The sequence below is a fragment of the Micromonospora sp. NBC_01740 genome (assembly GCF_035920365.1).
GTDB lineage: Bacteria > Actinomycetota > Actinomycetes > Mycobacteriales > Micromonosporaceae > Micromonospora > Micromonospora reichwaldensis.
Genome location: NZ_CP109150.1, coordinates 903,016 through 1,014,733 on the forward strand (window position 1 = coordinate 903,016; position 111,718 = coordinate 1,014,733).

Sequence of the window (111,718 nt, forward strand, 5' to 3'; positions counted from 1 at the left end):
ACCAGCGCCACGTCGGCGGGGTCGGCCAGCGTCAGCCCGGCGCGGAGCATCCCGACCGTCTGCATCGGCTTGTTGGACGAGCGCGGGAAGACCGGGGAGGTCACGTCCCCGGCGCCGGCCACCGTCTGCCCCGAGGCGTCGAGCACCACCACCGAGCCCCGGTGCACGCCCTCGACGAACCCCGACCGGACCACCTCGGCGAGCGGCGCGCCGCCCTCGTACGTCTTTCCCACAGGGTGGACGGTACCGGCAGCTCCGGCAGCGGTCGGCGGGCGGGTGAGCAGGTCGTCGGCGACCCGGTGTACAGCAGTGCCGGCCCGGGTCGCCGCTTACCGCCCGGCGGCCGGCACGCCGAGCAGCCCGCGCGCCTCGGCGGTGGTCAGCGGCGGCCGCTGGGCGAGCTGGGCGAAGCCGACCGCCCGGGCGACGAGCTGCATGTTGGACTCGACCGGGCGGCCCTTGGCGTAGGTCACCGTGTCCTCCATGCCGACCCGCAGGTGCCCGCCGGCCGAGAGCGAGGCCAGCATGACCGGGATGGTGCTGCGGCCGATGCCGGTGGCGGAGAAGGTGGTGCCCTCGGGCAGGTCGCGCAGTGCCTGGTGGGCGGCGACCAGGGCTTGGGTGGTGCCCGGCATGCCGCCCGGTACGCCCATCACGAAGTCGACGTGCACGTGCCCGCCGGCCGGCAGGCCGTACTTGCCGAGCAGCCGTTGCAGGGCCGTCAGGTGGCCGAGGTCGAAGATCTCGTACTCGGGCACGATGCCGCGCTCCTGCATGCGGGTGTGCAGGTCGACGATGAACTCCCACCGGTTGAGGAAGACGTCGTCACCGAAGTTGAGCGTGCCCATCGTGCAGGAGGCCATGTCCGGCCCGGCGTCGAGCACGGCGAGCCGGTCGGCCTCCGGGTCGGTCACCGCGCCGCCCGAGGAGAGCTGCACGACGAGGTCGGTGCTCTCGCGCAGCGCCGTCACGGTCTCCCGCAGCCGCCCCTGGTCCAGGGTGGGCCTGGCCTCGTCGTCGCGGATGTGGACGTGGATCACGGCGGCGCCGAGCGCCTCGCACTCCTTGGCGGTCAGCAGCAGCTCGTCGAGCGTCACCGGCAGCGCCGGCACCTCGGCCTTGGCCGACTCCGCGCCGGTGGGGGCAACCGTGATCAACGTCCCTGTCGTCATGCCCGGATCCTAGACCGAGGTCAGCGAGCCAGTCGACCGGAACTTTTCCGGCCTCAGCGCCACGAAGCAGAGATTCTTTCGCCGATCGGCGGTCAGGCCGGATCGATCGCGGCGGCAGTCTCCCCGATCAGGAGGCGGGCGTCGTCGGCGACGTTGCGCTTGACCACGGCCAGGGCGACCTGGCCCAGCTCGTGGTGGTGCACGGCCGTGCCGACGAAGCCGACCGCCCGGCCGTCGAGGGTCACCGGCGTGCCGGCGACCGGCGGCTGGTCGGTGGTCACCCCGTCCAGGTGCAGGAGTACGAGCCGACGCGGCGGCCGGCCCATGTTGTGCACCCGGGCCACGGTCTCCTGGCCCCGGTAGCAGCCCTTGTCCAGGTGCACGGCCGGGGCGACCAGGTCCACCTCGGCCGGGATGGTCCGGTGGTCGGTGTCCACCCCGACCCGGGCCCGCCGGGCGGCCACCCGCACCGCCTCGTACGCCCACAGCCCGGCGACCGGCACCCCGTTGCCCCGCAGCTGGGTGACCACCTGCTCCATCGCGGCCCGGGGCACCAGCAGGTCCACGCCGAGCGGGCCCCGGCGGGCCCAGCCGCCCACGGGCAGCGGGCGCACGTCGTACAGCGCGGTCGGCCGGGGCGGCAGCTCGCCGGAGCGGAACTTCGGGCCCGGCACCGCGACCACGTCGGGCGCGGCCAGCCCGGTCGCGCCGAGCGTCTCCACCGCGGCGGGCGCCTCCGGCCCGACCAGGGAGAGCAGCGCGTGCTCGGGCGTCACGTCGCGCGGCTCGACCTTGCTGAAGAACCGCATCCGCTCCAGGTACGACAGCAGGCCGGCGGTGGCGCCCGGCTCGGTGTCGAGCCAGGTGGTGATGCCGTCCTCGGCGACCATGGCGTGCTGCTCGACGTGCCCGTGCGGGGAGAGCACCAGCAGCTCGGTGCCCTGGCCGGCACCGAGCTGCGCGAGGTGCTGGCTGGTGAGGGTGTGCAGCCAGCCGATCCGTTCCTCGCCCGGCACCGCGACGACGCCCCGGTGCGACCGGTCGACCAGGCCGACCGCCGTGTCGAGGGTGCGCTGCTCGCGCATCGGGTCGCCGTAGTGCGCCGCCACGCCCCGCACGCCGGCCGCCGCGTGCGCCGGCTCGGGCTGGTCGCGGCTGGCCTCGTCGATGCTCTCGACGCTCACCGCGCCCGCGATGTCGATCATTTCCGGTCCCCGTTCTCGCAGCGGACGCAGAGGCCGAAGAACGAGACGTGGCCGATGTCCACCCGGAACCCGCGCTGGCTCGCCAACTGGTCGGCCAGCGGGCGTAGCAGCTCCGGATCGATCTCGTCGATCGCGCCACAGCCCCGGCAGACGAGGTGGACGTGCTGGTCCTCGCCGGCCGCGTGATAGGTCGGCGAGCCGTGCGAGAGGTGGGTGTGGGTGACCAGGCCGAGCCGTTCCAGCAGCTCCAGCGTGCGGTAGATGGTGGTGATGTTGACCCCTGCGGCCACCTCCCGGACGGCGGTGTGCACCTGCTCCGGGGTGGCGTGCCCAAGGTCCAGCACGGCCTGGAGGATCAACTGCCGTTGCGCCGTCAGCCGTAGCCCACGGGCGCGGAGCATTTCCGCGAGGGAGGATTCGGACACCGTCCGATCATAGTTCGCCCCGCCACGCGCGCCGCCGGTGTCGACCGGTCCGCGGCTAGGCTCGGCGGTCATGGTGGCGTCGAGGATCGCCGTGCCGGGCCGCGGGCTGGTGCCGCCCGGCGAGCCGGTGCTGCGCGGCGACGACCGGGGCGTGCTGCACGGCGACGGGCTCTTCGAGACGATGCACCTGCGGGACGGGCGGCCGTGGCTGCGCGACGCGCACCTGGCCCGGCTCGCCCGGGCGGCGGCGGCCGTCGACCTGACGCTGCCCGCCGCCGACGTGCTGGACGAACTGCTGGACGCCGTCCGCGCCGGCTGGCCCGCCGAGGTCGAGGGGGCGCTGCGCCTGGTCTGCACCCGGGGCCCGGAGGGCGGCCCGCCCACCGGCTACGCCACGCTGGGCGAGGTGCCGGCGGCGACCCGGGCGGCGCGCCGGGACGGGATCACCGTGGCGACCCTGCCGCTCGGCGTCGCGGCGCGGGCCCGCGCCGAACTCGACTGGCTGCCGGCCGGGGTCAAGTCCATCTCGTACGCGGTGAGCACCGCCGCCCGCCGGTGGACCGCCCGCGCCGGCGTGGACGACGCGCTCTGGGTCTCCTCCGACGGGTACGCGCTGGAGGGGCCGACGGCCAACCTGGTCTGGCTGGCCGGTGACACCCTCTGCACGGTGCCCGCCGCCGAGACCGGCATCCTGCCGGGCGTGACCGCCGCCTGGCTGCTCGCGCACGCCCACGCACTCGGCCTGCGCGCCGAGGAGCGCCTGGTCACCCCGGCCGAGCTGCGTACCGCCGACGGCGTCTGGCTCAGCTCGTCCGTCCGTGGCCTCGCGGAGATCCGCACCCTGGACGCCGTCCCGCTGCGCCGCTGCGCGCACACCCCCGCCCTCCAGGCGCTCCTGGGCTTTCCCCGCCCGTGACCCCCGGGAGGAGGGTCAGCCGGCCACCCGGGTGAGGCGGGCGGAGAGGTGGGGGGAGAGGGAGTGGCCCAGGGCCGCCATCTCCTGGGCGTAGAGCAGCGCGCCCTCGACGATGCCGAAGAGGCGGTGACCGGCGGTGACCTCCTTGGCGGTCGCCGTACGGACCACCGCGTCGGTGACGAACTCGATCTGGGTGCCCTTGCGCTTGCCGATGTGCAGCTCCATCACGCCGGTGGGGACGCTCATCAGCGCCTCCAGCTCGTCGGTGGCCCGGTCGCCGTCCATCACCGGCCGCCACCAGCCGACCTCGCGACCCGCCGGGCGGACCGGGCGGCTCTGCTCGTCGAGCAGCCAGGCGCGCGACTCGTAGGACAGGAACGGCCGGCCGTCGTGGCTGATCCGGATCTCCTGCGCGAAGTCGAAGTCCTCGATGGTGGGGAAGCCACCCCGCCCCCGGCCGCGCCACACCCCGACGTACGGCAGCAGGCCGTCCAGCGCGGGATGCAGCTTCGGGCCGACGCGCAGGTCGTGGCTCTCCTCGTAGGGGTACGGGTCGACCGGCGGCGCGTTCAGCCACGGCGGCGGCTGCAGGGGGTTCTCGTCGCTCACCGGTTCACTCCGCCTCTCCGCCGGCGGCCACGACAGCTCACCAGCGCCCTCTTGACATGCGTACGGCCAGGTAGACCAGGCCACCGGCGAGCGCGCCCAGGCCGGCGACCAGCAGGCTGACGAACCCGATCTCGGTAACCATCGTGACCATCCTATGCTGGGCCCCATGGCCCGCACTCTCGTCGTCAAGGCCACCGCCGGCGCGGACGCCCCGGAGCGGTGCGCCCAGGCATTCACCGTCGCCGCCACCGCAGCCGCCGCCGGGGTGCACGTGTCGCTCTGGCTGACCGGGGAGTCGACCTGGTTCGCGCTGCCGGGCAAGGCACAGGAGTTCGAGCTGCCGCACTCGGCCCCGCTGGCCGAGCTGCTGCACGTGATCCTCACCACCGGAACGGTGACCGCCTGCACGCAGTGCGCCGCCCGGCGGGACATCGGGCCGGACGACGTGCTGCCGGGTGTCCGCATCGCCGGCGCGGCGGTGTTCGTCGAGGAGACGATGGCCGAGGGGGCCCAGGCCCTGGTCTACTGACCGCCGCCCGCCGATACCGGCCCGACAGGTCGGACAGATGCCTACGATTCGGGTGTGACCGAGGCGACGGAGCGATTCTTCGAATCACTGCCGGCGCGCGCCCCCAAGGTGCTGGTCAGCCCGGTCAGCGGAACGATGCAGATCGACCTCGCGGAGGGCGGTCAGACGGTGCACTGGCTGGTCCACCTTCGTCCGGGCGAGATCGAGGTGAGCCGCGACCGGGGGCCCGCCGACGCGATCTGGTACACCAGCGCGGACCTGTTCGACCGGCTCGTCACCGGCCGGGCCCAGGCGATCTCGTCGGTGCTGCGCAACGAGAGCAGCTTCAGCGGCGACATCGTGCTCTTCCTGCTGTTCCACCGGTTCTTCCCCGACCCGCCCGGCACCCGCGACCCCCGCACGGTCGCCCGCAAACAGGCCGGGCGGCTGCCGTGAAGGAACTGGTCAGCATCCTGGACGGCAACACCTTCCTGGTCAGCGACAGCCGCGGCGACATCGAGCCGTCCCTCGACTTCCCGACCGGGCTCTTCTCGTTCGACACCCGGCACCTCTCCACCTGGTTGCTGACCCTCGACGGCGAACGGCTGCACGCCCTCTCCGTCGACACCGCGGAGTCCTTCCGCACCCGCTTCTTCCTCGTGCCCGGCGAACCGACGCACTACCTGGACGCGAAGGTCTCGATGATCCGGAGCCGGGCCATCGGCGGCAGCTTCGAGGAGGAGCTGACGCTGCTCAACCACTCCGGCGAGGACATGGAGTTCGTCGTCCACCTCGCCATGGGCGCCGACTTCGCGGACCTGTTCGAGATCAAGCACGTCCGGCGCAAGGAGGGCCACTCCACCGCCACCGTCGGCGAGAACGAGCTGCGCCTGACCTACCGCCGGGAGAGGTTCCACCGCGAGACGGTCATCCGCACCAGCATGCCCGCGCACATCGAGGTCTCCGGCATGACCTACCGGGTCCGGGTCGGCCCGCGCGGCGAGTGGACGACGCGGCTGCACGTGTCGACAGTCGTCTACGGCGCGCGCGGCGAGGACATCCGGGCCAACCTCCCGCAGTACGGGGGCAGCCGCAGCCCGGACGCGATCCGGGCCGAGCAGGACGAGCTCGTCGCCCGGGCGCCCAAGCTCGGCTGCGACTGCCAGCCGCTGGCCGGGGCGTACCGGCAGAGCCTCCACGACCTGGCGGCGCTGCGCTACGAGTCGATCACCCTCGGCGTACGCCTGGTGGCCGCCGGCCTGCCGTGGTTCATGACGCTGTTCGGCCGGGACAGCATCATCACCTCGCTCCAGGTTCTGCCCTTCCTGCCGGAGCTGATCCCGCCGACCCTCATGATGCTGGCCGGCCTCCAGGGGCACCGGATCGACGACTTCCGGGACGAGGAGCCGGGCAAGATCCTGCACGAGCTGCGCTACGGCGAGACGGCGGGCTTCGAGGAACAGCCGCACTCGCCGTACTACGGCTCGGCGGACTCGACGCCGCTGTTCGTCATCCTGCTCGACGAGTACGAGCGGTGGACCGGCGACGACCGGCTGGTACGGGGACTGGAGGCCCAGACCCGGGCCGCCCTCGCCTGGATCGACACGTACGGGGACCTGCTCGGCACGGGCTACCTCTGGTACCAGACCCGCAACCCGCAGACCGGGTTGGCGAACCAGTGCTGGAAGGACTCCTGGGACTCGATCTCGTACCGCGACGGCCGGTTCCCCGGCTTCCCCCGCGCCACCTGCGAACTCCAGGGCTACGCGTACGACGCGAAGATCCGCGGCGCCCGACTGGCCCGGGAGTTCTGGGGCGACCCCGCGTACGCCGACCGGCTGGAGCGGGAGGCGGCCGAGCTCAAGATCCGGTTCAACCGGGACTTCTGGATCCCGGAACGGGAGTACTACGCGCTCGCCCTGGACGCCGACGGCCTGCAGGTGGACGCGCTCACCTCCAACATCGGGCACCTGCTGTGGAGCGGCATCGTCGACGAGTCACGGGCCGGCCGGATCGCCGAACACCTGATGGGGCCACGGCTCTACTCCGGTTGGGGCGTCCGGACCCTCGCCGACGACCAGGGGCGCTACAACCCCGTCGGCTACCACGTCGGGACGGTGTGGCCGTTCGACAACTCGATCATCGCCTGGGGGCTGTGGCGGTACGGCTTCCGCCGGGAGGCCGGGCAGATCTGCGAGGCCATGCTGGCCGCGTCCCCGTTCTTCGACGGACGACTGCCGGAGGCCTTCGCCGGCTACGAGCGGGACCTCACCGACTACCCGGTGGAGTACCCCACCGCGTGCAGCCCGCAGGCCTGGTCGGCGGGCACGCCGCTGCTGCTGCTCCGGGTGATGCTGGGCCTGGAGCCGCAGGGCGACCACCTGATCATCGACCCCGCCGTGCCCGAGGGGATGGGGCGGATCGAGCTGCTCGACATCCCCGGCCGCTGGGGCCACGTCGACGCCCTGGGCCGCAGCCGCGCCCCGCACGACCACCCGCGCGGCCGCTGACCACCTCCTCAGGCGGGGCAGCCGGTGTTGACGGAGACGACGACCTGGTCGCCCGAGAGGTCGGCGACGACCATGGCGGCGCCGCGCCGGTAGGCGTACGCCTGCGCGGTGTCCAGCATCGGGACGCGGGCCACGGAGGCGAGCGCGTCGGCCGGCGACGGCGGGGCCGGGATGGCGGCGGCGCGGGCGGTGCGGGCCGTGCCGCCGGTGGGGCACGGCGCGACGACCACCTCGGCGGCCGACCCGGGCGGGCCGCCGAGCGCCCGCAGCGCCGCGGCCAGGGCCTCGGCCTCGGCGCCGTCGGCGCCGACCGCCGGCGCGGTGTAGCCCTCGCCGACCGGCCGGCAGCCCGTGTCGGCGGTCAGCCGGACGAGGCCGTCCGCCTCGACCCCGCCGGAGACGGTGACGAACTCGCCCGCGTCGGCGCGCAGCCGGGGGCCGTCCTCCGCCGTCACCCGGACCCCGGCCCGCCAGCCCTCGGGGAGTCGGTCGGCGACCCGCTCCAGCAGCGACCGCTCCAGGCCGCTGGGAACGAACACGTCCACCCCGCGGGTCAGGGTGGCGCCCTCGGCGAACGGGGTGACGCGGCAGCCCCGGTCGACCACGGGCGGGGTCAGCACGGCGGTGTCGCCGGCCGCCGCGACCAGTGCGCCGACCGCGCGGTCGACGAGCGGGCCGGCCTCGGTCAGGGTGCGCTGCTCCCGGACGGTCGGCGGATCGTTGCGCACCGAGAGCCAGGTCAGCGCCGCCAGCAGCACCGCCCACGCCACCGTGCCGGCGAGCAGCCAGGGCAGCCACCGTCGGGGGGCCGCCGGCCGATCGGGACCGGTAGGCGGGGCCTGCCCCGCCGCTTCCACGCCGTTCACGGGGGCAATCGTGTCACGCCGGTCGACCGTGCCCGGAGACGGTCGCGGCCCGCCACCTGCGAAGGCGACGGGCCACGGACCGATCAGAGCGTGGAAGGGTCAGGAGGCGACCGTGACGGCGACCTCGTTGATGCCCCGGGCGGCGGTCACGGCGGTGTCGCCGTTGCCGTGCCGGGAAAGCGCCCGCAGGGTCCAGGCACCCGGCGCGGCGAAGAACCGGAACTGGCCGGCCGGCGAGGTCACCACCTCGGCGGTGAACTCACCGGTCGAGTCGAGCAGCCGGACGTACGCGCCCGGGACGGCCTCGCCCGCGTCGGAGCGGACGACGCCGGTGATCACGGTTTCCTTCTCCAGGTCCAGGCTCGCGGGCAGCGGGGCGGCCTGGTCGGGCGCGGCGCAGCCGGCAGCGGTGGGTGCGGTCATGGCTCAGGCCTCCCCGGGCTCGTCGCCGAGCGCGACCGGCACGCCGACCAGCGAGCCGTACTCGGTCCAGGATCCGTCGTAGTTCTTCACGTTGCGGTGGCCGAGCAGCTCCTGGAGCACAAACCAGGAATGCGAGGAGCGCTCGCCGATCCGGCAGTACGCGATGGTCTCGCGGCTGTCGTCCAGCCCGGCGTCGGCGTAGATCTTGCGCAGCTCGTCGTCGGACTTGAAGGTGCCGTCCTCGTTGGCCGCCTTGGACCACGGCACGCTGATCGCCGTGGGGATGTGCCCGGCCCGCTGCGCCTGCTCCTGCGGCAGGTGGGCGGGGGCGAGCAGCCGGCCGGCGAACTCGTCGGGGCTGCGCACGTCGACCAGGTTCTTGGTGCCGATGGCGGCCACGACCTCGTCACGGAAGGCCCGGATCGAGGTGTCCGGCTCCTGCGCCACGTACTGCGTCGCCGGGCGGGTCACCGTGTCCCCAACCAGCGGACGGGCGTCCAGCTCCCACTTCTTGCGACCGCCGTCGAGCAGCTTCACGTCGCGGTGGCCGTAGAGCTTGAAGTACCAGTACGCGTACGCGGCGAACCAGTTGTTGTTGCCGCCGTAGAGGATGACGGTGTCGTCGTTGCTGATGCCCCGCTCGGAGAGCAGCGCCTCGAACTGGCTCTTGTTGACGAAGTCCCGGCGCACCTGGTCCTGGAGGTCGGTCTTCCAGTCCAGCTTGATCGCGCCGGCGATGTGGCCGGTGTCGTAGGCCGAGGTGTCCTCGTCGACCTCGACGAAGACGACGCCCGGGGCGTCGAGGTTCTTCTCGGCCCATTCGGCCGAGACGAGTGCGGTGTCGCGACTCATCAGATCACTCCCTGGTGAGGATGGATGGTGAACCAGCACGAGGGCATCGAAAGTCGTGACGATCGCACCACGCGCGGGATCCACCGTATGGACGGATCACGGGTTCGTGCGACGGCGCCGCTGCCGGGCGTTGAAAGAGAGCACGGGAGAAGAAAAAATCCCTGTGTGCCGGTGGCCGCTAGGCGGCCGAGGACAGCCCCGCCGTCAGATGACGGGGCGACACAGGCAGGTGGCCACGCGGCACAGGTCGACCGCGCGCCGTTTGGTGAGGAGCGTCCCCATGAGCAGGGAGCCTACCAGCCGGGCACGGCCACACCAGGGGGCCGACCAGCATCCGGGACGCACGTACTGGTAGCCCGGGGTGCAGGGAAGTGCGCCTTCCTGTCGCAATCGGTGGAGGAAGGGCCCTTCCTGACCGGCGGGCGGACGCGGGCGCAAGCGCGGGCGGCTCGGGGCCGGGGCCGGAGGCGGTGGATCGGTCGGGTCGGTCAGCCGGCGGCGGAGTTGATCGGCACGTTCCTGGCGTCCGCGGTGACGGTCAGCCCCTCGGGCAGCGGCCGGACCTCCCGGACGGCGAGCTGGAACGGCAGCTCGGGCAGGGGCACGTCGATGGAGATGCTGCGGGCGTAGTTGCTGAGCAGCGTCCGGGCCAGCGGCAGGTTCGGCAGGCCGTCGGCGCTCAGGTCGTTGAACTTCAGCGCCACCTGCCCCTCCTTGCCGACCGTGATGTCGGCGGTGCCGGTCACGGTGAGACGCTGGCCGAGGATGTCGACCGGGGCGGTGACGGCCAGCCGGCCGTTCTGCTCGCCGAGGGTCAGCCCCGGCCGGTCGAGCAGCTTGGCGAGGCTGTCGTAGCTGATGGTGCCCGTCCCGTCGACGGTCTCGGCGACCACGTCGCCCTGCCCCGAGCGGATGGTGTCGAGCGAGGCGCGCACGTTGCGGGCGTCCACGTCGAGCTTCGGCAGCGCGACCGCGTCGCCCCGCACCGAGCCCTGCACGTCGCGCAGCGCGATGGAGATGCGCTCGTACCGGCCGTCGAGCACCTGGGTGAGGAACGGGACCCCGCCGACCTCCACCTCCGGCGGCGAGGACTGCGCCCCCTGCTTGGCGATCTCCTGTCGGACCTGGTCGGCGATGGCCCGCTCGGCCACCCCCACGGCGACCCGGTCGGCCACCACGATCAGTCCGCCCAGGACCAGCAGCAGCACGACGAGGGTGATGAGCACCTTGCGCCCGCGTCGCCGGGGCCGCTCCTCGTACGTGTCGTCGTGCGCCACGCCGCCTCCTGTCGTCAGTGCCGAGGGTGCCGCGGAGCGGCCCACCGGTGGTACCCGATCGGGGAAAAGCTCAACCGCCGCGTCAGAGAACGAGCTTGCACATGGCGTACGCGGCCGGCGCGGCCAGGGCGAAGCCACCGAGGGGCCCCTGCATGTGCCGGGCCACCCACATGGTCGGCGGCTCCCCCGCCATCAGCCGGCCCGCCTCGGCGTAGCCCACGGCAAGGTCGGCCAGCACGGCGGTGACCGCCGCGACCAGCCCGATGATCGCGGCCCGGGTCGGGGTGAAGGGCGTCACCAGGTAGCTGCCGAGGACGGCGCTGACCAGCGTGCCGACCATCGCGCCGGCGACCACGCCGGCCGCGCCCCGGGGCACCTGGGGGGCCAGCCGCGGCCACGGCGCGACCGCGTCGGTCAGCCGGGCGACGGTGAGCGCGACCGCGCTGGCGGTGAGGCACACCGTGATGGCCTGGGTGCCCGCCGGGATCCGGCTGAGCACGATCAGGGTGGCGAAGGCGACGACGCCGACCACGATCAGCAGGGTGCTGCCGAGCGAGTCGGTCACCCGCACCCGGTCGACCCGCCGGACGAGCTGGCCGAGCACCCCGAGGGCGAAGCCGCCCGCCGCGACGTAGCCCAGCGGCGCCAGGCCGGCGACGTCCGTCTGCACGGCCGCGGTGTCGGCCGCCACCGCGGCGGCGGCGCTGACGGCGGCCACCAGCAGCAGCGCGGGCGGTCGCATGGCCATCGTCCAGGCCAGCACGAAGAGCAACTGCACGCCGAAGACGACGAACGCGAAGGGCAGGCGGTGCCCCGGGCCGGCGGTCTGCGCCCCGAGCACCAGACCCACCCCGAGCAGCGCGGCGAACCCGGCGACGGTCAGCGCGAGCGGGCGGCGCACCTCGACCGGCTCCACCAGCTCCTCGTCCGGCTCGTCGTCCGGCTCGTCGTCGGGTCGCCGGGCCGGCTCACCGGCCCGCCGGGCGCGGCGCGGGCCGCTGCGCTCCCGGCGCTCGCCGTCGTCGTCGGGGGCCGGCCCGGTGCGCGGCGCCGGCGGCTGGCCACGGGACGGGCCGGACGGCCCGGGGCGGGGCCCGTCGGGCCACTGGTCGCGGCCGGTCTCGGGCGAGCTGGAGGGAAACACGCCCCGATCGTGCCAGACCCGCCGGCCGATGCGGGGGCCACGGTTTCGGCAACGTTAAAACCTGGGGTCACGATCAGGGGCAAGCCGGGCAAACGGGAAAGGACGTGGAGGCGCGACCGGGGCCTTCGGTTACGCTCAAGCCGTTACCCGCCCGTCAGCGACGCCGGGACCCACGCAAGTTCATCAGCGTCACGCCCCGCCACGGAGTGCGCTGGTCGCGCGCGGCCGACGGCCGCCGGGACGGAGGTGATCGTGGAGATCCTGCTGCTGGTGACCGCGCGCGCAGGCGAACCATCCGCTGTGCTGCCGGCGCTCGACCTGCTGCCGCACTCGGTCCGCACCGCGCCACGCGACGTCCGCACCCTGGTCGCCGGCCCCAGTCCGGACGCGGTGCTGGTCGACGCCCGCTCCGAGCTGAGCGAGGCGCGGGCGACCTGCCGGATGCTGCACGCCACCGGGCTCGGAGTGCCCCTGGTCGCGGTGGTCACCGAGGCCGGCCTGATCGCGCTCAACGCCGACTGGGGCGTCGACGACGTCATCCTCGCCGCCGCCGGGCCGGCCGAGGTGGAGGCCCGGCTGCGGCTCGCCGTCGGGCGGCTGAACAACGCCACCTCCGGGGCCGGCGGCTCGATCCGCGCCGGCGAGCTGACGATCGACCCGGACACCTACGCCGCGAAGCTCAAGGGCCGGCCGCTCGACCTCACCTACAAGGAGTTCGAGCTGCTGAAGTTCCTGGCCCAGCACCCGGGCCGGGTGTTCACCCGGGACCAGCTCCTGCGCGAGGTGTGGGGCTACGACTACTTCGGCGGCACGCGCACCGTCGACGTGCACGTCCGGCGGCTGCGCGCCAAGCTCGGCTCCGAGTACGAGTCGATGATCGGCACGGTGCGGCAGGTGGGCTACAAGTTCGTCGTACCGCCCTCGCGGTCCCTGCCGGAGAGCGAGCACGCGCCCCTGCCGGTCTGACCTCCCCGTCCCTTTCAGGGACGGTTTCGCATATGCCCTTTTTGCGCTGCTAGCCGGTTCTATTCTGACTGCCGGGTTTGCGACAAAAAGGGGGCGGCGGAGTGCGCATCGACCACGGGGGCGGCGGCGGATCGACACGATGGGGCCCACTGATCCGGGACCCCTCGGCCGCGCGCACCATCGGGCTCGTCACGCTGGTGGTCGCCGCGCTGCTCGGTTCCGCGTACGCCCTCGGGCGCAGCCTGGTCCCCGACCCGCCGACGTCCCGGTCCAGCGTGACCACCAGCGCCACCGGCCCGCACTACGCCGACCAGCCGCCGACGAAGGACACTCCGCGCCGGACCCCGGAGGGTGCGCCGAGCACCAGCCCGGCGGAGGCCGGGCAGGACGGCGGCGCCAGCCCCCAGGGCACGCCGTCGCCGGTACCGGCCGACGGGCCGTTCGGCGCGCAGACCACCAGCGGCACCTCGCTGGTCGCGCTGACCTTCGACGACGGACCGGACCCGCGGTACACGCCGCAGGTGCTCGCCCTGCTCCGCGAGCACCAGGTGCGGGCCACCTTCTGCGTGGTCGGCGAGAACGCCCAGCGCCACCCGGACCTGATCCGGGCCATCGCGGCCGACGGGCACACCCTGTGCAACCACAGCTGGAACCACGATGTCGACCTCGGCCGCCGGTCGCCGGCCGCCATCCGGGCGGACCTGCTGCGCACCAGCGAGGCGATCCGGGCGGCGGTGCCCGACGCGCCGATCGCGTACTACCGGCAGCCCGGCGGCGCCTGGACGGGCCAGGTGGTGTCGGTGTCCCACGAACTCGGCATGACGCCGCTGCACTGGACCGTGGACCCGGCGGACTGGGAGCTGCCGGGAGCCAGCCGGATCGCGGCGACGGTCGTGGCGGACGTCGTACCCGGCTCGGTCGTGCTGTTGCACGACGCCGGCGGCGACCGGCAGGGCACGGTGGACGCCCTGCACCGCATCCTGCCCGACCTGACCAGCCGGTTCGAGGTGGAGGCGCTGCCCGACGGGGGGACGTGAGCCGGCCGGCGGACGGCCCGACCACGGGCGGTCCGGCCAGGCGACCGCCGCACCGCCCCGGCGGCCGGCCGAGCGCGGCGGCGCGGGGATCGACCGGACTACGGTGACGACATGAGCAACCCCGAAGCGAGCAGCGGCCGGGTGACCCGGTCCGACCGCCTCAGCCCCACGGAGATCGCCGACGTGACGACCCTCGCCCGGGTCGCCGGCGACGCGGACGGGGCGGACCCGTTCGACGAGCACGTCCTGCTCCGGCTGCGCGACCCGGACGCGCCCGCCGTGCACCTGACCACCCGGGCGGACGACGGCACCCTGACCGGGTACGCGCACCTGGACACCACCGACCCGGGCGCGGGGATCGGCGTGGAACTGGTGGTGCACCCGGCGTACCGGCGGCGCGGGACAGGCCGCGCGCTGGCCCGGGGCGTCCTGGCGGCGGCCGACGGCCCGCTGCGGGTCTGGGCGCACGGCGACCACCCCTCCGCCGCCGCGCTCGGCGTCGACCTGGGCCTGCGCCGGGCCCGGGTGCTCTGGCAGCTGCGCCGGCCGCTGACCGCCCCGATCCCCGACCACCCGCTGCCGGACGGGGTGACGCTGCGCGCGTACCGGCCCGGCGCCGACGACGAGGAGTGGCTGGCGCTCAACGCGCGGGCCTTCGCGGAGCACCCGGAACAGGGCCGCTGGTCCCCCGCCGACCTGCGGGTACGCCTCGACGAGCCGTGGTTCGACCCGGAGGGTTTCCTGCTCGCCGTCGACGGGTCCACCGGCCGGCTGCTCGGCTTCCACTGGACGAAGGTCCACGAACGACCCGGCTCGGCCCGGATCGGCGAGGTCTACGTCCTCGGCGTGGACCCGTCGGCCCACCGCGGCGGGCTCGGCCGGGCGCTGACCGCGGCCGGCCTGGCGTACCTGCGGGACCGGCGGGACCTGGACCGGGTGATGCTCTACGTCGACGAGTCGAACGCCGCCGCCGTCGCGCTCTACGAACGGCTCGGCTTCGCCCGCTGGTCGGCGCACGTCAACTACCAGTCGGCCTGACGTCGGCACGGGCCCGGGTCGCGACGGCCCGGGCCCGTGCCGCGCGCGCCGCCGCCCCGGAAGATCCCCATACTTCCGACAGCGGCAGCCGAGTTCACACAACGGACAACCCGCCCTCAGCGAGCGGTCATCTGCCCTGTCGCACCTGTTCACTCCCCGTTCACTTCCGACCGGCGAACCGGCTACCTGGCGCTCCTAACTTTTGGATCAGCCGGTGAGCGCCGGTATACCGGCCCCCCAATCCGGGGGCGAAGTCAGACGTGAAGGGAAACCCCTCAGGTGAAGCTCCAGCGGCACGGCACCCTCGCCTGCCTCGCTCTTACCGCGACGCTCGCTCTCAGCGCATGCGGCTCGGACAACAACGAGCCCGCGAGCAGCGCCTCCGCCTCCGGGTCGGCCGCCGCCGACTGCGCCACCGGCACGCTGAACACCCAGGGCTCGTCGGCGCAGAAGAACGCCATGGACGAGTGGATCAAGGCTTACCAGCAGAAGTGCTCCGGTGCCAAGATCAACTACGAGCCGTCCGGCTCGGGCGCCGGCATCCAGGCCTTCATCGCCGGCACCGCCGACTTCGCCGGCTCGGACTCCGCCCTCAAGGAGGAGGAGCAGCCGCAGGCCGACGCCAAGTGCGTCGGCGGCGCCGCGATCAACCTGCCGATGGTCATCGGCCCGGTCGCCATCGCCTACAACGTCAACGGCGTGGACAACCTCCAGCTCAAGCCGGCCACCCTGGCGAAGATCTTCGCCGGCAAGGTGACCAAGTGGGACGATCCGGCGATCAAGGCCGACAACCCGGACGCCAAGCTGCCGTCGACCGCCATCAACGCGGTGCACCGCTCGGACTCCTCCGGCACCACCGACAACTTCACCGACTTCCTGACCAAGACCGCCGCGTCCGACTGGACGTTCGGCAAGGCCAAGGAATGGAAGGCCCCCGGCGGCACCGGCGCGGCGAAGTCCGACGGCATGGCCAGCGCCATCAAGGGCCAGGACGGCACCATCGGCTACGTCGAGTGGTCGTACGCCGAGAACGGCGGCCTGAAGACCGCCAAGGTCGGCAACGGCGCGGGCGAGTTCGCCGAGTTGACCGCCGAGTCGGCCGGCAAGACCATCGCCGGCGCCGAGGTGGTCGGCCAGGGCGACGACCTCAAGATGAAGATCGACTACAACACCAAGGAGGCCGGGGCCTACCCGATCGTCCTGGTGACCTACGAGATCGTCTGCTCCAAGGGCCTCGCCGCCGACAAGCTCCCGCTGGTCAAGGGCTTCCTCGGCCACGCCGCGAGCACCGCGGGCCAGGCCGACCTGACCGAGCTGGGCTACGCCCCGCTGCCCGAGACGGTCCGCGCCAAGGTCGAGGCCGCGGTCAAGAACCTCGCCTGAGCCGCCCGCACCGACACCGTCACCACCACCTCAACCCGAAGCGAGCGAGCAGATGGGTGAAACCCCCCACCGCTCGGCCCACGCCGGCACCGGCGGGACGCGCGTGACCGAAGGTCACGACCGGCCCGCCGGTGCCTCGGCGCGTCCGGCCGAGGCACCAGTCAGCACCCGTACCCCGGGCGGAGCCGGATTGGGCGGCGGCGGCGCGCTGCCCCGGGCCCGGGCGTTCGGCGCCGAACGGGCGTTCCGCGCCCTCACCCTGGGCGCCGGCGCCACCGTCCTGGTCGTCATCGCCGCGATCGCGGTCTTCCTCGTCGCCAAGGCGGTACCGGCGCTGGGAGCCAACACCGAGAGCTTCTGGACCTTCGAGGGCTGGTTCCCGAACGACGCGGAGCCGAAGTTCGGCATCGGGGCGCTCGCCTTCGGCACCGTGTTCAGCTCCGCGCTGGCCCTGCTGATCGCGGTGCCGGTGGCCCTGGGCATCGCGCTCTACCTGTCCCACTACGCGCCGCGCCGGCTCGGCACCACGCTGGGCTTCCTGATCGACCTGCTGGCCGCGGTGCCGAGCGTGGTCTTCGGCCTCTGGGGCCGCGACGTCTTCATCAATCCGGTGCGCGACTTCTCCGCCTGGCTGAACACGTACTTCGGCTGGATCCCGATCTTCGGCGGCGACGGCCCGTTCGGGAAGTCCATCATGCTGGGCGCGCTGGTCCTGGCGATCATGGTGCTGCCGATCATCACCTCGCTCTCCCGCGAGGTGTTCCTGCAGACCCCGACCGCCAACGAGGAGGCGGCCCTCGCCCTCGGCGCCACCCGCTGGGAGATGATCCGCACCGCCGTGCTGCCGTACGGCCGCCCCGGCATCGTCGCCGCGGTGATGCTCGGCCTGGGCCGGGCGCTCGGCGAGACCATCGCCCTGGCGATGACCCTCGGCATCACCTTCGGCATCTCGTTCAACCTCATCGAGAGTGGCGGCAACACCATCGCCGCCAACATCGCCAACACGTTCGGCGAGGCGAACGACACGGGGCGGGGCGCGCTGATCGCCTCGGGCCTGGTGCTCTTCGCCATCACGCTGATCGTCAACATCACGGCGCGGGCGATCATCCACCGCCGCCGGGAGTTCACGGAGTCGGCCGCATGAGCGAGCGTCAGCGAGCGAATCATCGTCACAGTGCGGCGGAGCCTCATGCCGCCACGGGAGCGAAGCGGAGTGGCGGCATGAGCGAGCGTCAGCAAGCGAATCATCGACACAGTGCGTCACATGGCGCCGCGCAGCGGAGCGGAGTGGCGGCATGACCACCACCGTCGCACCGCACCGGACCCGTCCGCCCGCCCAGCCGCCCACCCTCAAGGCCCGGCGCCTGCCGAGGTACGCCGCGCCGGCCATCGCCGCGGCCGCCCTGCTGGTCGCCGCCGCCTTCGTGTACGGCACCGGCACCGGCGGCCCGGTGCTGGTCGTGGTGGTCGCCGCGCTGCTCTACCTGGCCGGCCTGTTCGCCGCCGCGAACCGGGTCGAGGGGCGGCGGTCGGCCCGCAACCGCACCTGGAGCGCGCTGATCCACTCCGCGTTCGTGCTGGCCGTCCTGCCGCTGGCCTCGGTGGTCTGGACGCTGGTCAGCAAGGGCGCCGAGCGCCTGGACGGCGACTTCTTCCTCACCTCGATGAACAACATCGGCGCGCGGGACCCGAACGGCGGCGCCTACCACGCGATCGTCGGCACGCTCCAGCAGGTCGGCATCGCCGCCCTGATCACCGTCCCGCTCGGCATCCTCTGCGCGATCTACATCGTCGAGTACGGCCGGGGCCGGTTCGCCGCCGCGATCCGGTTCTTCGTGGACGTGATGACGGGCATCCCGTCGATCGTCGCCGGCCTGTTCGTGCTGGCGTTCTGGGTGCTGATCGTCTCGCCGTGGTTCAACGACGGGCGGCCCAGCTTCTCCGGCTTCGCCGCCGCGCTCGCGCTGAGCGTGCTGATGCTGCCCACCGTGGTCCGCTCCACCGAGGAGATGCTGCGTCTCGTCCCGGCGCCGCTGCGCGAGGGGGCGTACGCCCTCGGCGTGCCGAAGTGGAAGACCATCCTGCGGGTCGTGCTGCCGACCGCCCTGCCGGGCATCGTCACCGGCGTCATGCTCGCCATCGCGCGCGCGGCCGGCGAGACCGCCCCGGTGCTGCTGGTCGCCGGCGGCGGCGCGGCGATCAACTTCAACCCGTTCGAGAACAACCAGTCGTCGCTGGCGCTCTTCGTCTACCAGCAGGCCGGTGACGCGTCCCGGTACGCGCCGGCACGGGCGTGGACCGCGGCACTCACCCTGGTCTCCCTCGTGCTGATCCTGACCGTCGCGGCGAAGCTGCTGGCCCGTCGCAACCGGCTCGGCCGATGAACCCCGGAGGTACCACCACCATGGCCAAGCGCATCGAAGCCTCGGGCGTCACCGCCTACTACGGCGCCTTCAAGGCGATCGAGAACATCAACCTGACGGTCGAGCCGAAGACGGTGACCGCCCTGATCGGCCCGTCCGGCTGCGGCAAGTCCACCTTCCTGCGGTCGATCAACCGGATGCACGAGGTGCTGCCCGGCGCCCGGGTCGAGGGCAGCCTCACCATCGACGACCAGGACATCTACGACCGGGACGTGGACGTCACCGCCGTCCGACGCATGATCGGCATGGTCTTCCAGCGGCCGAACCCGTTCCCCACCATGAGCATCTTCGAGAACGTGGTGGCCGGGCTGCGGCTCAACGGGGTCCGTAGGAAGTCGATCCTGGAGGAGGCGGCGGAGAAGGCGCTCCGCTCGGCCAACCTCTGGGACGAGGTCAAGGACCGGCTGGGCAAGCCCGGCGCCGGCCTCTCCGGCGGCCAGCAGCAGCGGCTCTGCATCGCCCGGACCATCGCCGTCGAGCCGCAGGTGGTGCTGATGGACGAGCCCTGCTCGGCGCTCGACCCGATCTCCACGCTGGCCATCGAGGACCTGATGTTCCAGCTCAAGGACAAGTTCACCATCATCATCGTCACGCACAACATGCAGCAGGCCGCCCGTGTCTCGGACCGGACCGCCTTCTTCTCGATCGAGAAGACCGGCGACCCGGGCCGCCTCATCGAGTACGACAACACGCAGAAGATCTTCAGCAACCCCGGCGTGAAGAAGACCGAGGACTACATCACCGGCCGCTTCGGCTGAGCCGTGGGGCGGTGGACCCCTTCTCTCGCTGCGGGGAAGGGGTCCTTCCCTCTCCGCGCCCGCGCCGGCACACCCGGCGGCACCGGAGGATCTGCTCTAGGGTCGGGTCGGAAACGCCCACCGGTCGCTGCGGAGGACGGGCATGTCTGGATATCCCCGGTTGCTGCACACCGTGCTCGACAGCACGAACCCACGGGAGCTCGCCGAGTTCTACCGGCAGCTGCTCGGGCTGCGGTACCGGCCCGGTGACGAACCGCCGACGGACGGGACGGCCGACGACCGGGACTGGCTCGTGCTCAGAGACTCCGACGGGGCGGCCCAGCTCGCCTTCCAACTCGTCGACCGCCTGCCTCGGACCACCTGGCCCCGGCACGACGTGCCGATGCAGTTGCACCTCGACTTCACGGTCCCGGACGCGTCCGAGCTGGAGAGGCAGCGTGCGCGGGCGGAGGCCCTGGGCGCGAAACTCCTGATCGACCGGACCGACGACTCCGACGAGCCGCTGTACGTCTTCGCGGACCCGTCCGGTCACCCGTTCTGCATCTTCGTGGCCTAGCGCCGCCGCCCTCCCCGGCCCTGGTCCGCTGAGAGATCCTGGCAGGAACCGGCCCTTCCCGGGGCCGCTTCCTGCCAAGATCCGTAACGGGTCAGGCCAGCACGAAGCGGGGCTCGCCGTCGTCGGGCACGTCGAGGCGCGGGGTGACCGGGGTCGACGCGTCCCGGGTCGCCGCCGCGCGGGCCACGCCGGCCAGGTCGCCGCCGGCCGCCACCTGGGCCAGGTTCACCAGGGTGGGCGGGAGCATGGTCAGCTCACCGGCCTCCGCCCTGGCCAGGGCGTCCGCCGGGCGGGCCCACAGGGTGTGGTCGGCCTCCCCGGAGACGTCCCGGGTCCGCTGCCCCTCTGGCAGCAGTGCCACGAAGAAGTACGTGTCGAAGCGGCGCGGCTCGAACTCCGGCGTGATCCACCGGCTCCACGGCAGCAGCAGGTCCGACCGGAGGGTGAGCCCGCGCCGGGCGAGCAGGTCCGCGAAGCCGCCCCGGCGCTGCTCCAGCGCCACCCGGTCGGCCTCCCAGTCGTCGCCGCTCACGTCGCCGACCACGGTCTGCGTGTCGGGGCCCGCGAGCAGGACCCCGGCCTCCTCGAAGACCTCCCGGGCGGCGGCGCAGACGACCGCCTGGGCGGCCTCCGGGGTCAGCCCCAGCCGCTCGCCCCAGCCGGCGGGCGTCGGACCGGCCCAGTCCAGGTGCGCCTGCGAATCCGAGGGGTCGACCCCGCCGCCGGGGAAGGCGTACATCCCGCCGAAGGCCATCGCGGCGACCCGCCGGATCAGGTAGACCTCGAAGTCGTCGCCGGCGGGCCGGAGCAGCAGGACGGTCGCCGCGACCCGGGGCGGGGCCGGGGTGCCGCCCTCGGCGTGGAACCGGCGGGCGTGCGCCACGAGCGCCGGGGGTGCGGGGAAGCCGTCGGCGTCGATCGTCATGCGCCGAGCCTAGTTCCCGACGGGTGGATGACCACGCCGACGTCCGGTGATCTTCGCTAGCGTGGCCGCCATGACTCGTTGGGGCATCCTGTCCACCGGCCAGATCGCCGCCCGCTTCGCCGAGGACCTCCGGCTGGTGCCGGGCGCCGAACTGGTGGCGGTCGGCTCACGTACCGCCGAGAGCGCGCGACGGTTCGCGGCCCGGCACGGCGTGCCGCGCGCGTACGCCTCCTGGGCGGAACTCGCCGCGGACGACGAGCTGGACGTCGTCTACGTCGCCACCCCGCACGCCGCGCACCACCAGGCGGCCCTGACCTGCCTCGCGGCCGGCCGCGCGGTGCTGCTGGAGAAGCCGTTCACCCTCGACCTGGCGACCAGCGTGGAGCTGGTCGACACCGCCCGCGCGGCCGGGGTCTTCCTCATGGAGGCCATGTGGATGCGGACGAATCCACTGATCCGCCGGGTCTGCGAGCTGGTCGCGGACGGGGCGATCGGCACGGTGACGAACGTGCGGGCCGACTTCGGGTTGGCGGGGCCGTTCCCGCCGGAGCACCGGCTGCGGGCCCGTACGCTCGGCGGCGGCGCCCTGCTCGACCTCGGCGTCTACCCGGTCAGCCTGGCCCACCTGCTGCTCGGCGTGCCCGACCACGTCCGCTCCTGGGCGAAGCTCAGCCCCGAGAGGGTCGACGAGAACACCGGGATCGTCCTCGGCTACGACTCGGGGGCGGTGGCCGCGCTGACCTGCGGCCTGGTCGGGGCGACCCCGGTGACCGCCGCCGTCACCGGCACCGCCGGCCGGATCGAGCTGCTCGAGCTGTTCTTCCGCCCCGGTTCGGTGACCCTGCACCGGGCTGGCGCCGAGCCGGAGACGATCACCGGTGAGCTGGTCGGCGGCGGCTACCAGTACGAGGCAGCCGAGGTCCAGCGCTGCCTCGCCGAGGGCCTCCTGGAGAGCCCTCTGGTGCCTCACGCCGCCACGCTGGAGGTGATGGCGCTCCTCGACACCATCCGGGCCCAGATCGGCGTCGACTACTCCTGACGGGAAAGGGGCCCCTCGTCGACGAGGGGCCCCTTCGCGTACGTCAGCTGAAGAGCGGGCGGACCAGGAAGTACATCAGGGCGCCGATCGAGCCGGCGGCCGGGAAGGTGAGGATCCACGCCCCGACGATGTTGCCGGCCACGCCCCACCGGACGGCGGAGAGCCGCTTGGTGGCGCCGACGCCCATGATCGCCGAGGTGATCGTGTGGGTCGTCGAGATCGGCGCGCCGAGGACCAGCGCGTTGAAGTAGAGCACCCCGCTGGCGACGGTCTCGGCGGCGAAGCCCTCCGGCGGCCGGAGGTCGATGATCTTCCGGCCCAGGGTCCGGATGATCCGCCAACCACCGGCGTACGTGCCGGCGGCCAGCACGGCGGCCGACGTCCAGAACGCCCACTCCGGAATGAAGCTGGGGTCGTCCTGGTAGCCGCCGACGTAGAGGGCGAGCACCACGATGCCGATGGTCTTGGCGGCGTCCTGCATGCCGTGGCCGACCGACATGGCGGCGGCGGACGCGGTCTGCGCCCAGCGGAAGCCGCGGTTGAGCCGGCCCGGATGCCCCTTCCGGAAGATCCACTGCACGGCGATCATGACGATGTAGCCGAGCACGAAGCCGACCATCGGCGAGAGGACCATCGGGATGATCACGCTCTCCCCGATGCCGGTCCAGAGCACCGTGCCGGACGCGGCGACGGTCGAGCCGACCAGGCCGCCGATCAGCGCGTGCGACGAGGACGACGGCAGGCCGAAGTACCAGGTGACCAGGTTCCACACGATCGCGCCGATCACGCCGGCGAAGACGATGCCGAGGCTCGCCGTGCCGGTGGGCAGTTTCACCAGCCCGCTGCCGACGGTCTTGGCGACCTCGGCGCCGAAGTGGGCGCCGATGAAGTTGCCGACCGCCGCCATGGCCAGGGCCACCCGGGGTGTGAGCGCCCGGGTGGAGATGCTGGTCGCGATCGCGTTGGCGGCGTCGTGGAAGCCGTTGGTGTAGTCGAACGCCAACGCCACCGCGATCACCGCCAGCACGGCGATGAGTTCGGGACTCACAGGATCAGGACTCCTTGACCGCGATGGTCTCGACGGTGTTGGCCACGTGCTCGAAGGCGTCGCAGGCGGCCTCCAGCTCGTCGGCGACCTCCTTCATCTTCAGCACGGTCAGCGCGTCGTACTCGCCGGAGAAGAGGCGGACCAGCAGCATCCGGTACACCTGGTCGCCGTCGTTCTCCAGCCGGTTGCACTCGATCCAGTAGTCCTCGAGATCCTTCATCGACTTCAGGCGCGGCATCGCGTCGGCCGTCAGCTTCGCCTGCGCGTCCAGGACGTTGACCATCTCGTGCATCTCGCGGGGCAGCGAGGGGAGCTTGGTCAGGCCGTAGAGGTAGAGCAGGTTGCCGACCGCTTCGAGGTGGTCCATCACGTCGTCGAGCAGCGACCCGAGCCGGTAGATGTCCTCCCGGTCGAACGGCGTGATGAAGGTTGAGTTGATCTTCTTGTACAGCTCGTGGGTGATCTGGTCGCTGTCGTGCTCCACCTCGGTGAGCCGCTCGCTGACCGACTGCACCTCCACCCCGGGCAGGGCCAGCTCGTTGAGCAACTCGGTGCCCTTCACCAGGTTCTGCGCGGCCCTGGTGAAGAGCTCGTAGAAGGCGCCCTCGTTCGGGCGGAAGGAAAACTTCACAGCACGGACCTCGTCGTGTCGGTGGAAGGGTGGCGGTCGCCCGGAGGGTGCCCGCCTGGGAATGCTAGAAAACGACGGAACCGGGAATCGCGCGGCCTCCCCCAGGTCAGGCCACATTCACCGGTCGTTCACCTGCTGTTCACCTACGCCGTTCTCTCCGATCCCAGCAGCCGCTCCCGTTCGCGCCGGACGTCGAAACCGGCAGGCGGATACCCGAGATCGAGGGTGTCGAACGTCTCGCGGAGCAGGTGCGCGACGGCCCAGTCGCGGTACCACTTGCGGTCCGCCGGCACCACGTACCAGGGCGCGGCGTCCGTGCCGCACCGGCCCAGGGCCTCGGCGTACGCGGCCTGGTAGTCGTCCCAGCGGGCGCGGGCGTCGACGTCCGAGGGGTCGTACTTCCAGTGCTTGCGCGGCTCGTCCAGCCGCTCCAGCAGCCGCCGGCCCTGCTCGGCGTACGAGATGTGCAGGAACACCTTCACCAGGGCCACCCCGGCCTCGGCCTGCTCCCGCTCGAACGCGTTGATCTCGTCGTACCGGGCCTGCCAGATCGACTCGGGCACCAGCGACTCGACCCGCGCCACGAGCACGTCCTCGTAGTGCGAGCGGTTGAAGACCCCGACGTACCCGGGCGGCGGCAGCGCCCGCCGGATCCGCCACAGGAAGTCGTGCCGCAACTCCTCGGGAGTGGGCGGGCCGAACGAGCGGAGGTGCAGGCCCAGCGGGTTCATCGCGCCGGCTACCCGCTTGACGGTGCCGTCCTTGCCCCCGCTGTCCATCGCCTGGAGCACCAGCAGCACCCGGCGCCCACCCGCCCCACCGGCCGCCGCGTCGGACCCGCCCGCACCGGCGGCCGCGCCGGCGGGTCGAGCCGCCGACTGCCGGGCCTTGGCCTCGGCGAAGAGCATCTCCTGCTGGCTGCCCAGTTCCGCGCCGATCAGCGTGAGCTGGCCACGGGCCCACTCCTTGCGCTGCGGGCCGGTCACCTCCCGCCCCGGCAGCCCGGGCGTCGACCGGGGATCGACCGCCCCGAGATCGACCGCCCCGCCGGGCGCCACCCGGAGCAGCTCCCGCATCGTCCCTCCGACCGGCCCCACGACGACGTCGGCCCGGCCCACGGCATCGCGGCCCACGCCGCTCCCCTCGACCCCTCGCATCACCGGATCATCACCCACATCCGCCCCACCCGCCCGCCAACCCCGACCCCGGCCCGCGCCATGAGCCGCCGATCATGCACTTGTGGCGGGCGGAATCGCCTGCTTGGTCCGTTACGCGGGGCACCACGACTGCATGATCGACGGCGGTCTTGGGGGTGTGGGGGGCGGGGCGGGAGAATCGCGGGCGGGCGGGGCGGTACGCGTCCCGCAGTGGAGCGGGGGCAGCGTGCGGGAGATGGTGGCGGAGTTCGAGGCCGAGCGGGGGCGGCTGCTGGGGGTGGCGCACCGGATGCTGGGCAGCCGCAGCGAGGCCGAGGACGCCGTGCAGGAGACCTGGCTGCGGTACGCCGCCGCGCTCGCCGACCCGGCGGCCCGCGCCGAGATCCGGCACCTCGGCGCCTGGCTGACCACCACCTGCGCCCGGATCTGCCTGGACGTGCTCCGCTCGGCGCGGGTACGGCGGGAGGCGTACCCCGGCCAGTGGCTGCCGGAGCCGGTGGTGACGCCGCTCGACCAGGGCCCGCGCCCCGACGGCTTCGCGCCCGACCCCGCGGAGCGGGCGGTCCGCGCCGATCAGGTCGGCACCGCCCTGCTGGTGGTGCTGGAACGCCTGGCGCCGGAGCAGCGGGTGGCCTTCGTGCTGCACGACGTCTTCGCCGTGCCGTTCGCCCAGATCGCCGAGGTGCTCGGTACGACCGACGCCGCCGCCCGCCAGCTCGCCTCCCGGGCCCGCCGGGCGGTGCACGCGCCCGACGCGCCCCGGCACACCGCCGACGCGGTCGAGCAGCGTCACGTGCTCGCCGCCTTCGTGACCGCCGTCGAGTCGGGCGACCTTGCCGCGCTGGTACGGGTGCTCGCCCCGGACGTGGTCGCCGTCGGCGACAGCGGCGGCCACTTCCCGGCGGCCCGGCGGCCGGTGCTCGGGGCCGACGCGGTGGCCCGCTTCCTCCTGGGCCTGTTCGGACGTGCCGGGCGCTACGGCGGGACGCTGCGCTCCCGTCGGGTGCTCGTCGACGGCGTCGAGGGCCTGCACCTGGAGACCCGGCACTCGGACGGGCGACCGCTGCGGGTGGTGGCCGCCCTCACGGTGGACGAGGGCCGGGTGACCGGGGTCTTCCACCAGCTGAATCCGGAGAAGCTGGGCGACCTGCCGCCGCTGGCGGAGGAGGACGGCTGGCCGCCGCGCTGGTGACGGCCCGGGGGCCGGTGCCGGCGGGTCAGACCACCAGGGCCAGCCACTTCCGGTACGACGTGGCGAACGGCTCGGTGCCGTCGCCCAGTGCCCCGAGCAGCCACCGGGCCGCCGCCTCAGCCTGCGCCACCACGTCGTCCGGGTAGCCGAAGCGGGCCCGGTGCTCGGCGAACTCGTCCTCGTCGCGCAGCTCCACCAGGCCGGTGGTCCGGCGGCGCACCACGTCGAGGTCGAGGTCGATGAGGTGGACGGTGTCGTCGTTCTCCCAGCGGGCCGGGCTGGCGATGTCGCAGTAGACCTCGCTGGTCCGTGGCGGCGGGTTGAACATGCCGGTCCACCAGGCGTGGTGCGGCACCAGGAGGACGAACGGGATCTGCTCCACCGACGGGCGACCGTGGTAGACGGACTTCGTGCCCTCGGTCACGCCGAGCCAGACGCCGAGCTCGTCCTCGGCCAGCCGGCGGGCCGGGTAGTCGCGGTGGGCGCTGCCGTCGTACTTGCGGTAGATCACGCGGACCACGTCGCTCGGCATGAGTCGCACCCTAACCGATACCGCCCATCCGTCGCCGCACGGAAGTAACCGGACGCGGTCGGTGGGAGACCGTACCGTGACGACGCCACGCCCGGATCGGCGCGGCCGGTGTCGGGGACGGCGGGTACCGTCGCACGGTGACTCCGCGCCTCGCCACCGGTTCCGCCGCCCCCTCGCCCCGCACCGGAGGCCGGCGACGGGGCACCCGGCCGAGCGGGGTGGAGCTGCTCGCCGCCGCGGTCGGCGCGGTGCCGGGCGGGGCGGCGCGTCCCGGCCAGCAGCAGATGGCGACCGCCATCGAGGAGTGCGTGCAGGCGCGGGAGCACCTGCTGGTGCAGGCCGGCACGGGCACCGGCAAGTCGCTGGCCTACCTGACGCCCGCGCTGACCGTGGACGGGCCGGTGGTGGTCTCCACGGCCACCCTGGCGTTGCAGTCCCAGCTGGTCGACCACGACCTGCCCCGGCTCGCCGACGCCGTGGAGCCGGTGCTCGGCCGGCGGCCCACCTTCGCGGTGCTGAAGGGGCGGCACCACTACCTCTGCCTGGCCCGGCTGGACAACTCCACAGAGGACGAACCGGAGGACACCCTCTTCGACGCCCCGGCGGCGCGCCCCGGCGGCGGCACGAAGTGGCTCGGCGAGGCGGGTCGGCTCGGCAAGCAGGTGCAGCGGCTGCGCGACTGGGCGGAGAAGACCGACACCGGCGACCGGGACGAGCTGGACCCGGGCGTCGACGACCAGGCCTGGCGGCTGGTCTCCATGCCGGCCCGGGAGTGCGTCGGCGCGTCCCGCTGCCCGTTCGGCGCGGAGTGCTTCGCCGAGGCGTCCCGGGCCCGCGCCCGGGAGGCCGACATCGTGGTCACCAACCACAGCCTGCTCGCGGTGGACATGCTGGCCGGCCGGCACATCGTGCCGCCGCACAAGCTGCTCATCGTCGACGAGGCGCACGAGCTGGCCGACCGGGTCTCCTCCGCCGCGCAGGCCGAGCTGGTGCCGGAGCTGATCGACCGCTCCGCGAAGCGGGCCCGCCCGCTGCTGCGGCCGGACGTCGCCGAGTCGCTGACCGCGGCCGGCGACGCGCTGGCCGTCGGGCTGGCCGAGGCGCCGGCCGGGCGGATCACCTCGGGGCTGCCGTCGCCGCTGCGCGAGGCGTGCACCCTGCTCGACGCGGCCACCCGGGCGGCCCTCGACGCGATCGGCGACGTCAAGTCCGACGACCCGGACCCGGTGCGCAAGCAGCAGGCCAAGGCCGTGCTCGACGAGCTCTCCGCCACCGCGCAGCGGCTGCTGGAGGAGGCCGACCACGACGTGGCCTGGGTGGAGAAGAACGACAACACCGGTCGCCGGGCGCTGGTGGTCGCGCCGCTCTCGGTCGCCGGCACGCTCGCCACCCACCTCTACGAGGAGCGCACGGTCGTCGCCACCTCGGCGACGCTGACGCTGGGCGGCCGGTTCGACACGGTGGCCCGGGCGCTGGGCCTGGAGGCGCCCCCGGCCGACCCGCCGTCACCGGCCGCCGCCGCCATGGCCACCCGGTCGGCCGGGCGCACCGGCGGCACCGGGCCGGCGGAGGGCAGCGGAGCGACCGGGGGCGGTGCGGCGACCGGCACGGCGGGGGCGCCGGCCACCTCGGGGCCGGGCTGGCGTTCCCTCGACGTCGGCTCGCCGTTCGACTACCCCCGGCAGGGCATCCTGTACGTCGCCGCGCACCTGCCCCGGCCCAGCGTCTCCGGGCTGCCCGACGCGGCCGGCGAGGAGCTGCTCGAGCTGGTCACCGCGCTCGGCGGGCGTACCCTCGGCCTCTTCTCCTCCCGGCGGGCCGCGCAGCAGGCGGCGGAGCTGCTGCGCGCGCGGACCGACCTGCCGGTCCTTCTTCAGGGCGAGGAGGCGCTGCCGCTGCTGGTACGCCGGTTCCGGGAGGAGAAGTCCAGCTGCCTGTTCGGGGTGATGTCGCTCTGGCAGGGCGTCGACGTGCCGGGCGACGCCTGCCAGCTGGTGGTCATCGACCGGCTGCCCTTCCCCCGGCCGGACGAGCCGCTGGCGGCGGCGCGGGCCGCGGCGGTGGACGCCGGCGGGGGGTCGGGTTTCGCGGCGGTCAGCGTGCCGATCGCCGCGATCCGGCTGGCCCAGGGGGTGGGGCGGCTGATCCGGTCGACGGGCGACAAGGGCGTGGTGGCGGTCCTCGACTCGCGCCTGGAGACGGCCCGGGGCTACGGGCCGTTCCTGCGCCGGTCGCTGCCGCCGTTCTGGTACACCACCCGGCCGGAGGTCGCCCGGGGCGCCCTCGACCGCCTCGCCAAGGTCTGACCCGTCAGGGCGCCTGGGAGGCGACGACCACGGCGTCGGGCGGGGTGTCCGGAACGGTGCGGGCGGCGAGCCGGCGGACGGCCGTGTTGAGCACGGCGATCAGCGGCACCGAGACCAGCGCGCCGGTGATCCCGGCGAGGACCACGCCGGCCGCGATGCCGATGATGACCGCGAGCGGGTGGATGGCCACCGCCCGGCCCATGATCAGCGGCTGGAGGAGGTGCCCCTCCACCTGCTGTACCCCGATCACGGCACCCAGGATGATCAGTGCGGTCACCGGGCCGCTGTCGACCAGCGCGACCAGGACCGCGACGACGCCCGACAGGGTCGCACCGACGATCGGGATGAACGCGCCGAGGAAGACCAGCGCGGCGAGCGGGAAGGCGAACGGGATGTCGAAAATGACCAGGAAGACGCCGATGCCGACCGCGTCGATGAAGGCGACCAGCACGGTCGCCCGGACGTAGGCGACCAGCGTCGCCCAGGACGCCCGCCCGGCGTCGTCGACCTTCCAGCGGGCGGCCACCGGCAGGAGCCGGACCAGGAAGCGCCAGATCTTGTTGCCGTCGCGCAGGAAGAAGAACGTGGCGAAGAGCACCAGCAGCGTGCCGGTCAGCACCTCAGCCAGCGTGGCGGCCGTGGAGAGGGCGCCGCTGGTGAACTTCTCGGTGTTGTTGTTGATCCACTTCTGGCCCTCCTCGATGTAGTTGTCGAGTTGGCCGTCGGAGAGGTGCAGCGGGCCGGTCTTCAGCCAGTCCTGGATCTGCCGGACGCCCTCGGAGGACTTCTTGCTCAGCTCCGGCACGCCCTGGATGAACTCGTTCACCACCAGGGTCAGCGTCCCGATCACCGCGGCCAGGCCGCCCACCAGCACCACCGCCGTCGCCATGGACCGCGGAAGGCGGGCCCGCAGCAGCCAGCCGACCGCCGGCGCGAGCAGCGCCGAGAGCAGCAGCGCGACGGCCAGCGGGATGACCACGATCCGGACGGTGCCGACGACCTTCAGCAGCGCCCAGGCCACGACGCCGATCACGATCAGCCGCCAGGACCACGCGGCGGCGATCCGCAACGCGTGCGGCACGTCCGCGTCGTCCCGGCTGGAGGTGGAGTTGTGCATCGCCCCGGGCGGCGGGGCGCCGACCACGGTCGCGGAGGGCGCAGCCACCGGGCCGGGGGACGTCGGCGAGGCCACGCCGGCCGACTCGGGGCCGTCGACCGGATCCGTACGGCGTGCCCGCGCCGCCTCCCGGCCCGACTCGTACGCGCGACGGAGCCGTCCGCGGATCTGCTCGAAGCGGCTCAAGCGCACCTCCTGGCATGAGACCGGCCCGCCCACGCCGGTGGGCGGACAGGATACGTCCGACGACGCCACCGTAGGGCAGGTCCGCCACACATTGCCCCCGGCCCCCGGCGCGTAACCGCCCACGGCCCGCCGACCGGGACACGGTAGCGTCTGCGGCGTGACCGCCGACGAGAATCTCGACTCCAAGCTGCCGATCCGCCTGCTGCACGACCGTGTGCTGGTGCGGATGGAGGGGAGCGAGGGTGAGCGACGCTCGACCGCCGGCATCGTGATTCCGGCGACCGCCGCCGTGGGCAAGCGGCTGGCCTGGGCCACGGCCGTGGGCGTGGGGCCGAACGTGCGCGCCATCGTCTCGGGCGACCGGGTCCTCTTCGACCCCGACGACCGCTCCGAGGTCGAACTGCACGGCCGCGGGTACGTGCTGCTGCGCGAACGCGACGTGCACGCCGTGGCCGCCGAGCGGGTCGAGAACGACTCCACCGGCCTCTACCTCTGAGCCCATCCCCGGCCCGCCCGCCCGGATGAGGGCGCCGGTGCCGTTTGCGTCGCCCCCCGCCGGGAAGCCAGCCGCATCACCGGCCCTGGGGAGGGACGCGATGCCGGTACTAGTGAAGAAGATTCTGCTCTGGGGGAGCGTCGCGTTCCTGATCTACTTCATGGCCTTCCGGCCGGAGGGCGCGGCGGAGATGTTCAAGGCGATCGGGGCGGGACTGATGGCGATGGCGCAGGGCCTCGGTGACTTCCTCACCAGCCTGATGACCTGACGACCGGGCTCAGGGGCCGCCGGGGTGCCACGGCGCCGGCGGCTGCTGGCCGTACCAGCCGGGCGGGCCGAAGCCGGCCGGCGGCGACGGGGGCGGCGGGACGAGCACCACCGGGATCGGCACGACGGGCTCGTCCGGCGCCTCGACCGACCGCTGCGTGCCGTCCGGGAACCGCAGGTGGTAGCGGTGCCCGTCCCAGATGCCCGCCGGCACCTGCGGGTCCCGGCCCACGAAGAACGACCGGTACGCGCCGATCGCCTCCAGCAGCTCCCGTTCCTCCCGCGCGGTCCGCTCCCGGTCCGCCGGACGCCGGTCCAGGCCGCGCAGCGCGCCGTCGCGCAGCAGCGCCAGCCGGGTCGCCGCGAACTGGTAGCCGCGCATCGCCCTCAGTCCGCCGTCGCCGGCCACCCGCTTGGCCCACACCCGGGCCGCGTGCCGCCGCCCCAGGCTGCTCAGCGCCGCCACCTCCGGCGGGGTGAGCCAGCCCGCCCGCACGTAGTCCGGCAGCATCCGCTCGGTGAGCCGCCCCTCCCAGGCCCGGAGCCACAGGGCGAGCCCGACCATGGCGAAGAAGACCGGCACCATCACGCCGATGAAGCCGTACAGCATGATCAACGCCTGGCCGGTGGCCTGGGTGAGCGTCGGCAGCAGGTTCCACAGCCCGTGCAGCATCATCGCCAGCAGCAGGCCGGCGAGCGGGGCGAGCACCCGGACCCACCGGCTGGCGGTGCGCGCGGCGATGCCCAGCCCCACCCCCGTCATGGAGGTGAAGAGCGGGTGGGCGAAGCCGAAGAGCAGGATCCGGACGATGAAGATGGCGATGACCTGCTGGGTGCCGGTCGCCGGCCCGTACCGCTCCGCGCCGCTGGCGTAGCCGTGGCCGCCCAGGTAGAGGATGTTCTCCACCATGGCGAACCCGATCGCGGAAAGCCCGCAGTAGACCAGCGCGTCGGTGATCCCGGAGATCTCCCGCCGGCGGAAGATCAGCAGCAGGATCGGCCCGATGGCCTTGGTCAGCTCCTCGATGAACGGCGCGACCAGCACCGCGGTCAGCGCGGTCGGCAGCCCCCAGTCCTCGAACAGCCCGGCGGAGAACTCGTTGACGGTCAGCGACGCCGCGGTGGAGACGAACGCGCCCCAGGCGAAGCAGAAGATCAGGTACTTCAGGGGCTCCGGCTCGTAGCGGTCCAGCCAGAGGAAACAGGCCACCAGCACCGGAACCGGGAGGATCGCGGCGGCCACGCCGATCAGCAGCGCCTCGACGCCCAGGTTCTCGCCCAGCGTGAAGAGCATGAACAGCGCGCACGCCGCGATGAACAGGACCGCACCGGCCAGCACCAGGGCCCGACGCCACCCCAACCGACGCAGCGGCATCCCGGGCCCCGCCCCACCGGGCGGCGGAACGGCGGGCGCGGTCGGCGACGGCGGCAGGGATGCGCCGGGCGGGGTGTCGGCCATGCGGTCAGCGTAGCCATCCCCGGCCGCCTGGTCCGGCCGCATTCACCCGGCTATGCTGCGGGCAGGTCACGAGCGCCAGCGTCAAGCCCCGGCTTGCTGGCCGGCAACCCTCGTCGAGTTCGCGGTGGGGTGCCCCGGGTGATGACCGGGCCCGGCCCGATCGCGTGCCGGGCAAGCGCGGACCCCGCCCGTGTGCGCCCACCCGGGGTCCCTGGACCCGGAGGTCGGCCATGACCGTCACCCTCGTACCCCCGCCCGCGCCGCAGCCGCCCGCCGTCGCCGATCCGCTCGACGTGCTCGGCGTACCCGGCCAGGTGAACCTCGACTACGCGGCCACCGCGCCGTGCGCGCGGGCCGCGGCCGACGCGGTGGCCGAGCTGCTGCCCTGGTACGCCAGCGTGCACCGCGGCGCCGGGGCGCTGTCGCGGCGCTGCACCCTCGCCTACGAGCGCGCCCGGCAGGCGGTCGGCGACTTCCTCGGCGCCCGCGCCGGCGACCACGTGGTCTTCACCCGCAACACCACCGACGCGCTGAACCTGCTGGCCCGGGCGCTGCCCGCCGGCACGACGGTGGTCACCTTCGGCGGGGAGCACCACGCCAACCTGCTGCCCTGGCCTCGTGGCTCGGTGCGGCTGCCGGTGCCCCCGGATCCCGCCGGGGCCCTCCGCGCGCTGGACGCGGCGCTCGGCGAGCTGCGCGGGCCGGACCCCTCGGGCCCCCGCAGCGCGCAGCACGGCCCGCCCGTGCTGGTGGCGGTGACCGCCGCGAGCAACGTGACCGGGGAGCGCTGGCCGGTGGCCGAGCTGGCCCGGGTGGCCCGGCGGCACGGCGCCCGGATCGCGGTGGACGCCGCGCAGCTCGCCCCGCACGCGCCGGTGGACGTCGCCGCCCTCGACGTCGACTACCTCGCGCTCTCCGGCCACAAGCTGTACGCCCCGTTCGGCGCGGGGGTGCTCGTCGGGCGCGCGGACTGGCTGGACGCCGCGCCGCCGTACCTGGCCGGCGGGGGCGCCACCAGCCACGTCGGGGCGGCCACCCACGACGTACGGTGGGCGACCGGTCCGGCCCGGCACGAGGCGGGCACCCCGAACCTGCTCGGCGCGGTCGCCCTGGCGGCGGTCTGCACCGCGCTCGCCGACGCGGACCGGGCCGCCCTGCACGACGCCGAGCAGGCTCTGCTGACCCGGCTGCGCGAGGGCCTCGCGGCCCTGCCGCACGTGCTGGAGCTGCGCATGTTCGGGCCGGCGGCGCCCCGGGTAGGGATCGTGTCGTTCGTGGTGGCCGGCCGGGACTCGACGCAGGTGGCGGCGGAACTCGCGGCGGCGTACGACATCGGGGTGCGCGACGGCCTCTTCTGCGCCCACCCGCTGGCCCGGCGGCTGCTGGACGAGGCGGCCGCCCGCAGCGGCCGGCGGGATCTGCCGCCGACCGCCCTGCGCGCCAGCATCGGCCTGGGCAGCACCACCGGGCACGTGGACCGGCTGCTCGCCGCCCTCGCCGCGCTGGCCTGACCGACCCGGGAGCACCCGCCGGCCCACTCCCGCAGGCTGAGCTGAGCGGTCGCCGGGGAGCCGTCGGCGACCGGGGCAGGTCAGGTCGGGGCGGTACGAGCCCCGCACCGCCCGGGGCGGGGCGCGTCCCCCGTCAGGCCTTCCCCACCGCGGGTGCCGGCGTGCGGTCGCGGGTGCGCTGGATCAGCACCACACACGCCAGCACGGCCACCGCCGCCGCGATCGAGGCAGGGGTGACGGCCTCGCCGAGCAGCAGCGCCGACCAGGCCAGGGTGAGCACCGGCTGGGCGAGCTGGATCTGCCCGACCTGCGCGATGCCGCCCCGGGCCAGGCCCGCGTACCAGGCGAAGAAGCCCAGGAACATGGAGACCACGGTGAGGTAGCCGAACGCCGACCAGGCGACGGGGTCGGCGCGCGGCGGGGCGGCCACGGCGGCGACGACCATGACGGGAACGGTGACGGGCAGCGAGAGCAGCAACGCCCAGCAGATCGTCCGGGCGCCGCCCAGCTCGCGGGCGAGCGCGCCGCCCTCGGCGTACCCCAGGCCGCAGAGCACGACCGCCGCGAGCAGGAACAGGTCGGGCGGGGCGAGGGCCCCGCGTACCGCGCCGCTGGCGCCGAGGAAGGTGAGCACCGCCAGCAGACCACCGGCGCTGGCGGCCCAGAACAGCGGCGGCGGTCGCTCGCCGGCCCGCAGCACCGCGAACACGGCGGTCATGGCGGGCAGCACGGTGATGACGACCGCGCCGTGCGCGGAGGTCTGGGTGATGAGCGCCAGCGAGGTGAACAGCGGGAAACCGACGACGACGCCGAGGGCGACGACCGCCAGCCGCCGCCACTGACCGCGCGTGGGCCGCGGGGCGCCGGTGGATCGCAGGTACGCCCATGCCAGCAGCGCCGCGCCGACGGCCCGGCCGAAGGCGACGAACCACGGGTCGAGCTGTTGCACGGCGACGCGGGTCGCGGGCAGCGACATGCTGAAGGCGAGCACGCCCAGCGCGCCGAGGGCGAGGCCGACCGTCCGGTCCGCCGTTACCGTGGTTCTGGCAGTAGCGCTACTGTTCCCGTTCATGAATGACGGTAACGCAGCCGACCGCGTCGCCCAAGACCTGCGCGGGCTCGCGGCTGCCGCGGATCCCGGCACGCGGCTGCCCTCGGTGCGCGAGCTGACCGCCCGGCACCAGGCCTCCCCGGTCACCGTCGCCGAGGCCATCCGCCAGCTCGTGGCCCAGGGAATGGTCGAGACGCGACCCGGCAGGGGCACCTTCGTGGCCGCCCCGCCACGCGAGTGGCGCGCCCCCGACCTGTCGTGGCAGACCGTGGCGCTCGGCCCCCGCCGGCCGGGCGAGGACGAGATGCAGGCGCTACTGGCGTTACCGCCCGCAGGAGCGATCCCGCTGTCCGGGGGCTACCTGGACGGCGAGCTGCAACCCGCCGCCGCGCTCGGGGCCGCGCTCACCCGCGCCGCCCGGCAGCCCGCGTCCTGGCAGCGCGGGCCGGCCGAGGGGCGCGAAGACCTGCGCGCCTGGTTCGCCCGCGAGGCCGGGGTCGGGCTGCGCGCCGAGGACATGGTGGTCTGCCCGGGCGGACAGGCCGCCCTGTCGTCCGCGCTGCGGGCGCTCGCCGCGCCCGGCGACACCCTGCTCGTCGAGTCACCGACCTACCTGGGCGCGCTGGCCGCCGCCCGGGCGGCCGGCCTCCGGGTGGTGCCCGTGCCCGCCGACGCCGACGGAGTACGCCCCGACCAGCTCGCCGCCGCGTTCGCCCGCACCGGCGCCCGGCTGTTCTACTGCCAGCCGCTGTACGCCAACCCGCACGGCGCGACGCTCGCGGAGGACCGCCGGGCCCGGGTCGCCGAGGCCGTACGCGACGCCGGGGCGTTCCTCATCGAGGACGACTACGCCCGCGACCTCACCATCGACGGCCAGGCCCCGCCGCCGCTGGCCGCCGACGACCCCGACGGGCACGTCGTCTACCTGCGCTCGCTGACCAAGTCGACCGCTCCCGGGCTGCGCGTCGCCGCGATCGGCGCCCGCGGCCCGGCCGGCGCCCGGCTGCGGGCGGCCCGGCTGCTCGACGACTTCTTCGTCGCCGGGCCACTGCAACAGGCCACGATCGAGTTCGTCACCACCCCGGCCTGGACGCGCCACCGCCGCGCCCTGCGCACCGCCCTGCGGACCCGCCGCGAGGCGCTGCTGACCGCGCTCCGCCGGCACCTGCCGGAGCTGGCCCGGCAGCCGGTCCCGCGCGGCGGCATGCACCTCTGGGTACGCCTGCCGGAGGGCACCGACGACGTCGCGCTGGCTGCCGCCGCGGCCGCCGAAGGCGTCGTCGTCCTCCCCGGCCGCCCCTGGTACGCCGCCGAACCCCCGGCCCCCCACCTCCGCCTCACCTACGCCGCCGCCCCGCCCGACCTCATGGACGAGGCCGTCCACCGCCTGGCCCGCGCCCTGCGGGCCTGACCGGGTCGACAAGGGTCCCCGGGGTCAGCCGAGCGGCGGGGCGGCGGGCGGCTTCGGGGCGTCGTCCCGCTCCCCCTCGCCGTCCGGCCGGTCCTGGTCGCCGAAGGACTGCCGGACCCCGCGGTTCGCCTCCTCCTGGCTGATGCCGGAGGCCACCATCAGGTCGCTGGCGGTGGTCCGCACCTGCGCGATCACCACGCTGCCGGAGAAGCCGACCCCGTCGGCGTACGCCCGGCCGGCCTCGCTGACCGCGCGCAGCGCCCGCTCCCGTGCCTGCTCCGGCTCCTCGCCGACGGCGAACTCGTGCTTGAGCAGGCGGACCGACTCGGCGAGATGGGCCACCGCGTCGGGCATCGTCTCCGGGATGGGCTCCTCGTCCTCGATCAGGGTCACCGCGCGCCGGGTCAGCGTGCCGGCGTTGCGCATCGCCCGGTCGATCGGGTCGGCGGCCTCGGCGTAGTGGGTGAGCTCGTCCCGCCGGTGCCACCGGGCCGGCGAGAGCATGGCGGTCTCCTTCGCCCCCTCGATGGCCTCGGTGAAGGCGGCCAGCTCCTCCTGGTTGTTGCGGAGCCGGTCCAGGGCCCGCTGGGCCTTGTCCCGGTCCCGGTCCCGCAGGGCGTCCGCGGCCATGTCGAGCTGGGCGGCGAGCAGGTCCAGGGCCGGCCGGGCGGCCCGGTTGATGACCCGCAGCGGATTGAGCGGCAGCAGGACCGCGGTGACCAGCAGGGCGATGCCGCCGCCGACGAACGCGTCGATGAACCGGGGGATCTCCAGGTTCTCGGTCGACGGGCTGAGCGTGACGATCAGCACCGCCGTGGCCGCCGCCTGGATGACGATGGCCACGCTGGCGCCCGCGAAGATGGTCAGCACGATGGCCAGGGTGACCACCAGGCCGAGCTGCCACGGACCGGTGCCGAGCAGGTAGATGAGGAAGTCGCCGACGGCCACCCCGATCGCCACCCCGACGATCAGCTCCACCGTACGACGGAACCGCTGGCCGACCGAGGCGGCGAGGGTGCCGACCGCGGAGATCGGCGCGAAGACCGGTTGCGGGTTGCCGAGCAGCTCGTGCGCCGCCAGCCAGGACAGTCCGGCGGCGAGGCCCGCCTGCACGGCGAGGCCCATCGCCATCCGCAACCGGTGCAGGCGGTCGTGCAGGGTGACCTTGCTGCGGTGCCGCAGGGTCTCCACGGCTCGGGCGACCCGGGCCGTGTCGAGCTCCTTCCCCCGGTCGCGCAATATGGCGCGTCGCACCAGTGAGGATCGACGGTCCCGGGCCACGGCCATGGCGGGGACTACCCGTGGCGCGCCGGGTGAATCCTCGGCGGCGACGGCGGTAGGGCAGACTGGGCCGGGTGGCCGATCTTCTCGACCGGTGGCGGGCCGCGGCCCGGGGCGCCGGGATGACCGACGCGGCGGAGCTGAGCCGGGTCGGCGAGGACCTGCTGGCCCGCTGGCGGGAGCCGCACCGGCACTACCACGACGCCGACCACCTGACGGCCGTCCTCGACGTGGTCGACGCCCATGCGCCGGCCGCCGGGCGGCCGGACCTGGTGCGCCTCGCGGCCTGGTGCCACGACGCCGTCTACGACCCGCGCGCCGGGGGCGACGCCAACGAGCGCGACAGCGCGGCGCTCGCCGGGACGCTGCTCACCCGGGCGGGCCTGCCGGCCGACGCCGTGGCCGAGGTGCGCCGGCTGGTGCTGCTCACCGCCGGGCACGCCGTGGAGCCGGGCGACGCCGACGGTGCGCTGCTCTGCGACGCCGACCTCGCCGTCCTGGCGGCGCCGCCCGAGGCGTACGACCGCTACGCCGCGGCCATCCGACGGGAGTACGCGCACGTGCCCGAGCCCGACTTCCGGGCCGGCCGCGCCCGGGTGCTCGCCGGGCTGCTCGCCCTGCCGGCGCTGTTCCGGCTGCCGCCGCTGGCACGGCGCTGGGAGCCCCGGGCCCGCGCCAACCTGACCCGCGAGATGTCCACGCTCCGCTAGCCCCCCGCACCCACCTCCACCCCACGCGGGCGGGCCAGGTGCTTGGGGCGGCGCAGCCCGGCCTGCCGGAGCAGGCGCACCAGCTCCCGGCTCGGCACCACCCGGGCGCCCAGCCAGACCGCCATCGCGAACCGGTCGGCCGGGATGTCGTAGTGGTCCCGGTCGAACCCCCGGCGGGGCACGCCCAGCATCTCGGCGAAGGCGTGCAGCTCGGCGGGGGAGACGTCGCTGATCAGGTGGGACCAGAGCCGCCCCCGCCACGGCCAGGCGGGCCGGTCCAGGTAGAGCATGTCGGCCAAGGTACCCCGCACCGGGGACCGGTTGGTGATCGCGCGGGACCGACCGTAGCCTCGGCGACATGGCCGGATCCCCCCTCCTCGACGACCTGCGGGCGGCGCTCGGCGACGACGCCGTCCTCACCGACCCGGACCTGTTGCGGATGCACGAGCGGGACGAGGCCGACCTCTGCGCCGCAGGTACGCCCCTGGTCGTGGTCCGTCCCCGCACCACCGCACAGGTGGCCGCCGCGCTGCGGGCGGCCGCGCGGCACGGCGTACCGGTGGTGCCGCAGGGGGCGCGCACGGGGCTGGCCGGCGCCGCCAACGCCGTCGACGGCGCGATGGTGGTCAGCATGGTCGCGATGGACGCCGTGCTGGAGATCGACCCGGTGAGCCGGATCGCCGTGGTGCAGCCCGGCGTGGTCAACGCGACGCTCGCCGCCGCCGTGGCGGAGCAGGGGCTGTGGTACCCGCCCGACCCGGGCTCGTGGGAGTCGTCCACGATCGGCGGGAACGTCGCCACCAACGCGGGTGGCATGTGCTGCGTCAAGTACGGCGTCACCACCGAGTACGTGCTGGGCCTGGAGGTGGTACTCGCCTCCGGCGAGGTGCTGCGCACCGGCCGGCGTACCGCCAAGGGGGTGGCCGGGTACGACCTCACCCGGCTCTTCGTCGGCTCCGAGGGCACCCTCGGGGTGATCACCGAGGTGACCGTGGCGCTGCGGCCCGCACCGGCACAGTCGCTGACCATGGTGGCGGTCTTCCCGTCCACCGCCGCGGCCGGCGCGGCCGTCGCCGAGATCGCCGCCCGGGGGCTCTCCCCCAGCCTGCTGGAGCTGCTCGACCGGACGCACCTGCGGGCGATCGAGGCGTACCGCCCGATGGGCCTGCGGACGGACGCCCAGGCGCTGCTGCTGGCCGCCGCCGACACCGGCTCCCGCGCGGCCGACGATCTGGCGGGCCTGGCCGCGGTCTGCGAGGCGGCCGGCGCCGACGAGGTCTACGCGGCCACCGACGCCGTGGAGGCGGCGGCCCTGTTGCAGGCGCGCCGGCTCGCGCACCCGGCGATGGAGAAGTTCGCGGCGGAGACCTACCCGGGCGGCAACGGCGGCCTGGTCATCGACGACGTGGCGGTCCCCCGGGGCGCGTTGGCGGCGCTGCTCGACGGGGTGGCCCGGATCGCGGTGGAGTGCGACGTGCCGATCGGCGTGGTCGGCCACGCCGGCGACGGCAACATGCACCCGAACATCGTGGTGGACCGGGCCGACCCGGCGAGCCTCGAACGCGGCCGGCGCGCGTTCGACGAGATCATGCGCCTCGGCCTCGAACTGGGCGGCACCTGCACCGGCGAGCACGGCGTGGGCCTGCTCAAGCGCGACTGGCTGGCCCGCGAGATCGGCCCGGTGAGCCTGCGGGTGCACCAGGCGATCAAGGCCGCCCTGGACCCGGCCGGCCTGCTCAACCCCGGCAAGGTCCTCTGACGGGCGCGGCGCGACGGCCTTCCGCCGGCCCGCGGTCCGGACGCCGGTGGCGCCGGTCCCGGAGCCTCCGCCGGGGGCGCGGCCGTCAGGCGGTCATCTCGGCCGGGGTGGCCTGGGTGAGCAGCAGCAGGATCTCGTTGGCGATGGGCGGGTGCTCCTCGCCCGGGCAGTCCTGCGACGTGACCAGGCCGGTCGAGGTGAGCAGGCTGGAGGTCAACGCGTCGATGCAGGTGACCTGGTAGCGCCGGACCTGGTCGGTCTCCTTCGCCAGGCCCGGGTCGGCGAGCAGTTCCTGGAGCCGGGCGACGTGTTCCGGGCCGAGCACCCCGGTCGACGTCACGCCGTCGCCGGCGCAGTCGACACACTCCCACCTGCCGTCCGGTTCCACCTTGAGCGTGCGCAGCGGGCCGTCCGTGCCGACCCGCTGGAGGAGGCTGACCTCGCCCTTTCCGGCGGTCGCCGCACCGCCGGGCCCCGGCTGCGACAGCCCGGTGCCCGCCGGACCCGGCGCGGGCGCGTCGTCGGCGCTTCCGGGCAGCGAGCAGCCGGCGAGGGCGGCGGCCAACAGGGCGGCGACGGACACGCGGACCGGACGCAACCAGGAAGCGGAGGGCACGGGCCGGAACCTATCCCACCGTGGGTGAGGGCCGTAACCGCTCTCCGGGGTGGGGCGGGCGAATGTAGGGGTGACCGGGGCCGGGCCGGTCAGCGGGACGAGGACGGCAGTTCGGCCTGGTCGTCGTCCACGCCGCGGTCCGCCGCGAAGCCCCGTACGTCGGGCGCACCGAGCCGGGCGGCGTCGGCGGTGGCGTCGTCGGGCATCAGCTGGGACTCGCGTTCCGCCTCGACCCGGGCACGGTAGTGCTCCACCTCGCGGGCCCGGGTGGCCTCGTCCCAGCCGAGCACCGCGCCCATCAGCTCGGCCGCGTGGCCCGCCGACTCCAGGCCCCGGTGCGCCGTCTCGAAGGAGATCCGGGTCCGCCGGGTGAGCACGTCCTCCAGGTGCAGCGCCCCCTCGGCCCGGGCCGCGTACGTCACCTCGGCGGCCAGGTACTCCGGTGCGCCGGCCAGCGGGGAGGCCAGCAGCGGGTCCGCGTCGATCAGCGCGAGCAGGTCGCGGGTGAGGGTGCCGTAGCGCTCCAGCAGGTGCTCGACCACCCCGACCGGCATCCCGTGCCGGCGGGCGAGGTCCGCCCGGTCCCGCCACGTCGCCGGGTAGCCGTCGGCGCCGAGCAGCGGCAGGTCGGCGGTGCGGGAGGGGCGTACGGCGCCGAGCCGGTGGGCGGCCCGGTCGACCACGTCGGAGGCCATCACCCGGTACGTCGTGTACTTGCCGCCCGCGACCAGCAGCAGCCCGAGCATCGGCTCGAAGACGGCGTGCTCGCGGGACAGCTTGGAGGTGGAGTCCGCCTCGCCGGCCAGCAGCGGCCGCAGCCCGGCGTAGACGCCCTCGATGTCGGCCGTCGTGAGCGGCCGGTCGAGCACCGTGTTGACCTGGTCCAGCAGGTATTCGATGTCCCGGGCGGAGGCCGCCGGGTGGGACCGGTCCAGCCGCCAGTCGGTGTCGGTGGTGCCGATGATCCAGTGCCCGCCCCACGGGATGACGAAGAGCACGCTGGTGGCCGTACGCAGGATCAGCCCGGCCTCGCCGGTGATCGCCGAGCGGGGCACCACCAGGTGCACGCCCTTGGAGGCCCGGACGCGGATGCCGGGGCGCAGCCCGACGTCGTTCAGCATCCGCGACATGTCGTCGCTCCACACCCCGGTGGCGGCGATGACGGTGCGGGCGCGTACCTCGAACTCGGCGTCCGGGGAGCCGGCGGGTGCCTCCAGGTCGCGGACCCGGACGCCGGTCACCTCGCGGGCCTGCCGGATGAGCCCGACCGCCCGGGTGCTGTTCACCACGGTCGCGCCGAGGCTGGCCGCCGTGCGGGCCAGGGTCACCACCAGCCGCGCGTCGTCGACCTGACCGTCGTAGTAGCGGATCGCGCCGGCCACGGCGTCGGCGCGCAGGCTGGGGAAGACGCGGCGGGCGCCCTCGCGGGTCAGGTGCCGGTGCAGCGGCATGCCGCGCCCGCCGCCGAAGACCCCGGCGAAGGCGTCGTACGCCGCGACGCCGGCGCCGTAGTAGGAGCGGCGGAACACCCGGGCCGGCAGGCCGCGTACGCCCCGCCCGTCGGGCAGCGGGACCAGGATGGGCACCGGCCGGACCAGGTGCGGGGCCAGCCGGGTGGCGAGCAGCCCGCGCTCGGTGAGCGCCTCGTGCACCAGGTGGAACTCCAACTGCTCCAGGTAGCGCAGGCCCCCGTGGATGAGCTTGCTGGAGCGGCTGGAGGTGCCGGCGGCGTAGTCGCGCGCCTCCACCAGGGCCACCTTCAGCCCTCGCGAGGCGGCGTCCAGGGCGGCACCCGCCCCGGTCGCACCACCGCCGATGACCAGCACGTCGAAGCGTTCGGTGCGCAGGCGGCGCAGGTCGGCGGCCCGGCGCTCGGGGGAGAGCTGGCCGGCCGTCGTTCGGGACACGTTGGGGTCACGCACCCGTCCACGGTAACCGCCGCCGCCACCCGGCGGGACAGCCCATCCGCGCCGTACTGTCTGGGGATGGAGGTCGGCCCCCCGTTCCCCGCTGGTCAACCCGCTCCGAGGCCGTTGGCCACGCCGGGCCCGCCGAGCCCCTGGGCGGTGGTGGCGGCGGCGGTGACCGGCTGCTGGACGGTCGGGCTCGTCGTCGTCGGCCAGCTCGGCGGCTGGCTGGCCGACCAGGTCCTGCTGGCCTCCGGGCTGGACCGCGTGGTCTGGCTCTGGCCGGCGACGGTGCTGTTCACCGTGCTGCTGGTCGGGGCGCCCGCGCTGACGCTGGCCCTGCTGCCCCGCTCGGCGGCGGTCCGCACCACCGGCCGGACCTGGCTGGCGGCGGCGCTCGCGCTCGGCGCGCTGGGGCTGCTCCGGGCGATGCCGCCGGTGCACCACGAGGCGTACCTCGCCGCGCTGGCCGCCACGGCCGGCCTGGCCGCCCTCGTCCTGCGGGCGCTGGCCCGCCGCGTGCCGGTCGCGACCCCCCGGGTGCCCGCGTCGGCCGCCCCGCCCTGGGCACCCGCGTCGGCCGCCCCGCGCCGGGCGCCCACGTCGGCCGCCACGCTGCTCGGGGTGGCCGGCGGGCTGGCGCTGCTGCTGCCCTGGGCCTGGCTGGGCGCCCTCGGTGGGCTGCTGGAGACGGTGCTCGCCGGGGTCGCCGCTGCCGCGCTCGGCGTGCTGGCCGGGGCGCTGCTGGACGACGCCTTCTGGTCCCGCTTCACCGTCGGCGAACCGCCCCGGCCGACCCGGTTGGTGCTGGTCGGCGGGCTGGTCGCCGGGGTCGCCCTGCTGCTGCTCGCCGCCGGGGTCGGCCAGTCCGGGGCCCAGCTTCCCCTGCTGCTGATCCTGCCGCCGGCCGGCTTCGCGCTGGCGGCCCTGCACGCGGCGGCCCGCCGCCCGGCCCCGACCGGGCGACCGGGGACGGGCGCCCTGCGGCCCGCGGCCCGTTGGCTGGTCGGGCTCGGCGTGCTCGGCCCGCTGGCCTGCACCGATCCCGAGGAGATCACCCTCCTCCTGGCCAGCACCCGCGACGTGCCGTTCTGGGTGGCCGCCGCCGCCGGCGCCGGGCTCGCCGTCGCGGCCGTCCTCGCCGTGACGTACGGCGTGCTGCTGGGCCGGGGCCGGCGGCCGAGCCGGCGGGTGGCCGGGGTGACCGCCGCCGCGCTGCTGCTGGCGGTCGGCGCGGTGGCCGTCGGCGCGGGGCAGCCTGGCCTGCATGGCGAGCGGCTGTTCGTGGTGCTCCGCGAGCAGGCCGATCTCGCCGGCGTCCCGGCGACGACCGGTCGGGCCGGCCGGGACGCCCGGGTCGCCGAGGTCCACCGGCGGCTGGTCGCGACCGCCGAGCGGACCCAGGCCGACCTGCGCCGGGACCTGCGCCGGCTGCGGCTCGACCACACCCCCTACTACCTCGTCAACGCCGTCGAGGTGGACGGCGGGCCGGCGGTACGGGCCTGGCTGTCGCGCCGTCCTGAGGTCGCCCGGGTGCTGGTCAGCCAACGGGTGCGACCGCTGCCCGCGCCGGCCGGCCGCAGTCGCGGCACCGCGCCCGCGCCCGGCGGCCCCGAGTGGAACGTCCGGATGCTCGGTGCGGACCGGGTCTGGTCCCAGCTCGGGGTGGACGGCTCCGGGATCGTGGTGGGCAGCTCGGACTCGGGCGTGGACGGCGGGCATCCCGCGCTGGCGGGCAGCTTCCGGGGCGGCGACGACTCCTGGCACGACCCGTGGAACGGCACCCGGGCGCCGACCGACCAGGGCGGGCACGGCACCCACACGACGGGCAGCGCGGTGGGCCGGGGCGGCATCGGGGTCGCCCCGGGCGCCCGGTGGGCCGGCTGCGTCAACCTGGACCGCAATCTCGGCAATCCCGCGTACTACCTCGACTGCCTCCAGTTCATGCTGGCGCCCTTCCCGGTGGGCGGGGACCCGTTCAGCGACGGGCGCCCGGCACGCGCGCCGGACATCCTCACCAACTCGTGGGGCTGCCCGGCGCTCGAAGGCTGCGACCCGGGCGTGCTCGGGCCGGCCACCGCCGCCCTGGACGCCGCCGGCGTCATGGTGGTGGCAGCGGCCGGCAACACCGGGCCGTACTGCGGCTCGATCGACGACCCGCCCGCCCCGTACGCGGACGTGCTGACCGTCGGCGCGGTCGACCGGCAGCGCAAGGTCACCCTCTTCTCGTCGCGGGGACCGGTGCCGGGGGCGGCCAAGCCGGACCTGGTCGCGCCCGGCGACGAGGTGCTGTCGGCGATGCCGGGCGGCGGGTACGCCGTCCTGAGCGGCACCTCGATGGCGACGCCGCAGGTGGCCGGCGTGGTGGCGCTGATGTGGTCGGCCAACCCGGCGCTGGTCGGCGACCTGCCCCGCACCCGGCAGATCCTGCGGGACACCGCGACCCCGGCCGTGGCCACGTACGCCGCCCGGACGCAGACCTGCGGGGGCGACCGGAACATCACCGGTGCCGGCCTGGTCGACGCGTACGCCGCCGTCCAAGCGGCGCGGGGGTGAGGTCGGCGCGGAGCGCCGGTTCACCCCAGCCGGTCGAGGAACTCCCGCGAGCGCCGCAGCACCAGTGCCGTCGCCTCCGCGTCGTACGACGGCAGCGTGCTGTCGGTGAACAGGTGCTGGTCGCCCGGGTAGACGAACAGCTCGCCGAGGTCGGGGCCGACGATGCCGACCAGCTCGCGGGCGGCTTCGATGTCGCCCTCCAGGGCGAAGAACGGGTCGGCGTCCATACCGTGGATCTGCACCGGAACCCCGGCGGGCCAGGGGCCGACGGCCCATTCGCCGGTGACGGGCAGGCAGGATTCGTAGAGCAGCGCGCCACGGGCGCCGGGCCGGGTCTGGGCGAGCCGCTGGGCGGTGGCGGCGCCCCAGGAGAAGCCCGCGTGGACCAGCCCGTCGGGCAGCTCGGCCACGGCCCGGTCGGCGCGCTCGCGCAGCACCTCGCGCCCGATGCGTTTCGTGAGCGCGAAGCCCTCGTCGAGGGTCGCCGGGCGTTCACCGTCGAACAGGTCGGGGGTGTGCACGCTGTGCCCGCCCGCCCGCAACTGTTCGGCGAACTCGCGCAGCCCCTCGGTGAGCCCGTGCAGATGGTGGAACAGGACCACGTCGGCCATCTCTACACTCCTGTCAACAGACGACAACGATCGAATGATCCATGATTCTAGAACGGTCGAGAAATGTCGAGCAATGAGCGGATCCCGGACTACGACCTCGACGAGCTGCTCGTGGTCACCGCGCCCGCGCAGCTTCGCGCGCTGGCCGATCCCCTGCGCGCCACCCTCCTGGAGCTGCTCCTGGAGCGGGCCGCCACGGTGACCGAGCTGGCCCGGGCGGTCGACCGGCCGAAGAGCAGCGTCGCCTACCACGTGACCGCGCTCGTCGACGCCGGCCTGCTCAAGGTGGTGCGGACCCGGCGGGTGCGGGCGATCGACGAGCGGTACTACGGCCGGGTTGCCCGCACGCTCTACATCGGCGCGCTCACCCGTCCCGAGGACAGACAGGTCGCGACCGCCGTCAACGGGCTCGCGGAGGCCGTCGCCGAATCGGCCGTCGCCCACGCCGCCGACGACCTGCGCTGCACCCTCGTGCACGCCCGCATCCCGATCGAGGAGGTACGCGCGTTCTGGGCCGAGGTGCAGGCGCTGGCCCGCCGCTTCGCCCAGATCCCCCGGTCCGGCGACCAGGTGTACGGATTCGTCGCCGGCCTCTACCCCACCGACGCGCCGACCCTTCCCGAGCGCGAGCCCGAGCCGGAGCGCGAGCCGAAGCCCGAGCCCGAGCCGAAACCCGGGCCGGCCGGCTGAGGCGATCGGGTCGGTCGCGGCACGCCACGGCGGACCGACGTGGACGAGCCCTCGCCGCACGTGGACTGGTCGCCGGCGCGGTCCGCCGGCCGGGCGGCGCCAACGGGGGCTCTTCCCAGGCGCCAGCAGGGGCTCTGCTTAACAGAAGCGCTCCGGTGACCTAGGGTCGGCGTCCATGGACCTGAAGATCGTCGAGCTGGGACCCGACCGGCGGCCCGCCGTGGTGGAGCTCTGCGGGCGGGCACTGGACCTGCCGGAGGACGCGGCCGAGGCGCCGGCTGTCGTGGACACCCTGTGGGCGCGGGCCGCCGCCCACCGCCCGGTGTTCGCGTGGGGCGCGCACCGGCAGGGGCGCCTCGTCGGTGTGCTCATCGGCTCCCTCGCCGCCGGCGACGGCGACGCCCGTGGTCACGTCGACCTGGTCGCGGTGGCACCGGAGGAGCGGCGACGCGGTGTCGGGAGGGCCCTGCTGGCGACCGCCGAGGCGCGGTTCGCCGAGCTCGGCGCGGTGGAGGTGCTGCTCGCCGGGAATCCGCCGTACTACGCCTGGCCCGGGATCGACGTGCGCTACACCCCGGCGGTCTGCGCTGCGCTGGCGCTCGGCTACCGGCAGGACCGGACGGCGTGGAACATGACCGCCGACCTGTCGTACGACGGCTCGCCCGCGCTGCGCCCGACGGAGCCGGCGGAGGCGCGGCTGGCCGGGCAGGGCGTCACGGTCCGGCGCGCCGAGGCGGGTGACCTGCCGGCGCTGGCGGAGTTCGCCCGCGCCACCTTCGGCGGGGCCTGGGACGCCGAACTGGCCGGCTCGGTGGGCCGGGAGGGGGCGGGCTGCCACCTGGCCGAGCGCGACGGCGTGGTGCTCGGCTTCGCCGCGTACGGGTCGTCGCGGCCGAGCTGGTTCGGCCCGATGGGCACCGCCCCGGCGGCCGAGGGCTCGGGGATCGGCGGGGTGCTGCTGCGCCGCTGCCTGCGCGAGCAGCGGGCGGCGGGCGTGACGGCTGCGCAGATCGGCTGGGTCGGGCCGGTCCCGTTCTACTCGGGCAGCGCGGGTGCCCGGATCGAGCGCGTCTTCTTCCTGTACCGCAGGACGCTCGGCGACTGACAACGGGGCGAACGGGATATAGACCCTCATAACGCCATTCGCCCGCATTGGTGATCGTCGCGCCCTACCGTTTCCGGTAGAGGAGGCAGCCATGACCACGGACGACGAACGCCCCGGCCCGTTGCCGTTCGACCGGCTCGACTACGGCGACGCCGAGCAGCAGGCGGAGATGGCCGGCGTCGACGAGCCGGCCGACGAGCCGGTGACGCTGGTCGACGAGCCGGTGCAGATCCCGCAGCCGTACGACCGGGCGCAGAAGAGACGCAACCAACGGCCACTGCCGACGTGACAGCGCAAGGGGCGGACCGCTGACGCGGCCCGCCCCTCACGGCGTTGTCGGAGCTGGACTCAGAAGTCCATGTCCCCGCCACCCGGACCAGCCGGGGCGGCCGGGGTCTTCTCCGGCTTGTCCGCCACGACGGCCTCGGTGGTGAGGAAGAGCGCCGCGATCGACGAGGCGTTCTGCAGCGCCGAACGCGTCACCTTGGCCGGGTCGATGATGCCCGCGGCCAGCAGGTCGACGTACTCGCCGTTGGCGGCGTTGAGGCCGTGACCCGGGTTCAGGTTACGGACCTTCTCCACCACGACGCCGCCCTCGAGGCCGGCGTTGACGGCGATCTGCCGCAGCGGGGCGTCCAGCGCGACCTTGACGATATTCGCACCGGTCGCCTCGTCGCCGACCAGGTCCAGCTTGTCGAAGGCGGTCTTGCCGGCCTGCACCAGCGCGACGCCACCACCCGGGACGATGCCCTCCTCGACGGCGGCCTTCGCGTTGCGGACGGCGTCCTCGATGCGGTGCTTGCGCTCCTTGAGCTCGACCTCGGTGGCCGCGCCGACCTTGATCACCGCGACGCCGCCGGCCAGCTTGGCCAGCCGCTCCTGCAGCTTCTCGCGGTCGTAGTCGGAGTCGCTCTTGTCGATCTCGGCCCGGATCTGGTTGACCCGGCCCTGGATCTGCTCGGCGTCGCCGGCACCGTCGACGATGGTGGTCTCGTCCTTGGTCACCACGACCTTGCGGGCGCGGCCCAGCATGTCGAGGCCGACGGCGTCCAGCTTGAGGCCGACCTCCTCGCTGATGACCTGGCCACCGGTGAGGATGGCGATGTCGGCCAGCATGGCCTTGCGGCGGTCACCGAAGCCCGGCGCCTTGACGGCGACGGACTTGAAGGTGCCCCGGACCTTGTTGACGACCAGGGTCGCCAGGGCCTCGCCCTCGATGTCCTCGGAGATGATCAGCAGCGGCTTGCCCGACTGCATGACCTTCTCGAGGATCGGGAGCAGGTCCTTGACCGACGAGATCTTGCTGTTGACGATCAGGAGGTAGGGGTCGTCGAAGACGGCCTCCATGCGCTCCGGGTCGGTCATGAAGTAGGCCGAGATGTAGCCCTTGTCGAAGCGCATACCCTCGGTGAGCTCCAGCTCCAGCCCGAAGGTGTTGCTCTCCTCGACGGTGATGACGCCTTCCTTGCCCACCTTGTCCATCGCCTCGGCGATGATCTCGCCGACGCTGGTGTCACCGGCGGAGATGGAGGCGGTGGAGGCGATCTGCTCCTTGGTCTCGACGTCCTTGGCGAGCTTGAGCAGCTCCTCCGAGACGCTGGCCACGGCGGCCTCGATGCCCCGCTTCAGGGCCATCGGGTTGGCACCGGCGGCCACGTTGCGCAGGCCCTCGCGGACCAGGGCCTGGGCCAGGACGGTCGCCGTCGTCGTGCCGTCACCGGCGACGTCGTCGGTCTTCTTCGCGACCTCCTTGACCAGCTCGGCGCCGATCTTCTCGTAGGGGTCCTCGAGCTCGATCTCCTTGGCGATGCTCACACCATCGTTGGTGATGGTGGGGGCACCCCACTTCTTCTCGAGGACGACGTTGCGGCCCTTGGGGCCGAGGGTCACCTTCACGGCGTCGGCGAGCTGGTTCATGCCCCGCTCGAGGCCGCGGCGCGCCTCTTCGTCGAACGCGATCATCTTGGCCATACGGCGTTGTCCTCCTGGACACTCACGGGCCACCCGGAGTGTGTGTCCCGGATGGGCCGCCTGGTGTACGCACCTTGGGACGTCGCCACCTGGCGACGACGACGTCTCCTCGGCCGGGCCGGATAGCCCGCGACGACCGGCCATGTGCCGCAGCCGCGTCTGGACGCCGCTACGACCGTGGCCCTACCGCCCCGACCATTGGCACTCACGGTATGCGAGTGCCAATGACTTGTTTAGCACTCTCCCCTGCCGAGTGCAAGCACGATCGCCCCGGTCAGCCGAGTTCACCGGTCAGCCGGGCGCTGTCCACCGGCCCCTCGTGGGCGCGCTGCTCGGCGTACGTGACGACCAGGCCGACCAACTGGGCGAGGTGGGTCGGCAGGGCCAGCACCGCGCCCACCAGCGTCACCACGAGCACGCCGACCGCCGTGCCGGGCGACTCCAGCGGGGTGGTGCCGAACGGCAGCGTGCCGATGCCCTCCACCATGCCGGCGGCCCCGCTGCCGACGATCACCGCCGCCGCGACCAGCGCCACCCGGCCGAGCAGCAGACCGAGCCGGTCGTGGAACATCCGGAAGGAACGGCCGATCGGGTGCTGCCGCTCGAACAGGTAGACCGGGCCGGCCATGCTCAGCGCGAAGGCGAAGTAGATGCCGGGGATCACGCAGAAACAGACCCCGAGCCCGATGATCACGCTCATCAGCAGGGTCCAGCCCCAGAGGCCCAGCGCCCGACGCGCCCCGTAGGAGAGGGCCGCGCCCACGCTCACCGGCTGACCGGCCGCCTGCCGGGTGACCACCCAGGTGCCGGCCGCCCAGCCCAGGCTCTGCACGAAACCGAAGACGAGGGCGCTGCCGAGCACCACGAACAGCAGGACGCCCGTGTCGGTCAGGAAGGTGTCGGGCAGCGCGGCGGGGTCGTCGGCCATCGACTCCTCCCACTTGGCGCTCGGGTCGACGACCAACGAGAGCATCGACACCACCAGGGCCGGCAGCACCTGGGTGAGCAGCAGGATCGGCAGCAGCAGCCGCCAGCCCCGGCGCACCGCGCCGACGCACCGGCCGAACCAGCCGTTGACGCCCGCGCCGGGCGGGGTGACGAGCAGGTCGGCGGGGTCGAGGCCGTGCCCCGGCGGGTACCACCCGTGGACCGGCTGCCCGGGATAGGCGCCCGGCTGCCCGGGATAGGCGACCGGGGCGCCCGGGTACCACGGCTGCCCGCCGTACGGGCCGGAGCCGGCCGGGTACCCGCCGGTGGGCGGGAAGACCCAGTCCTGCGGCTGTTGCGGGCCCGTCGGCGCAGCACCGCCCGGGCCGACGGGTGGTGTCGCGGAGGGGTCGGGCTCTCCCGGGGGCGGTGCGGCCTGGGGTGGCTGGTCGGACATGAACCCTCCTCAGCGATGGCTGGAACGGCTCACGATCCTTCCCTGCCGACGCAACCGCGCCGAAGCCCGCCCCCGTGCAGCGGACCGGCAGACTGCCCGGCCCCGTGGAGCGGACCGGCCGACGACCGCCCGGACCACCGGGCCGCCCCCGGCCGGCGCCCCACGACCGGTGGTCGGGAGGTCGGTCGGCGCGGGGGCGCGGGAGGGACGCCCGTCAGGCGATGACGCGCACGCGCTCGGCCTGGGGGCCCTTCTGGCCCTGGGCGATCTCGAACTCGACCCGCTGGCCGTCGTCCAACGCCTTGTAGCCGTCCATCTCGATCGCCGAGAAGTGGACGAAGACGTCCTGCCCACCGTCGACGGCGATGAAGCCGTAGCCCTTTTCGGAGTTGAACCACTTCACGGTGCCCTCTGCCACGGTGCACTTCCTCACTCTGCGCGGCGTTCCACGACCCCGGAGGCCGGGCGGGCCGGCACCGGAGGACCACCGGCTCGGCGATCGACGAGGGCCGCTGAAACGGTGACCGAAATCGCACGCTACACGAAGCGTGACGACACCGCACGACCACAAATCGGACATACGCCGATCGAACGCCATCGGCCGTCATCGTTGTGATAGGCATTCGGCATGACGAGCACGCCCGACGGTCCGAGGCCGACGCGGCGGGCGCAGATCCGGCGGGTCCGCCCCCCGGACGCGGCTCGGATGCGGGCGCTGCGGCTGGAGATGCTCGCCGACGCCCCGCTGGCCTTCCTGGAGACCCTCGCCGACGCGGCGGCCCGGTCGCACGCCGACTACGCGGCCAGGATCGCGGCCGTCTCCGTCGGGGCGGGCACCGCCCAGTTCGTCGCGGACCCGGGCGGCCGGCTCGTCGGGCACGCCGGCGGCACGGTGGCCCCCGGGGAGCCGGGGCTGACCGTGGTGTACGCCGTCTACGTCACCCCGCCCTGGCGGGGCACGGGCCTCCTCGGCGACCTCGTCGACGCGGTCGCGGCCTGGTCCCGCGCCTGCGGGCGCCCCGAACTGATGCTGGAGGTCGTGGTCGGCAACGACCGGGCCTACCGCGCGTACCGGCGGCTGGGCTTCGTCGACACCGGCGTACGCGTCCCGCACCCCACGGTCCCGGCGCTCACCGAGCTCCAGATGCGCCGCCCGGCCTGACCCGCGCCGGTGACCCGTTCCGCCAGAACCGGATCGGCTGCCCGGAGCGGCCGGTGCGGGGCCGACCCGGGCAGCCGGGCACCTCAGGCGTGCCGGCGGGACTGCACGATGCGGAACCGGTTGGCCACGTAGGCGCCGTCGGTGAGCGCCGAGTTGGCCGCCGCGTTGGCGCCGCTGCCGTGGAAGTCGGAGAAGGCCGCCGACTGGTTCACGAAGACCCCGCCGGTCAGGTTGCAGGACAGGTGCACCCCGACCTCGATCGCCGCGGTCTCGGCCGCGTCGAGGACCGCCTCGTCGGTGGAGTAGACCGCCGCGGTGAGAGCGCCCTTCTCGCCGACCGTGGCGCGCAGGATCTCCAGGCTGTGCGCGGTGGAGTCCGTGGCGATGGCGAACGAGATCGGCCCGAACCACTCCTTCGAGTAGGTCGCGGTGTCGTCGGCCGCCAGCCTGACCACCGTCGGGGTGCGGACCACCGCGCCGGGGAAGGCCGGGTGCTCGACCGTACGCGACTCCAGCACCGCCTCGCCGACCTTGGTGACCTCGTCGAGGCGCTCCAGCACCCCGTCGTTGACGATCGCGCCGGTCATCTCCACCCCGCGCGCCGGGTCGGCGGTGATCTTGGCGACCGCCGCGGCGATCCCGCCCGCCACCTCGTCGAAGCTCTTGTGCCCCTGGTCGGTCTCGATGCCGTTGCCGGGGATCAGGATGTTCTGCGACGTGGTGCACATCTGGCCGCTGTAGAGACTCAGGGTGAAGCCGAGGTTGCGGCACATCCCGGCGAAGTCGTCGGTGGAGTCGATCACCACCGTGTTCAGCCCGGCCTTCTCGGTGTAGACCGCCGCCTGCCGCGCGTTGGCCTCCAGCCAGTCGCCGTACTCGGTGGAACCGGTGAAGTCGATGATCTTCACGGCCGGGTGCAGGGCCAGCGTGGAGGCGAGCTTCTCCCCGGGAGCCTCGGGGGCGAGCAGCACCAGGTTCGGGTCGAAGCCGGCCTCGGCGAGCACCTCCCGGGCGTACTTCACCGTGATCGCCAGCGGCAGCACCGCGCGCGGGTGCGGCTTGACGACGACCGGGTTGCCGGTGACCAGCGAGGCGAACAGCCCCGGGTACGAGTTCCAGGTCGGGAAGGTGTTGCAGCCGATCACCAGCGCCACGCCACGCGGCACCACGTGGAAGGTCTTGGTCATCCGCAGCGGGTCGCCCTTGCCGGCCGCCTTCTCCCAGCCCGCCGTCCCCGGGTGCCGGGTCATCTCCGCGTACGCGTAGGCGACCGCCTCCAGCGCGCGGTCCAGCGCGTGCGCGCCGCCCGCCTGGAAGGCCATCACGAAGGCCTGGCCGCTGGTGAACTGCACCGCGTTGGCCAGCTCGAAGATGTGCTTGTGCAGCCGGTCGAGGATCTCCAGGCAGACCCCCACCCGGGCCTGCGGGCCGGCGTCGCGCCAGCCGGGCAGGGCCGCGGTGGCGGCGGCGACCAGCTCGTCGGCGCCGGCGTGCGGGTAACGGACGTTCAGCTCGACGCCGAACGGGCTGCTCTCGGTGGCGACCCGGTCGGCCGTGCGCGGCTGGTCGAGGGGGAAGTCACCGCCGAGGTACGCCTCGAAGGCGGCCTTGCCGTCGGCGGCGGCGGTCTCGCCGTAGACCCGGGGGCTGGGCGACTCGGGGTAGGCGGACCAGTACCCGCGCTCCGTGATCGCGGTCAGCGCCCGGTTGAGGGTGTCGGCGTGCCTGTCGTACAGGGGGTGCGGGGTCTCCGTCATGCCCGCCATCATGCAACAGGAACCCCTCAGATCAGTAGGGCCGTGTCACAACTCGGATCGTGAGCTGCCAGTCCGTCCAGCCGCCGAGGCAGCGGCGGCGTCGCCGCACGCCCGCACCCCCTCGGGCGAACCGGGGTCCGGGGAATTCGGGTCCACATCGGATGCCCCGGGTCGGTTACAGTGACGACCTTCTATCTATATTCGAGGAGGTTCTGTGGAGCAACGAGAGTCTGCCTTCCGTCGCCGGCCGGCCTGGTCGACGCTGATGGTGTCCGGGATGCTCGCCGCGTCGGCCCTGTTCGCAACCCCTGCCGCGGCTGACGTGGGAATCGCCGGAAGCGCCTGCAACGCGGTCGACGGCGGGGAACTCGTCTACGATGACTTCACCAAGTACAACGACTCGCTCAATCACGCGGTCAACCAGTGGAACGCGCTCAATCCCATCGACGTCAGAGCGGACGACGCCTGGAGTTACTCCGACGTCGACGTCAGCGACAGCAATGACGGCGGGAACGGCACGGTCGCCTACTACTCCTGCGTAGCCGGCGCGGACGACATCGTCATGAACACCCACTATCTCGACAGTTACAGCACCTCACGTGATCACGCCGCGATGACCCACGAATTCGGGCACGCCATCGGTCTCGACCACGGTCCTGAAGTTGCGGTCATGGACCCCTACTCGACCGACTACAACCCGAACATGAACAACAATTTGCAATCGTGGGACATCAGCACCTATCACAGCAAATGGGGGTACTGAAGATGAACCACCGGCTGAAGGCCCCGTTCGTCGGGCTGGTCGCCCTTGTCCTGGCCGTCGGCGGCTGGTTCACCTACCAACAGCTTCGCCCGGCTCAGACCCACCCGGTTTCGGTGAGCTTCGCGTTCGACACCACCAACCGCGCCAAGGTCGCCGGCTACGCCGATGCGGTCGTGGTCGGGACCGTCACTGGCGTCGCGGAGGTACGCCAGGGTGAGCGCGGCGCCCCCCACACCATCTTCAAGGTCGCTGTTTCCGACAAGCTCAAGGGCGACGTCGAGGACACCATTCTCGTCGACCAACTCGGCGGAACCCGCGGGAAGGACACCTGGACTGTCGAGGGCGTCCAGCAACTCGCCGTCGGCTCCGCGTACGTCCTGCCCCTCACCAGCCGGAACGGGTCCGACGAACACGTCCTGGTGCTGACCCCGACCCTGGCACCGGTCACCGGCGCGAGCGTGCACGTCTGGACCCAGGCGGTGGCGAACCAGGACACCACGGTGTCCTAGCTCGGGCAGACACCGCAGGGGCGCCCGGCCCCGATCCGATCGGCAGCCAGCCCGGGCCGGACCAACCTCCCCCGACCCCACCGCGACCCGGTGGTCGCGGTCAGGTCGGCGGTGGGGATCGACGCGCTCGTTCAGCCCGCTTGACGTGGGTGTGCCGCACGACGACGATCGGGCCAGCGGATCAACCGCTGGCCCGATCGGAAGTTGGTCGGGAGGGACGCTCGCACAACGCCTCCGGCGTTGGGTCGCAAGAACTGAAAGTCTCCGGCGAAACGCCCTCCCGCACGGAGCATCTTGCGCCGTCCGGTTCCTGCCGTCAAGTCCTTGTCGGCGCGTTTTCCGCACTCACAGCGAAATCCCAGTTACCCGCCGAATCCCCCACTCTCCTGCCCGCGACCCCCTCGACACGCCAGCTCCCGGCCCCTCCGAGGGCCCGAGGCCCGGGGCTGGCGGCACTGTTCGCGATCAACTTTGCCGCCAACCTCATGATCGACGCGGAGGGGCGGGCGAGAACCGGGTGCCGGGCGGGGTCAGCCGAGGAGGCCGGCGTCGCGGGCGGCGCGGAGCGAGGGCTTGATGCGGTGGGTGGGGCCGACCTCGCCGGCCACCGCGTCGAGGGTCTTGAGGCCCTCGCCGGTGTTGAAGACGACGGTCTCGGCGGTCGGGTCGAGGCGGCCGGACTCGACCAGCTTGCGCAGCACGGCCACGGTCACCCCGCCGGCCGTCTCGGCGAAGACGCCGGTGGTCCGGGCCAACAGCCGGATGCCGGCGCGGATCTCGTCGTCGTCGACGTACTCCATCCAGCCCCCGGTGCGCCGCACCGCCTCCAGCGCGTAGATGCCGGCGGCCGGGTCGCCGATGTTGAGGGACTTGGCGATGCCGGTCGGCTTGACGGGCGTGATGGTGTCGGTGTCGGCGTGCAGGGCGGTGGCGATGGGGTTGCAGCCGGCCGACTGCGCGCCGAACACCTTCCAGCCGCCGGCCGGCGCCTCGACCAGGCCGATCTCGACCAGCTCGGCGAACGCCTTGTCGATCTTGGTGAGCAGCTCGCCGGAGGCCATCGGGATCACCACCTGCGCGGGGATCCGCCAGCCGAGCTGCTCGGCGACCTCGTAGCCGAGCGTCTTCGAGCCCTCGGCGTAGTAGGGGCGCACGTTGACGTTGACGAACGCGGTGTCCTCGAACTCGTCCGTCTCCACCAACTCGCCGCAGAGCCGGTTCACGTCGTCGTACGAGCCGTCGATGGCGACCAGCTCGCCGCCGTAGACGGCGGTGGTGATGACCTTGCCCTGCTCCAGGTCGCCGGGGATGAAGACCACCGACGGCGCGCCGGCCCGGGCCGCGTGCGCGGCGACCGAGTTGGCCAGGTTTCCGGTGGAGGCGCAGGCGTAGCGGCTGAAGCCGAGCGCGTGGGCGGCGGTCAGCGCCACCGAGACGACCCGGTCCTTGAACGAGTGGGTCGGGTTGGCGCTGTCGTCCTTGACCCAGAGCGGGGCGGTGATGCCCAGCTCGGCGGCGAGGTGCGGGGCGGCCACCAACGGGGTGAAGCCGGGGTCGAGGGTGACCCGGGTGGCCGGGTCCTGGCCGGCGGGCAGCAGCGCCGCGTACCGCCAGATGTTCTGCGGGCCCGCCTCGATCTGCTCCCGGGTGACCGTCGCGAGCGCGGCGACGTCGTAGTCGACCTCCAGCGGGCCGAAACACTCGTAGCAGGCGTGCTGGGCGGCGAGCGGGTAGCGCGCCGAACAGGCGCGGCAGACCAGGGCGCGGGCGGGGCTGGCGGTGGTGTCGATGCCGGAGGGGGCGAACGTCGACGTCATGTCGCGGGTCCTCTCATCTTTCCCCGCATCGCACCCTGCGGCGGGGACGGAATTGGCACCTGCCCCGCCGGTCGCTCTGCGATGAGCGCGCGGGGTGGTTGCCGGGGCGTCGTCGGGCCGTATCCCTCAGCCCCTCTGGATGAGGTATGCAGTTGTGCCGTCGAGTCTAAGCACCGAGGCCGCCCGGATCGACGCGAGATCCCACGCTGTGAGCGATCCCGCAGCCGCCGTCGGGCGACCGGCGGGCCTTCCTCGACGGTACGGATTCAGGCGGTCACCGAGCGGGAATCTGCGGGGCGTCGGGCCCGCAACGCGGTGTCGACCGCCCACGCGCCGGGGCCGAACACGGCGATCAGCAGGAACGACCAGCAGAACAGAACGGCCAGCTCACCGCCGTTGCGCAGCGGGAGCAGCGCGTCGGGCTGGTGCACCACGAAGTACGCGTAGGCCATCGAGCCGGACGCCAGCAGGGCCGCCGCGCGGGTCAACAGCCCGACGAGCACCAGCCCGCCGCAGACCGCCTGGATCAGCGCGGCCCACCACCCCGGCCACTCGCCGAGCGGAACCGCCTCGCCGGTGCCCCGGCTGCCACCGAGGACCCCGAGCAGCGAGGCCAGGCCATGACACAGGAAGAGCAGGCCGACGACGGCACGGAACAGGGACAGGGCCGGGCCGCCGATCCGGTCAGCGAGCATCAGGGCACCTCCGGTCAGAATGAGGGGACGACACCAGAATGCCGCCGGACATTTGACGATGTCGATTGGTTCCCCCTCTGTGGGAACGCTCCCATCGGCGGCGGCGAACCGTTCACGAGGGCGTTGGCGCGGGCCCGTTACGGTTCGGGCACATCGACGGAAAGGAACGCGCGATGCGTCGCAAGCTCATCCCGGTGGTGGCGCTCTCCATGGCCTGCCTGCTGGCGTTCACCACCGCCTGCTCCACCGGCAGCCGCAAGAAGCGGAACCGGTCCGCCGACCGGACCGCCGGCACCGCCGCGAAGCGGGACGACGTCGACGCCACCCCGGCGACCACCCGGGCGACCCCCACCCCGCGCCGCACCGGCGACCAGCTCACCTGCCTGGAACTGCGCGACACCCGCATCGGCAGCCGGAAGGTCCGCTACCGCGGGTACGCCGCCCCGCTCCGCCTCTCCAACGGCCGGTGGGCCGACCGGGACGGCACGACGGTGGAGTTGCAGCGGCCGTGCGGCATCGGCGACCTCGACGGCGACGGCGCGGGCGACGCGATCGGCGTGGTCATGCTCGACGGCGGCGGCACCGGCCGCTTCTTCACCCTCGCCGCCTGGCGCAACCTCAGGGGCGAGCCGGACTACCAGGCCCAGGTCGACCTCGGCGACCGTACGCCGGTGGAGAGCGTCAGCGTGCGCGACGGCAGGGCGACGGTGGTCTACCTGACCCGACCGGCGGGCGGCCCGATGGCGGAGCTGAGCATCCGGCGCACCGCCGTCTACCAGCTCAGGGGCGCGGCGCTGGCCGAGCTGAGCCACACCGACGCCCGGGTGACCGCCGCGTCCGGCGACGGGGACACCGCCGACTCGGGCACCGCGCCGGACTCCCCCGACTCCCCCACCCGCAAGCGCAGGCCCCGTTCCCGCTGACGTCCCCGCGACCGGGCCGCCTCAGTCGGGGACCGGTCGGTGGGTCGGCGGCCTCGGTAGCCGGATCATTCCGGTGGCCGTGCAGCCCTGCTGACTCACCTCGCCGAGGCAGCCCCACCCTGAGGTCGGGACGCGCTCGAAGTACTGCACGGGCTGCGACGGAACGGCCTCGGTGGTGAACGTGCCGGCACCGCTCGGGATGCGTTGCTCGTGGGAACCGGTCGTGTCGGTGTACGAGGCGACGATGTGCCACTGGCAGGTGTGGGTCGTCACCTCCGGCTGGACCCGGAACGCCATGTTCGACTGGCCGTTGCCCAGCTCGACGACGTTGCGGCGGAAGTACAGCTGGCCTTCCTGCGGCTCGCCCTCGTCCAGGACGTACGGGCCGTGCGGTTTGTCCGTCGGCCCGCCGGTCAGGTCCCACAGCAGGCCCTGCCGGGACTCGGCACCCCCCGGGGGGATGGTGACGACGTCTGCGCCGTGGGTGCGTGGCACGAGTCCTTGACGGCGACCATGTTGTTGATCGTGAGTCCGGCGACGCGATCGCTGTTCAGGTTCAGGTCGAACGTCTGGGCACCGCCGCGATTCTCGTTGCCGTCCTCGAAGGGCGCCACGTAGGACGCAATCTCGACGACCCGGCCGCCGAGCGGCTTCATGAACTCCCACACCCGCGACGCATCACCGTTCAGGGCGGTGAGGGTGGCCTGCTCGCCCTCGGTCAGCGGCCGGTCGAGCAGCACGCGGAAGGCCTCGGGGAGGTCCCGGTCGTAGTCCAGGGGCGTGACGGTGGACACGAAGGCGGGCTGCTCACGGTCGACCGCTTCCTGAGCCTGCTTGTCCGAGCGGGCCCGATCGGTGGCCGTCGACCGGTCCAGGAGGAAGTTGGCCTGGTAGGCGAACAGCGCGCCGACCACGAGGATGACGGCGGCGACGGTCGCGTACACCGCGCGCTGCTTCGGCGGGAGCCCGCGAAACCCGGGCAGGCGTTCATCGGCCAGCACGGCCCAGGCTTTCGACCTGGACGACGGCTCGGACGGCTGCTCCGGTGGTGGCACGGGCGGGGAAGCGGACGGCGGCTCAGCCGGTGGCCCGGGCAGAGACGTGGACGGCGGCTCAGCCGGTGGCCCGGGCAGAGACGTGGACGAGGGCTCGGTCGGCGGCTCGGGTGGCGGCCCGGCGGGCGGAGTGGCCATACCCGATTCTCACTCACAGGCGCCATGCAATCACAGAATGCGCCCGGGCGGTGTCGAGTCAGGAGCTTCGCCCCGGGTGGCGCGGGCCGGGTGATGTCGTAGGCGATTCAGCTCGACAGGCACCGCCCGGGTGCCCCGGCCCGCCGGCCCCGCAGGTGAGGCAGCTCGACAGCGCCACCGGATCCCCACGGGCGGGTGTCAGAGGATCGGCGGCGCACCGGCCGGTGCGATGATCGGGCGATGGCCCTCCCCGCACCCCGACCCGCACGCCGCCCTACGGTCCGACTCGGGGGCCGACCCGCGGGCGGACTCGCACCGCGTCCTCGCGACGGCATTGCAGGTCCGGCACGGGCGGTCGGGCTCGCGATCGGCGGCCTCGTCCTGCTCGGTGCCTGTGCGCCGGCGATCGACCCGCCGTCGGCTGACCTGCCGCCGGCCGGCCTGCCGCCAGCCGGATCAGCGCCGACCACGATGCCCGGCACGATGCCGACGGCGACCGCGTCGGCGACGGCGTTCTGGGCCACTCCCACGACCGAGTGCCCGGCCGCCGGCGTCCGGATCAGTTCGCCGGGCAGCAGCGCCGCGATGGGTCTGCGTGCGCTCGGTCTGGAACTGGTCAACTGCGGCACGAAGCCCTACCGGCTCAACGGCTACCCCGTGCTGCGCCTGTTCGACGGCGACGGCGACACCATCCCGGTCCGGGTGGTCCACGGGGCCAGGGAGATCACCTCGGGCTTCGACGACCCGCCCCGGCCACTGACCCTGCAGCCCGGCGAGCGGGCCGGCGCCGCTGTGCTCTGGCGCAATCTGGTCACCGATCCGACGGTCGTAGCCACCGATGGCGAGCGCCTGGAGGTCGCGCCCGAAGTGGGCGGGGCCGCGCAGGTCGTCGGCCTGGACGGGCCCGTCGACCTCGGCAACACGGGCCGGATCGGCGTCAGCGCCTGGAAGAAGGCGACCGACCCGGCACCGACGCCGGCCCGGCCGGGCAGACCGGTGCCGAGCAGGTCGGCGCCGAGCAGCCCCCGGCCGCTGCCGTGAGGCGCCCGGCGTCTCAGCTGGTGACGTCCTTGCGGGTGAAGCGCCAGAACGCCAGGCCCCAGAACAGCGTCGCGTAGCTGATCGCCGAGATCGCCCCGCGTACCACGTCGTCGGTCTGCACCGGCGTCGACAGCAGCCCCAGCCAGGCGGTGCTGTAGTGCGTCGGCAGGAACGCGCGCAGCGCGCCCAGGGCAGTGATCTGGTCGAGGATGCTGGAGAGGATCCAGAGCAGCACCGCGCCGCCGACCGCGCCCAGCGCGGCGTCCGTCACCACGGACAGCAGGAACGCCAGGCCGGCCACCACCAGGAGTACGACCGCCAGGTAGCCGAGCACGCCCAGCAGCCGCAGCAGCCCCTCGCCCGGTTCGAGCTGGGCCGCCACGGTGCTGCGCAACGGCTCCCAGCCGTAGCGGAGGGTGCCGATCAGCAGGGCGGTGCCGGCGAGCAGCAGCAGTGCCAGGGCCGAGTAGACGAGCGCGACGAGCAGCTTCACCGTCAGCAGGCGGGCCCGGGGCACCGGCACCGCCAGCAGGTAACGCAGGCTGCCCCAGCTCGCCTCGCTGGCGACCGTGTCCCCACAGAACAGCGCCACCACCACGACCATCAGGAACGACGCCGAGACGAAGATGGTGAAGAGCGTGAAGTTCAGCCCGCCCGACGTGGCGAACTCGACCAGGCTGCCGAACTCCCCGCGCCCGTTGTCGTCGTCGCCGCCCGTGTCGAACTGGAACGCGATCAAAATGATCAACGGCAGCAGCACCATGAACCCGAGCGCGAGCTGCGTACGCCGCCGGGAGGCCTGCCGCCGGAACTCGGCGCCGAACGGCAGGGTCGCCGAGGGCCGGTAGCCGGCCGCCGCTCCCACCGTGGGTGACGTACCCGCCATCATCGGTCTCCGCTTCCCCGAGAGTTGTCGCCCACCAGGGCGAGGAACGCGTCCTCCAGGCGGCGCCGCGGCACCACCCGGTCCACCCCGATGCCGGCCCGGACCAACTCGGCGACCACCTCGCTGCGGGCGGTGCCGTTGGTGTCCACCACGAGCTGCCCCTCGCCGTCGGGGAGCACCCGCACCCCGGGCAGGCCGTCCAGCACCGCCCGGGCGGCCTCCGGGTCGGTCACGTCGAAGAGCACGCTCGGCGACTCGCCGACGATCTCCTCGACCGGTCCCGAGGCGACGATGCGGCCCTTGTTCACCACCACCGCGTGCGTGCAGGTCTGCTCCACCTCGGCCAGCAGGTGGCTGGAGACCAGCACCGCCCGGCCGTCGGTGGCGTAGCGCTGGAGCACCCGGCGCATCTCCGCGATCTGCGGCGGGTCGAGCCCGTCGGTCGGCTCGTCGAGCACCAGCAGCTCGGGCAGGCCCAGCATCGCCTGCGCGATGGCAAGGCGCTGCCGCATGCCGTGGCTGTAGTTGTTGGTCTTGCGGTGCACGGAGTCGCCCAGGCCGGCGATCTCCAGGGCCTCCTCGAAGTGCGCGTCCTCGGCGGGCCGGCCGGTGGCCCGCCAGTACGCCTTCAGGTTGTCCAGCCCCGACAGGTGCGGCAGGAAGCCCGGCCCCTCGACGAGCGCGCCGATCCGGGACAGCACCGGCGACCCGGGCACCAGCCGGTGCCCGAAGACGTAGATCTCGCCGGCGGTGGGCTGGGTCAGCCCCATCAGCACCCGCAGCGTGGTGGTCTTGCCCGCGCCGTTCGGGCCGAGCAGGCCGACGACCTGACCGGGGTGCACCTCGAAGTCCACGTTGGAGACGGCGACGAAGCCGTCCGCGTACTCCTTGCGGAGCTGCCGCACGGCCAGCGGGACGCCCGCGTACGCCGGGTGGATGGAGCTGTCCTGGCGGCGGTGCCGGCGGCGGACCACGGCGACGACCACGACGAGCCCGACGACGATCGCGGCGACCAGGCCGGCCAGCACCCAGCGCCACACGGTGGCGGAGGTGGGGATGGGGTCGCCGGCGACGGTCGGCAGGCTGACCGCGCCGGTGGCCGCGACGGTGTGCACGGCCGGCTCGACCGGGGTGGCGTACGCCTGGTCGGAGGTCGCCACCACCACGCGCAGCCGGTGCCCGGCCTCGATCCGGCGTACGATCGCCGGCAGGGTGACGGTGACCGGGCGTGCCGCGTCGATGGTCGGCGGCAGGCCGGTGAGCCGGACCGGGGCGACCAGCCCGTTGGGCAGGGTTGCCGCGCCGTTGGGGTCGACGTCGTAGAGCTTGACGAAGAGCACGGCCTCCCCCGTGGCCGACGCCGCCCGCACGTCGACGGTCGGGGCGCCGACGACGTCCACCGCCTCGGTCAGCGGCTCCGACTCGAAGCGGGCGTGCTGGCCGGGAATGTCGCCGGCCACGCCGCCGAGCAGCGACGACAGCTCACCGGCGAAGGGCACCGAGGAGATGGCGGCCGGGTTGCGTGACGGCGGGTTGGCGACGGGCTGGGCGGGGCCGGCCACCGGTACGCTCCGGCGGGCCGTGCCGGCGACGCCGGGATAGTCGGCGTAGCGGTAGCCGGTCGCCACCAGCCCCCGGTCGAGGGCGTCGAAGCCGGCGATCCGCGACCAGGTGAAGTCGTCGCCCGGGGCCTCGCCCTCGCCCTTGACGTAGTGGTCGAGCCACTGCACGGTCAGGAGCTTCACCCGGTCCGAGTCGGTCTTCGGGCCCTCGCCGCCGTCGTGACCGCCGGTGAACCAGGCCACCCGCACGGGCGTGCCGGCGGCGGCGATGCCGTTCGCGTTCGCGTTCGCCTCGCCGAGCGGGAAGAGGGTGTCCGCCTCGCCCTGCACGAGCAGGGTCGGCGCCTTGATCCGGTTGAGCACCCCGGCCGGGCTGGAGCGGCGCAGCAGGTCCACGGCGGCCTGGTCGGCCCGACCCGTGGTGGCGATGCGCAGGTACGCGGCGCAGATGTCGGCGGCGAACCGGCCGCACGCCGGGTCACCGGCCCCGGCCGGCGCGCGCCCCGGACCCGTCCCCGGACCGGCGCCCGGACCCGGGCTGGGCGGGCCGGCGGAGGCGGGCGCCCCCTCGGGCTGCGCGGCGCTGCTCCCGGAGAGCCCGGCCGGCCCGGAGCCGACGTTGCCGCCGCCGCCGAAGAACAGCCCGGCCCAGCCGGACTTGAACACGCCCTCGGTGGGCTCCTTGCCGCTGCTCTCCGGCAGGAAGGAGCGGGACAGGTCGTTCCAGGTGATCATCGGCACGATCGCGTCGACGCGCTGGTCCTGCGCGGCGAGCAGGAGCGCCAGGGCGCCGCCGTACGAGCCGCCGACGACGCCCACCTTCGGGTCACCGGCGGCGTCGGTACGGATCTCGGGCCGGGCGGCGAGCCAGTCCAGCAGCCGTTCGGCGTCCCGGACCTCGTAGTCCGGGTGGTCCAGGTGGATCTGCCCGCCGCTGCGGCCGAAGCCCCGCGCGGTCCAGGTGAGCACCGCGTAGCCGCGTCCGGCGAACTCCTCGGCGTCGGCGCGGACGGACTCCTTCGTGCCACCGAAGCCGTGCGCCAGCAGCACCGCCGGCACCTTGTCCGCCGCCGATGCGTCCTCGGGCAGGTAGAAGGTCGTGTCCAGGACGACGGGCTCGTCCCCGGTCGGCCCGGAGGAGACGTTCACGAACGCCGCCTCGGTGCGGATGGCCGGCCCCTGCGGCAGGACGGCCCAGGTCACGGCGGCGGCGAGCAGCACGACGACCACCGTCGCGGCGACGGCGCGCCGGCGGGTGGGCAGGGCACGCCGGATCCACGCGGCCGACAACGGCGATCTCATTGGGCACACGGTACGGCCCGGATCCTGAGCGTTGGCTGAGATCCTCCGTACGTCCGTCCGGTTGATCCGATCGGCGTCGCACCGGCGCGGTCCAGACCGTCTCACGGAGATGAATTCGGATCATGTGAATTCCGATGTTCGTCGGAAATCCACTCCGATCCATCCTTGTCACTCTCCGGCCCGGCACGGACGGTGCCTAACGAGTGACCCTGCGGTTACTTCGGGCTTCGTGACGCAAAGCTGACCGTCCGGCGGCCGGAACGGTCCCCGCTGGTCGGTTAGTTTTCCGGTCCGGTGCACGGGACTTCGCCGTCGACCCCCGACCCCCCGCCGATCCCGTGCTCCCGCCGGAGGAGACAGACATGACCGTCCCCGCACCGCCGGCCCGCCGGCGGCCCACCGCGGTGGGCCGCGTACTGCCGCTGCTGCTCCTCGTCGCCCTGCTCGCGCCGATGACCCTGCTGTTCGTCCAGACCTGGCGGCTCACGGCCGACGACCGGGACCTGGCCGGCCGGGAACGGCTGGGCGTGGAGTACCTGCGCGCCCTCGCCCCGGTCACCCACGCCCTGGTCGAGGCCCAGTCCGCCGCCGTCGCCGCCCGGCCCGTCACCAGCCAGGCGCTGACCCGCGCGGTCGAGGCCGCCGCCTCCGTGGACGCGCGGACCGGCGACGAGTTGCGCACCAAGGAACGCTGGGCGGGCCTGCGGGCCAGGATCGAGGCGCTGGGCGCCCGCGGCCCCGCCGACCCGGAGGCGGCCTTCACCGCGTACGGCGAGGCCACCGACCTGCTGCTGGCCCTGCACGGCAAGGTCCGGGAGACGTCCGGGCTCGTCCGCGACCCCCGGCCCGACTCCTTCTTCCTCCAGCACGCGAGCCGGGACCTGCCCGAGGCGGTCGTTGCGGCCGGCCGGCTGGCCGACCTGGCCGTGCTCGCCGACCGCCGGCCCGCCAGCGACCGGAACCGCACCGCCGTCGAGATCGCCGCCCTCCGGGTGGGCGTCCTCACCCCGGCCGGTGACCTGGTCACCGATCTGCGGGCCGCCGTGGACAGCTCGGAGAGCGCCGACCTCGGCCCGAGCGTGCTGAACCCGCTCGACACCTACCAGCGGGCCGTCGAGACGTTGGCGGCCCACTCCGCGCCGGCCGGTCGCGACGCGAAGACCGACCAGGCGCGGATCGCCGGCGCCCGGCTGAACGCGCAGGCCGCCGCCGAGCAGCTCCAGCCCGTCATCCTGGACGAGCTCGACGCACTCCTCGCCGGACGCTCCCGCGACCTGGACCGGGACCGCTGGCTGACCGTGGCGGCCGGGGCGCTGGCCGTCCTGCTGTGGGCGGCACTGGGCGCGGTGTGGCTCGCCGCAGCCCGGCGGGCCCCGGGGCGCGCGGCACAGGCCCGACGCGAGCGGTACGGCGCCGACGCCCCGCCGGAGGACACGCCGTGGCAGCCGGCCGCCGGCCGGGGTGCCGAACCGCGTCAGCTCCAGCCGGCGGGGTCGGCCCGCGAACCCGGCGGCGCGCAGTGGGGGCCCTTCGATGCTGCTCGCTAGGCTCCGCATCCGGGGCAAGCTCGCGCTGCTCGTGGTCATCCCGCTGCTCAGCATGGTGGCGCTGGCCGTGCCGGCGGTGCTCGACCGCGTTGCCGCCGCGCAACGGGCCGGCGACATCGCCGACCGGGTCCGCGTCGCCAGCCGGATCGGCAGCCTCGTGCAGGACCTGCAACAGGAACGCGTCCTCTCGGTCGGGCTGCTGCTCGGCCGGGTCACCCGGAGCGAGCTGATGCAGCGGACCGCCGGCGTGGACGACCGGGTCGCCGACCTGCGGGCGACCTCGGCAGGCCCGCTGCCGCCGGAGGTGACGGAGGCCCTGCACGGCGTACGCGGGCTGACCGACGTGCGTGCCGCGGTGCTCGCCGGCACCGCCACCCCGGACCAGATCATGGCCGCGTACGGGCCGGTCAGCACGGGACTGATCGACGCGCTGCGGCTGCCGTTCGGGGTGGACACCGACACGGCGGCCGGGCGGCAGGTGCTGGCCCTGGACGGGTTGCTCCGCGTCGACGAGGCGATGGGCGCCTGCGCCACCCTCATCGTGCTCGTCAAGGCCACCGGCTCGCCCCGGGTGAGTGCCTCGTACGTCGCCTGCATGGCGGGGCTGCGGGCGGACAACCAGGGGTTCCGCAGCCTGATCACGCCGGAGCAGTTGAAGCTGGTGACCCTGAACGACGCGGCCGTGGCCGCCCGGACCAGCGCGGACTTCCTCACCAGGAGCGCGCTGGACCCGGCCGGCGCGACCAGGGACATCCCGCTGGACGCGCTCTTCCCGTCGGTCCGCTCGATGATCACCTTCGGGCAGTTCATCGAGAAGAAGCTCGTCGCCGACGTCATCGCCGAGGTGACCGGGCAGCAACGCCGGGCGCTGACCGAGGCGTACCTGGTGGCGGGGATCGTCACCCTGATCCTCGCCGTGGTGGTGCTGCTCAGTGCGGCCGTCGCCCGGACGGTGGCCCGGCCGCTGACCCGGCTCACCCGCTCCGCCGACCGGGTGGCCCGGGTCGCCGAGGCGGAGCTGACCCGGGTCGCCGACGACGAGACCGAGGGCGCCGCGCCGGTACGCCTCGACCCGGTCGACGTACGGGCCCGCGACGAGATCGGCGACCTGGCCCGCGCGTTCGACCGGGTGCAGAGCACCGCCGCCCGGCTCGTGGAACGGCAGGTCGCCGGCCGACGCAACGTGGCCCAGATGTTCGGCCACGTCGGCCGCCGTACGCAGAACCTCGTGGGCCGGCAGATCGCGCTGATCGACCGGCTGGAGCGGCAGGAGACCGACCCCGGCCGGCTGGAGCACCTGTACCGGCTCGACCACATCTCCAGCCGGCTGCGCCGCAACGCCGGCAGCCTGGTGGTGCTCTCCGGCTCGGCCGGCGCCGACCCCCACGTGGCGCCGGTGCCGCTCGCGGACGTGGTCCGGCTGGCGCTCGGCGAGATCGAGGACTACACCCGGGTCGACGTGCAGGTCCCGCCCGGCGTGTCGGTGGCGCCCGGCACCGTCGGCGACCTCGTCCTGGCGCTGGCCGAGCTGATGGAGAACGCGACGGTCTTCTCCCCGCCGCACACCCGGGTCACCGTGGGCGGCGAGCCGAGCGGCTCCGGCGCCCTGCTCACCGTGGTGGACCGGGGCATCGGCATGGCCCCGGAGCGGCTGGCGGAGGAGAACGCCCGGCTCACCCGGCGGGAACGGCTGGACCTCGCGCCGACCGAGGTGCTGGGGCTCTTCGTGGTGGGTCGCCTGGCCCGCCGGCACGGCTGGCAGGTGCGGCTGACGCCGACCGCCGGTGGCGGGGTGACCGCACACCTGGACGTCCCGGAGACGTCGCTGGTCGTCCACCGCGCCGAGCGGGCCGGCGTGACCGTGGCCCGGGCCGCCGTACCCGCCCGCGACCGGCGCTCGCCCGACGAGCCGGAGGCCGCCCGGCCCCGCGCGGCGGTCGGCGCGGCGCCGTCCGAGCCCCGCCCGGCGGTCGGCACGGCACCCTCCGGGGTCGGCGCGGCACCGTCCGAGCCCCGCCCGGCGGTCGGCACGGCACCGTCCGGGGTCGGCGCGGCGGCGGAGGCTGCGCCGTCCGGGTTCGACGCGGTGCTGCTGAGCCGCGCCACCCGCAGCTTGGAGTCCGGCGCCTCCTGGGACGCGTTCAGCTCCAGTGGCGAGCCGGCCGGCGTCGAGCTGCGGGCGCCGGCCGGCACCGAGCCTCGGGCACCGGCCGCAGCCGCCCCGCCGGGCATCCGGCAGCGGGTGCCCGGCGCCACCCTGCGCCCGGCCGGGCCGCCGGCCGCCCCGCCGGTGAGCGGGCCGGTGCCGGTCACCGACGCGGACCCGGCCGCCGCCCGCGCCCTCGTCGAGGCCGTCGAGTCGGGCGTACGCCGGGCCGAACTGGGCCGGGGCACCCCGGACGGCACCGCGCCGGCCGGGCTGACCCGGCGGGTGCCCGGGGCGAACCTGACCGCCACCCCGGCCCGTCAGCCCGACAGCCCCCCGGAGAACCCGGACGAGGTCCGCGACCTCCTCACCGAGTTCGAGGCGGGCGTCGCCCGCGCTCTGCACGAAGTCAGCCAAGACCGCCGCTACGAAGAGGGAACATCACGGTGACCAGCCCCTTCACGCACGACAACGTCGACCACCAGAACCCGGGCGCCGGGGACCTGAGCCCGGAGGCGCGCACCTTCAACTGGTTGCTGGACTCCTTCACCTCCAGTACGGCCGGCGTGCTGGAGGCGATCGCCGTCTCGTCGGACGGGCTGCTGATGGCCATGTCGGCGATCAAGGACCGCTCCAACGCGGAACGGCTCGCCGCGGTGGTCTCCGGCATGACGAGCCTCGCCGGCGGCGCCGCGAGCTGGTACGCCCTCGGCGGGCTGAACCGGGTGGTCGTGGACATGGCCGAGGGCTACCTGCTGATCAGCGCGATCAGCAGCGGCTCCGTGCTCGGGGTGGTCGCCGACCGCTCGGCGAACCTCGGCACCGTCGCCTACGAGATGACGCTCTTCGCCGGGCGGGCCGGTGGCGCCCTCACCCCGAGACTGATCGCCGAACTGAAGAACGCCGCCCAGCAGTGACCCCCGAGGTCGCCGGCGAGGGGCCGGACCCGGAACCCACGGTCCGGATCCGGCCCTACCTGCGCGCGTCGTCCCCGCACGACGCGCGGCCCGGCCTGCCGGCGACCCCGGCCGCGCCGGCGACCGAGGACGGGCCCGCCGGCCCGCGCCCGTTCGTGCTCACCGCCGGGCGGGTGGCCGGCGCCGACCCGGCGATCGGGCTGGAGACGCAGGTGACCGCCCGACCGGCGACCGACCGGCCGGCGTCGCTGACCTGGCTGGCACCCGAGTTGCAGGCGATCGTCTCGCTCTGCGACGAGCCGATCTCGGTCGCCGAGATCTCCGCCCGTACCCGGTTGCACTTCGGCGTGACCCGGGTGCTGGTCGGCGACCTCCGCGCCGCGGGCCACCTCGACGTGCACGACGGCGCCGACGCCCTCGACCCCGACATCATCCTGCGAGTGATGGATGGACTCCGTGCGATCTCCTGAATGGCCGGTCGCCCCGCTGGGCGGGATCGCCGCCAACAGCGCCGCCACCCGGTACGGCTCCCCGACGGGACCGCAACCCGCCGCGTCCGCTCCGCCGCCGCACCGGACGCCGGCCACCGGTGTTGCCGCGGTGCCCCGGCCCACGCCGGCCGCCGCACCGCCGATCCCGGTCAAGATCCTCATCGCCGGCGGCTTCGGGGTCGGCAAGACCACCACGGTCGGCGCGATCTCCGAGATCGCCCCGCTGACCACCGAGGCGGAGATGACCACCGCCGGGATCGGCGTCGACGACCCCGGCGTACGCTCCGCGAAGACCACCACCACGGTGGCGATGGACTTCGGCTGCGTCACCATCGACCGCAGCCTGAAGCTGTACCTGTTCGGCACGCCGGGGCAGGCCCGGTTCGGTTTCATGTGGGACGACCTGGCCCGGGGGGCACTCGGCGCGCTCGTCGTGGTGGACAGCGCCCGGCTCGACGACTGCTACCCGGCGATCGACTTCTTCGAGCGGGCCGGCCTGCCCTTCGTGGTCGGCGTGAACGCCTTCGACGGGCGGCTGGCACACGACCTCGACGCGATCCGGTGGGCGCTGGCCGTCGGCGACCACGTGCCCCTGGTGCAGTTCGACGCCCGGGACCGGCTCTCGGTGCGGGACGCCCTGCTGGTCGTCCTCGACCGCGCACTCGAGCGGGCCACCCGGGAGGGAAGGTCCTGAACCGCTGCGGCGGTTCGACCCGTTTCACGAGAAGGGGTGGTTCGTGATGAGAGGTGGACTGGACGAGACACTGGCCCGGATGGCGCGCCGCGAGGAGGCGTTGCGGCGGCGGGCCGCCGAGGCGGAGCCGGCGGGCGGGGAGGCCGACGGGGCGCCGGAGGCGCGGGGCGGATCCGAGCCGGGGCGCGCCGACGTCCGGGGCGAGGGGCGCAACGCCGGGCCCGGCTGGGTCGACGCGCGGCGGGGCGCGGAACACCGCGACCCCGTGGTGGAGGTCGCCGAGGCGGTCCGTCGCGTGGTGGCCGGCCACCCCGGCACCGCGGTCAGCATCCGGGTCGAGCACGACGGGCAGGCGTACCCGCTGCGGGTCGCCTGGACCGACGCGGGCGTGACGGTCGACGCGGAGGCCCCCGCGCCGCCGCCGGCGTGGCCGATGTCGGTCAAGACGGTGCCGGCCTGGACGCCGGCCCAGGAGGGGCTGACCCCCGACCCGGCGGCACGGCTGGCCGAGCTGATCCGCCGCGACTCCTCCCTGCTGGGGGACGGTGACGCTCCTCGCGGAGCACGGAACGCCCCGGGAGGGGGCAGGGCGTGACCACGGCGGCTAGGGTCGGGCGGTGGCGGAACCCGACCTGACCCTGACCGCGAGCCTGCGGCCGGCGGCCCTCGACGCCCGACGGGGCGTCGTCCGGCTGCACCCGGAGGTGCTCACCGCGCTGGCGCTGCGACCCGGCGACCCGGTGCGGCTGGCGGGCCGGCGGGTGAGCGCCGGCATCGTCGCGCCGGCCGAGCCGACCGCCAGCACCGCGCTGCTCTCCGCCGACGACCTCATGCTGGGCAACCTCGGCATCCGCGACGGCGCCCAGGTGACGGTGAGCCGTCTGCCGGTCACGCCGGCCCGTCGGGTGCTGCTCGCCGGTCCGGCGCAGATCGCCGCCGTGGTCTCGCCCGAGATGCTCCGGCTGGCCCTGCTCGGCAAGGTGGTGACGACCGGGGACGACGTGTCGCTGCTACCGCAGGACGTGCTGCCCGACGCCTCGGTGCGCAGCCTGGTGGAGGCCGCCCGGCGCAGCCTCTCCAACAGCGTCGGGTACGCCTGGACCAGCACCCTGCTCGCCGTGGTCGCCGCCGAGCCCGACACCGGCTCGCTGGTCACCATGGACACCGTCGTCGGCTGGGAGCACGGCCAGGCGACCCACGGCTCCGCCGGCACCGGACCCGCCCCGCAGGGGCGCCGCCTCGACGCGGGCCCGACGCCCAACGGGACCGCCCCGGGCCGGGCGGCTGCCACGGGGGGCGTACGCCTCCCGGGCGCCGTGGACGCCACGGGACACACCGCCGGAAGCGTCGACGAGGCGCCGCCCGCGGTGGACGAGCTGCCCGGGCTGCGGTCGCAGGCCGAGGAGCTGACCGAGCTGCTCGACCTCGGCTTCCACCACCGGGAGGTGCTCGGCCGGCTGGGCACGACCGTCTCGCTGGGCGTGCTGATCGCCGGGCCGGCCGGCTCCGGCAAGGCGGCGCTCGTGCGGGCCGTGGCCGCCCGGGTCGGGGCCCGGGTCAGCCCGCTCTGGGCTCCCGAGGTGGCCGCGCTGACCAACCAGGCCGCCGCCGACCGGCTGCGCGCCGCCGCCGCCGAGGCGCGCGCGGACGGCACCGGGGTGCTGCTGGTCACCGACGTGGAGGCGCTCGCCCCGGCGGACGGGCCGGGGCCGGTGGCGACCGTGTTCCGGCAGGTGGTCGCCGAGACCGTACGGGCGGGGGCGGCGGTCGTCTGCACCACCGGCCGGCCCGAGGCCGTCGACCCCGCGCTGCGTGCCCCGGACCTGCTCTCGCTGCGGATCAGCGTGCCGCTGCCGGACGCGGCCCTGCGCCGGGAGCAGTTGACGGTGCTGACCCGGCAGGTCCCCCTCGCCGACGACGTGCGGCTCGACGAGGTCGCCGGGCGTACCCCCGGCTTCGTCGCCGCCGACCTGGCCGCGCTGCTCCGCGAGGCCGGGGTGCGCGCGGCGCTGCGCCAGAAGTCGGCCGAGACGCCGACGGTGGCGATGGCCGACTTCACCGCCGCGCTGGAGGTGGTCCGCCCCACCACCATGGCTGCCTCCACCCTGGAGCTGGCCTCGGTGACGCTAGACGACGTGGGCGGCCTGACGGAGGTCAAGGAGACGCTGACCGAGTCGGTGCTCTGGCCGCTGACCTACCCGGACACCTTCGCCCGGCTCGGCGTGCAGCCGCCGCGCGGGGTGCTCCTCTACGGCCCACCGGGCTGCGGCAAGACCTACCTGGTCACGGCGCTGGCCGGCTCGGGGCGGGCGAACGTGCTCTCGGTGAAGGGCGCGGAGCTGCTGTCGAAGTGGGTCGGTGAGAGCGAGCGCGCGGTCCGCGAGCTGTTCCGCCGGGCCCGGGAGGCCGCGCCCACCCTGATCTTCCTGGACGAGGTGGACGCGCTCGCCCCCGTACGCGGCCAGGCCAGCGACGGCGGCACCACCGACCGGGTGGTGGCCGCGCTGCTGACCGAGCTGGACGGCGTGGAGACGCTGCGCAACGTGGTGGTGGTCGGCGCGACGAACCGCCCCGACCTGGTGGACCCGGCGCTGCTGCGCCCGGGACGGCTGGAACGGCTGGTCTACGTGCCGCCGCCGGACGGGCCGGCGCGCGCGGAGATCCTGCGCGCCTCGGCCCGGAACGTGCCGCTGGCACCCGAGGTGGACCTCGTGGAACTGGGCGGCGAGTTGGACGGCTTCTCGGCGGCGGACTGTGCCGCGCTGGTGCGCGAGGCGGCCCTGGCCGCCATGCGGGAGTCGCTGACGGCGTCCACCGTCACGGCCGCGCACGTGGCGGCGGCCCGCGCCCGGGTCCGCCCGTCCCTGGACCCGGCCCAGGTCGCCTGGCTCGCCGCGTACGCCGAGAAGCGGGCCGGCTGAGCGCCCGCGCCCCGGGGTGACGGGCGCTGTCGGGCTGATGTCGTGAACGACTCGTCAGTCGGTGGGCAGGAGGGGGCCGAGGGGCCCGAGGTCGAGATTGAGGTCCTCGGGCGTGAGGCCGAAGTACTCGCGCAGCCCCGCCATCTGCTCCTCCAGGGCCATCAGCGTGGTGCCGATCCGTTCGATCTGCTCCTCGGTAAGGTCGCCGAGGTCGACCCGGCGCAGCGCCTGTCGCTCCATGAGCTGCCGCAGCAGCTCGATCACGGTGAGCACGAGGCTGGCCAGCCCCCGCTCGACGCCGTCCCGGTCTACGGCGAGCCGGCGGTCCAGCGGCGTCACCCGGGGCGGCTGCCACCGGGTGTCGCCGAGCGCGGCGGCGAGTTCGGCCGCCTCGTCCCGGCGGTCGCCACCGCCGCCCGGCCTGCCCACGCCCACTCCGCCGCCCCCGCCACCCGGGCCGGTCGCGCCGTCCGGGCGGCCGTCCGGGGCGCTCACGGCCACGTCCCCGGCGTCCCGGCGGCGGCGCCCGGGGCGGCATCCCGCAGTTCCGGCGGGGCGAGCGCGCCGACGGAGGCGACCAGTGCGCGCAGGGAGATCCGGACCAGGTCGATGTCGGCGATGGCGATGGTGATGTCGCCGCTGATCACCACGCCGGTGGCGAGGACCCGGTCGAGCAGGTCGACCAGGGCCACCGGCCGGTAGGCCAGCGGGTCGTCGGCGCTGCTGGGGGCGAGCGACGTGGTCACCACGCCGGCCCCCGGGCCGTCAGCACGCCGACTCCCGTACGGTGAGCGCCGGCTCAGCGGGCCGCTCCTCGGCGAAGGAGTACGGCGGCCACGGGCCGGTCAGCTCCAGCCGGATCTCCGGGTGCCGACCGGCGAGCGCGCCGACCAGCTGGCGGAATCCGGCGACCGACCCCTGGCCGACCAGGTACGCCCCGTTGAGCACCATGGCGGTGGGCGCACCGGAGAGCCGGCGGTCCTGCGGGGGGTGCCGCCGGACGGCCACCGCGTGCCCGGCCAGTGCCTCGTGCACGGCGGAGGCGGCGTCGGCGGCGATCCGCTGCCCCTCCTCGCGGGCGGTGAGCTGGGCCCGGCGCCGCCGCAGGTACGCCGCCCCGGCGCCGCCCGACCCGGCGGGCTCCGCCGTGCGGGGCGTCGCGCCCGGCACGACGTACCCCTTGACGCCCCACTCGTCGTGGCCCGCGAGCCGGTCCAGGACGGTGGTCAGCTCGACCCGGCGGGCGGTGAGCTGCCCCGCCACCCGGGCGTCGTCGTGGTGGACGGTGGCCAGCCGGGCGGGCACCACGGCGCCGTCGCGGGACAGGGCCGCGACCACCGCGTGGTGCGTCCGGGCCGCCCGCTCCAGCCAGGCCAGGTCCTCCAGGTTCCGGCGCAGCGCCTCCTCGCCGTACTGGGACAGCGGCGCGGCGCTGACGACGGCGACCAGGCCGGCGGCCCGCACCGCGCGCACCGGAGCGCCGTCCATCCCGGCAGTCGCGGCGAGCAGGGCGGGATCGACCTCCCGCGCCACGCCGTGCAGCCACACCCCGACGCCGGGGCTCGCCGGCCCGGTGGCGGGCGCGAGGTCAGCCGTCGAACTCATCCCGCTCCTCCCTGCGGGCGGCCGTCCGGGCGACCCGGGGGCGGCGTTCCGCCTCCACCTGCTCCGGGTCCCGTGGGCCGGGCTCCACCGGCGGCCTCGCCCGGGAGCTGAGCCACGGGTCGTGCTCCCACCAGTCGATGCCGATCTGCCGGGCCGTGTCGACCGAGGCGATGACCAGTCGCAGCTTGAGCGTCAGCAGCTCGATGTCGAGCAGGCTGACCCGGATGTCGCCGGCGATCACGATGCCCCGGTCGAGCACGCGTTCCAGGATGTCGCCGAGATTGGCCGGCTCGTGCCCGGCGGGCAGGACCTGGCCGGAGTTCTGCACCACCGGGGGCGGCTGCACGCTCACCTCAACCCACCTCGCCCTTCCCGCGCTGGTAGCGCCGCACCCGCCGGTAGCCGAGCAGGCCACCCTCCAGGTCCAGCTCCACCTCGTAGAGGCCGAGCAGGTCGGTGGAGCTGGGGATACGCCGGTCCTCGATCACCTCCACCCCGATCAGCCAGCCGTCCCGCGACGACTTCAGCGAGGTGGTCCCCACCGGATCCCGGCCGGTCAACTCGACGATCTGCCGCATCCCCTCGCGCGCCGCCTCGGCGGCCGTGATGGGTTCGAGGTACTCCTCCTCGTCGTCGTACCGGTCGTCGTCGACGGGCTCGCTCCTACGCGCCCGATCGCCGTCGCCGCGGATCAGACCCCCCATCGCGCTCACCTCCCTCGCCGCCGCCGCGCGACACCCGCCGCGAGCGTTCGGTGCCGACCTGCCGCGCCCGTTCCGTACCGGTTCGCCGCGCCCGGCCCTCGCCGGACCGCGACGCTCGTTCCGCGCCGGACTGCCGGCGGCGGCCGGAAGCGGACTGCCGCGCCCGGTCCGCGCCGGACCGCGACGCTCGTTCCGTGCCGGACTGCCGCGCCCGACCGGAAGCGGACTGCCGCGCCCGGTCCGCGCCGGGCTCGTGCCGGGTCCCGCCGTTCTCCCGACGGGACCCGGGGCCGTCCCGGGCCGGAGCCCGGCTCTGGGCGGGCGCCGGCCGCTGGACGCCGCCGGTCAGCCGCTCCAGCACCTGCTGCTGCCCCCGGTCCCGTTCCGCGGCGCTGATCTCGCCCGCCGCCGCCGCCGCGTCCAGCGCCTCCAGCTCGCGCCGGACGTCGACGGGGTTGCGCTGCCGCGACTCCGCCTCCCGGGCGATCACCTTCACCACCGCGGTCAGCCCCCGCACCGGCGCGTACGGCAGGGTCAGCAGCGTCCACAGGATGTCCACCGGTCACCCCATCAACTGGTGGGCGCTGACGAAGTCGTACGGCGCGAGCGGGCCGAGCAGCCGCATCCGGATCAGCTCCCGGCGCTGCTCGGCGTACTCCTCGACCGCCGAGACGAACTCGTCCTCCCGGTCCTGTTCCACCAGGAAGGTGGCGTTCGACGCGTCCAGCTCGTTGCTCGGCGGCCGGGGCGCGCTCGCCACGACGAGGGGACCGAGGGTGTCGACCAGTTGCCGGTTCTCCGCCTCCCGGCGCAGCTCCACCGCCTGGCTGATGATCTCGCCGAGCCGGATCCGCTGCGTCCGGGTGGCCGCCTCCGGCTGCCCACGCACCTGGTCCGCCAGGTCGGCGGCGCCGGGGTTTTCCGCCAGCACCGCCGCGATCAGGTTCGCCTCGTCGTAGCGCCCGTGCACCGTGTACTGGACTCGGCCCTCGAACTCGTCGAGCGCGGCGGCGAACCGGTCGTGGTGCGCGTCCAGCAGGTCGGCGACCGCGTCGGGCCCGGTGACGACCGTGCCGAAGCGCACCGGCAGCACCGGCGCCACCGCCGCCGTGCCGTCCACCAGCTCCTGGTAGGCGGTCAGGTCCGCCGGCCGGCCGAGCGGCTCGCTCAGGCTCACCTCGCTGACCAGCGCGGCCAGGTCCTCGTGCCGGACCGCCGTCACCTCTCCAGGCGGGTCGCCGACCCCGGCGGCGTCCGGGGTCGGCTCCACGTCGGAGGGCACGATGCCGTAGATGAACAGTCCCGTCTCCTCGGCCATGCTCACCGCTCCTCGTCACGTCGCCGCCGGGGCCGGTCGCGATCCCGGTCCCGGTCCCGATCGCGGTCCCGGTCCTGGTCGTCCGAGCCCAGCTCGCCGACGGCGTCCTTGATCGCGCCGACCGTCTTGCCGACCCCGGAGACCGCCTTGCCGGCGCCGACCGCCCCCGAGGCTCCCTCGACCAGGTCGGGCAGCCCCTTCTGGCCCTTCGGAGTGATGTCGAACCGGTCGACCGCCTCGGCGAAGCGCAGATAGGTCTCCACGCTGGCGATGACGATCCGGGCGTTGATCTCGATCAGCTGGATGCCGACCACCGCGATCGAAACCTGGGCGTCGATCACCACGCCCTTGTCCAGCACGGTCTCCACGACATCGGCCAGGCCGGAGCCCCCTCCGCCGCGTTGCAGGGCGCCGCCGCCCTGACCCTCACTCGTCGCGACGGTCACTCCCGCTCCTCCCGTCGACGGCGGACCACGGGTCGCCGGGGCGCTTCCGGGGAACGGCGGGCCCGGGGCTCCTCACGGGAACGCGGCTCCTCGCGGGAACGGGACTCCTCGCGGGGCTGCGGGCGGCGGGCTCGCTCCGGGGCGCGGCGGCGCGGCGGGGGCTGTTCCTCCTCCGGCTCCTCCTCCTCGTACTCGTCATAGTCGCCCTCGTCGTACTCGTCCTCGTACTCCTCGTCCTCGGCCGGGCGACGGCGCTGCGGCGGTCGGCGGCGGCCACGCTCGGCGGGCCTGCGCTTCTCGCGCGGCTCCTCCTCGGCCTCCTCCGCCTCCTCCTCGGGCTCGGGCTCCCGCCGGCCGCGCTGCTCGCGCTCCTCCTGCCCCTCGCGCTCCTGCTTCTCGCGCTCCTCCTGCTCCTCGCGCAGCGCGGTCTCGTGGTCGCGGACCACCCGAGAGTCCTCGATCTCGCCGCGCCAGCCCTGCACCGAATCCGGGTCGAGGACGGTCCGGGTCATCACGTGCCGGACGAAGTGCTTCAGCTCCAGCCGGGCGCGGCGGCCCTGGGCCCGCCACAGGTTGCCGGTGTGCTCGAAGAGGCCCTGCGGGTGGTACTCCAGCACCACCAGGATCCGGGTCAGGTCGGGCGACAGTTCGTGGAAGCTGACGGTGCCGTCGACAGAGCCCTTCTCGCCCTGCGAGCGCCAGTGGATCAGCTTGTCCGGGATCTGCCGGACGATGGTGGACTCCCAGGTGCGGTGCGACCAGAAGACCTGCGCCTTCCAGGTCAGCTTCTCGTCCGACTCGGTGTCGACGTTCTCGACCTTCTTCATGAAGCTCGGGAAGTCGCCGAACTGGGTCCACTGGTCGTACGCGACCCGGACCGGCACGCCGACCTCGATCGCCTCGACGATGTTGGTGACCTTGACCTTCTTGCCGCCGCCCTTGCCGCCCTTGCCGCCCTTGCCGAGCGCCGACATGATCTTCTCCTTACCGCCGGCCAGCCCGGCATGGACCATCGCCTTCACCGGTGAACCGCCCTCCGCGAGCTTCTGCGCGCCGGTGGTAGCGGCAATCAGGCCGGGACCGCCGCCCTGCTTCGCGTAGTCGCTGAGCCGGCCGGTCGCGCCCGTGATCCGCTCGGTCACCACCCGCATCGCGCGCTCGCCGATGGCGCTGGCCAGATTGCGCGCCTCGCCGGCGAGTTGACCCCGGACCTTGTCCCCGAGTCCACCGGGGTTCGTCGTGTCCGGCATGGTCACCGCCCCCGCCGCTGGTCGCCGGCGTCGCGGTTCCGCTGCTTGCCGTCGTCGTCGCGGTCCCGCCCGCCGTCGTCGTCACGCTCCTGCCCGCCATCGTCGTCGCGGTCCTGCCCGCCGTCGTCGCGCTCCTGGTGCTCGGCGTCGGTGTCCCGGTCCGGCCGGTCGCCGGCGCCGCCGGCGCCGGTCCCGCCCTTGCGGCGCAGCGCGTCGGCCGAACCGCGCAGCTTGCCGCTGATGGCATCGATGCCGCTGCCGGCGGCGGCGGTCGCGGCCGCCTTCGAGGCGGCGGCGAGCGGGCCGCCCAGGCGACCGAGGTTGCTCAAGTGGGGAGACGACTGAAGCAGGTTGCCGCCCGCCTTCAGCAGTCCGCCGGGCTCCCGACTGGCCCGACCGGCCGCGACCGCGGCGGCCAGGGTGAGGGCGGTACGCAGCTTGCGCCGGCGGCCCAGCAGGTAGCCGAAGCCGACCGCGAGCCCGATTCGTGCTCCGCTCTTCATCAGTTCTCCTTCGCTCCCCGGAGCGCCGGACACCTGACGGCAATGGTCGAAAGAATGGCCGCCGGGGATCAGCACGCGCCGGACCGCACATCAGGTGTCCCGTTTGATCGGACCCGACGGGCAGTACCCGTTGGCCTATCGGCGAAACACTCCCGCGCGTTGTCGACGCCATTCACCGGGGTCGGGGCGCGTGCCCTCATAAAACGCGCAAAGCCGACACCAAGGCAGCGCTGAGCAGTAAGAACCTCAGGAAGGAAATAATTGCGGAATGGCCGTCACAGGGCCGGCAGCGTCGAATCGAGGCATATCTCGGCGTGCACCACGCTGCCGCTCTCGCGCAATTTTGCGCCGCACTTCTGAAGCACGGAAACGGCACCGTGGTTGTCGACGGTGGTCTCCGCGACGACCAGTCGCATTCCGGCCGCCGCCGCCTCGTTCAACAGTTCGCGCAGGGCGCCCGCGCCGATTCCCTGGCCCCGTGCGGAGCGACCCAGCCACATCCCGGTCTCGACCGTGCCCGGCTCGTCACGGCGGGTCATCCGGATCATGCCGACCACCTCGCCGCCGGCCAGGATCGCGTACATGCAGGTGCCGGTCGGGCCGTCCAGACCTCCGAAGCTCGCCCGGTGGAACTCCCGGAACGCCTCCCGCCGGGCGCACGACCAGCCCGCAGGGGCCTCCACCGGCGGCATCACGTCGCCGGGCTCCGCTTCCGCAGCCGCTACGGAGAGCAATGGTTCCAGGTTCTGCTCGTCCACCGGCTCCAGCCGCACCGTTCCCGCCACGTGCCGCAGTCTGCCGGCCCCACCGGCCCAAGTCCACCCCATCGGGCCCCGACTGGCGGTCCGGCGGAAGGTACCGGCCGGTCGGCCCGCATCGTGTTCTGCCTCACGCTCCGCTGTCGACCGCCCGGCCGACCCGGGGTGACGGGTTGGCGGACCGCCTGCCCGCGGGCCGGTCAGGGTGTCTCGGCGTCGAACTCGCAGAGCACCACGGAGGCGTCGTCGGCGGGCTTGTGCCGGCGCAACCGGTCCGGATGGTCCCGCTCGGCGACGCGTACCCGGTCGATCAACGCGCCGGGGTCCTCGGCGGTCGCCACGTCCAGCAGCCCCGCCCAGTCGAGGACGCCGAACTGCTCCACCAGGGCCGACGCGCCGTCGCTGAGCAGCGCCGCCCGGCGTACCGCGCCCGGCCCCCGCAGCGGCAGGGTCCCGGTCACCGCGTGGAACGCCGCGTCCGGGTCGGCGGCCGCCACCCAGTAACCGTGGGTACGGTTCATCCGCGCCCGCTGCATGTCGACCGCCTGCCGGATCCGGGCGACCCGATCGGCCCCGCCGGCCGGCAGGGCCTCGACCATGGCCCGCAGCTCCGCCGTGGCGGCGTCCAGTCGGTCGTCGGTGACGACGCTGATCCGACCGCCGGCGTCGAGCACCAGCGGGCTGTCGCAGAGCACGAGGTAGTCGAGGTGGTCGCCCCCGTCGCGCAGCAGGCAGACCGTGCTCGACGGGGTGCCCGGATGGTCCAGGTCGCACTCGTCGCCGTGGTCGGCCCGGACCGCGAGGATCGCCGCCGCCAGGTTGCTCATCAGGGTCGCCGTCGGGCGGACCGCCTCCGCCAGCCCGAGCCGGGCCGCGAGGTGCCGGACGTACCAGGCGGTGCCGTGCGCGCAGCCCGTGTCGAAGCCCTCCGGCACGCTGGCGCCGTCCAGCACGCCGACCAGCGGCCCGAACCGAAGGACCAGGTCCTCGTTGACCGCCCGGCCGGGGGGCGGCGCGGACGCGGAGCGTACCCGCATCGTCCGCGCCGCCCCGACCACCCGGGTCGCCTCAGCGGCGACGGAGGTCGTCGGCGGTCTCATGCGCCTGCCCCTGCATCTGGTGGGCGGCCGACCGGCCCTGATCCCGGACGGCGGACGCGCCACTGGCGGCCGTCGAACCGACCGCCCGGGCCGCCTCCTGCGCCGGTCCGCGCATGTTGTGGCTGACCTCGTGGCCCATCTCGCGGCCCACCTCGCCGGCCTGCTCCCGCAGGTGTCTGGCCTGCGCCCGTAGCTGGTCGGAATGCTCGCCGACCATGTCCTTGGCCTGCCCTGCCCAGTGCCGTTCGGGGCGGCTGGGCGGGATCAGCGACGAGACCAGCAGCCCGGCGCCGAAGGCGATCAGGCCGGCCGCCAGGGGGTTGCCCTGCGCCTGCTGGCGGGACTGCTGCCCGAGCGAGCGGGCCTCCTCCCGCACCGACCCGGCCATGTGCGACATCTGCTCCCGGGACTGCTCCCCGAGCGCCCGCGCCGAATCGGCCGCGTGTGACACCCGTTCGCGGGACTGCCCGCCGAACTCCCGCGCCGAATCGGCCGCGTGCGACATCCGCTGACCTGTCGCCTGCGACATCCGCTGTGCGGCGCCGTGCCCGTCAGACTGCACGCCCATCACCTTCTCCCTGGCCCGGGTGAACGCGCCACGGGCCTGCCCGACGCGCTCACCGGCGATCCGCCGCGGGTTGACCTTGTCGGCCAGCGCGTCGACGTCGCTGCTCAGTTCGTTCCGGGTGTTCTCGATCTCCCACCGGATCCGGTCCGGATCGTTGGACATGATCTGCTCCTCCCGGCTGGTTCACCGGCCGCGTGCCGCGTCCGGTATCTCCCGTGCGGTCTGCCTCGTGCGGGGCAGCACCGAGCGGAGCTGCTCCTTCTCCTTGCGCGCCCTGGCGAGCAGGACACCCGTGACGGCACCCCAGATGACGGCCACGATCAGCGCCGCCCAGCTCTGGTCCATCACGTTGGACAGCCCCCACCACAGCGCGTACGACACGAACAGCACCGTCAGGAAACCGGCCAGCGAGGCCCCGCCGAACATGCCGGCGAGCCTGCCGACCTGACCCGCCTCCTCGCGCAGCTCCGCCTTGGCCAGTTCGACCTCCTTGCGGACCAGCACGGAGAAGTCCCGGGTCACGTCGCCCAGCAGGTCGCCGACCGACTGCGTCCGCTCCTTCTCGGGGGCACTCACGGCGCCACCCCGCCCGGGATGTCCGGCCCCTGCCGACCCGACGGCGAGGCGTTGCGCACCCGGGCCGCCCCGGTGTACGCCCCCTCGGGCAGGTACGGCGCCTCGGCCGTCCGCTCGTACGGCTGCGACCCGGCCGTGGTGGACGCGGCGGTCGGCCCGGTGGGCGCGGTACCCGGCCCGGTCGGCGGCATCGACGGCTGGCCCTCGCCCCGCGCCCCGTCGCCCGACGCGGTCAGGTTCCGGGTGAGCCGCCCGACCAGCATGCCGGCCAGGGCCGCACCGGCCAGAAAGGTGCCCGGGTGCCGGCGCGCGTACGACCGCACGTCGTGGAGCATCGCCCCGGGTTCGCGCTCGTCGAGCCAGCCGGCCGCCTGCTGGGCGGCGTCGGCGGCCCGGCGGACCGCCTGGGCGGCCATTCCGGAGTCCTCGCTCCGCTCCGCCATCGAGCTGAGTTCGCGCCCGATGCCGCGCAGCCCGTCGGCGGCCCGGTGCTGCTGCGCCCGGGCCTGGTCGCGCAACTGCGTGCCGGCCTCACCGGTCAGGTGGCGCGCCTGCCGCCCGGCCTCCGACGCCACGTGTCCGCCCTGTTCCGCAGCGGCGTGCGCGACGTGTCCGCCCTTCTCGGCGGCGGTGTGCGCAGCGTGTGCGCCCTTCTCGGCGGCGGTGTGCGCGAGGTGTCCGCCGGTCTGGGCCGCCTGGTGCCCGACCCGGGACGCCTCCTGCCGGGTCTGCTGTGCGGTGCCGGTCGCACCGTCCGGTGGCCGGCTCGGGTTGATCTGCGTCATCGCCCGCTCCCTCCGTCGGCCCCGGGCCGCAGGTCACACGGCCCGGAACGTGAACCGGCCGCGAGATGCGGCCCGGAACGACACCCGCGTACCCGCGCGGATCGCCGACATTCCGTACCGGCGGCGGGGGTAGGAGCTGCGGGCCGCCTGGGCGTGCCGGCACGCGGACGGCACCGGACCGGTCGGTCGGAACGGGGTCGGCGGGGCCGGGACCGGTCGGGGAGTACGACAGCGGTCAGCGGCGGCGGTTGCGGGCCCGGGAGGACCTGAGCCGGCGCAGCCGCCCGACCAGCACCGGCTCGGCGGCGAGGGCGGCCGGGTTGTCGAGCAGCCCGTTCAGCAACTGGTAGTAGCGGGTGGCCGAGAGGCCGAAGGTGTCCCGGATGGCCTGTTCCTTGGCGCCGGCGTGCCGCCACCACTGCTGTTCGAAGGCGAGGATGCCGCGCTCACGCTCGGTGAGGCCACTCTCGGGCCGGGCGTCCGCCGGGGCGTCGGCGTCGGTGCCGGCCACGCTCGGCGGGGCGCCGGCCTCGCTGGGCGCCGCCACGGCGGCGTCCGGCTCCGGCGCCGAGCGGGGCTGCGGGACCGTCGGCGTCCCGGCGCCCGGACCGGTACGCGGCTGGGGAACGACGCTGCCGGTGTCCCGCGCCTCCCCGGTGGGGTTCGCCCCGACGGTCGCGCCGGCTTCGCCGGGCCGGCCCGGCGCGGGCGGCTCGGTGGCGGCCGGGGCGGCGTCGGCGGGCTGCATGGCGCTCCTCGTGGGGCTGGCGGGCGGCACACCACGACGCCGACCGGTGGGGGGACCCCAGCCTAACCAGGGCAGACCCGGTTCGCATCGGACGACGGTGCCGGAACGTGACCGCTCCGGTTCACGTCGTGTCCGGCCCTCGAACCCCACCGCGCTCCGCCCTGATTGCGCCGGTTCGTCATCCCCGGGCCAGGCTTGGGCGGTGCGACCGGGGCCGGGGAGAGCCGCCGGTCGCACCGCCGGCGGTCAGGAGATGTCCCGCCGGCGCATCGCCCAGAGGGCCGCGCCCAGGATCACCACGAATCCGACCGCCATCATCACCGAGGACTGCTGCCAGGTGATGTCCAGCGTGTCCGGTTTGCACTCGCCGAAGTAGGTGGCCTGGCAGGTGTTCCAGTCCTCCAGGGTCACCTTCTTCTGCATCCACGCCAGGGCGTAGGTCGGCAGCAGCCAGGCCTCGGCGAAGCGCACGCCGGCCATCGCCAGCAGGATGCCGAGGCCGAACTGGCCGACGACCATCAGGGCGATCACCCCGCCCAGGGCCATCGCGGTGTGCCGCCCCAGCGAGGCGAGCGCGAAGCCGATGGTCGCGGTGACCAGTGCGAGCACCAGCCCGCGCAGCCCGGTCAGGGCGAAGGACTGCCAGGCCCCGGAGGTCATCTTCGCCGTGCTGCCACGGAACGTGGCGACCAGCCAGAAGCTGCCGAACCAGAGCGCCGTGGTGGGCACCGCCAGGGCGACCAGCCCGGTGAGCAGCGCCGCCAGCTTCGTCAGCAGTACGGTCAGCCGCTTCGGCCGCCACAGCAGCAGGTTCATCATGCCGCCGGTGTTCCACTCCGCCCCGACGAACGAGGCCCCCACGACGAACCCGACCAGCGCCAGGATCGCCGCGAGCGGCAGCAGCGTGTCGCCGAAGTTCTCCCGGAAGTCGAACGTGGAGGGCAGGAACCAGCCCGCCTGGATCGCGTCCCGGGGCGGGGGCTGGATCATCGCGCAGTCGTCGGGGAACTCCCCGGACTGGGCCGTGCCGGCCGCCTTCGCCTTCTCGCACTCCGCGCGGTACTGCGTGTTGTGGCGGACGTCCTGCTGCCACTGCTGCTCGGCGGCGCGCTCGGCCTTCGCCAGCGCGTTGGCGTCGATCTTCTCGTTGGTGAAGAAGACGCCGACCACCACGGCCGCGAGCACCAGCAGGCCCAGCAGGCCCATCCAGCGGGTGAAGCGCCGCTTGGCGAGCCGGCGCAGCTCCGTACGGTAGAGGCTCACGCGCCCCACCCTCCCCCGGTGGGACCGGGCTGCCCGGCGCCACCGACCTTCGTGGACTGGTCGACCTGCCGGTGCTGGCCGGGTACCGGCGCGGTGGCGGTCAGTTCGAGGAAGACGCTCTCCAGGTCGACGGCGACCGGGGCGAGCTCGCTGACGTAGAGACCCTGCTCGGCGAGGAGCCGGGTCACCGTGGCCGGCTTGTCGACCCCGGCGAGCATCAGGTGGTCGGCCTGGCCCGCCACCCGGATTCCGGCCCGGGTCAGCGCGTCGGCGGCGACCGGCAGGTCGGTGACCGCCTCCAGCCGCACCCGGACCGCGCCCGAGGAGTGCTGGGCGAGCACCTGCTCGACCGGGCCGAAGGCCACCCGCCGGCCCAGCGAGATGATGGTGACCGAGTCGCAGATCAGTTGGATCTCGCCGAGGATGTGGCTGGAGAGCACCACTGTCATCCCCGACTCGGCGAGGTTGCGCGTCAGGGTGCGCATCTCCCGGATGCCGCCCGGGTCGAGGCCGTTGGCCGGCTCGTCGAGGATCAGCAGCTTCGGGTTCTTCAGCAGGGCCGAGGCGACGGCGAGCCGCTGCTTCATGCCCAGCGAGTAGGTCTTGACCCGCTCGCCGGCGCGGTCGCGCAGCCCGACCAGCTCCAGCACCTCGTCGACCCGGTGCTGCGGCACGTCGCCCGCGCCGGCGAGCAGGGACAGGGTGTCCCGCGCGGTGAAGTGCGGAAAGAACTGCGGGCTCTCCACGATCGCGCCGACCTGACCGGCGACGGCGGGCAGCGCCGCCGGCACCTCGTGGCCGAGGATCGTCATCCGGCCGCCGTTGGGCCGGATCAGGCCGAGCAGCGTACGCAGCGTGGTGGTCTTGCCCGACCCGTTGGGGCCGAGGAAGCCGTGCACCTGCCCCTGTTCGACCCGCATGTCGAAACCGTCGAGCGCGTTGCGGGTGCCGCGCCGACGGCTCTTGTACGTCTTGCGGAGACCTTCGATCTCCAGGACAGCTGGCAAGCTGCACCTCCCCCGATGGGTGTATGACACGCGACACCATACGCGGTATGCAGATCCCCGCAATACCCGGTATGCATGCGACGCGCCGAACGCGTGAAAGGAAGGGGCGCTTCCTGTGCACCAGACGTCAGGAAGGTGCCCTTCCTTTCAACGTCAGGCGCAGATGACCGTGACGCCGGCGGCGCGGAACGCCTCCACCACCTCGGGGTTGGCTCCGGAGTCGGTGACCAGCGTCTCCACCCGGTCCACCGGGCAGATCCGGGCGAAGGCGTGACCGCCCAACTTGGACGAGTCGGCGATGATGACGACCCGCTTGGCCCGGGCCACCATCAGGTTGTTCATCGCCGCCTCGCCCTCGTGGTGGGCGGCGGCGCCGAGCTGCGGGTCGATCGCGTCCACGCCGAGCAGGGCGACGTCGAGGGTGACCTCGCGCAGCAGCGCCCCGCCCAGCGGGCCGACCAGCTCGAACGACTTCGGGCGGACCACGCCGCCGGCCACCACGACCTTCATCCGGGAGCGGACCAGCAGCTCGTTGGCGATGTTCAGCGCGTTGGTGACCACGGTGAGCTGGGCGCCCTCGGCGCTGGTGTTCAGGTCGGGCCGGACGGCGAGGGCCCGGGCCACCTCCGTGCTGGTCGTGCCGCCGTTGAGGCCCACCACGGTGCCCGGCGAGACGAGCGCCGCGGCGGCGGCGCCGATCCGCTGCTTCTCCGCCGAGTGCTTGGCCGTCTTGTAGCGCAGCGGCAGGTCGTACGAGACGCCGTTGGCGACCGCGCCACCCCGGGTCCGGGTGATCATCTGCTGCTGGGCGAGCTGGTCGAAGTCGCGCCGGATGGTGGCCTGGGAGACGTCCAGCCGCTCGGCCGCCTCCTCGACGCTGACGCGGCCGTTGTCGGTCAGCATCTCGAGCAGGGCGTTCCATCTGGCGTACCGGTCCACCCGGGCCCTCCAGTTACTGCGCGGTCGGTGATTGATTGCGTGCACAGTAGTGCGCGAAACTACGAGGGCGCAAAACCCTGTCTTGCGCGATGCCGGGGCTGGTTGCCACAGCCAGCCGCTTTCGCGCAGAATAACGCGCGAAAGGCGGCTCTAACGAGCCGTATTGCGCACCGCTCCCCTGCGTAGGAGTTCTCATGTCGTACGTCGACGCCGAGATCGCGAGCCAGCCCGACTGCTGGCGGGAGGCGGCGCGACTCGCCGCCACCGCGACGGACCACCTCCCCCGCCCCGGGGAGCGGGTCGCCGTCGTGGGCTGCGGCACGTCGTGGTTCATGGCGATGGCGTACGCGGCCCGCCGCGAGCACCTCGGCCAGGGCGAGACCGACGCCTTCCAGGCCTCCGAGTTCCCCGCCGGCCGGCGCTACGACCGGCTCGTCGCGATCACCCGCTCCGGCACCACCACCGAGGTCACCGAGCTGATCGCCGCCCTGCGCGGGCGGGTGCCGAGCACCGTCCTGGTCGGCGACCCCGACTCCCCCGCCGTCGCGCTGGCCTACGCGGCGGTGACCATGCCCTTCGCCGACGAGCGCTCGGTGGTGCAGACCCGCTTCGCGACCACCGCCCTGGCCCTGCTCCGCGCCCACCTCGGCGACAACATCGACGCGCTCGCCGCCGACGCGGAGGTGGCCGTACGCGCCCCGCTGCCGATCGACCCGACCCGCATCGAGCAGGCCACCTTCCTCGGCCGGGGCTGGACGGTCGGGCTCGCCCAGGAGGCCGCGCTGAAGTGCCGCGAGGCGGCCACCTTCTGGGCCGAGGCGTACCCGGCGATGGACTACCGGCACGGGCCGATCTCGATCGCCGCACCGGGCCGGCTGGTCTGGGCGTTCGGCGAACTGCCCGACGGGCTGCCGGAGGACGTGGCGGCGACCGGAGCGGCGTTCGTGCACAGCCGCACCCACGGCTGCCGCACGGTGCTGGGCAGTTGGGCCGCCGGCCGTACGCCCGTCGACCCGATGGCCGACCTGATCCTGGCGCAGCGCTTCGCCGTCGCGCTCGCCACCAGCCGGGGCCTCGACCCGGACGCGCCCCGCCACCTGACCCGTTCCGTGGTCCTCGCGTGAGGCCAGCCGACGTCGTCGTCGCGCTGGACGTCGGCGGCACCGGGATGAAGTGCGCCCTGGTCCGGGCCGACGGTGCCGTGCTGCACACCGAGCGGCACCCCACCGACGCGGAGCGCGGCCCGGACGCCGTCGTCGACACGGTCCTGGGGATCGCCGAGGGGCTGGCCGGCAAGGCCCGCGCCGACGGGCTCGACCCGGTCGCGATCGGCATCGCCGTACCCGGGGTGATCGACGAGGCGCGCGGAGTCGCCGTCTGGTCGGCGAACGTCGGCTTCCGGGACGTACCGCTGCGGGACCTGGCGCAGGCACGGCTCGGACTGCCGACGGCGGTCGGCCACGACGTGCGCGCCGGCGGCCTGGCCGAGGCCCGGCTCGGCGCGGGCAGCGACGCCGCGCACGTCCTCTTCGTCGCGATCGGCACCGGGATCGCCGCCGCGCACCTGGTCGGTGGCAGGGCAGCCACCGGCGCGCACGGCGCCGCCGGCGAGATCGGCCACATTCTGGTACGCCCCGGCGGGCCGCGCTGCGGCTGCGGCCGTCCCGGGTGCCTGGAGGCGGTCTCCTCCGCCTCCGCGATCGGCCGGCTCTACTCGGCGCGGGCCGGCGTCCCGGCGACGGCCGCCGAGGTGGCCGACCGGGCGGCGGCCGGCGAGCCGCTGGCGGCGGACGTCTGGCGGGAGGCCGTGGAGGCGCTCGCCGACGGCCTCGCCACCGGCCAGGCCCTCTTCGACGTGGAGACCGTCGTGATCGGCGGCGGGCTGGCGCGGGCCGGCGCGCTGCTGTTCGACCCGCTGCGGGCCGCGCTGCACGAGCGGATGACGTTCCACCGGGAGCCGCGCCTGGTCGCGGCGGCCCTCGGCGACGAGGCCGGCTGCCTCGGCGCCGCCCTGCTCGCCCTCGACAGTCTGGAGAAGTGATGGCTCTTCGGGTGAACGGCAAGGTGGTGACCCCGACCGGCGTGATCCGGCAGGGCTGCGTGGAGGTCGACGAGGGTCGGATCCGGGCGGTGGCCGAGTACCCGTCGGTCCGCGACGGGCACTGGATCGTGCCGGGCTTCGTCGACATGCACACGCACGGCGGCGGCGGGCACACCTTCACCACGGGCGACGCCGAGCAGGCCCGGCAGGCCGCCGACTTCCACCTGCGGCACGGCACCACCACCCTGCTGGCCAGCCTCGTCAGCTCGCCCTTCGTGCTCATGCGCTCGGCCACCGAGGCGTTCGCCCCGCTGGTCGCCGAGGGGGTGCTGGCCGGGATCCACTTCGAGGGCCCGTACCTCTCCTCGGCCCGCTGCGGCGCGCAGAACCCCGAGTACCTGCGCGACCCGTCCACCGACGAGCTGGCCGAGCTGATCGAGCTGGGCGGCGGGGCGGTCCGGATGGTCACCCTCGCCCCCGAGCGGGACGGCGCGCTGGAGGCGATCAAGCTGCTCACCGCGCACCGGGTGGTCGCCGCGGTCGGCCACACCGACGCCACGTACGACGAGACCCGCGCCGCCGTCGCGGCGGGCGCGAGCGTCGGCACCCACCTGTTCAACGGGATGCGGCCGGTGCACCACCGCGAGCCCGGCCCGGTGGTGGCCCTGCTGGACGCCCCGAACGTGGTCTGCGAGCTGGTCGCCGACGGCGTGCACCTGCACGACGGGATGCTGGCCTTCGCCACCTCGACGGCGGGCCCCGAGCGGTCCGCCCTGATCACCGACGCGATGGCCGCCGCCGGCATGGCCGACGGCGAGTACGACCTGGGCGGCCAGACGGTCACGGTGGCGGACGGCGTGGCCCGGTTGGCCCGCGACGGCGCGATCGCGGGCAGCACCCTGACCATGGACGCCGCGCTGCGGCACGCGGTGGGCGCCGGGATCCCGATCGCGGACGCCGTACGGATGGCGGCCACCACGCCGGCCCGTGCCATCGGCCTCGGCGACCAGCTGGGCGCGCTCCAGGTCGGACTCCGGGCCGACCTGGTGGTGCTCGACGACGACCTCAACGTGGTCCGGGTGATGCGCGGCGGCTCCTGGCTGGAGTGACGCAGCGAGGCGACAGCCCACCCGGGCGGAGGGGCTCACGTCCGCGCTGTCGAGCTGAATCGTCTACGACATCATGCAGGGCGCACAGGCCGAATCGTCTACGACATCAGCTCGACAGCGGTCGCGGAGAGAGTCCGTCGGAAGGACCATCACCGCCCGTCACCACGTCGCCGAGCACCGCCTGCTCGTCGGGGCGGTGCACCAGCACGTCGGAGAGGAACGACTGCACGGCCGGGGCCATCCCGACATCCCGGCCGGCCCGCTCGGAGAGCAGCCACTTGTGCTCGATGATCTGGGCGAAGAGCTCCTGCGGCTCCAGCTTGCGGCGCAGGTGCGCGGGCACGGCCCGGACCACCGGCTCGAAGACCTCGGTCAGCCAGCGGTGCGCGGCCTGCTGCTCGTCCATCAGGTAGCTCTCCGCCCGGTAGGCGTCCAGGTCGTTGAGCAGCCGGCGGGCCTGGTTCTCCTCGGCGTCGAGGCCGGTCAGGCGGAGCAGCCGCCGGGTGTGGTAGCCGGCGTCGACCACCTTCGGCCGGACCAGGTAGCGCCCGTTGTCGATCGTGGACATGGCCACCTCGGCGACGTCGAAGCCCAGCTCGTTGAGGCGGCGGATCCGCCCCTCGATGTCGTGCCGGGCCTCCCGCTCGACCTGCTGCTCGTAGGTGATCTCGTGCCACAGCCGCTCGTAGCGCTGCACGACCTCCTCGCAGACCACCTCCGGGTCGATCGACTCGTGCAGCAGCCCGGCGGCCTGGAGGTCGAGCGCCTCGCCGAAGATGTTGACGCGGGCGATCTCCAGGTCCTCGCCGCGCTGGCCGTTGGAGAGGGAGTGGTGCAGGGCGCCGGTCTCGGCGTCCACCAGGTAGGCGGCGAAGGCTCCGGCATCCCGCCGGAAGAGGGTGTTCGACAGCGAGCAGTCGCCCCAGAAGAAGCCGGTCAGGTGCATCCGGACGATCAGGGCGGCCAGCGCGTCGAGCAGCCGGCCCATCGTCTCCGGGCGCAGGGTGTGCGAGAAGAGCGCCCGGTAGGGCAGCGAGAACTGCAGGTGCCGGGTGATCAGCACCGACTCGAGGGGTTCCCCGTCGTCGGTCTGCCGGTCGGCGACGATCGCCACCGCCTCGACCGACGGGAAGTCGATCCGCTCCAGGGCGCGGAGCAGGTCGTACTCCCGCTCGGCGATCCGCTCGCGGGTCTCCTTGAACGCGTAGACGTACTCACCCAGCCGGACGAAGCGGACGATGTGCCGGGAGATGCCCTGCGGCAGCGCCACCAGGTGTTGCGCAGGCCACTCCTCCAGCGGGGTCGACCAAGGTAGGTCGAGCAACGCCGGGTCCACGAGGGCCGAGGTGATCCGCACGGGGACAAGTCTGACGGGTACCCCCCGCCGAGCGCCTCCCTTCGTGGCTCGGCACACAGGCGGCCCCGGCCCGTCCCCATCCGGCGCCGACCGGGGCCGGTAGCGTGGTCGGGGTGCGGGAGACCACGACGGTACGGGCAAAGGTGCAGCTCCGGCCGGTCCGGCCGGCCGGCTGGTGGTTCGACGCGCTGCTGCTGACCGCCCTCGTCGGGTTGACCGTGGCCCTCGCCGGTGAGCGGCTCTTCGGGATCGACCGCGCGATCGCCGACTGGTCGCAGGCGCACCGGCCGACGGCCGCGCACTGGACGGCGGTGGTGCTCAACTACCTGGGCCAGGGCACCCCGTTGACGTTGATCGCCCTGGGGCTCGGGGTGCTGCTCGCGGTGCGGCTGAGGTCGGTCCGCCCGGTGCTGCCGCCGGTGCTCGCCTTCGCCCTCAGCTACCTGACCATCGGCCCGCTCAAGGTGTGGACCGCCCGGCCCGCGCCCAGCGCGAGCGTCAAGAAACCCTTCCTCCCCGCCGAGCAGACCCTCCCGCTGTTCCAGGACGAGCTGCCGCTGAAGTTCGCCCAGTCCTACCCCTCCGGCCACGTGGCGAACGCGATCCTCTGGTACGGCGTCATCGCGCTGCTGCTCGCCCCGCTGCTGCGCACGTACGGCCGGACCGTGCCGCCCCGGCTGGTCACCGTGGTCCGGGTCGTGCCGCCGGTGGTGGTGCTCTGCACCACCACCTACCTCGGCTGGCACTGGCTGACCGACTCGGTCGCCGGGCTGCTGCTGGGGCTTCTCCTCGACCGGCTGGTGCACCGGGTGCCGTGGGACGACCTGCCGCTGCCGGGAGCGCTGCGGGACTGGAACCGTCCGTTCATCTCCGCCCCCTAGGGTCCCGCCGTGGATCGACTGGCACGCCGGCTGGGCGTACGGGATGCGGTGGTCATCGGCCTGGGGTCGATGCTCGGCGCGGGCGTCTTCGTGGTCTTCGCGCCCGCCGCGGCGGCGGCCGGCGGGGCCGGTCTGCTGGCCGCGCTGGTGCTGGCCGGCTTCATCGCCTTCTGCAACGCGACCAGCTCGGCCCGGCTCGCGGCCCGCTACCCCGAGTCCGGCGGCACCTACGTGTACGGGCGGGAGCGGCTCGGCCCGTTCGCCGGGTTCCTGGCCGGCTGGGGCTTCGTGGCCGGCAAGACGGCGAGCTGCGCGGCGATGGCGTTGACCATCGGGGCGTACCTCTGGCCGGGGCAGGCCCGGCTCGTCGCCGTCGGCGCGGTGGCGGCGGTGACCGCCGTGAACCTGCGCGGCATCGGCAGGACCGCGACCGCGACGAAGGTCCTGGTGGGCGTGGTGCTGGCGGTGCTGGCCCTGGTCGCGGTGGCCGGCGCGGCCGGCGGCGACGTCTCGCTCGACCGGCTCGGCGACCTCGGCGGCGGGCGGGGCGTGCTCACTGCCGCCGGGCTGCTCTTCTTCGCCTTCGCCGGATACGCGCGGATCGCCACCCTCGGCGAGGAGGTACGCGACCCGGCGCGGACCATCCCCCGGGCGGTCCCGCTGGCCCTCGGCGTGGTGCTGGCGGTCTACCTGGTGCTCGCCGTGGTCACGGTCGGCGTGCTCGGGGCCGACCGGCTGGCCGGTTCCGCCGCGCCCCTGGCCGACGTGGTGACGGCCGCCGGGCTGCCCGGCCTGGCGTGGCTGGTGCGGGCCGGGGCGACGGTGGCGGTGACCGGGGTGCTGCTCTCCCTGCTCGCCGGGGTGGGGCGCACCGCGTTGGCGATGGCCCGCCGCCGCGACCTGCCGGGGGCGCTCGCCGCCGTCCACCCGGTGCACCGGGTGCCGCACCGGGCGGAGCTGGCCGTGGCCGCCGTGGTGGTGGCGATCGTGCTGCTGGGCGACGTACGCGGCGCGATCGGCTTCTCCAGCTGCACCGTGCTGGTCTACTACGCGATCACCAACGCCGCCGCGCTGACGCTGGGCCGGGACCCGGGCCGGCGGCTGCCGGTGCGGGCGCTGGCCGTGCTGGGGCTGGCCGGCTGCCTGCTGCTCGCGGTCAACCTGCCGCCGGCCAGCGTGCTCGCCGGCGTCGCCGTGCTCGCCGTCGGCGCCCTCTGGTACGCCCTGCGCCCGCGCCGGGCCTGACGCCGCTCCCGGGACGCGCAGCACGGCGGACCGGGCGCCGTCACTCCTCCGGCTGGCGGGGCGCGGGCGTGACCGGGTCCTCCGGCGGGGGCGCGGCCTCGCGGAGCAGGGCGTTCAGGCCGGCCCGGCGGGCCACCACCGTCAGCCGGTCGCCCGCGACGATCACCAGCCGGGCATCGGGCGCCCAGTCGAGGCGCTGGCCGGCCCGGGCGTGCGCCAGCAGGCGTACGCTCTCGGCCCGCCCGACGGCGGCGAGCGGCCTGCCGTCCAGCGACGACCCGGCGGCGACGGAGACCTCGGTGACCAGCAGCGCGTGCCGGCCGACCGGGATGGTGGCGATCACGGCGCGGTCCAGCAGCGCGGCGGAGAACGAGAACGCGGCGAGGTACGACACGCTGCGCGAGACGCCGATGCCGAACGCCTGCTGGATACGTTCGGCGAAGTGGCCGTCGAAGAGGCGCAGCACCACCTGGAGTTCCGGGTTGACGGCCCGGCCGATGAGCGCCGCCTGGAGGTTGGTCTCGTCGTCGGTGGAGACCACCACCAGTGCCTGGCAGCCGCCCACGGAGGCCGACTGGAGGGTCTCCTCCAGCGCGGCGTCGCCCACGATCAGCGGCACGCCGAGCCGCCGGGCCAGCGCGCCACCGCGCGGCTCGGGCACCTTGTCGATCGCCACCACCTCGACGCCGAAGTCGCAGAGCTGGGCCATCACCCGGGTGCCGACGTTGCCCAGCCCGACCACCACCACGTGCCCGGAGCGCTCGGGCTGGATGCGGCCGGAGTGCAGAGCCAGCCGGGCGTTGACGATGCCGTCCACCACCACGGCGGTGATCAGCGGGATCAGCGCCAGCCCGGCCAGGTTGAGCACCACCTGCATGACCTGCTCGGCGGCCGACTTGTCGGGGTTCGGATCCTGCCCGGTCAGGGTGGTCACCAGCGTCAGGTAGAGCGAGTCGGCCCAGTCCTCGTGCGCGGCGTAGCCGTTGAGCGAGCCGAGCACCCCGATCACCGCCAGCAGCACGATCACCGCGACGCCGATCTTGCGGGTGGCGAAGCTGCGCACCGCGCGCAGCAGCACCGTCAGGGGGCGGCGGCGCCGGCGGGCCCGCACCAGCCGGCGGGCGGCCAGTTCCGTCCCCGGCGGCGTCCCGGTCGCCTCGGCGATCACCAGGTCGGCCGCGCGTTCGTCGGCGGGCAGCAGCCGGACCTGCTGCGGGTCGCGGGTGTCGGCGACCCCGCAGACCACGTCGGGCGGACGTACGTCCTCGCGGCGGGCCACGTAGAGGGTGCGCCCGCCGTGCCGGAAGTGGGTGGGGGCGACCTCGCCCAACGCGGCGGCCACGAAGGCGGGGGCGGCCATGGAGGCGTCGGAGAGCACGGCCGAGTCGGGGAAGATCTGCCGCACCCCGTTGGCGAGGCCGGTGTTGAACATCCGCACCACCAGCCGCAGCCGGGGCTCGACCTCCTGCGCGCAGAGCGCGGCGTGCATGTTGCCGACGTCGTCCTGGTGCAGCAGGGCCAGCCCGTCGGCGCCGGCCAGCCCGGCCCGACGGAAGGTCACCTCGTCCAGCCGGTCGGCGCGGACGACCTCGACGCCCTGGAGGTCCCGCCCGTCGGGCTCGTCCGAGCGCGGTCGTTCGGGCACGACCAGGGTGATCCGGACGCGGCCGGCCTGGAGCTCGGTGGCGAGCAGCGCCCGCACCACCCAGTAGGCGAGGGCGTCGCGACCACAGATCACGTAGTGCGCCCGCGCGTCCCCGTTGACCCGGAGCCGCCGGCCGGCACGCCGCGCACGATCCAGCAGGGGCTCCGCCATGTGCCGCATCGTAGTCAGCCGGTCGCGCCGGACGCAGCCCCGTGATCATGAACGCTGGTCGCGCCGGCATGTCCCTCCCGGCGACGGGTAGAGCACCGGCATGCAGACGTTCCTGCCGTACCCGGACTTCCTGGCCAGCGCCCGGACGCTGGACCAGAAGCGGCTGGGCAAGCAGCGGGTGGAGACCATCCAGGTGCTGCGCGGGCTGACCTGGCCCACGTACGGCTGGCGCAACCACCCGGCGGTGAAGATGTGGGCCGGGTACGAGGAGGCCCTCACCCGGTACGGGTTGGACGTCTGCGCGGTCTGGTGCGAGCCCGGCCGGGCCGACACGTGCGCGACCACGATGACCGCCGACCTCGCCGCCGCCTGCGGCCTGACCCGGGTCCGCACCCAGGTCGAGCTGGCCGAGGCCGGGGAGTTGCCGCCCTGGCTGGGCCGCGACGACCTGCACCTGAGCCACCGCTCGTCGCTGCTGCGTAAGGACCCCGGCCACTACGGGCCGCTCTTCGGCGACGACGTCCCGCCCGACCTGGAGTACGTCTGGCCCGCCTCCGACCGGGAACGGCGCTGCCTCCCGCCGCCGGAGTGATGGCGGGGCACGTCAGGCGCTTCCCGCGGGAAAGGGTTCCCGCGATGGCTGAGCGGGCAGACTGGAGACCCACCCGGCGGGAAGGTGCACATGGCGCTGTCGAAAGTGGTCGGTCGACTCATCGGCGTACGCGAGCACGAGGTGGACCCGGGCGGTGGTGGCGCCCCCCGCGTGCCGGGCCGGGTCGAGGCGGTGGTGGTCGGCGGCGGGATCGCCGGCATGTCGGCGGCGGTGGTGCTGGCCGAGCGCGGGGTGGCGGTGACGGTGCTGGAGGCCGCACCGACGCTCGGCGGCCGGCTCGGGGCCTGGCCGGAGACGCTCGCCGACGGCAGCCGGCAGATGAACGAGCACGGCTTCCACGCGTTCTTCCGGCAGTACTACAACTGGCGCTCCATCCTGCGCCGCGCGGACCCGGGGCTGGGCTTTCTCAAGCCGGTCCCGGGCTACCCGATCCTGAGCGAGCAGTGGCCCACCGAGGAGTTCGGCAGGCTGCCGCCCGCGCCGCCGATGAACCTGCTGGCGCTGCTGCTACGCAGCCCCAGCCTGCGCCTGCGCGACCTGCGGGGCATGGACCGGGACGCCGCGCTGCCGCTGCTCACCTACGACCCGGGGCGCACCTACGCCGAGTTCGACGACACGACCGCCGACGCGCTGCTCGCCTCGCTGCGGCTGCCCGACCGGGCCCGCGCGATGCTCTTCGAGGTCTTCTCCCACTCGTTCTTCAACCACGAGGCGGAGATGTCGGCGGCGGAGATGATCGCCCAGTTCCACTTCTACCTGCTCGGTAACCCGGAGGGGCTGGCCTTCGACTGCCCCGACGAGGACTACGCGACGGCGATCTGGGAGCCGCTGGCACGGCACGTGGAGAAGCACGGCGGCCGGGTGCTGACGGGCGCCGCCGCCACCGCCGTGACCCGCGACGGCGGGGGCTGGCGGGTGGCGACCGCCGACGGCACGTCGTACCCGGCCGGGCACGTGGTGCTCGCCGTCGACCCGCCCGCCCTGGCCGCGCTGGTCGCCGCCTCGCCCGGCCTGGCGGACCACGCGCCCCGGCTGGCGGCGCGGATGCCCGCGTTCGGCCGGCCCGGCCCGCCGTACGCGGTGGCGCGCTTCTGGTGCGACGGGGACGTCGCCGCAGACCGGGCGGTGTTCAGCGGGGTGTCCCGGCAGCCCACCCTGGACTCGGTGACCCTCTACCACCGGCTGGAGCACGAGTCCCGCCGCTGGGCCGAGCGCACCGGCGGCTCGGTGGTGGAGCTGCACGCGTACGCCTGCGACGCGGGCGTGCCCGCCGAGGAGCTGGCCGAACGGATGCGGGTCGAGCTGACCGCGCTCTGGCCGGAGGCGGCCCGGCTGCGGGTCCGCGAGCTGCGCGCCCGGGTGGAGGCGCAGGCGCCGGCGTTCACGCCCGGCAGCCACGCCTGGCGGCCGGGGGTACGCACCGACGCCGACGGGCTCTACCTGGCCGGCGACGGCATCCGCACCGATTTCCCCAGTGCCCTGATGGAGCGGTCGGCGGCGACCGGGATCATCGCGGCCAACCATGTCCTGCGGGCCGAGGGCGGCGCGGCGGAACGGGTCTGCTCGATCCGGCCCCGAGGCCTGCTCGCCGGACGGGGCTGACCGGCCCGGGGTCTGCGCGCCGGGCGGGCTGACCGGTCCGAGGTCTGCGCGCCGGGCGGGCTGACCGGTCCGAGGTCTGCGCGCCGGGCGGGCTGACCGGCCCGGGGCCTGCCCGCCCAGCGACGAGGAGCAAACCGGGCAAATCGGCCGTTCGGTTCACTTAGGCTGATCGTCTGGGGTGAGCCGGGAGGTCGGATTGTCGCCGCGCACGGACGACGGCCCGCTCGTCGCCGACGTGCCGCGGGACGACGCGTACCCGCTGATTCGCGACGAGCGGGCCTGCGTCGTGACCGCCCTGCGGCTCGGCTGGTGGATGGCGGACGCCTACCACCACGCGCGGACCGCCGAGCTGCGCGACCCCGGAGCCGACCGGCCGGCGGGCGCACCGGCGAAGCTCTCCAACCTGACCGAGATGTCGGGGCGGCGGCGCATGCAGATGTACCTGGACGGCGTGGAGGTCGCCCTCACCCAGATCGCCGAGCTGACCCGGCGCGTCGGCCCCGTGCCCGCCACCGCCGACGCGCGGGGCCGGGTGGCCGACGGGTCCGCCGACGCCCTGCTGCTCGCCCTCGACGACCTGAACGTGGAACTGCTGCGCTGGACGATGTCCACCAACCAGCGGGTGGGGCTGGCGTACCGGCTGGGACGCTCGCTGGCCGACACCGTCCGGTACGGCGACGCCGTGCGGAACGGCGACGCCGGGCAGGTGGCCCAGCGCTTCGGCGGGCGGCAGTTCGAGATCGGCCGTTGGCTGGGCGAGCTGGCCAGCGTGCTGCCCCCGTACTCGGCCGCGGTGGTCCGCCACTCGCTGTCGGCGTGGGCGTCGGCGGTCACCAGGGCGGGCGTGGGCGACCCGACCGAGGCGGGGCTGCCCGAGCTGGCCCGCGAGCTGCGCAACCAGGGCGAGCTGTGGCAGGGCGTGCTCACCGGCGGGCTGCACCCGAGGGACCTGCTGGACGAGGAGGACTACGCCATCGTCGCCCGGAACCTGATCGTGCGGGACCGGAGGCTGGTGGTGCAGGCCGTCCGGGGGATCTTCTGGCCGGTGCTCGTACCGCTGCTCGCCGTGCTGTTCGCCGTGGTGGGGGTGAGCGCGCTGGCCGCCGCCGGTCCGCCGGTGACCCGGGCGGCCGTGGCCCTGCTCGGGCTGGGCGCCGGGCTGGCCGCGATCTGGCGCACCGTCTCGGGGCCGGCGCTCGCGGTCGCCGGGGAGGTCAACCGGCCGCTGCTGGAGAGCGAGCTGACGGCGCGGATGGCCGTACGCATCGACCGGCCGCTGGCCGCCGCGCGGGCCGCCGGCCGGGCCCGCCGGCAGCGTCGCCCCGACGAGCCGGGGCCTCGATCGAAATCCGTTGCCCCTCTGTCCCCCGCGGACCTACCGTGATCGCGCAAGGTCAACCACCGCCGCGGGAGCTGGTCATGTCGATGTCGCACGTCACCGGTGTGCCGTCGTGCCTGCCCACGCGTCCGGCATCGCCGGCCGGCGGCGGTCGTCACCGTGCCGAAGACCCCGGGGGCGGCCGGCCCGACTGACGCGTGCCCGCACGACGTCGAGCCGCCCGTCCGTAACCCGGACCGGGCGGCTCTTTCGCGCTCCGGCCCGTCCAGATCGTCACCGCCACGAAGGGAGACACCGGTGGACGCCGTCCTCGTCGTCAACGCCGACCTCGGCCCGCTGCACCGGGTCACCGTCCAGCACGCGATCCGGATGCTCTGCCGGCGGGTCGCCGAGATCCACGAGGCCGAGCCGGACCGGGTCATCGGGGTGTTCCCGATGCCCCGGGTGGTGCGCCTGGTCCGCTACGTGGTGACCCGGTGGCGGTTCAGCGCCGGCCCGGCCTGGTCCCGCGCCGGCGTGCTGCGCCGCGACGGGCGCTGCTGCGCGTACTGCGGGGGGCCGGCCGGCACCATCGACCACATCCTGCCCCGCTCGCGCGGCGGCCGGAACACCTGGCGGAACACGACGGCCGCCTGCTACGGCTGCAACCAGCACAAGGGCGACCGGACGCCGGCCGAGGCGGGCATGCCGCTGCGGCGTGAGCCGGCCGTGCCGAGCTGGGCGGCGCTGGCGGGGCGGTGACGGACCGGCCGGCGGGAACGGGGGGCCGCGTCGGGGGTACGCCCTCGGCGCGGCACCCGTCGGCCCCTCACCTCTCGGCACCTACCCGCCGGGTCCCTGCCTGCCGTGTCCCTACCGGGCGGCACCCGGCCTGGCGGTACGGGAGGTGGAGCGGTCAGGGCCGGGCGGGCGGGGCCCAGCCGAAACGGGCCGGGCGGCGCTCGTGGAAGGCGGCAACGCCCTCGCGGGCCTCGCCGCTGGCCCGGACCTGCCCGTGCCACCAGGCGATCCGGTCCTCGTCCGCCCGCCCGTCGACGATCTCCTTGGCGGCGGCGACGCTGAGCTGCGACCGGGCGACCACGGCGGCGGTGAGCTCGTCCACCCGGGCGGCGAGCCCGTCGCCCGGCAGCACCTCGTCGACCAGGCCCACCCGCAGCGCCCGCTCGGCGTCGATCAGCTCGGCGGTGAAGAGCAGGTGCTTGGCCGCGGCCGGGCCGACCAGCCGGGCCAACCGGCGGGTGGTCGGCGCCGGATAGACCAGGCCCAGCCGCGCCGGCGGCACGCCGAACCGCGCGTCGGTGGTGGCGACCCGCAGGTCGCAGGCGACGGCGAGCTGACAGCCGCCGCCCACGCACGCGCCCCGGACGGCGGCGACGGTGGGCTTGGCGAATGCGGCGAGCCGCTCCTCGGCGGCCACCGCGATGCTGGCGTCACCGGCGTCCAGCAGCTCGTCCAGGTCGCCCAGGTCCGCGCCGGCGCAGAAGGTGTCCCCCGCGCCGGTGAGTACCAGCGCCCGGACGGCCGGGTCGGCCTCCAGCCCGTCGAGCAGCTCCGGCAGCCGTCGCCACATGGCGGTGGTCATCGCGTTGCGCCGCGCCGGATTACGGATCACCACCGTCGCCACCGGCCCGGCCACCTCGACGAGGAGTTCCGCGTCCGCCACCGTCACCACCCCTTCGACGTCCCGCCCGGCCGCCGGGAGCGGCGACGCGTGCGGCGACCATAACGGCGCCGGCCCGACGACCACCCTGGCGGGGTGGTCGCCGGGCCGGCGACGGTACGGCTACGTCAGGAGACGTTGAGCGCGGTGTCGTCCACGACGAAGGACGTCTGGAGCGACACGTCCTCGGTGCCGGTGAACCTCAGGGTCACGGTCTGGCCCTTGTACGCGGCCAGCGAGAACGACTTCTGGCTGTAGCCCGCGGCCTTGTTCAGGTTCGAGTACGTGGCGAGGGTCGCCAGCACCGTCCCGGAGGAGTTGAGCACCTGCACCCGCAGCGTGTCGTACGCGGTGCTGCTGGTGGTCTCCGCCGAGTCGATGTGCAGCCAGAAGCTGAAGTTGTACGACGTGCACCCGGCCGGCAGGCTCACCGACTGGGAGAGCGTCTCGGTGCGGGTGGTCCCGTACCCGTTCATCCACGCGCTCCACGTGCCGGTGCGGGCCGGCTGCGCGGTGCCGTGCTGGCCGATCACGCCCGAGGACTGCGTCCAGGCGGTGACCCCGGACTCGAAGCCCGCGTTGGCGAGCTTCTGACCCGGGCTGGTGCAGCCGCCGCCGGTGCCGTTCACCGTCAGCGTGTAGGTGGCGCTGCGGGTGACCGAGCCGGCGCCGTTCACGGTGACCGTGTAGGTGCCGGGCGCCGTGGCGGCCGTGGTGGCGACGGTCAGGGTCGACGACCCGCCCGAGGTCACCGAGGCCGGGCTGAACGAGGCGGTCGCCCCGCTCGGCAGGCCGGAGGCCGACAGCGTCACGGTCTGCGCCGACCCGCTGGTGGTGGCCGTGGCCACGGTGGTGGAGACCGAGCTGCCCGGGTTCACCGCGCCGGAGGTCGGCGAGAGCGAGACCGAGAAGTCGTTGCCGGTCGAGCACGGCGCGTCGTTGCCGGCCACGTTCACCGCGGTCCAGGCCGCCTGGACGGTCTTGTACTCGGTGGAGCAGCTGCCGTACAGGTCGGTCGCGGCGCGCAGGCTGTACGCCCGGGCGGTGTTGGCCGGGTTGCTGGTGTTGACGTACGAGGTGTTGGAGGTGAAGTACGCGTCCAGCGCCCGCCACCAGATCTTCTCGGCCTTGGCGCGGCCGATGCCGGTCACCGCCGGGGCGGAGCCGCAAACCGGCGAGGTGCCGTACGAGGTGGCCCCGGTGCCCTCGGCGAGGTTGAAGAAGAAGTGGTTGGCGACACCGGACGAGTAGTGCACGTCCTTGCTCCTGGTCGAGGTGGACCAGCAGCTGTCGCTCGAACCGTCCAGGGACGGGTTATACATGTAGCGCAGCGGCGTACCGTTGCCGTTGATGTTGATCTTTTCACCGACCTGGTAGTCGCCCGGGTCGGCGGAGCTGTTGGCGTAGAACTCGACCATGTTGCCGAAGATGTCGCTGGTGGCCTCGTTGAGGCCGCCGGACTCGCCGGAGTAGGTCAGGCCGCCGGGGACGACGTTCTCGGTCACGCCGTGGCTCATCTCGTGGGCGGCCACGTCGATGGAGACGAGCGGCCGGGAGTTGCCGCTGCCGTCGCCGTAGGTCATCCGGGAGCCGTCCCAGAAGGCGTTGACGTAGTTGTTGCCGTAGTGCACCCGGCTCGGCACGCCCCGGCCGTCGCCGAAGATGCCGTTGCGGCCGTGCACGTTCTTGAAGTAGTCGAAGGTCTTGGCGGCGCCGTGGTGCGCGTCCACGGCGGCGGACTGCCGGTTGGAGGCGGCGCCGGTGCCCCAGGTGTTGTCGGCGTCGGTGAACGTGGTGCACGTCGACGTGCCGTTGTTCATGTCGCACGTGGAGCCGTTGCCGCGCAGCGGGTCGATCATCTGGTACGTGCTGCCGGAGAGCGTGGTGTCCACGGTGACGGTGCCCGAGTAGACGCTGTTGCCCGTGCCGGAGACGGCCTCGATCTCGTCGTACGAGCCGACGACCTTGCCCGTGGTGGCGTCGGTGACGACGTGGAACCGCGACGGCGTCTGCCCGTCCGGGTGCCAGCCGGTGACGACGGTCTCCCAGGCGAGCCGGCCCTTGCCGGAGCTGGCGTCGACGAAGAGCTCCGGGTTGCCCACCGCGGTGAGCGTGCCGGAGAACTCGGCGCGGGCGGCCTTCTTCGCGGCGGCGGAGGAGACCTTCGCCGTGGTCGGGAGGGTCAGCGGGGCGTCCAGACCGACCGAGGAGCCGGCGTAGCCACCGTTCGGGGTCGTGTGGATGACGAAGTCACCGCCGTACACCCGCAGGCCCTGGTAGGTCCGGGTGTAGCGGGTGTGGGCGGCGCCGTTGGCGTCCACCTTGGTGCTGTGCACCTGGTAGGACTCGGCGCCGGTGCCCTGGACGGCACCGGGGTTGGCCCGCAGGACGCTCGCCGCCGCGGCGGCGGGGCCGCCCGGGGCGGGGGCGGCAGCAGGTGCCGCGAGCGTCGGGGTACCGACGCCGGTCAGCAGACCGCCGGCTAGCAGGGCCGCACCGACGGCGGCAAGGGGTCTCTTCACGTGCCCTCCTGGACAGGAATGCGTGACGGGGGTAGTCACACATGTAAATACAACGATGCGCCAGCCAAAAAGAGAAGGGTTGATCGGATTTCCGCTTGAGACAATGGCCGTTCGGTGGAATCGACGCTGGTGGGAACCGGATCGCCACCCCGAGCGTCCGACGAACATGAGATCAGCTTCGATGGCCGGCGCCGTGATCGCGCTCGCGGCGACCCTCCTGGCCGGCTGCGCGCCGACCGGACCCGCGGACCCGGCCGTCCCGCCCGGTCCGGCGCGGACGCCGGCCACACCGACGACCGCCGCGCCGTCCCCGCAGCCGACGACCGCGCCGCGCTCCCCCGGGCCGGCGGCCACGGCGGCCCGGATCATGCTGACCCGGTCGGGCGGGTTCGCCGGACGCGGCGACACCGTGAGGGTGGAGCACGACGGCCGGTGGACGGTCGTCGACCGCACCGGATCCCCACGCACCGGCCGGCTCTCCAGCGCGGATCTCGACCGGCTGCGCCGGCTCGTCGTCGACCCGGCCCTCGCCGCCGAGGCGGGCCGCCCGTCGGCGCCCACCGCCTGCCAGGACGCCTTCAGCTACCGACTGACGATCGGGGAGGTGGAGACCGGCTACGTGGACTGCCCGGCCGACGGTGCCGCGCCGGCCGCGACCCGTGCGGTCGTGGAACTCCTGCTCGGGGCCACGGGCTGAGCGAGCACAGGCCCGTCGGTCGGGGTCAGAACCGGTAGTCCTCCGGCAGGCCGGTGGCGCGCAGCTCCGGCGGCAGATGGGCGACGTCGTTGACCGCGAGCAGCGTCGGCGGACCGCCCGGGCCGTAGCGGATCACCGTCAGCCCGCAGTGGTGCGCGTTGAAGCCCAGCCAGCGCCGCTCCGGCGCGTCGAGCGCGTGCCGGACGAACCAGGCGATCAGGAACGTGTGCGTGACGACCAGATCCCGCCGGTCGCCGTCGTCCGGGGCGGTGGCGAACCGCCGCACGGCCGCCGCCGCCAGTCGCGGCCCGTCGGCCCGCTCCGCCGGGGAGAAACCCGCCAACAGCCGGGCGTACGCGGGCGGCAGGCCGGTCGGATCGGTGTCGTGCGGCAGGTGGTCGCCGACCTCCTCGGCGGCGTACACGCCGATCCCGGGCAGCGACGCCGCGACCAGCTCGGCGGTCTCGACGGCACGCCGCAGCGGGCCGTGGTGGACGGCGTCGACGGGCACGCCGCGCAGCCGCTCGCCGAGCAGGGTCGCCTGCCGGCGGCCCCGGTCGGACAGGCCGGTCTCCGGCGGGTCGAGGCCCGGCGGGGTGCCCGGCGGACGGTCCTGCTCGCCGTGCCGGGCCAGGTAGAGCAGGCGGGTCCCCACGTCGTCCCCCTGGTACGCGATCGGAGGCGTGCCACCGGCGGCACGCCTCCCGATCATGGCTCCCTGCCGCCAGGTCAGCCCCTGGGGAACATCTGGCCGATGCGGATCTTGTTGCCGAACGGGTCGCGGATGCCGAAGTCGATCCCGTACGGGCGCTCCATCGGCTCGTCGGTGATCTCGACGCCCTTGGCCACGAGGTCCTCGTACGTCTTCTGCGCGTCGTCGGTGGTCATGAAGAGGTACCCGCCCAGCGCCCCCTTGGTGAGCAGCTCACGGACCTGCTCGGCGGTGGCCGGGTCCAGCGCCGGCGGGCCCGGCTTCTCCAGCAGGATCTCGCGCTCCGGGTCGCCGGGCAGGTTCACCGTCAACCAGCGCATGAAGCCGAGGTCCTGGTCGGTGTTGACCTCCAGGCCGAGCTTGCCCACATAGAAGTCGAGGGCCTCGTCCTGGTCGAGCACGTAGATCTGGGAGCGGCTGATCGCGTTCATCGTCATGCCCGGAACGCTACGGGGCTCCCCTGACCTGCTGCTTATCCAAAACTGACCTCTGCTGCCCGAAGCTGCTGGGCCGGGTCCAGGCCTTCGTGAAGCACACCGGCACGGCGGCGGTCGGTGCCTTGCGCCGGCGGTACTCCGACGGCGACTCCCCGACGATCTGCCGGAACGTGCGGCTGAACGTGCCCAGGCTGGCGAAGCCGACCGCGTAGCAGACGTCGGTGACGTCCCGGCCGGTGTGCAGCAGCAGGTACATCGCCCGCTCCACCCGGCGCCGCTGGAGGTAGCGGTGCGGGGTCTCGCCGAAGGTCGCCCGGAAGGTGCGGATGAAGTGCGCCTCGGAGACGTACGCGATCCGGGCCAGGGCGGGGATGTCGAGCGGCTGGTCGTACGCGCGGTCCATCGCGTCCCGGGCGCGCAGCATGGCCCGGTTCGACTCCTCCGTCGCCCTGCTCACACCGCCCAGCATAGGGTGCCGTCACGCCGGACCCCGCTACCTCGGTGCGGTCGCCAGGATCGCGTCGAGGCCCTGGTCGAACAGCTCGTCGTCGCTCCATCGGGCGTCGTCGAGGTGACCGGAGTCGATGAGGGTCGGATAGGCGGCGGGATTCGCCGTGATGTGCCGCCGGGCCTCGCCGCGCGCGTGCGGATCAGCGGTCCGCCGCCAGGTCGCCTCGGTGAGCGCGGCGCCGATGACGTAGTTGGCGAGCAGGCGGGTCGCCACCGCCAGTCGACGGCCCGAGAAGCCGCCGCGCACCAGTGCCGACTGGAGGAACTCGGTGCGCGCGAGCACGTTGGGGCCGAGCATGGGTCGCCCGATCAGGCTCGCCGCCCAGGGGTGCCGGAGGATGGCCGTCCGCCAGTCCCGGACCAGCGCGCGTACGTCGTCCCGCCAGTCGCCCACCTCGTGCGGGAGCCGGACGTCGCCGAAGATCTGGTCGACGGCCAGGTCGAGCACGTCGTCCTTCGTCTTCACGTGCCAGTACAGCGCGGTGGACGTGACGTCGAGTTGCTGGGCGAGGCGACGCATCGTCAGGCCGTCCATGCCGTGCCCGTCGAGCAGGGCCACTGCGGCGTCGACGATGCGTTGCCGGCTCAGCGGCGGCGTACGGCGCGGACGGGCGGACTCCGCACGGAGCCACACCGAGCTGACGGCATCGGGCCGGCCGGCCGGCTCCTCGCGCGGCGTCCGGCCGGATCGGTTGGTGGTCACCCGACCACTCTATTACGGTGCTCGGGCGACTTAACGGTGGTAAGTTGCTCGACACGCGTTAGGTGACGGCGCCACAGAGGAGGCCTGGGCATGCCCCTGATGCGGATCCATCTAGACACCGACCCGACGACCGCCCGCCGGGTCCTGGCCCTGCACCGGGCAGGGAAGAACCACCACGAGTCCCGGGACGCCGCCCGCAGCGAGGTCTGGCGGCACGGCCGCACGCCAGCCGCCGAGCCGGTCTTCGTCGGCGTCACCAACGGCAAGCCTCTCCGCCTGATCTACGACGTGGAGGTCCACTTCGACACGACGCCCTGATGCGAGATCCGCGCAGACCGACGGCACGCCGACGGCGACGGTCAACCGGCCGGCTCGCGACGGTGCCCGGCAAGAGATGCCTGATGAAATTTGGAGCCCCCGGCCGGGATCGAACCGGCGACATCTCGCTTACAAGGCGAGTGCTCTGGCCAGCTGAGCTACAGGGGCGTGTGGTGCCGACGCCAGCATAGCGACTGACGTCCGGATTTCCGCCGCGGCAGGCCCCCCGACCACCGGAAACGTCTCCGCCCTCCTGCGGCGGACCGACATTGACGGTCGATTGATGTCCGCCCGTGCCCGAGTGACCGGAATGTCTATGCGGTCCGTCCCATCCCGTGCGCCCCGCCTTGGCAGGTGGCGGAAAGCCGTTTACCGTGCAGTGACACGGACGACATCTCGATCACCGAGAGGCTGCCCGTGGGCCGGCGCGTCCCGTGCCGGCCGCTCCTTCACTCGGATCGTCCGGCACGTTCCTGCCGGTGAAAGGAAGCACCCCATCATGGCTACGGTCACCTACTCCAAGGCGTCCCGGATCTACCCGGGCACGGAGCGTCCCGCCGTCAACCAGCTCGACCTGGAGATCGGCGACGGCGAGTTCCTCGTCCTGGTCGGCCCCTCCGGTTGCGGCAAGTCCACCAGCCTGCGCATGCTCGCCGGCCTGGAGGACGTCGACCAGGGCTCGATCCACATCGACGACCGGGACGTCACCCACCTGCCGCCGAAGGCCCGCGACATCGCGATGGTCTTCCAGAACTACGCCCTCTACCCGCACATGACGGTGTACGAGAACATGGCGTTCGCGCTCAAGCTGCGCAAGACCTCGAAGGCCGAGATCGACCGGCGGGTCAAGGAGGCGGCGGCGCTGCTCCAGCTGGAGGAGTACCTGGGCCGCAAGCCGAAGGCCCTCTCCGGCGGTCAGCGCCAGCGGGTGGCCATGGGCCGGGCGATCGTCCGCGAGCCGCAGGTCTTCCTCATGGACGAGCCGCTGTCGAACCTCGACGCGAAGCTGCGTGTGCAGACCCGTACCCAGATCGCGTCGCTCCAGGCGAAGCTGGGCGTCACCACCGTCTACGTCACCCACGACCAGGTCGAGGCCATGACCATGGGCCACCGGGTGGCGGTCATGCTCGACGGCGAGCTCCAGCAGGTGGACACCCCGCGGGCGCTCTACGACACCCCGGCCAACGTCTTCGTCGCCGGCTTCATGGGCTCCCCCGCCATGAACATCAAGACCGTGCCGCTGAACGAGCGGGGCGCCGCCTTCGCCGACCTCCACATCCCGCTCACCCGTGAGCAGGTCGAGGCGGCCCGCGCCGACGGCGGCGACAACAAGGTGACCGTCGGCTTCCGCCCCGAGGACTGCGACCTGGTCAGCCCGACCGAGGGCGGCATGCCCGTCGTCGTCGAGCTGGTCGAGGACCTCGGCTCGGACGCCAACATCTACGGCCACGCCGCGCTCGAGGGCAGCAACGAGCGCTTCGTGGTCCGTACCGACCGGCGCACCATGCCGAACATGGGCGACACCGTGTTCGTCAAGCCGCGCGAGGGCCGCAGCCACGTCTTCAACGCGAGCACCGGCCACCGCATCTGACGTACGACGAGATGGGGGTGCCCGCCGATCGGCGGGCGCCCCCATCGTCGTCTCCGGCTGAAGGCCCCCGGACAGGCGAAGGGGCGGCCCGCCATCGGCGGACCGCCCCTTCTTCGTGTCTGTGGATCAGCCCTCGGCGGCCCGGCGGCGCGCCACCTCGGCGAGGGTGACGGCCGCGGCGACGCTGGCGTTGAGCGACTCGACGTCGGAGACCATCGGGATGCTGACCGTCAGGTCGCAGGTCTCGCCGACCAGCCGGGAGAGCCCCCGACCCTCGGAGCCGACCACCACGACCAGCGGGCCGACGGCGGCCTCCAGGTCGTAGAGGTCGGTCTCGCCGTCGGCGTCCAGGCCCACCACGAGGAAGCCGGCGTCCTGACAGGCCTTCAGCGACCGGGTCAGGTTGGTCACCTGGGCGACCGGTACCCGCGCCGCCGCACCGGCGCTGGTCCGCCAGGCGGTCGCGGTGATCCCGGCCGCCCGCCGCTCCGGTACGAAGACACCCTGCGCGCCGAAGGCGGCGGCGGACCGGATCACCGCGCCGAGGTTGCGCGGGTCGGTCACCCCGTCCAGCGCCACCAGCAGCGGGGCGGTCTGCTCCAGCGCCGCCGCGACGAGGTCCTCGAAGGGCTCGTACGCGAACGCCGGCACCTGGAGTCCGATGCCCTGGTGCAGCACGCCGCCGGTCATCCGGTCCAGCTCGGCCCGGCTGACCTCCAGGATCGCGATGCCCCGGTCGGCGGCCGTCCGGACGATCTCGTTGATCCGGTCGTCGGCGTCGATGCCCTGGGCGGTGTAGAGCGCGGTCGCCGGCACCTGGGCGCGCAGCGACTCCAGCACCGGGTTGCGCCCGACCAGCAGCTCCGGCGTGTCCTTGGACGGGTTGGACTTGCGGCCCGGCGCGACCCGGGGGCCACCGCGACCGGTGGGCCTGGCGCCCCGGCCGCCCGTACCGCGCCCGCCGCCGGTCGGCACGCCCCGGCCACCGCCCTTGCCCCAGGTGGTGTCCTTGCTGCCCGGCTGGCCGATCTTGGGGGCGCGCCCCTCCTCGGCCGCCGCCCGGCGCTCCTTGTCCTGCTTCCAGGCGGTGCGCTGGGGCAGCTTCTCGGTGCCCGAGTAGGCCTTGTGCCAGGGCCGCTCGTCGGCGGGCAGGGTCTTGCCCCGCCCGGCGAGGGAGTCCTTGTTCTTGCCACCGGAGCCCTTCGGGGCTCCCGCCTTCGGCGTCAGACGCCGGCCACGGCGCTGCGAGTTGCCGGCCATCAGTCCTGCTCTCCAATAGTCCAACGGGGGCCCTGGGGGGTGTCCTCGACCACCACGCCGGCTTGCTTGAGCTGGTCGCGTACGGCGTCGGCGGCGGCCCAGTCCTTGCGACCGCGGGCCTGTGCGCGCTGCTCCAGGGCCAGCGCGACCAGCGAGTCCACCACGCCGCGCAGGTCGTCCGTGCGGCCGCCACCGGTCCACGCCGGGTCGAGGGGGTCGACCCCGAGGATATCCAGCATGGCGCGCGCGGAGGCCAGCGCCGTGCGGACGGTCACATCGTCGCCGCCGGTCAGCGCGGTGTTGCCGTCGCGAACCACCTCATGCAGGACGGCGAACGCGGCGGAGGTGTTCAGGTCGTCGTCCATGGCCGCCGCGAACGCGCCCGGCAGCTCGCCGAGCTGGCCGGCGCCGACGCGCTCGACGGCCCGCTGCACGAAGCCCTCGATCCGGCGGTACGCGACGGCGGCCTCGCGCAGCGCGTCCTCCGAGTAGTCGATCCGGGACCGGTAGTGCGCGGCGGCGTAGTAGTAACGCAGCTCCACCGGGCGCACCCCGAGCGAGTCGACGTACGTCAGGTCGAGGGCGTTGCCGAGCGACTTGCCCATCTTGGCGCCGCCGATGCTGAGCAGCCCGTGGTGCACCCAGTAGCGGGCGAACGGCAGCCCGGCGGCCTGCGACTGGGCGATCTCGTTCTCGTGGTGGGGGAAGGTGAGGTCCAGTCCGCCACCGTGGATGTCGAACTCGGCGCCGAGGTACCGCCGGCACATCGCCGAGCACTCGATGTGCCAGCCCGGCCGGCCACGCCCCCACGGCGACGGCCAGTAGGCGTCCGCCGGCTCGTCGGGCTTGGCGCCCTTCCAGAGCGCGAAGTCGCGCGGGTCGCGCTTGCCCCGGTCGGGCGCGTCCCCGGCCGACTGCATCGCGTCCGGCGACTGCCCCGACAGGGATCCGTATGCCGGCCAGGAGCAGACGTCGAAGTAGACGTCGCCGGAGTCGTCGGTGGCCGGGTAGGCGTGCCCGTCGGCGATGAGCTTGGCGATCAGCTCGTGCATCTCCGGGATGTGCCCGGTGGCCCGCGGCTCGTACGTCGGGGGCAGCACGTTGAGCGCCCGGTAGGACTCGGCCAGGATCAGCTCGTTGGCGTACGCGATCGACCAGAAGGGCTGGCCCCGCTCCATCGCCTTGACCAGGATCTTGTCGTCGATGTCGGTCACGTTGCGGATGAAGGTGACCTCGTAGCCGGCGGCGAGCAGCCAGCGGCGCAGCACGTCGTAGTTGACGCCGGAGCGAAGGTGACCGATGTGCGGCGGGGCCTGGAGGGTGAGACCACACAGGTAGACCCCCACCTTGCCGGCTTCCCGCGGGACGAAGTCCCGCACCGATCGGGTGGCGGTGTCATACAGGCGTAGCGTCACCGTACAAGGGTAGCCGTCCCCGCATTCCTGAGTTGTCCGGAGCCGGGTCGTACGCTGCTGGGCGTGGAGACGACGGCGCGGGGCGGGGAGACGGCGCAGACCCTGGACCGGGGGCTGCGACTGCTGCACCTGGTCGCCGACGCGCCGGGCGGGCTGACGGTCACCGAGGCGGCGAACCGGTTGGGCGTCGGCCGGGCGGCGGTGTACCGGCTGGTCGGCGCGCTCGCCGCGCACGGCATGCTGCGCCGCGACGGCGAGGGCCGCCTGCGCCTCGGCGCCGGGGTGCTGCACCTGGCCCGGCGGGCCCAGCCGCTGCTCGCCGAGGGGGCGCTGCCCGCGCTGCGCCGCCTCGCGGAGCAGGCCGGCGCGACCGCCCACCTGACGGTGGTCGAGGGCGGCGAGGGGGTCGCGCTCGTCGTGGTCGAGCCGAGCTGGACGTCGTTCCACGTCGCGTACCGGACGGGGGCGCGGCACCCGCTGGAGCGCGGGGCGGCCGGGCGGGCCATCCTCGCCGGCCGGGCGGGCGCCGCCGGCCCGGTGAGCACCGCCGGGGAACTGCAATCCGGGGCGTACGGCGTGGCCGCCCCGGTGCTCGGCGTGCCGGGCCTGGAGGCGAGCGTCGGGGTGGTGGCGCTGGCCCCGCTGGACGCCGAGGTGGTCGGCGCGCAGGTCCTCACCGCCGCCACCGCCATCGCCACCGCCCTCTCCTGAGCCGTCACTCTGCCCTGAGCCACCGCCCTGTTCGGAGCCCCCGGCCCTTTCCGAGCCACCGCCCGCCCTCGGGCGCGGACGGGTGCCCTACCACATCCGCGCCCCGCCGTGCCGGTTGTCCACAGTCGGCATTCCTCGGGGCGGCCCCGGTTGTCCACAGGGCTGTCGGGCGGGACCGGACGGCGGGCACGCTGCCCACATGCCACCTCCACCGCACCGGCCCGGCGTTCTGGCCTGGCAGGTCTTCCGCGGCTCAGACGCGATCCGACAGGGACTGGTCACCGAGCACCAGCTGCG

At 74.2% G+C, this 111,718-nt stretch carries 114 protein-coding genes, 1 tRNA gene, 2 pseudogenes and 2 riboswitches (2 of these 119 running past the window's edge); of the genes and pseudogenes, 52 read left to right on the forward strand and 65 right to left on the reverse strand.

Features of this window, described 5'->3' with window-relative positions; translation table 11 throughout:
• From OG989_RS04320 to OG989_RS04335, 4 genes are all read right to left on the reverse strand, one after another.
• A protein-coding gene (locus OG989_RS04320; RefSeq protein ID WP_151452976.1) for an asparaginase crosses the window boundary here: on the reverse strand, positions 1–233 show its start. 727 nt of this gene lie to the left of the window's left edge; the window shows 233 of its 960 coding nt (coding positions 1–233); the start codon lies at positions 231–233; its stop codon lies off the left edge, out of view.
• A 96-nt stretch (positions 234–329) separates the two neighbouring features.
• Complete coding sequence (locus OG989_RS04325; RefSeq protein WP_327029753.1) at positions 330–1,172, reverse strand: 3-keto-5-aminohexanoate cleavage protein; 843 nt, start codon at positions 1,170–1,172, stop codon at positions 330–332.
• A gap of 92 nt (positions 1,173–1,264) precedes the next feature.
• A complete protein-coding gene (gene ygfZ, locus OG989_RS04330; RefSeq protein ID WP_151452974.1) occupies positions 1,265–2,377 on the reverse strand; it encodes a CAF17-like 4Fe-4S cluster assembly/insertion protein YgfZ in 1,113 nt (370 codons plus the stop codon).
• Complete coding sequence (locus OG989_RS04335) at positions 2,374–2,802, reverse strand: Fur family transcriptional regulator (protein WP_132230754.1); 429 nt, start codon at positions 2,800–2,802, stop codon at positions 2,374–2,376. The genes ygfZ and OG989_RS04335 overlap by 4 nt, the downstream gene beginning before the upstream one ends.
• Positions 2,803–2,872: 70 nt before the next feature.
• On the opposite strand from OG989_RS04335, the gene OG989_RS04340 reads away from it, so the two are divergent.
• Positions 2,873–3,718, forward strand: coding sequence for an aminotransferase class IV (locus tag OG989_RS04340; RefSeq protein WP_327029754.1), 846 nt, complete (start codon positions 2,873–2,875; stop codon positions 3,716–3,718).
• A gap of 15 nt (positions 3,719–3,733) precedes the next feature.
• On the opposite strand, the gene OG989_RS04345 is transcribed toward OG989_RS04340, so the two are convergent.
• Both OG989_RS04345 and mtfM read right to left on the reverse strand, forming a co-directional pair.
• Complete coding sequence (locus OG989_RS04345; RefSeq protein ID WP_151452972.1) at positions 3,734–4,327, reverse strand: FABP family protein; 594 nt, start codon at positions 4,325–4,327, stop codon at positions 3,734–3,736.
• A 37-nt stretch (positions 4,328–4,364) separates the two neighbouring features.
• On the reverse strand, positions 4,365–4,469 hold the full coding sequence (gene mtfM / locus OG989_RS04350) for a small membrane protein MtfM (RefSeq protein WP_036376929.1): 105 nt from the start codon (positions 4,467–4,469) through the stop codon (positions 4,365–4,367).
• Between the two features lie 12 nt (positions 4,470–4,481).
• On the opposite strand from mtfM, the gene OG989_RS04355 reads away from it, so the two are divergent.
• Genes OG989_RS04355 through OG989_RS04365 form a run of 3 tightly spaced genes read left to right on the forward strand, consistent with a single transcriptional unit; the run spans position 4,482 to position 7,345 of the window.
• Complete coding sequence (locus OG989_RS04355; protein WP_132230751.1) at positions 4,482–4,856, forward strand: DsrE family protein; 375 nt, start codon at positions 4,482–4,484, stop codon at positions 4,854–4,856.
• Between the two features lie 54 nt (positions 4,857–4,910).
• Positions 4,911–5,291 carry an SCP2 sterol-binding domain-containing protein gene (locus OG989_RS04360; RefSeq protein WP_327029755.1) on the forward strand — a complete coding sequence of 127 codons (381 nt, stop codon included), beginning with the start codon at positions 4,911–4,913 and terminating at the stop codon, positions 5,289–5,291.
• Positions 5,288–7,345 carry an amylo-alpha-1,6-glucosidase gene (locus OG989_RS04365; protein WP_327029756.1) on the forward strand — a complete coding sequence of 686 codons (2,058 nt, stop codon included), beginning with the start codon at positions 5,288–5,290 and terminating at the stop codon, positions 7,343–7,345. Before OG989_RS04360 ends, OG989_RS04365 begins: the two co-directional genes overlap by 4 nt.
• Positions 7,346–7,353: 8 nt before the next feature.
• Here OG989_RS04365 and OG989_RS04370 read toward each other — a convergent pair whose 3' ends face one another.
• The 6 genes from OG989_RS04370 to OG989_RS04395 form a co-directional block, all read right to left on the reverse strand.
• Positions 7,354–8,211: a hypothetical protein gene (locus OG989_RS04370; protein ID WP_151452969.1), complete on the reverse strand. Its 858-nt coding sequence runs from the start codon at positions 8,209–8,211 to the stop codon at positions 7,354–7,356.
• Between the two features lie 99 nt (positions 8,212–8,310).
• The gene (locus OG989_RS04375) at positions 8,311–8,634 is read right to left on the reverse strand and encodes a DUF1416 domain-containing protein (protein WP_132230747.1); all 324 of its coding nucleotides are present in this window, start codon (positions 8,632–8,634) and stop codon (positions 8,311–8,313) included.
• Positions 8,635–8,637: 3 nt separating this feature from the next.
• Positions 8,638–9,486, reverse strand: coding sequence for a sulfurtransferase (locus tag OG989_RS04380; protein ID WP_327029757.1), 849 nt, complete (start codon positions 9,484–9,486; stop codon positions 8,638–8,640).
• Between the two features lie 204 nt (positions 9,487–9,690).
• Positions 9,691–9,768 (reverse strand): Ms5788A family Cys-rich leader peptide, encoded by a 78-nt coding sequence (locus OG989_RS04385; RefSeq protein ID WP_311202345.1) that lies wholly within the window; start codon positions 9,766–9,768, stop codon positions 9,691–9,693.
• A gap of 206 nt (positions 9,769–9,974) precedes the next feature.
• Positions 9,975–10,763: an LmeA family phospholipid-binding protein gene (locus OG989_RS04390; RefSeq protein WP_327029758.1), complete on the reverse strand. Its 789-nt coding sequence runs from the start codon at positions 10,761–10,763 to the stop codon at positions 9,975–9,977.
• An 82-nt stretch (positions 10,764–10,845) separates the two neighbouring features.
• Entirely contained in the window at positions 10,846–11,907 is a 1,062-nt protein-coding gene (locus OG989_RS04395) for a hypothetical protein (protein WP_151452965.1), read from the reverse strand.
• A 246-nt stretch (positions 11,908–12,153) separates the two neighbouring features.
• On the opposite strand from OG989_RS04395, the gene OG989_RS04400 reads away from it, so the two are divergent.
• The 8 genes from OG989_RS04400 to OG989_RS04435 all read left to right on the forward strand — a co-directional run bounded on the left by OG989_RS04400 (position 12,154) and on the right by OG989_RS04435 (position 20,068).
• Positions 12,154–12,873 carry a winged helix-turn-helix transcriptional regulator gene (locus tag OG989_RS04400; protein ID WP_192581269.1) on the forward strand — a complete coding sequence of 240 codons (720 nt, stop codon included), beginning with the start codon at positions 12,154–12,156 and terminating at the stop codon, positions 12,871–12,873.
• Positions 12,874–12,980: 107 nt separating this feature from the next.
• Positions 12,981–13,910 (forward strand): polysaccharide deacetylase family protein, encoded by a 930-nt coding sequence (locus tag OG989_RS04405; protein WP_442791940.1) that lies wholly within the window; start codon positions 12,981–12,983, stop codon positions 13,908–13,910.
• A 111-nt stretch (positions 13,911–14,021) separates the two neighbouring features.
• Positions 14,022–14,948 carry a mycothiol synthase gene (gene mshD / locus OG989_RS04410; RefSeq protein ID WP_327029759.1) on the forward strand — a complete coding sequence of 309 codons (927 nt, stop codon included), beginning with the start codon at positions 14,022–14,024 and terminating at the stop codon, positions 14,946–14,948.
• A gap of 279 nt (positions 14,949–15,227) precedes the next feature.
• Positions 15,228–16,331 (forward strand): phosphate ABC transporter substrate-binding protein PstS, encoded by a 1,104-nt coding sequence (pstS, locus tag OG989_RS04415; protein WP_327029760.1) that lies wholly within the window; start codon positions 15,228–15,230, stop codon positions 16,329–16,331.
• Positions 16,332–16,383: 52 nt separating this feature from the next.
• On the forward strand, positions 16,384–17,475 hold the full coding sequence (gene pstC / locus OG989_RS04420; protein ID WP_151452961.1) for a phosphate ABC transporter permease subunit PstC: 1,092 nt from the start codon (positions 16,384–16,386) through the stop codon (positions 17,473–17,475).
• A gap of 151 nt (positions 17,476–17,626) precedes the next feature.
• The gene (gene pstA, locus OG989_RS04425) at positions 17,627–18,715 is read left to right on the forward strand and encodes a phosphate ABC transporter permease PstA (protein ID WP_151452960.1); all 1,089 of its coding nucleotides are present in this window, start codon (positions 17,627–17,629) and stop codon (positions 18,713–18,715) included.
• Between the two features lie 20 nt (positions 18,716–18,735).
• Positions 18,736–19,512: a phosphate ABC transporter ATP-binding protein PstB gene (pstB, locus tag OG989_RS04430; protein WP_132230738.1), complete on the forward strand. Its 777-nt coding sequence runs from the start codon at positions 18,736–18,738 to the stop codon at positions 19,510–19,512.
• Between the two features lie 142 nt (positions 19,513–19,654).
• Positions 19,655–20,068 carry a VOC family protein gene (locus tag OG989_RS04435; protein WP_327029761.1) on the forward strand — a complete coding sequence of 138 codons (414 nt, stop codon included), beginning with the start codon at positions 19,655–19,657 and terminating at the stop codon, positions 20,066–20,068.
• Between the two features lie 91 nt (positions 20,069–20,159).
• Here OG989_RS04435 and OG989_RS04440 read toward each other — a convergent pair whose 3' ends face one another.
• Positions 20,160–20,993, reverse strand: a complete 834-nt coding sequence (locus tag OG989_RS04440) for an NUDIX hydrolase (RefSeq protein WP_151452958.1) — start codon at positions 20,991–20,993, stop codon at positions 20,160–20,162.
• 70 nt (positions 20,994–21,063) lie between these two features.
• Here OG989_RS04440 and OG989_RS04445 point away from each other — a divergent pair, with 70 nt between their 5' ends.
• Entirely contained in the window at positions 21,064–22,032 is a 969-nt protein-coding gene (locus OG989_RS04445) for a Gfo/Idh/MocA family protein (protein WP_151452957.1), read from the forward strand.
• 43 nt (positions 22,033–22,075) lie between these two features.
• Here OG989_RS04445 and OG989_RS04450 read toward each other — a convergent pair whose 3' ends face one another.
• From OG989_RS04450 to OG989_RS04460, 3 genes are all read right to left on the reverse strand, one after another.
• Positions 22,076–23,080: an inorganic phosphate transporter gene (locus OG989_RS04450; protein WP_132239992.1), complete on the reverse strand. Its 1,005-nt coding sequence runs from the start codon at positions 23,078–23,080 to the stop codon at positions 22,076–22,078.
• A 4-nt stretch (positions 23,081–23,084) separates the two neighbouring features.
• Positions 23,085–23,711, reverse strand: a complete 627-nt coding sequence (locus OG989_RS04455; RefSeq protein WP_088998168.1) for a DUF47 domain-containing protein — start codon at positions 23,709–23,711, stop codon at positions 23,085–23,087.
• 143 nt (positions 23,712–23,854) lie between these two features.
• Positions 23,855–24,787: a PPK2 family polyphosphate kinase gene (locus OG989_RS04460; protein ID WP_327029762.1), complete on the reverse strand. Its 933-nt coding sequence runs from the start codon at positions 24,785–24,787 to the stop codon at positions 23,855–23,857.
• Between the two features lie 316 nt (positions 24,788–25,103).
• On the opposite strand from OG989_RS04460, the gene sigJ reads away from it, so the two are divergent.
• The gene (gene sigJ, locus OG989_RS04465; protein ID WP_327029763.1) at positions 25,104–26,060 is read left to right on the forward strand and encodes an RNA polymerase sigma factor SigJ; all 957 of its coding nucleotides are present in this window, start codon (positions 25,104–25,106) and stop codon (positions 26,058–26,060) included.
• A 25-nt stretch (positions 26,061–26,085) separates the two neighbouring features.
• Here sigJ and OG989_RS04470 read toward each other — a convergent pair whose 3' ends face one another.
• A complete protein-coding gene (locus OG989_RS04470; protein WP_151457101.1) occupies positions 26,086–26,592 on the reverse strand; it encodes a DUF402 domain-containing protein in 507 nt (168 codons plus the stop codon).
• 69 nt (positions 26,593–26,661) lie between these two features.
• Here OG989_RS04470 and OG989_RS31900 point away from each other — a divergent pair.
• Together OG989_RS31900 and OG989_RS31905 are read left to right on the forward strand one after the other, a co-directional pair.
• Positions 26,662–28,082: pseudogene (locus OG989_RS31900) on the forward strand (ATP-dependent DNA helicase); the annotation flags it as partial.
• 120 nt (positions 28,083–28,202) lie between these two features.
• Positions 28,203–28,898 (forward strand): annotated as a pseudogene (locus tag OG989_RS31905) (ATP-dependent DNA helicase); the annotation flags it as partial.
• A gap of 4 nt (positions 28,899–28,902) precedes the next feature.
• On the opposite strand, the gene OG989_RS04480 reads toward OG989_RS31905, so the two are convergent.
• Positions 28,903–30,270, reverse strand: coding sequence for an AI-2E family transporter (locus tag OG989_RS04480; protein WP_151457099.1), 1,368 nt, complete (start codon positions 30,268–30,270; stop codon positions 28,903–28,905).
• An 88-nt stretch (positions 30,271–30,358) separates the two neighbouring features.
• Between OG989_RS04480 and OG989_RS04485 the strand changes: the two genes are divergently transcribed.
• Together OG989_RS04485 and OG989_RS04490 are read left to right on the forward strand one after the other, a co-directional pair.
• Positions 30,359–30,697 carry a GroES family chaperonin gene (locus OG989_RS04485; RefSeq protein ID WP_151457098.1) on the forward strand — a complete coding sequence of 113 codons (339 nt, stop codon included), beginning with the start codon at positions 30,359–30,361 and terminating at the stop codon, positions 30,695–30,697.
• Positions 30,698–30,797: 100 nt separating this feature from the next.
• Complete coding sequence (locus OG989_RS04490) at positions 30,798–30,965, forward strand: hypothetical protein (protein ID WP_165947924.1); 168 nt, start codon at positions 30,798–30,800, stop codon at positions 30,963–30,965.
• A 9-nt stretch (positions 30,966–30,974) separates the two neighbouring features.
• On the opposite strand, the gene OG989_RS04495 is transcribed toward OG989_RS04490, so the two are convergent.
• Complete coding sequence (locus OG989_RS04495) at positions 30,975–32,465, reverse strand: PrsW family intramembrane metalloprotease (RefSeq protein WP_327029764.1); 1,491 nt, start codon at positions 32,463–32,465, stop codon at positions 30,975–30,977.
• 22 nt (positions 32,466–32,487) lie between these two features.
• Positions 32,488–32,607, forward strand: a riboswitch (SAM riboswitch).
• A gap of 46 nt (positions 32,608–32,653) precedes the next feature.
• Here OG989_RS04495 and OG989_RS04500 point away from each other — a divergent pair.
• Positions 32,654–33,934 (forward strand): aminotransferase class V-fold PLP-dependent enzyme, encoded by a 1,281-nt coding sequence (locus tag OG989_RS04500; RefSeq protein ID WP_327029765.1) that lies wholly within the window; start codon positions 32,654–32,656, stop codon positions 33,932–33,934.
• Between the two features lie 133 nt (positions 33,935–34,067).
• Here the strand turns inward: OG989_RS04500 and OG989_RS04505 are convergent, their stop codons facing one another.
• Complete coding sequence (locus OG989_RS04505) at positions 34,068–35,006, reverse strand: DMT family transporter (protein WP_327029766.1); 939 nt, start codon at positions 35,004–35,006, stop codon at positions 34,068–34,070.
• On the opposite strand from OG989_RS04505, the gene OG989_RS04510 reads away from it, so the two are divergent.
• Positions 35,005–36,396, forward strand: coding sequence for an aminotransferase-like domain-containing protein (locus OG989_RS04510; RefSeq protein ID WP_327029767.1), 1,392 nt, complete (start codon positions 35,005–35,007; stop codon positions 36,394–36,396). The two genes, OG989_RS04505 and OG989_RS04510, sit on opposite strands and share 2 nt — an antisense overlap.
• 24 nt (positions 36,397–36,420) lie before the next feature.
• On the opposite strand, the gene OG989_RS04515 is transcribed toward OG989_RS04510, so the two are convergent.
• Entirely contained in the window at positions 36,421–37,677 is a 1,257-nt protein-coding gene (locus OG989_RS04515) for an FUSC family protein (RefSeq protein ID WP_225852533.1), read from the reverse strand.
• Between the two features lie 74 nt (positions 37,678–37,751).
• Between OG989_RS04515 and OG989_RS04520 the strand changes: the two genes are divergently transcribed.
• Complete coding sequence (locus OG989_RS04520) at positions 37,752–38,387, forward strand: HD domain-containing protein (RefSeq protein WP_327029768.1); 636 nt, start codon at positions 37,752–37,754, stop codon at positions 38,385–38,387.
• Here the strand turns inward: OG989_RS04520 and OG989_RS04525 are convergent.
• Positions 38,384–38,677 (reverse strand): DUF4031 domain-containing protein, encoded by a 294-nt coding sequence (locus OG989_RS04525; protein WP_151457562.1) that lies wholly within the window; start codon positions 38,675–38,677, stop codon positions 38,384–38,386. The two genes, OG989_RS04520 and OG989_RS04525, sit on opposite strands and share 4 nt — an antisense overlap.
• 68 nt (positions 38,678–38,745) lie before the next feature.
• On the opposite strand from OG989_RS04525, the gene OG989_RS04530 reads away from it, so the two are divergent.
• Complete coding sequence (locus OG989_RS04530; RefSeq protein WP_327029769.1) at positions 38,746–40,146, forward strand: FAD-binding oxidoreductase; 1,401 nt, start codon at positions 38,746–38,748, stop codon at positions 40,144–40,146.
• An 85-nt stretch (positions 40,147–40,231) separates the two neighbouring features.
• On the opposite strand, the gene OG989_RS04535 is transcribed toward OG989_RS04530, so the two are convergent.
• A complete protein-coding gene (locus OG989_RS04535) occupies positions 40,232–40,762 on the reverse strand; it encodes a hypothetical protein (RefSeq protein ID WP_327029770.1) in 531 nt (176 codons plus the stop codon).
• An 89-nt stretch (positions 40,763–40,851) separates the two neighbouring features.
• The gene (locus tag OG989_RS04540; protein WP_327031107.1) at positions 40,852–42,669 is read right to left on the reverse strand and encodes a glycerol-3-phosphate dehydrogenase/oxidase; all 1,818 of its coding nucleotides are present in this window, start codon (positions 42,667–42,669) and stop codon (positions 40,852–40,854) included.
• Between the two features lie 78 nt (positions 42,670–42,747).
• Between OG989_RS04540 and OG989_RS04545 the strand changes: the two genes are divergently transcribed.
• Positions 42,748–45,225, forward strand: coding sequence for a S8 family serine peptidase (locus tag OG989_RS04545; protein WP_327029771.1), 2,478 nt, complete (start codon positions 42,748–42,750; stop codon positions 45,223–45,225).
• A 20-nt stretch (positions 45,226–45,245) separates the two neighbouring features.
• Here OG989_RS04545 and OG989_RS04550 read toward each other — a convergent pair whose 3' ends face one another.
• The gene (locus OG989_RS04550; RefSeq protein WP_151456696.1) at positions 45,246–45,836 is read right to left on the reverse strand and encodes a dienelactone hydrolase family protein; all 591 of its coding nucleotides are present in this window, start codon (positions 45,834–45,836) and stop codon (positions 45,246–45,248) included.
• Positions 45,837–45,899: 63 nt separating this feature from the next.
• Between OG989_RS04550 and OG989_RS04555 the strand changes: the two genes are divergently transcribed.
• The 3 genes from OG989_RS04555 to OG989_RS04565 all read left to right on the forward strand — a co-directional run bounded on the left by OG989_RS04555 (position 45,900) and on the right by OG989_RS04565 (position 47,920).
• Positions 45,900–46,526, forward strand: a complete 627-nt coding sequence (locus tag OG989_RS04555; RefSeq protein ID WP_327029772.1) for a helix-turn-helix domain-containing protein — start codon at positions 45,900–45,902, stop codon at positions 46,524–46,526.
• A gap of 175 nt (positions 46,527–46,701) precedes the next feature.
• A complete protein-coding gene (locus tag OG989_RS04560) occupies positions 46,702–47,631 on the forward strand; it encodes a GNAT family N-acetyltransferase (RefSeq protein WP_327029773.1) in 930 nt (309 codons plus the stop codon).
• 91 nt (positions 47,632–47,722) lie between these two features.
• The gene (locus OG989_RS04565; RefSeq protein WP_088998151.1) at positions 47,723–47,920 is read left to right on the forward strand and encodes a hypothetical protein; all 198 of its coding nucleotides are present in this window, start codon (positions 47,723–47,725) and stop codon (positions 47,918–47,920) included.
• Between the two features lie 59 nt (positions 47,921–47,979).
• Here the strand turns inward: OG989_RS04565 and groL are convergent, their stop codons facing one another.
• From groL to OG989_RS04580, 3 genes are all read right to left on the reverse strand, one after another.
• Complete coding sequence (groL, locus tag OG989_RS04570; protein ID WP_151456693.1) at positions 47,980–49,602, reverse strand: chaperonin GroEL; 1,623 nt, start codon at positions 49,600–49,602, stop codon at positions 47,980–47,982.
• Between the two features lie 274 nt (positions 49,603–49,876).
• The gene (locus tag OG989_RS04575) at positions 49,877–50,986 is read right to left on the reverse strand and encodes a DUF3824 domain-containing protein (protein WP_327029774.1); all 1,110 of its coding nucleotides are present in this window, start codon (positions 50,984–50,986) and stop codon (positions 49,877–49,879) included.
• Between the two features lie 214 nt (positions 50,987–51,200).
• Complete coding sequence (locus tag OG989_RS04580) at positions 51,201–51,404, reverse strand: cold-shock protein (protein ID WP_121400069.1); 204 nt, start codon at positions 51,402–51,404, stop codon at positions 51,201–51,203.
• A 210-nt stretch (positions 51,405–51,614) separates the two neighbouring features.
• Here OG989_RS04580 and OG989_RS04585 point away from each other — a divergent pair, with 210 nt between their 5' ends.
• Positions 51,615–52,148, forward strand: coding sequence for a GNAT family N-acetyltransferase (locus tag OG989_RS04585; protein ID WP_151457552.1), 534 nt, complete (start codon positions 51,615–51,617; stop codon positions 52,146–52,148).
• Between the two features lie 83 nt (positions 52,149–52,231).
• On the opposite strand, the gene paaN is transcribed toward OG989_RS04585, so the two are convergent.
• On the reverse strand, positions 52,232–53,905 hold the full coding sequence (gene paaN, locus OG989_RS04590) for a phenylacetic acid degradation protein PaaN (protein ID WP_327029775.1): 1,674 nt from the start codon (positions 53,903–53,905) through the stop codon (positions 52,232–52,234).
• A gap of 214 nt (positions 53,906–54,119) precedes the next feature.
• Here paaN and OG989_RS04595 point away from each other — a divergent pair, with 214 nt between their 5' ends.
• Positions 54,120–54,668 carry a matrixin family metalloprotease gene (locus tag OG989_RS04595; RefSeq protein ID WP_225852532.1) on the forward strand — a complete coding sequence of 183 codons (549 nt, stop codon included), beginning with the start codon at positions 54,120–54,122 and terminating at the stop codon, positions 54,666–54,668.
• 2 nt (positions 54,669–54,670) lie between these two features.
• Complete coding sequence (locus tag OG989_RS04600) at positions 54,671–55,177, forward strand: hypothetical protein (protein ID WP_151457550.1); 507 nt, start codon at positions 54,671–54,673, stop codon at positions 55,175–55,177.
• A 530-nt stretch (positions 55,178–55,707) separates the two neighbouring features.
• Here the strand turns inward: OG989_RS04600 and thrC are convergent.
• Entirely contained in the window at positions 55,708–56,994 is a 1,287-nt protein-coding gene (gene thrC / locus OG989_RS04605; protein WP_151456025.1) for a threonine synthase, read from the reverse strand.
• Positions 56,995–57,004: 10 nt separating this feature from the next.
• A riboswitch (SAM riboswitch) is annotated at positions 57,005–57,140 on the reverse strand.
• 120 nt (positions 57,141–57,260) lie between these two features.
• Positions 57,261–57,689, reverse strand: coding sequence for a DoxX family protein (locus OG989_RS04610; protein ID WP_151456024.1), 429 nt, complete (start codon positions 57,687–57,689; stop codon positions 57,261–57,263).
• A gap of 173 nt (positions 57,690–57,862) precedes the next feature.
• Here OG989_RS04610 and OG989_RS04615 point away from each other — a divergent pair, with 173 nt between their 5' ends.
• On the forward strand, positions 57,863–58,612 hold the full coding sequence (locus tag OG989_RS04615) for a hypothetical protein (RefSeq protein WP_327029776.1): 750 nt from the start codon (positions 57,863–57,865) through the stop codon (positions 58,610–58,612).
• A gap of 21 nt (positions 58,613–58,633) precedes the next feature.
• Here the strand turns inward: OG989_RS04615 and OG989_RS04620 are convergent, their stop codons facing one another.
• Positions 58,634–59,107, reverse strand: coding sequence for a hypothetical protein (locus OG989_RS04620; protein ID WP_327029777.1), 474 nt, complete (start codon positions 59,105–59,107; stop codon positions 58,634–58,636).
• Positions 59,026–59,613, reverse strand: coding sequence for a hypothetical protein (locus OG989_RS04625; protein WP_327029778.1), 588 nt, complete (start codon positions 59,611–59,613; stop codon positions 59,026–59,028). The genes OG989_RS04620 and OG989_RS04625 overlap by 82 nt, the downstream gene beginning before the upstream one ends.
• 675 nt (positions 59,614–60,288) lie before the next feature.
• Between OG989_RS04625 and OG989_RS04630 the strand changes: the two genes are divergently transcribed.
• Positions 60,289–60,846: a DUF4232 domain-containing protein gene (locus OG989_RS04630; protein ID WP_225852348.1), complete on the forward strand. Its 558-nt coding sequence runs from the start codon at positions 60,289–60,291 to the stop codon at positions 60,844–60,846.
• Between the two features lie 13 nt (positions 60,847–60,859).
• Here the strand turns inward: OG989_RS04630 and OG989_RS04635 are convergent, their stop codons facing one another.
• Positions 60,860–61,735, reverse strand: coding sequence for an ABC transporter permease (locus OG989_RS04635; protein WP_151456020.1), 876 nt, complete (start codon positions 61,733–61,735; stop codon positions 60,860–60,862).
• The gene (locus tag OG989_RS04640) at positions 61,732–64,596 is read right to left on the reverse strand and encodes an alpha/beta fold hydrolase (protein ID WP_327029779.1); all 2,865 of its coding nucleotides are present in this window, start codon (positions 64,594–64,596) and stop codon (positions 61,732–61,734) included. Before OG989_RS04640 ends, OG989_RS04635 begins: the two co-directional genes overlap by 4 nt.
• A gap of 362 nt (positions 64,597–64,958) precedes the next feature.
• On the opposite strand from OG989_RS04640, the gene OG989_RS04645 reads away from it, so the two are divergent.
• The 7 genes from OG989_RS04645 to OG989_RS04675 are packed head-to-tail and all read left to right on the forward strand — an operon-like array spanning position 64,959 to position 73,312.
• A complete protein-coding gene (locus tag OG989_RS04645; protein WP_151456018.1) occupies positions 64,959–66,143 on the forward strand; it encodes a hypothetical protein in 1,185 nt (394 codons plus the stop codon).
• Entirely contained in the window at positions 66,130–68,739 is a 2,610-nt protein-coding gene (locus OG989_RS04650; RefSeq protein WP_327029780.1) for a sensor histidine kinase, read from the forward strand. Before OG989_RS04645 ends, OG989_RS04650 begins: the two co-directional genes overlap by 14 nt.
• Positions 68,736–69,206, forward strand: a complete 471-nt coding sequence (locus tag OG989_RS04655) for a roadblock/LC7 domain-containing protein (RefSeq protein WP_151456016.1) — start codon at positions 68,736–68,738, stop codon at positions 69,204–69,206. Before OG989_RS04650 ends, OG989_RS04655 begins: the two co-directional genes overlap by 4 nt.
• Complete coding sequence (locus tag OG989_RS04660; protein ID WP_151456015.1) at positions 69,203–69,676, forward strand: DUF742 domain-containing protein; 474 nt, start codon at positions 69,203–69,205, stop codon at positions 69,674–69,676. Before OG989_RS04655 ends, OG989_RS04660 begins: the two co-directional genes overlap by 4 nt.
• Positions 69,654–70,391, forward strand: a complete 738-nt coding sequence (locus tag OG989_RS04665) for a GTP-binding protein (protein WP_132239958.1) — start codon at positions 69,654–69,656, stop codon at positions 70,389–70,391. The genes OG989_RS04660 and OG989_RS04665 overlap by 23 nt, the downstream gene beginning before the upstream one ends.
• A 46-nt stretch (positions 70,392–70,437) precedes the next feature.
• A complete protein-coding gene (locus tag OG989_RS04670) occupies positions 70,438–70,986 on the forward strand; it encodes a hypothetical protein (RefSeq protein WP_327029781.1) in 549 nt (182 codons plus the stop codon).
• Positions 70,987–71,008: 22 nt separating this feature from the next.
• A complete protein-coding gene (locus OG989_RS04675; protein WP_327029782.1) occupies positions 71,009–73,312 on the forward strand; it encodes an AAA family ATPase in 2,304 nt (767 codons plus the stop codon).
• A gap of 54 nt (positions 73,313–73,366) precedes the next feature.
• On the opposite strand, the gene OG989_RS04680 is transcribed toward OG989_RS04675, so the two are convergent.
• The 19 genes from OG989_RS04680 to OG989_RS04770 all read right to left on the reverse strand — a co-directional run bounded on the left by OG989_RS04680 (position 73,367) and on the right by OG989_RS04770 (position 86,882).
• Positions 73,367–73,807: a gas vesicle protein K gene (locus tag OG989_RS04680; RefSeq protein WP_327029783.1), complete on the reverse strand. Its 441-nt coding sequence runs from the start codon at positions 73,805–73,807 to the stop codon at positions 73,367–73,369.
• On the reverse strand, positions 73,804–74,061 hold the full coding sequence (locus tag OG989_RS04685; RefSeq protein ID WP_192581397.1) for a gas vesicle protein: 258 nt from the start codon (positions 74,059–74,061) through the stop codon (positions 73,804–73,806). The genes OG989_RS04680 and OG989_RS04685 overlap by 4 nt, the downstream gene beginning before the upstream one ends.
• Before the next feature lie 16 nt (positions 74,062–74,077).
• The gene (locus OG989_RS04690; RefSeq protein WP_327029784.1) at positions 74,078–74,917 is read right to left on the reverse strand and encodes a GvpL/GvpF family gas vesicle protein; all 840 of its coding nucleotides are present in this window, start codon (positions 74,915–74,917) and stop codon (positions 74,078–74,080) included.
• Positions 74,901–75,269 carry a gas vesicle protein gene (locus OG989_RS04695; protein ID WP_225852198.1) on the reverse strand — a complete coding sequence of 123 codons (369 nt, stop codon included), beginning with the start codon at positions 75,267–75,269 and terminating at the stop codon, positions 74,901–74,903. The genes OG989_RS04690 and OG989_RS04695 overlap by 17 nt, the downstream gene beginning before the upstream one ends.
• Position 75,270: 1 nt before the next feature.
• Positions 75,271–75,621 (reverse strand): gas vesicle protein GvpO, encoded by a 351-nt coding sequence (locus OG989_RS04700; protein WP_151454729.1) that lies wholly within the window; start codon positions 75,619–75,621, stop codon positions 75,271–75,273.
• Positions 75,581–76,180 carry a gas vesicle protein GvpG gene (locus tag OG989_RS04705; RefSeq protein WP_151454730.1) on the reverse strand — a complete coding sequence of 200 codons (600 nt, stop codon included), beginning with the start codon at positions 76,178–76,180 and terminating at the stop codon, positions 75,581–75,583. Before OG989_RS04705 ends, OG989_RS04700 begins: the two co-directional genes overlap by 41 nt.
• 3 nt (positions 76,181–76,183) lie before the next feature.
• On the reverse strand, positions 76,184–76,939 hold the full coding sequence (locus OG989_RS04710; protein WP_151454731.1) for a GvpL/GvpF family gas vesicle protein: 756 nt from the start codon (positions 76,937–76,939) through the stop codon (positions 76,184–76,186).
• 2 nt (positions 76,940–76,941) lie between these two features.
• Positions 76,942–77,385, reverse strand: coding sequence for a gas vesicle protein GvpJ (gvpJ, locus tag OG989_RS04715; RefSeq protein ID WP_327029785.1), 444 nt, complete (start codon positions 77,383–77,385; stop codon positions 76,942–76,944).
• Positions 77,382–78,635, reverse strand: coding sequence for an SRPBCC family protein (locus OG989_RS04720; protein ID WP_327029786.1), 1,254 nt, complete (start codon positions 78,633–78,635; stop codon positions 77,382–77,384). The genes gvpJ and OG989_RS04720 overlap by 4 nt, the downstream gene beginning before the upstream one ends.
• Before the next feature lie 2 nt (positions 78,636–78,637).
• Positions 78,638–79,138: a hypothetical protein gene (locus OG989_RS04725; protein ID WP_327029787.1), complete on the reverse strand. Its 501-nt coding sequence runs from the start codon at positions 79,136–79,138 to the stop codon at positions 78,638–78,640.
• A gap of 275 nt (positions 79,139–79,413) precedes the next feature.
• On the reverse strand, positions 79,414–79,923 hold the full coding sequence (locus OG989_RS04730; RefSeq protein WP_327029788.1) for a GNAT family N-acetyltransferase: 510 nt from the start codon (positions 79,921–79,923) through the stop codon (positions 79,414–79,416).
• A gap of 173 nt (positions 79,924–80,096) precedes the next feature.
• On the reverse strand, positions 80,097–80,996 hold the full coding sequence (locus tag OG989_RS04735) for a hypothetical protein (protein WP_327029789.1): 900 nt from the start codon (positions 80,994–80,996) through the stop codon (positions 80,097–80,099).
• Positions 80,965–81,726, reverse strand: coding sequence for a DUF3618 domain-containing protein (locus tag OG989_RS04740; RefSeq protein WP_327029790.1), 762 nt, complete (start codon positions 81,724–81,726; stop codon positions 80,965–80,967). The genes OG989_RS04735 and OG989_RS04740 overlap by 32 nt, the downstream gene beginning before the upstream one ends.
• A 21-nt stretch (positions 81,727–81,747) precedes the next feature.
• The gene (locus OG989_RS04745) at positions 81,748–82,140 is read right to left on the reverse strand and encodes a phage holin family protein (protein WP_151454738.1); all 393 of its coding nucleotides are present in this window, start codon (positions 82,138–82,140) and stop codon (positions 81,748–81,750) included.
• Positions 82,137–82,925: a hypothetical protein gene (locus OG989_RS04750; protein ID WP_327029791.1), complete on the reverse strand. Its 789-nt coding sequence runs from the start codon at positions 82,923–82,925 to the stop codon at positions 82,137–82,139. The genes OG989_RS04745 and OG989_RS04750 overlap by 4 nt, the downstream gene beginning before the upstream one ends.
• 235 nt (positions 82,926–83,160) lie before the next feature.
• Entirely contained in the window at positions 83,161–83,673 is a 513-nt protein-coding gene (locus OG989_RS04755) for a DUF3263 domain-containing protein (RefSeq protein WP_327029792.1), read from the reverse strand.
• 246 nt (positions 83,674–83,919) lie between these two features.
• Entirely contained in the window at positions 83,920–84,936 is a 1,017-nt protein-coding gene (locus OG989_RS04760; protein WP_327029793.1) for an ABC transporter permease subunit, read from the reverse strand.
• On the reverse strand, positions 84,933–85,943 hold the full coding sequence (locus tag OG989_RS04765; protein ID WP_151454742.1) for an ATP-binding cassette domain-containing protein: 1,011 nt from the start codon (positions 85,941–85,943) through the stop codon (positions 84,933–84,935). The genes OG989_RS04760 and OG989_RS04765 overlap by 4 nt, the downstream gene beginning before the upstream one ends.
• 153 nt (positions 85,944–86,096) lie before the next feature.
• Positions 86,097–86,882, reverse strand: coding sequence for a DeoR/GlpR family DNA-binding transcription regulator (locus OG989_RS04770; RefSeq protein WP_091626905.1), 786 nt, complete (start codon positions 86,880–86,882; stop codon positions 86,097–86,099).
• A 194-nt stretch (positions 86,883–87,076) separates the two neighbouring features.
• Here OG989_RS04770 and OG989_RS04775 point away from each other — a divergent pair, with 194 nt between their 5' ends.
• Genes OG989_RS04775 through nagA form a run of 3 tightly spaced genes read left to right on the forward strand, consistent with a single transcriptional unit; the run spans position 87,077 to position 90,032 of the window.
• Positions 87,077–88,006 (forward strand): SIS domain-containing protein, encoded by a 930-nt coding sequence (locus OG989_RS04775; RefSeq protein WP_327029794.1) that lies wholly within the window; start codon positions 87,077–87,079, stop codon positions 88,004–88,006.
• Complete coding sequence (locus OG989_RS04780) at positions 88,003–88,923, forward strand: ROK family protein (RefSeq protein ID WP_327029795.1); 921 nt, start codon at positions 88,003–88,005, stop codon at positions 88,921–88,923. The genes OG989_RS04775 and OG989_RS04780 overlap by 4 nt, the downstream gene beginning before the upstream one ends.
• On the forward strand, positions 88,923–90,032 hold the full coding sequence (nagA, locus tag OG989_RS04785; protein WP_327029796.1) for an N-acetylglucosamine-6-phosphate deacetylase: 1,110 nt from the start codon (positions 88,923–88,925) through the stop codon (positions 90,030–90,032). Before OG989_RS04780 ends, nagA begins: the two co-directional genes overlap by 1 nt.
• Before the next feature lie 106 nt (positions 90,033–90,138).
• On the opposite strand, the gene OG989_RS04790 is transcribed toward nagA, so the two are convergent.
• On the reverse strand, positions 90,139–91,389 hold the full coding sequence (locus OG989_RS04790) for a DUF4032 domain-containing protein (protein WP_327029797.1): 1,251 nt from the start codon (positions 91,387–91,389) through the stop codon (positions 90,139–90,141).
• 143 nt (positions 91,390–91,532) lie between these two features.
• Between OG989_RS04790 and OG989_RS04795 the strand changes: the two genes are divergently transcribed.
• Positions 91,533–92,270 (forward strand): phosphatase PAP2 family protein, encoded by a 738-nt coding sequence (locus OG989_RS04795; protein WP_327031108.1) that lies wholly within the window; start codon positions 91,533–91,535, stop codon positions 92,268–92,270.
• Positions 92,271–92,279: 9 nt separating this feature from the next.
• Complete coding sequence (locus OG989_RS04800) at positions 92,280–93,515, forward strand: APC family permease (RefSeq protein WP_327029798.1); 1,236 nt, start codon at positions 92,280–92,282, stop codon at positions 93,513–93,515.
• A 40-nt stretch (positions 93,516–93,555) separates the two neighbouring features.
• Here the strand turns inward: OG989_RS04800 and OG989_RS04805 are convergent, their stop codons facing one another.
• Entirely contained in the window at positions 93,556–95,340 is a 1,785-nt protein-coding gene (locus tag OG989_RS04805; protein ID WP_327029799.1) for a potassium channel protein, read from the reverse strand.
• A 91-nt stretch (positions 95,341–95,431) separates the two neighbouring features.
• On the opposite strand from OG989_RS04805, the gene OG989_RS04810 reads away from it, so the two are divergent.
• The 4 genes from OG989_RS04810 (at position 95,432) to OG989_RS04825 (ending at position 99,626) form a co-directional block, all read left to right on the forward strand.
• Positions 95,432–95,923, forward strand: coding sequence for an MSMEG_6728 family protein (locus tag OG989_RS04810; RefSeq protein ID WP_151454749.1), 492 nt, complete (start codon positions 95,432–95,434; stop codon positions 95,921–95,923).
• A 90-nt stretch (positions 95,924–96,013) separates the two neighbouring features.
• Entirely contained in the window at positions 96,014–97,546 is a 1,533-nt protein-coding gene (locus OG989_RS04815) for an FAD-dependent oxidoreductase (protein ID WP_327029800.1), read from the forward strand.
• Positions 97,547–97,742: 196 nt separating this feature from the next.
• A complete protein-coding gene (locus OG989_RS04820; RefSeq protein WP_327029801.1) occupies positions 97,743–98,930 on the forward strand; it encodes a hypothetical protein in 1,188 nt (395 codons plus the stop codon).
• Between the two features lie 252 nt (positions 98,931–99,182).
• Positions 99,183–99,626 carry an HNH endonuclease gene (locus tag OG989_RS04825; protein ID WP_151454751.1) on the forward strand — a complete coding sequence of 148 codons (444 nt, stop codon included), beginning with the start codon at positions 99,183–99,185 and terminating at the stop codon, positions 99,624–99,626.
• Positions 99,627–99,780: 154 nt separating this feature from the next.
• Here OG989_RS04825 and OG989_RS04830 read toward each other — a convergent pair whose 3' ends face one another.
• Complete coding sequence (locus OG989_RS04830) at positions 99,781–100,554, reverse strand: enoyl-CoA hydratase/isomerase family protein (RefSeq protein ID WP_327029802.1); 774 nt, start codon at positions 100,552–100,554, stop codon at positions 99,781–99,783.
• 119 nt (positions 100,555–100,673) lie between these two features.
• Entirely contained in the window at positions 100,674–103,067 is a 2,394-nt protein-coding gene (locus OG989_RS04835) for a M4 family metallopeptidase (RefSeq protein ID WP_327029803.1), read from the reverse strand.
• 166 nt (positions 103,068–103,233) lie between these two features.
• On the opposite strand from OG989_RS04835, the gene OG989_RS04840 reads away from it, so the two are divergent.
• Complete coding sequence (locus OG989_RS04840; protein WP_327029804.1) at positions 103,234–103,764, forward strand: hypothetical protein; 531 nt, start codon at positions 103,234–103,236, stop codon at positions 103,762–103,764.
• A gap of 25 nt (positions 103,765–103,789) precedes the next feature.
• Here the strand turns inward: OG989_RS04840 and OG989_RS04845 are convergent, their stop codons facing one another.
• Genes OG989_RS04845 through OG989_RS04860 form a run of 4 tightly spaced genes read right to left on the reverse strand, consistent with a single transcriptional unit; the run spans position 103,790 to position 106,126 of the window.
• Entirely contained in the window at positions 103,790–104,476 is a 687-nt protein-coding gene (locus OG989_RS04845; protein WP_327029805.1) for a histidine phosphatase family protein, read from the reverse strand.
• Between the two features lie 17 nt (positions 104,477–104,493).
• Positions 104,494–104,913: a VOC family protein gene (locus OG989_RS04850; protein WP_151455308.1), complete on the reverse strand. Its 420-nt coding sequence runs from the start codon at positions 104,911–104,913 to the stop codon at positions 104,494–104,496.
• A gap of 10 nt (positions 104,914–104,923) precedes the next feature.
• A complete protein-coding gene (locus OG989_RS04855; protein WP_327029806.1) occupies positions 104,924–105,370 on the reverse strand; it encodes an AraC family transcriptional regulator in 447 nt (148 codons plus the stop codon).
• A 36-nt stretch (positions 105,371–105,406) separates the two neighbouring features.
• A complete protein-coding gene (locus OG989_RS04860; protein WP_225852270.1) occupies positions 105,407–106,126 on the reverse strand; it encodes a TetR/AcrR family transcriptional regulator C-terminal domain-containing protein in 720 nt (239 codons plus the stop codon).
• A 90-nt stretch (positions 106,127–106,216) separates the two neighbouring features.
• On the opposite strand from OG989_RS04860, the gene OG989_RS04865 reads away from it, so the two are divergent.
• The gene (locus OG989_RS04865; RefSeq protein WP_151455307.1) at positions 106,217–106,444 is read left to right on the forward strand and encodes a hypothetical protein; all 228 of its coding nucleotides are present in this window, start codon (positions 106,217–106,219) and stop codon (positions 106,442–106,444) included.
• A 91-nt stretch (positions 106,445–106,535) separates the two neighbouring features.
• On the opposite strand, the gene OG989_RS04870 is transcribed toward OG989_RS04865, so the two are convergent.
• Positions 106,536–106,612: transfer RNA gene (locus tag OG989_RS04870), tRNA-Thr, on the reverse strand.
• Between the two features lie 331 nt (positions 106,613–106,943).
• On the opposite strand from OG989_RS04870, the gene OG989_RS04875 reads away from it, so the two are divergent.
• Complete coding sequence (locus tag OG989_RS04875) at positions 106,944–108,035, forward strand: ABC transporter ATP-binding protein (protein ID WP_151455306.1); 1,092 nt, start codon at positions 106,944–106,946, stop codon at positions 108,033–108,035.
• A gap of 126 nt (positions 108,036–108,161) precedes the next feature.
• Here OG989_RS04875 and rlmB read toward each other — a convergent pair whose 3' ends face one another.
• Positions 108,162–109,295, reverse strand: a complete 1,134-nt coding sequence (gene rlmB, locus OG989_RS04880) for a 23S rRNA (guanosine(2251)-2'-O)-methyltransferase RlmB (RefSeq protein WP_151455305.1) — start codon at positions 109,293–109,295, stop codon at positions 108,162–108,164.
• Complete coding sequence (gene cysS, locus OG989_RS04885; protein ID WP_311411704.1) at positions 109,295–110,710, reverse strand: cysteine--tRNA ligase; 1,416 nt, start codon at positions 110,708–110,710, stop codon at positions 109,295–109,297. Before cysS ends, rlmB begins: the two co-directional genes overlap by 1 nt.
• 63 nt (positions 110,711–110,773) lie before the next feature.
• Between cysS and OG989_RS04890 the strand changes: the two genes are divergently transcribed.
• Together OG989_RS04890 and OG989_RS04895 are read left to right on the forward strand one after the other, a co-directional pair.
• Entirely contained in the window at positions 110,774–111,421 is a 648-nt protein-coding gene (locus OG989_RS04890) for an IclR family transcriptional regulator (RefSeq protein ID WP_151455303.1), read from the forward strand.
• Between the two features lie 199 nt (positions 111,422–111,620).
• On the forward strand, positions 111,621–111,718 hold the start of the coding sequence (locus OG989_RS04895; RefSeq protein WP_327029807.1) for a hypothetical protein. 1,105 nt of this gene lie beyond the right edge of the window; 98 of the gene's 1,203 nt are visible here — the first part of the coding sequence; its start codon is at positions 111,621–111,623; its stop codon lies beyond the right edge, outside the window.

Bases quoted from the DNA above. Each gene is read 5' to 3' on its own strand.
- OG989_RS04325 (WP_327029753.1), bottom strand. From the start codon at position 1,172: ATGACGACAGGGACGTTGATCACGGTTGCCCCCACCGGCGCGGAGTCG.
- ygfZ (WP_151452974.1), bottom strand. From the start codon at position 2,377: ATGATCGACATCGCGGGCGCGGTGAGCGTCGAGAGCATCGACGAGGCC.
- OG989_RS04340 (WP_327029754.1), top strand. From the start codon at position 2,873: ATGGTGGCGTCGAGGATCGCCGTGCCGGGCCGCGGGCTGGTGCCGCCC.
- mtfM (WP_036376929.1), bottom strand. From the start codon at position 4,469: ATGGTTACCGAGATCGGGTTCGTCAGCCTGCTGGTCGCCGGCCTGGGC.
- OG989_RS04355 (WP_132230751.1), top strand. From the start codon at position 4,482: ATGCTGGGCCCCATGGCCCGCACTCTCGTCGTCAAGGCCACCGCCGGC.
- OG989_RS04375 (WP_132230747.1), bottom strand. From the start codon at position 8,634: ATGACCGCACCCACCGCTGCCGGCTGCGCCGCGCCCGACCAGGCCGCC.
- OG989_RS04380 (WP_327029757.1), bottom strand. From the start codon at position 9,486: ATGAGTCGCGACACCGCACTCGTCTCGGCCGAATGGGCCGAGAAGAAC.
- OG989_RS04385 (WP_311202345.1), bottom strand. From the start codon at position 9,768: ATGGGGACGCTCCTCACCAAACGGCGCGCGGTCGACCTGTGCCGCGTG.
- mshD (WP_327029759.1), top strand. From the start codon at position 14,022: ATGAGCAACCCCGAAGCGAGCAGCGGCCGGGTGACCCGGTCCGACCGC.
- pstC (WP_151452961.1), top strand. From the start codon at position 16,384: ATGGGTGAAACCCCCCACCGCTCGGCCCACGCCGGCACCGGCGGGACG.
- pstA (WP_151452960.1), top strand. From the start codon at position 17,627: ATGACCACCACCGTCGCACCGCACCGGACCCGTCCGCCCGCCCAGCCG.
- pstB (WP_132230738.1), top strand. From the start codon at position 18,736: ATGGCCAAGCGCATCGAAGCCTCGGGCGTCACCGCCTACTACGGCGCC.
- OG989_RS04435 (WP_327029761.1), top strand. From the start codon at position 19,655: ATGTCTGGATATCCCCGGTTGCTGCACACCGTGCTCGACAGCACGAAC.
- OG989_RS04440 (WP_151452958.1), bottom strand. From the start codon at position 20,993: ATGACGATCGACGCCGACGGCTTCCCCGCACCCCCGGCGCTCGTGGCG.
- OG989_RS04445 (WP_151452957.1), top strand. From the start codon at position 21,064: ATGACTCGTTGGGGCATCCTGTCCACCGGCCAGATCGCCGCCCGCTTC.
- OG989_RS04460 (WP_327029762.1), bottom strand. From the start codon at position 24,787: ATGCGGGAGCTGCTCCGGGTGGCGCCCGGCGGGGCGGTCGATCTCGGG.
- sigJ (WP_327029763.1), top strand. From the start codon at position 25,104: ATGGTGGCGGAGTTCGAGGCCGAGCGGGGGCGGCTGCTGGGGGTGGCG.
- OG989_RS04470 (WP_151457101.1), bottom strand. From the start codon at position 26,592: ATGCCGAGCGACGTGGTCCGCGTGATCTACCGCAAGTACGACGGCAGC.
- OG989_RS04490 (WP_165947924.1), top strand. From the start codon at position 30,798: ATGCCGGTACTAGTGAAGAAGATTCTGCTCTGGGGGAGCGTCGCGTTC.
- OG989_RS04495 (WP_327029764.1), bottom strand. From the start codon at position 32,465: ATGCGGCCGGACCAGGCGGCCGGGGATGGCTACGCTGACCGCATGGCC.
- OG989_RS04500 (WP_327029765.1), top strand. From the start codon at position 32,654: ATGACCGTCACCCTCGTACCCCCGCCCGCGCCGCAGCCGCCCGCCGTC.
- OG989_RS04510 (WP_327029767.1), top strand. From the start codon at position 35,005: ATGAATGACGGTAACGCAGCCGACCGCGTCGCCCAAGACCTGCGCGGG.
- OG989_RS04505 (WP_327029766.1), bottom strand. From the start codon at position 35,006: ATGAACGGGAACAGTAGCGCTACTGCCAGAACCACGGTAACGGCGGAC.
- OG989_RS04525 (WP_151457562.1), bottom strand. From the start codon at position 38,677: ATGCTCTACCTGGACCGGCCCGCCTGGCCGTGGCGGGGGCGGCTCTGG.
- OG989_RS04530 (WP_327029769.1), top strand. From the start codon at position 38,746: ATGGCCGGATCCCCCCTCCTCGACGACCTGCGGGCGGCGCTCGGCGAC.
- OG989_RS04545 (WP_327029771.1), top strand. From the start codon at position 42,748: ATGGAGGTCGGCCCCCCGTTCCCCGCTGGTCAACCCGCTCCGAGGCCG.
- OG989_RS04550 (WP_151456696.1), bottom strand. From the start codon at position 45,836: ATGGCCGACGTGGTCCTGTTCCACCATCTGCACGGGCTCACCGAGGGG.
- OG989_RS04555 (WP_327029772.1), top strand. From the start codon at position 45,900: ATGTCGAGCAATGAGCGGATCCCGGACTACGACCTCGACGAGCTGCTC.
- OG989_RS04560 (WP_327029773.1), top strand. From the start codon at position 46,702: ATGGACCTGAAGATCGTCGAGCTGGGACCCGACCGGCGGCCCGCCGTG.
- OG989_RS04565 (WP_088998151.1), top strand. From the start codon at position 47,723: ATGACCACGGACGACGAACGCCCCGGCCCGTTGCCGTTCGACCGGCTC.
- groL (WP_151456693.1), bottom strand. From the start codon at position 49,602: ATGGCCAAGATGATCGCGTTCGACGAAGAGGCGCGCCGCGGCCTCGAG.
- OG989_RS04575 (WP_327029774.1), bottom strand. From the start codon at position 50,986: ATGTCCGACCAGCCACCCCAGGCCGCACCGCCCCCGGGAGAGCCCGAC.
- OG989_RS04585 (WP_151457552.1), top strand. From the start codon at position 51,615: ATGACGAGCACGCCCGACGGTCCGAGGCCGACGCGGCGGGCGCAGATC.
- paaN (WP_327029775.1), bottom strand. From the start codon at position 53,905: ATGACGGAGACCCCGCACCCCCTGTACGACAGGCACGCCGACACCCTC.
- OG989_RS04600 (WP_151457550.1), top strand. From the start codon at position 54,671: ATGAACCACCGGCTGAAGGCCCCGTTCGTCGGGCTGGTCGCCCTTGTC.
- thrC (WP_151456025.1), bottom strand. From the start codon at position 56,994: ATGACGTCGACGTTCGCCCCCTCCGGCATCGACACCACCGCCAGCCCC.
- OG989_RS04610 (WP_151456024.1), bottom strand. From the start codon at position 57,689: ATGCTCGCTGACCGGATCGGCGGCCCGGCCCTGTCCCTGTTCCGTGCC.
- OG989_RS04615 (WP_327029776.1), top strand. From the start codon at position 57,863: ATGCGTCGCAAGCTCATCCCGGTGGTGGCGCTCTCCATGGCCTGCCTG.
- OG989_RS04630 (WP_225852348.1), top strand. From the start codon at position 60,289: ATGCCGACGGCGACCGCGTCGGCGACGGCGTTCTGGGCCACTCCCACG.
- OG989_RS04635 (WP_151456020.1), bottom strand. From the start codon at position 61,735: ATGATGGCGGGTACGTCACCCACGGTGGGAGCGGCGGCCGGCTACCGG.
- OG989_RS04640 (WP_327029779.1), bottom strand. From the start codon at position 64,596: ATGAGATCGCCGTTGTCGGCCGCGTGGATCCGGCGTGCCCTGCCCACC.
- OG989_RS04645 (WP_151456018.1), top strand. From the start codon at position 64,959: ATGACCGTCCCCGCACCGCCGGCCCGCCGGCGGCCCACCGCGGTGGGC.
- OG989_RS04650 (WP_327029780.1), top strand. From the start codon at position 66,130: ATGCTGCTCGCTAGGCTCCGCATCCGGGGCAAGCTCGCGCTGCTCGTG.
- OG989_RS04665 (WP_132239958.1), top strand. From the start codon at position 69,654: ATGGACTCCGTGCGATCTCCTGAATGGCCGGTCGCCCCGCTGGGCGGG.
- OG989_RS04670 (WP_327029781.1), top strand. From the start codon at position 70,438: ATGAGAGGTGGACTGGACGAGACACTGGCCCGGATGGCGCGCCGCGAG.
- OG989_RS04690 (WP_327029784.1), bottom strand. From the start codon at position 74,917: ATGAGTTCGACGGCTGACCTCGCGCCCGCCACCGGGCCGGCGAGCCCC.
- OG989_RS04700 (WP_151454729.1), bottom strand. From the start codon at position 75,621: ATGGGGGGTCTGATCCGCGGCGACGGCGATCGGGCGCGTAGGAGCGAG.
- OG989_RS04710 (WP_151454731.1), bottom strand. From the start codon at position 76,939: ATGGCCGAGGAGACGGGACTGTTCATCTACGGCATCGTGCCCTCCGAC.
- OG989_RS04720 (WP_327029786.1), bottom strand. From the start codon at position 78,635: ATGCCGGACACGACGAACCCCGGTGGACTCGGGGACAAGGTCCGGGGT.
- OG989_RS04725 (WP_327029787.1), bottom strand. From the start codon at position 79,138: ATGAAGAGCGGAGCACGAATCGGGCTCGCGGTCGGCTTCGGCTACCTG.
- OG989_RS04735 (WP_327029789.1), bottom strand. From the start codon at position 80,996: ATGAGACCGCCGACGACCTCCGTCGCCGCTGAGGCGACCCGGGTGGTC.
- OG989_RS04740 (WP_327029790.1), bottom strand. From the start codon at position 81,726: ATGTCCAACGATCCGGACCGGATCCGGTGGGAGATCGAGAACACCCGG.
- OG989_RS04750 (WP_327029791.1), bottom strand. From the start codon at position 82,925: ATGACGCAGATCAACCCGAGCCGGCCACCGGACGGTGCGACCGGCACC.
- OG989_RS04755 (WP_327029792.1), bottom strand. From the start codon at position 83,673: ATGCAGCCCGCCGACGCCGCCCCGGCCGCCACCGAGCCGCCCGCGCCG.
- OG989_RS04775 (WP_327029794.1), top strand. From the start codon at position 87,077: ATGTCGTACGTCGACGCCGAGATCGCGAGCCAGCCCGACTGCTGGCGG.
- nagA (WP_327029796.1), top strand. From the start codon at position 88,923: ATGGCTCTTCGGGTGAACGGCAAGGTGGTGACCCCGACCGGCGTGATC.
- OG989_RS04805 (WP_327029799.1), bottom strand. From the start codon at position 95,340: ATGCGGCACATGGCGGAGCCCCTGCTGGATCGTGCGCGGCGTGCCGGC.
- OG989_RS04810 (WP_151454749.1), top strand. From the start codon at position 95,432: ATGCAGACGTTCCTGCCGTACCCGGACTTCCTGGCCAGCGCCCGGACG.
- OG989_RS04815 (WP_327029800.1), top strand. From the start codon at position 96,014: ATGGCGCTGTCGAAAGTGGTCGGTCGACTCATCGGCGTACGCGAGCAC.
- OG989_RS04840 (WP_327029804.1), top strand. From the start codon at position 103,234: ATGAGATCAGCTTCGATGGCCGGCGCCGTGATCGCGCTCGCGGCGACC.
- OG989_RS04845 (WP_327029805.1), bottom strand. From the start codon at position 104,476: ATGATCGGGAGGCGTGCCGCCGGTGGCACGCCTCCGATCGCGTACCAG.
- OG989_RS04850 (WP_151455308.1), bottom strand. From the start codon at position 104,913: ATGACGATGAACGCGATCAGCCGCTCCCAGATCTACGTGCTCGACCAG.
- OG989_RS04865 (WP_151455307.1), top strand. From the start codon at position 106,217: ATGCCCCTGATGCGGATCCATCTAGACACCGACCCGACGACCGCCCGC.
- OG989_RS04875 (WP_151455306.1), top strand. From the start codon at position 106,944: ATGGCTACGGTCACCTACTCCAAGGCGTCCCGGATCTACCCGGGCACG.
- rlmB (WP_151455305.1), bottom strand. From the start codon at position 109,295: ATGGCCGGCAACTCGCAGCGCCGTGGCCGGCGTCTGACGCCGAAGGCG.